This is a genomic window from Halomonas sp. YLB-10 (genome assembly GCF_003856855.1).
Classification (GTDB): Bacteria; Pseudomonadota; Gammaproteobacteria; order Pseudomonadales; family Halomonadaceae; genus Halomonas; species Halomonas litopenaei.
This window is the reverse complement of sequence record NZ_RRCU01000002.1, coordinates 576714-692056: the sequence shown is the minus strand read 5'-3', so window position 1 is coordinate 692056 and position 115343 is coordinate 576714. Positions and strand designations below refer to the sequence as shown.

The window sequence follows — 115343 nt, the reverse complement described above, 5'->3', positions numbered from 1 at the left end:
ATCTGGTAGAAGGGGTTGGGCACCGCCACCCGCGCCGGGCGTGAGCGATCGAGACAGGCCTGGACGAAGGCGAAGATGGCCTCGCGGGTACCGTTGACCGGCAGCACCTGGTGCTCGGCGTCGAGCCCGTCCAGGCCGAAGCGGCTACTGGCCCAGTCGGCGATGGCCTGACGCAGCTCGGGCAGTCCGGCGATGGCCGGATAGCGGGCGAAGTCATGCTGATGTCGGACCAGGGCGTCAAGTGCCGCCTGGTAGGGCGCATGCTGTGGCTCGCCGATGGTCAGCGGACGATGGGCGAGGTCGGCTGGTGGCGTCAGGTCCGCCTTCAGCGCCGCCAGGCGCTCGAAGGGGTAGGGTTGCAAGGCGTCGAGATCAGGGTTCATGGGGTCCAGGCGCGCCCTTGGGGCGTCGTTGTCATCACGGGAGTGGGTGCCGTCGGCGCGGGGCGCGACCGGGCATCGATTATAGGGAAGGGGCGTACCAGCCTCAAATCGACGCGCCTTGCCTGCTGTGTGATTCAGGTCAGCTCGGCGGGGCCGCTAGACACTGAGGACGTCGATCAGCCGTTCGCGCAACTGCTGCTGGCGCTCGGGGTCGGTGATCGGTCGGCCTTCGCGGTCGGTGACGTAGAAGACGTCTTCGACGCGCTCGCCGAGGGTCGCGATCTTCGCCGCCGACAGGGTGATGCCCTGCTCCATGAAGATACTGCCGACCCGAGCCAGCAGGCCGGGCCGGTCCGGTGCGGTCAGCTCCAGCAGGGTGCGCTCGCCACCCGGGTCCTGTTCGATGGCCACCTGGGTGGCCACCTTGAAGTGCTTGAGCTGGCGCGGGGTGTGGCGGGTGACGATGGTCGGGTAGTCGTCCGGGTCGTCGAGTTCTTCGACCAGGTGGCGGCGAATCTCCTCGAGGCGGCTGGCGTCGCGGATCGGCTTGTCGTGGTCATCGAGCACGATGAAGGTGTTCAGCGTCCAGTCATTGAGCGAGGTGGCGATGCGCGCGTCGTGGATCGACAGCCCGAGCTGCTCCATGGCGGCGGCGGTGGCGGCGAACAGGTCATCCACCGAACGGGTATGGATAAATACCTTGGTCCCGCCCTCGGCCATGTCGTCGGTGGGCGCGTTGATCAGGATCAGTGGCAGCTCGCTGCCGGCGTGGGCCAGCATGCCCTGGGTCTGCCACACCACCTCGCTGGAGGCGTACTGCAGAAAGAAGTCCTCGCCGAGCGACTCCCACAGGGCGTCGACCCTCGCCATGTCGGCGCCGATCGTGGCCAGCAGCGAGTGCGCCTCCTCACGGGTCTCGCGGACCCAGTCGGCGCGCTCCAGCGGGTTCTCGAGGCCACGCCGCAGTGCCCGCCGGGTCTCGGCGTGGAGCTGGCGCATCAGCGAGGCGCGCCAGCCATTCCACAGGGTGGGATTGGTCGCGGTAATGTCGGCCACGGTGAGGATGTACAGATAGTCCAGGCGGGTCTCGTCGCCGACGCTGGCGGCGAAGTCGCGGATCACCTCGGGGTCGGTGATGTCGCGCTTCTGGGCGATCATCGACATCAGCAGGTGGTTTTCCACCAGCCAGCTGACCAGCCGGGTATCACGCTGGCTGAGCCCGTGGCGTTCGGCGAAGTCCTCGACCTCGCGGGCGCCGATCAGCGAATGATCGCCGCCGCGGCCCTTGCCAATGTCGTGGAACAGCCCGGCGATCCACAGGATCTCCATCTTCGGCGCCTGGTGAATCAGGGTCGCCGCCACCGGGAACTCCTTCTTCGCCTCGGGCTTGCGGAAGCCGTGCAGGCACTTCAGCAGGCGCAGGGTGTGGGCGTCCACGGTGTAGATATGGAACAGATCGTGCTGCATCAGGCCGACCGCCTGGCCGAAGGCCGGCAGATACTTGCCCAGCACCCCGTAGCGATTCATCCGGCGCAGCTGGCGGGCGACATTGCCACCGGAGCGCAACAGCGCCATGAACAGCGCCTGGTGACGCGGGTCGTTGCGGTAGCGGTCGTCCATCAGGTGGCGATGGTCGCGGATCAGGCGGATGGTGTCGGCGCGCACGCCTTCGATCTCGGGGTGCTCGGCCATCAGGTAGAACAGCTCGAGCAGCGCCGCCGGCTGGTCGCGGAACAGGGTCCGCGAGCGCACCTGGATGTAGCCGCCGGCGATCTCGAAACGCTCGTTCAGCGGGGTCACGCTGATCGGGGTATCGGGCCTCAGGATCTGTTCGTCGAAGTGCTGCAGCAGCATGTCGTTGAGCCCGGCCAGGGCGGTGACATGGCGGTAGTAGCGCTTCATGAACTGTTCCACCGCCAGGCGCTCGGGACTGTCGCGGTAGCCGAACAGCTCGGCGATGGTGTTCTGGTGGTCGAACAGCAGCCGATCCTCGGCGCGCCCGGTGAGCATGTGCAGGGCGTAGCGGACCTGCCACAGGAAGGCCTGGCCCTGGCTCAGGATGCGATGCTCGGCATCGTTCATGAAGCCCTTGGCGACCACGTCCTCGTAGGACTCGGTATCGAAGTGGCGCTTGGCCACCCAGCCGATCATCTGGATATCGCGAAGCCCCCCGGGGGAGCTCTTGATGTTCGGCTCGAGGTGATACTCGGAGTTGTTGAAGCGGTAGTGGCGGGTGATCTGCTCCTGCCACTTGGCCTCGAAGAAGCGGTCTGCCGGCCACATGCGCTCGCCGGACAGGCGCTCGCGCATGGCCTGGCGCAGGGCCTCGCGGCCGGCCAGGGTGCGTGACTCGAGCAGATTGGTGATGACGGTGACGTCGGCCTTCGCCTCGCGCTCGCAGTCGTTGAGCGAGCGCACGCTGTGGCCGATCTCGAGACCGATGTCCCACAGGAAGGTGATGAAGGCGGTCAGCGGCTCGCGGTAGGGCGTGTCGTCATCGTCCTCGAGCAGGAACATCAGGTCGATGTCCGAATGAGGGTGCAGCTCACCGCGGCCGTAGCCACCCACCGCCAGTAGCGCTACACCATCGTCCAGGCCTGGCTGGCGCGCCCAGGCCAGCGCCAGCAGCTGGTCCAGGCACCAGGCCCGTCCTCGCACCAGGTCGCGGATGTCGGCGCCGCCGAGGAAGCGCTCGTCCAGCCGCGACTGGATCTCCTTGAGCGCGCCCTTGAAGGGCGCGATGGGGGAGTGCTGGCCCTCGAGCTGGCGAGCGAAGTCTTCGAAGTCGAACAGCTCGAATTCCGGTGCGAAGCGATAGTGGTGCAGCAGCATGGGCTCTCAGCGCTCGAGGAAGGACAGGTCTTCGTCGGAACGGGCGGTCAGCACCTCGACCCCCGTCTCGGTCACCAGCAGGGTGTGCTCCCACTGGGCGGTCAGCCCCTTGTCCTTGGTCACGGCGGTCCAGCCATCGCGCAGTACCTTGGTGCGATGGTCGCCGACGTTGATCATCGGTTCGATGGTGAAGCACATGCCGGCGGCCAGTTCGATATCCGCCTCGGGGGCGTAGCCGTCATAGTGCAGCACCTGGGGGTCCTCGTGGAAGCCGGCGCCGATGCCGTGGCCGCAGAAGTCACGCACCACCGAATAGCCGTTGGCCTTGGCGTGGCTCTCGATGGCCCGGGCCAGCTCCGACAGGCGGGCACCAGGGCGTACCAGCGCCATGCTGCGGTAGAGGCACTCCTGGGTGACCCGGCACAGCCGTTCGCCCTGGATGGTCTCGCCGATGATGAACATCACGCTGGAGTCACCGTGGTAGCCGTCGGCGGTCCTTACGGTGATGTCCATGTTCATGATGTCCCCTTTCTTCAGCTTCTTGCTGTCGTCGGGGATGCCGTGGCAGACCACGTGGTTGATAGAGGTGCAGATCGACTTGGGAAAGCCGTGATAGTTGAGCGGCGCCGGGGTGGAGCCGAGCTCGTTGACGATGTAGTCGTGGCACAGCTTGTCCAGGTGGCCTGTGCTGACGCCGGCTTCCACGTGGGGGGCGATCATCTCCAGCACACTGGCGGCCTGGCGGCCGGCTTCGCGCATCTTCTCGATTTCTTCGGGCGTCTTGATGGGTACGTTCATGGAATCTCGGTCTGGGTGGTGTCGCCCCGGCGCAGGCGGCTGAGCCGAGTCGCTGGCTCGCGGCGACGATGACCGCGGCGACTCCGGGGAGGGACGCGTCGAGGTGCGCGAGACGTTGGGCGACTTCAATTCGAAGGTCATCCATGGTATAAAGCTGCGCGCTTTCCTGCAATCGCCGTTCCTTGCTGGTGTTTTCGTCGAGACCCTGGTCTTGCGATCGCCTGCAACGGGATAGCCCGCTGGCGAGCGACAAACAGTAGAAGAGGTCTCCATGACGGAGCCTCGCGCCTTGAAAACACACACGCACCGACACATGGTCCCGGGTGCCTGAGGGAAACCTCTGGTCGGATCCATGGGGTGCGTGGAGGCCTAACCCGATTTTTCAGGAGTCATCCATGGCACACGTCAATATGCGTGACCTGCTCAAGGCAGGCGCACACTTCGGTCACCAGACCCGTTACTGGAACCCGAAGATGGGCAAGTTCATCTTCGGCGCTCGTAACAAGATTCACATCATCAACCTCGAGCATACCCTTCCGGCGCTCAACGAGGCGATCGATGTGGTCGAGAAGATGGCCGCTTCCAACAACAAGATCCTGTTCGTCGGTACCAAGCGTAGCGCGAGCAAGATCATCAAGGAAGAAGCGAACCGTGTGAGTCAGCCGTTCGTCAACCACCGCTGGCTCGGCGGCATGCTGACGAACTACAAGACCATTCGTCAGTCCATCAAGCGTCTGCGCGAACTCGAAACCATGCACGAAGATGGCACCTTCGAGAAGCTGACCAAGAAAGAAGTCCTGATGGCCACCCGCGAGCAGGACAAGCTCGAGCGTTCCATCGGCGGTATCAAGGACATGGGCGGCCTGCCGGACGCACTGTTCGTGATCGACGTCGACCACGAGCGCATCGCCATCAACGAGGCGAACAAGCTGGGCATCCCGGTCATCGGTGTGGTCGACACCAACTCCGATCCGGACGGCGTCGACTACGTGATCCCGGGCAACGATGACTCCATCCGCGCCATCCAGATCTACGTCAAGGCCATCGCCGATGCCTGTGGCCGTGCGAAGGAAGGTCGCCCCGATGAGTTCGTCGAAGTGACCGACAGCGAAGGCGACGCCGCCGCTGCCGCTGCCGAGTAAGCTTCGGCCCGCCTGGGCCAGCCGATCGCGCAAGCGATCCACGCCGGACAGGCGCAAAGGGGGCCGTGGCCCCCTTTTTTCTACTTCAGGCCCGCGGTAATACCGAGGGTCTCTCCGACACCCAGGTCGAACCATTTAGAGGTGAATACCATGGCAGCTATCAGCGCCTCCCAGGTCAAGGAACTGCGCGAGCGTACCGGGCTCGGCATGATGGAGTGCAAGAAGGCACTCACCGAAGCCGGCGGTGACATCGAGCAGGCCATCGAGGATCTGCGCAAGAACTCCGGTCTCAAGGCCGCCAAGAAGGCCGGTCGTACCGCCGCTGAAGGTGTCGTCGTCACTCGTGTGGCCGAAGACGGTGGCTACGGTGTGATGGTCGAGATCAACTCCGAGACCGACTTCGTTGCCCGTGACGACAACTTCAAGGCCTTCGCCGACAAGATCGCCGACGCCTTCTTCGCCGCCAAGAGCGACGACGTGGCCGCAGTGACCGAAGGCGAGCTGGAAACCGCCCGCGAGCAGCTGGTGCAGAAGATCGGCGAGAACATCGGCGTGCGCCGTGCCGTCGTCGTCGACGCCGCTGAAGGCAACCTGGTGGGTGCCTATGTGCACGGTGGCCGCATCGGCGTGCTCACCGAGCTCAAGGGCGGCACCCAGGAAGCCGCCAAGGACGTGTCCATGCACGTTGCCGCGATCAACCCGACCGTGGCCCGTCCCGAGGACATGCCCCAGTCTGCCCTCGACGAGGAAAAGGCCATCATCCTGGCTCAGCCAGACATGGCCGGCAAGCCTGAGCAGATCGCCGAGAAGATGGTCCAGGGCCGTCTGAAGAAGTACCTGGCCGAGAACAGCCTGACCGAGCAGCCCTTCGTCAAGGACCCGAACCAGAGCGTGGCCGAGTTCGTCAAGGCTGCCGGTGGTGAAGTGGTCGGCTTCACTCGCTTTGAAGTGGGCGAGGGCATCGAGAAGGAAGAGGTCGACTTCGCCAAGGAAGTCATGGAACAGGCCAAGCGTAGCTAAGGTCCAAGGTTCCAAACTGTGCCTGCACAGTGTAATGATGGCGTGCGCGAAAGCGCACGCCTTCGTGTATGCGTCAGCGGTGGGTGTCTCGCGGCCTGACCGACCGCCACCCGACCCAGTCAAGCCCAAAGCGGAGAAATGCCATGAGCAGCGTCGATTCTTCCCCCCTGTCCAAGTCCGAGAAGCCCCGTGCCGCGGTGTCGAAGTACAAGCGCATCCTGCTGAAGCTCTCGGGTGAGGCGTTGACCGGGGATGCCGACTTTGGCATCGACCCCAAGGTACTGGACCGCATGGCGCTGGAGATCGGGCAACTGGTCGGTATCGGTGTCCAGGTCGGTATCGTGGTCGGTGGCGGCAACCTGTTCCGCGGTGCCGCCCTGCACGAGGCCGGCATGGAGCGCGTGACCGGTGACCACATGGGGATGCTGGCCACGGTGATGAACGCCCTGGCCATGCGTGATGCGCTGGAGCGCTCGAACATCCGTTCGCGGGTAATGTCGGCCATTCCCATGAGCGGCGTGGTGGAGCACTACGATCGGCGCACGGCGATTCGCTACCTGACCTCCGGTGACGTGGTACTGTTCTCCGCCGGTACCGGCAATCCCTTCTTCACCACCGATTCCGCCGCCTGTCTGCGCGGTATCGAGATCGACGCCGACGTGGTGGTCAAGGCCACCAAGGTGGACGGCGTCTACAACAAGGATCCGGTCAAGTTCGACGATGCCGTGAAGTACGACGAACTGTCCTATGATGACGCCCTCGATCAGAAGCTCGGGGTGATGGATTTGACCGCGATTTGCCTGGTGCGGGACCATGACATGCCGGTCCGGGTCTTCAACATGAACAAGCCTGGCGCCCTGCTCAACCTGGTGGTGGGCGGCAAGGAAGGCACGCTGATTCACAGAGGGTGACATCGTGATCAACGAGATCAAGAAAGACGCAGAAGCAAGAATGCAGAAGACCGTCGAGTCGCTGCATCACAACCTGAACAAGATTCGTACCGGTCGTGCTCATCCCAGCATTCTGGACGCGGTGCAGGTCGAATACTACGGTTCCATGATGCCGCTCAACCAGGTGGCCTCTGTCAACGTCGAGGACGCCCGCACCCTGGCCGTGGTGCCCTGGGAGCAGAGCATGGTGCCGAAGGTCGAGAAGGCCATCATGACCTCCGACCTGGGCCTCAACCCGGCGTCTGCCGGCAACGTGATCCGCGTGCCGATGCCGATGCTGACCGAGGAGACCCGCAAGGGCTACATCAAGCAGGCGCGTCAGGAGGCCGAGAACGCCCGGGTGGCGATTCGCAACGTGCGTCGTGACGCCAACAACGACCTCAAGGCGCTGCTCAAGGACAAGGATATCTCCGAGGACGAGGAGCGTCAGGGCGAGGACGAGATCCAGAAGATCACCGATCGCTTTGTCGCCGAGATCGACAAGACCCTGACCGCCAAGGAAGAGGACCTGATGCAGGTCTGAGGCGCCCTGGCGATACCCGTACCGGCCTGCCTGTGCGGCCGGGAGGGGGCGCGATACCGACCTGTCACGCCTGGCGTGGCCGGTCGGCCGCTGGGTACTACGTCGTTCAGCGATCCCTGGCGACCCCGCCATCGGTCATACTGTCTGGACTCCCCGGGTCAGGGATGCCTCGGGGCCTGATTCAACCGTCATGCGAGACACCATGAAGTCAACGCCGTCTCCCGAACTCCGCCCGTTACCGCCGACCGCGAGCCTGCCTCGCCATGTGGCGGTGATCATGGACGGCAACAATCGCTGGGCCAAGGCGCGCGGCCTGTCAGGAGTGCGTGGACACCACGCCGGCGTGGAGGCGGTCAGGGCCGTCATTCGTCGGGCGGCTGAGCGCCGTATCGAGACGCTGACGCTGTTCGCCTTCTCCAGCGAGAACTGGAAGCGCCCGGCGGCCGAGGTCAACGCCTTGATGGAACTGTTCCTGATGGCGCTCAAGCGTGAGGTCAAGAAGCTGCACGAGCATGACATCCGGCTGTCGGTGATCGGCGATACCTCGGGGTTTTCCTCGGCCATCCAGAAGCGCATCGAAGAGGCCGAGCGGCTGACCTGCGACAACCAGGGGCTGCGCCTGGTGATCGCCGCCAACTACGGTGGTCAGTGGGACATCGCCCGGGCTGCGCGGCGGTTGGCCGAGCGAGTGGCCGCCGGCGAGCTCGACCCCGGCGCCATCGACGAGCAGGCGCTGGCCGATCAGGTCAGTCTGAGTGACGCCGCGCCGGTGGATCTGTGCATTCGCACCAGCGGTGAGCGGCGCATCTCGAACTTCCTGTTGTGGCAGCTGGCCTACGCCGAGCTGTACTTCACGCCCGTCCTGTGGCCGGACTTCGATGGCGAGGCCTTCGATGACGCCCTGGAGGATTTCTGCCGGCGCAAGCGCCGCTTCGGCATGACCGACGAACAGCTCGAGGCCCAGGGTGCTTAGACAGCGGATCATCACCGCAGCCTGGCTGGCGCCGCTGGCGCTGGCCGGGCTGTTCGGTCTGGAGGGCGGCCCCTTCGCCCTGTTCACCGCCGCCATCGTGGTGCTGGCGGGCTGGGAGTGGGCCAATCTGGCGGGGCTCGAGCGCGGGGCCTCGCGCCTGCTGCCACCGCTGGTGCTGGCCCTTGGCATGGCGCTGCTGTGGCATTTCGGCCAGCACCTGGCGCTGTGGCCGCTGGTCATTGGCGCGCTGGGCTGGGCGCTGAATCTGTGGTGGGTGCTCGGTCATCCTGGGCGCAGCCATCAGTGGTCCTCGCGGGCGATGCGCCTGGCCATGGGAGCCTGGGTGCTGCTGCCGACCTGGGTCGGCTTCAATCTGCTGCGCGAGAGCGGCAGCGCCTGGCTTCTGTTCGTGCTGCTGCTGGTGTGGGGTGCCGACATCGGCGCCTACTTTGTCGGGCGTGCCCTGGGGCGGCGCAAGCTGGCACCCAACGTCAGCCCCGGCAAGTCCTGGGAGGGCGTCTATGGGGGCATGGCGGTCACCGCTGCGCTGGCGCTGGTGTTCGCGCTGTGGCAGCAGCTGTCGCTGTCGGCCGGTCTGGCGCTGGTGGCGTTGACCCTCGGCGTGACCCTGGTGTCGGTGCTCGGCGATCTGCTCGAGAGTATGCTCAAGCGCCATCGCGGCCTCAAGGACTCCAGCGCGCTGTTGCCGGGGCACGGCGGGGTGCTCGATCGCATCGACAGTCTTACCGCGGCGGTCCCGGTGTTCGCCCTGTTCTTTACCTGGCTGGTGCAAGCATGACGGCATCTGCAGTTTCTGCCTCGTCCCAAACCTCCTCGACCACCATCAAGGGCGTCTCGGTGCTCGGTGCTACCGGCTCCATCGGAACCAGTACCCTGGACGTCATCGCCCGCCACCCCGACCGCTATCGGGTCCACGCTCTCACCGCCCATCGCTCCCGCGAGGCCCTCTATCGTCAGTGCCTGACCCATCGTCCCGACGTGGCGGTGCTCGGCACGCCGACCGACGCCGACTGGCTGGCCACGCAGCTGAAAGAGGCTGGGCTTGCCACCGAAGTGCGTCACGGCGAAGCGGCTCTGGCCGAGGTGGCAAGCGCCCCTGAGGCCGAGGTGGTGATGGCGGCCATCGTCGGCGCGGCGGGCCTGTTGCCGACGCTGGCGGCGGTGCGGGCCGGCAAGCGCGTGCTGCTGGCCAACAAGGAGGCCCTGGTGATGTCCGGGGCCCTGTTCATGAAAGCGGTGGAGCAAAGTGGTGCGGCGCTGCTGCCCATCGACTCCGAGCACAATGCGATCTTCCAGTGTCTGCCTGGCCAGCATCGTGGGGGACTCGGGCGCCACGGCGTGACTCAGCTGCTGCTGACCGCCTCGGGCGGGCCGTTTCGTGGCTTTGATGCCGAGCGGCTGGCCCGGGTGACCCCGGATGAGGCCTGCGCCCACCCCAACTGGTCCATGGGGCGCAAGATCTCGGTGGATAGCGCCACCCTGATGAACAAGGGGCTGGAATTGATCGAGGCCTGCTGGCTGTTCGACGCCCGCCCCGAGCAGATCCAGGTGGTGGTGCACCCTCAGAGCGTGATCCATTCCATGGCCGCCTACAGCGATGGCTCGGTGCTGGCGCAGCTCGGCAATCCCGATATGCGCACCCCCATCGCCTACGGCCTGGCCTGGCCCGAGCGGATCGAGGCAGGGGTCGAGGCGCTGGACCTGTTTCAGGTGGCCAGGCTCGACTTCGAACCCGCCGACGAGGCCGCCTTTCCGTGCCTGCGGTTGGCCCGTGAGGCGATGGACGAGGGTGGGCTGCAGCCGGCGGTGCTTAATGCTGCCAATGAGGTGGCGGTCGAGGCCTTTCTCGACGGGCGGCTTGGGTTCACCGAGATCCCCCGGCTGGTCGAGGCGGTGCGCGCAGGTGCCCCCGGTGGTGGCGCCGATGATCTGGAGGCGGTACTCGCCGCCGACCATGACGCCCGCGCGCGTGCCCGTGCCTGGCTGGAGGCGTTGTGATGATCGCGCACCCGGTTGAACCTTTTGCCTTGGGCGCTGCCGGAGCCTGGGAAGCGGCGGCGACGGCGGCCGTCTTGATACAGCCAAGGAGGCTTGCGTGGGCCTGATTCAAAATATTCTGGCCGTGATCGTCGTACTCGGCCTGCTGGTCACCTTCCATGAGTTTGGTCACTTCTGGGTGGCGCGGCGTTGCGGGGTCAAGGTGCTGCGTTTCTCGGTGGGTTTCGGTAGCCCGCTGTGGTCGCGTTTCGATCGCCATGGCACCGAATTTGCCATCGCCGCGATTCCGCTGGGCGGCTACGTCAAGATGCTCGACGAGCGCGAAGGCGAGGTGCCCGAGGACCAGCTCGATCAGGCGTTCAATCGCAAGTCGGTGTGGGCCCGCATGGCCATCGTTGCGGCGGGCCCGCTGGCCAACTTCCTGCTGGCACTGGTGGCCTACTGGGCGCTGTTCGTCGCCGGGACTACCACGGTGGTGCCGGTGGTGGGTGACGTCACCCCGCAGACGCCGGCGGCCGAAGCTGGCCTCGAGTCGGGGATGGAGCTGACCGCCATCGGTGGCGAGACGGTGCGCTCCTGGGACGAGGTCAATCTCAAGCTGGTGGCGGCCATCGGCGCCAGTGGCAGCCTGGAGATCGAGGCCCGCGAGGAGGGCTCGAGTGCCTCCCGCAGCTATCGCGCGCCGGTCGAGAACTGGCTAGTGGGGCAGGACCCGCCCGCGCCGCTGGCAACGCTCGGTATCGCCCCCTGGCGTCCCGACATGCCTGCCGTCATCGGCCAGGTGATGGAAGGGGAGCCCGCGGCCGAGGCAGGGTTGCAAGCCGGTGATCGTGTGCTGAGTATCGACGATCGCGCGGTGAGTGACTGGCCTGATCTGGTCGAGCGGGTCAGAGCGCGACCCGGCCAGACACTGTCGCTGGAGGTCGAGCGCAACGGCGAGTCGAAGGCGCTGAGTCTGACGCCGCGGATCAACCGGCTGGATGATGGAAGCGAGATCGGCTATATCGGTGCCGGCGTTGCCCCGGTAGACTGGCCCCAGCAGTACCAGCGGGAAATCCGCTACGGCCCCCTGGACGCAGTGGGGCAGGCGGCCTCACGTACCGCCGAGATGACGCTTCTGACGTTCGACGCCGTGCGCAAGATGGTGGTTGGCCTGATTTCGCCGACCAATCTGTCCGGGCCCATCACCATCGCTCGGATCGCCGGTGACACGGCGCGTTCCGGGCTCGAGAGCTTCATCAACTTCATGGCCTATCTGTCGATCAGCCTTGGGGTGCTCAACCTGCTGCCGATTCCGGTGCTCGATGGCGGCCATCTGCTGTACTACCTGGTCGAAGCGGTACGTGGGCGCCCGGTGTCCGAGCGCACCCAGGCCGTTGGCCTCAAGGTCGGGCTGGCGCTGGTGGGCACCCTGATGATCATGGCCCTGTACTTCGATGTGATGCGCTTGTGGTAGAAGTTGCCCCCGCCATCGACGTGGTGCGTGCGCAACAACGAGCGCCCAGGTGAATCGCGCTTTGCCGGGGACGTCACCAAGCGAGACGCCGCCGCCAACTTGTCAGTAAGGCGGAGAAATGTATAAGGTGCCTGTCTGGACAGGTACGCTGACTCAACGCGAGCGAAACGACTGCATGAAAATCAAGACCATCGGATTGGCGACACTCTTGACCGCCTGTGCCCAGGTGGCGCACGCGGCCCCTTTCACCGTGTCGGACATTCGCGTGGAAGGCCTTCAACGGGTCTCTGCGGCTTCCGTCTTCAATGCTTTTCCCGTCAACGCTCGCGATCGAGTGGACGACAGTGAACTGGCCGAAGCGGCTCGCCAGCTGTTTGCCACCGGACTGTTCGAAGATATCCAGCTGGCCCGTGAAGGCGACGTCCTGATCATCCAGGTGGAGGAGCGCCCGACGATCTCGGCGCTGAATATCGAAGGCAACTCCCAGATTCCCGACGAGGACCTGCGTGCGGGCCTCAAGCAGGCCGGCATCAGCGAAGGCCAGGTGCTGCAGCTCTCGACCATCGACGAGATGAAGCGTGAGCTGGAAGGCCTCTACCAGTCCCAGGGCCGCTACAGCGCACGCATCGACACTGAGCTGACGCCGGTGGGCCAGGGCCGGGTGCGGGTCGACATCAACATCAATGAAGGTGCGGTCGCCAAGATCCGCCAGATCAACATCGTCGGCAATGAAGCCTATTCCGACGAGATCCTGCTCGACGAGTTCGAGCTCGAGGACGATCCCGGTCTGTTCTTCGGCTGGTTCTCCGCCGACGAGTACTCCCGCGAGGCGCTGGCTGGCGACCTGGAGCGGCTGCGCTCCTACTACCTAGACCGCGGCTACGTGAACTTCGAGATCACCTCGAGCCAGGTATCGATCAGCCCGGACAAGTCGCGCATCTTCATCACCATCAACGTCAATGAAGGCAATCGCTACCGGGTCGGCGACATCAGCTTCGTTGGTGATCTCAAGGTGGCCGAGGCCGAGGCCCGCGAGCTGCTGCAGTTCGAATCCGGTGATATCTTCTCGCGCAGCGACGTGGTGGCGTCCTCCGAGGCCATGCGCTCGCGCCTGGGTGCCGAGGGCTTTGCCTTCGCCGAGGTCAATGGTATCCCCGAGGTGCGCAGCGACGGCGAGACGGTGGACCTGAGCTTCCAGGTGGCGCCGGGGCGTCGCGCCTACGTACGGCGTATCCAGTTCGTCGGCAACACCACCACCAAGGATGAAGTGCTGCGCCGCGAGATGATCCAGATGGAGAGCGCGCCTGCCTCCACCGAGGCCATCTCCCAGTCGCGCCAGCGCCTCGAGCGCCTTGGCTTCTTCAAGCAGGTGCAGGTGCAGACCGAGCCGGTCCCCGGCGAGAGCGACCAGCTCGACGTCACCTACACCGTCGAGGAACAGCCCTCAGGCTCGCTGTCGGCGAGTCTCGGCTTCTCCCAGAGTGCCGGCGTCATCTACGGCGCCTCGCTGTCCCAGAACAACTTCCTGGGTAGCGGCAACCGGGTCAACATCGGCGCCCAGAAGAGTGATACCTACACCAGCGTCAACTTCGGCTTCACCGATCCCTACTGGACCCTGGACGGCATCTCCCGCGGCTACAACTTCTACTACCGGGCCACGGACTACGAAGATTCCGACATCTCCACCTACTCCACCGATGCCCTCGGTGCCGGGATCAACTTCGGCTACCCGATCAACGAGCTGACGCGGATGAACTTCGGCGCCAACATCGAAAAGCTCGAGATCGACACCTACGACGACACCCCGTCGGAGATCAAGCGTTACGTGCTCGACGAGGGTGACGACGCCAATACCCTGTCGGTCACCGGCAGCTGGACCCGCAACGACCTCAACCGCGGCATCATGCCGACGGCGGGTAATTACCAGCGGTTGTCGATGGAGCTCGGGGTGCCCGGCAGTGACGCCGAGTACTACAAGGCCAGGGCCCAGGCCAAGCACTTCTTCCCGTTCAACGAGGAGCAGACCTGGTCGTTGAAGTTCAGTGGTCAGGTGGGCTACGCCGACGCCATCAACTCGAGCGACCCCTATCCGTTCTACGAGAACTTCCTCGCCGGTGGTCTGGGCTCGGTGCGCGGTTTCACCGACAACACCCTTGGCCAGCTCACCACCGAGCGTGAGGACGGTGATGACGAGACCCTCGGCGGTAACGTGCTGCTCGAGGGCAGCATGGAGCTGATCTTCCCGATGCCGTTCGTCGAGGACAAGCGCTCGGTGCAGCCGTCGCTGTTCGTCGATGCCGGTAACACCTTCCTTACCGAGTGCTACGACGTGCTGTCCGAGGACGAGGATCGCAAGAAGTGCAACTCCGGGGTGGAATTCAGCGATATACGCTACAGTGTGGGCGTGGGCGTCTCCTGGCTGACGCCGGTGGGCCCCCTGACCTTCAGCGTGGCCGAGCCGCTCAATGACGAGGACGAGGACGACACCCAGGTGTTCCAGTTCTCGCTGGGTCAGACCTTCTGATGAGGGCAGGCGGCCGTCGCCGCTGGCTGGTGTGGCTGGCGCTGGCCGCTGCACTGAGCAGCCCGGTGTCGGCGTCGGCGTCCCAGGTGGCGGTGCTCGACTGGCGTCGCGCCGTGCTCGACACCGAGGCCGCCCGCAGCGCCATGCAGAGCCTGCAGGAACAGGTCGCACCCTGGCAGCGCGAGGCCGAAACGCTACGCCTTGAGCTCGAGGCCCTGGCCGACGACCTGGCGGCTGCCGAAGGGCAGCCGAGCCCCTCACGGGTTCAGGAATTTCAGCGAAAAGGGCAGCGTTTCGATCGCCTCAGACGTGATATCCTCGAGGCTCGCCAGGAAGCCGAACAGCGTTTGATAAGTCGCCTGGAAGGCAGGGTCGACCAGGCGGTCGCTCAGGTCATCGAGCGTCACGAGGTCGAGGTGCTGGTGACACCGGACGGTGTCCTGCACAGCGGTCGTGATCTGCCGGACCTGACGGCCGAGGTCACCCGGCTGCTCAACACGTACTGAGGGAATCGCCGACAGCGCCTGTCCCGAATTCCGTCGTCACCGCATTACGGTCATACATGAAATCGACACGTACACAGCCAAACCTCTCCGATATCGCCTCTCGCCTGGGCGCTCGCCTGCACGGTGACGGCAGCCAACGTATCGTTGGCCTGGCGACGCTCAAGGACGCCGGCCCCGATCAGGTGAGCTTTCTTGCCAATCGCGCCTATCTGAAGGACCTGCCGTCCACCCGGGCGGCGGCGGTGCTGCTTCACGCCGACCATCTCGACGCCTGCCCGGTGCCAGCGCTGGTGCTGGACAATCCCTACCTCGGCTACGCCGAGCTTTCGCGCATGCTTGACCCCCAGGCCGACGCGCACCAGCCGGGCATCCATCCCAGTGCGGTGGTGGCCGAGGACGCCAGTCTGGGTGCCGACGTCTCGATCGGCCCCAATGCGGTGATCGAGTCAGGTGCTCGCCTGGGGGATCGTGTGGTGGTAGGGCCCGGTTCGGTGGTCGGGGCGGACTGCGAGATCGGCGAGGACGGTTTCCTGCACGCCAACGTCACCCTCTATCACGGCGTGGTCGTCGGCAAGCGTGTCATCTTGCACAGCGGTTGTGTGATCGGTGGCGATGGCTTCGGTTTTGCCCACGACGGTGGCGGCTGGCGCAAGATCGCCCAGCTCGGTGGCGCGGTGCTCGGCGATGATGTCGAGGTCGGCAGTTGCTCGAGCATCGACCGTGGGGCGCTGGGTGACACCGTGATCGGCAATGACGTCAAGATCGACAGCCAGGTGCAGATCGCCCACAACGTGCACATCGGTGACCACAGCGCCCTGGCCGGCTGTGTCGGCATCGCCGGTTCCACCCGGGTGGGCCGCCACTGCATGCTGGGTGGCGGAGTGGGGCTGTCCGGCCACCTGACCATCTGCGACGGCGTCCAGGTCACCGGCATGAGCCTGGTGACCAACTCCATCCTCGAGCCCGGGGTCTATTCCTCGGGTACCGGGGCCATGGAAAACAGTCAGTGGCGCCGCAATGCGGTGCGTTTCAAGCAGCTCGACAGTATCGCCAAGCGGGTCAATCGTCTGGAGAAGCGAGGCTCCGGCGAGGCTTGAGGGGCGGGTACAGGTCGGTATAATCCACCGCCTATTGCCGGTATGGTGCCCTTGGCCCCCGCCGGTCATGTCCTTCCAGGGAGAAGGGCTCTTGTCATTTCAGAGGTCGCTACGATGGTTATGGACATCAACGAGATTCGCGAATATCTGCCCCACCGCTATCCTTTTCTGCTGGTGGATCGGGTCACGGAACTGACCCTTGGCGAAACCATCGTTGCCTACAAGAACGTCAGCATCAACGAGCCGTTCTTCAATGGTCACTTCCCCCACCACCCGATCATGCCCGGCGTGCTGGTGGTGGAAGCGCTGGCCCAGGCCTGCGGTATCCTGGGCTTCAAGACCGTCAACAAGCTACCCGCCGATGGCTACGTGTACTACCTGGTCGGCAGCGACAATGTGCGCTTCAAGCGCCCGGTGATGCCGGGCGACAAGCTTGAGCTGCGCGCCGAGGTCGAGCGGGCCAAGCGGGGTATCTGGAAGTTCAAGTGCCGTGCCACCGTGGAAGGCGAGCTGGCCTGTGAGGCCGACATCATCTGTGCCGAGAGGAAGATCGCTTGATACATCCGACCGCCATCGTAGACCCCGGCGCCCGCCTGGCCGACGATGTCGAGGTGGGGCCCTTCAGTGTGATCGGCTCAGACGTCGAGATTGGCGCCGGGTCGGTCATCGGCCCCCACGTCGTGGTGCAGGGCCCCACCGTGCTGGGCGAGCGTACCCGCATCTTCCAGTTTGCCTCGGTGGGGGAGGCCTGCCAGGACAAGAAGTATCAGGGCGAGCCGACCCGCCTGGTGATGGGTGACGACAACGTCGTGCGCGAGGGCGTCACCCTGCACCGGGGCACCGTTCAGGATCGCAGCGAGACCACCATCGGCTCGCGCAACCTGTTCATGGCCTACGTCCACGTCGGCCATGACTGCGTGATCGGCGACGACTGCATCCTGGCCAATCAGGTCACCCTGGCGGGCCACGTGCACCTGGGCGACTTCGCGATCATTGGCGGGCTATCCGCCATCCATCAGTTCTGTCGTTTCGGCTCCCACGCCATGGCAGGCGGTGGCTCGATCATCACCAAGGACACCCCGGACTTCGTGATGATCAACGGCAATCCGGCCCAGGCCCACGGACTCAACGTGGTCGGGCTCAAGCGCCGCGGCTTTGCGACGGAAGCCATCCGCGCCCTCAGCGAGTCCTACAAGCTGGTGTACCGTCAGGGGCTTACCGTGGAACAGGCCATCGGCGAGATCCGCCAGCGCTTCTCGCTGGCCGAGACCGAAGCCTTCGTGGCCTCGATCGAGGCGTCCTCGCGGGGCATCATCCGCTAGGCAGTCGTCGGCCCGGCGGTCGGCGCCCGCAGCGGCGGGCGTCAGCCCCAGCGTCGTCGGTCATCTTGATGGCCGTCGTCGGCTTGGGCACCCTTCCATCGTCAGACTTGTTCAGCCAGTCAGGTATCCGTCATGACCCACGCTGCACGCGATGTCGCCAGCGAGACAGGCTCAATCCGCCGCGTCTATCTGGTGGCCGGTGAACTGTCCGGCGATATTCTCGGAGCTAGCCTGATGCGCGCGCTCAAGGCGCGTCATCCCGAGGTGGCATTCCGAGGACTGGGTGGCCCGCGCATGATCGCCGAGGGGCTCGAGTCGTTGTATCCGCTGGAGACCCTGTCGGTGATGGGGCTGGTGGAGGTGATCAAGCACCTGCCAGAGCTGATCCGCGTGCGCCGCACCCTGCGTCGGGATGCACTGGACTGGGAACCCGACATCATGGTCGGAATCGACGCCCCGGACTTCAATCTTGGCCTCGAGCGCCAGCTGCGCGAATCAGGTGTCACCACCGCCCACTACGTCAGCCCGTCTGTATGGGCCTGGCGTCAGGGGCGGGTCAAGGGCATCGCCCGCTCGGTGGACGCCATGCTGACCTTTCTGCCGTTCGAGGCGGCCTTCTACGTCAAGCACCGGGTGCCGGTGGCCTTCGTCGGCCATCCGTTGGCCGACGAACTGCCGCTGGTCAACGACCGCCGGGCCACGCGCGAGGCGCTGGGGATTGCCGCCGACGCCCGGGTGCTGGCGCTGCTGCCCGGCTCCCGGCGCAACGAGATCCGCTTCATGGGGGAGACCTTCCTGGAGGCTGCCGAGCGCCTGGTCAAGGCAAGGCCGGGGCTTGCGGTGGTGATCCCTGCGGCCACGCCCGAGCGAAGGCAAGAGCTCGAGGCGCTGCTGGCCGCGCGGCCGGCGCTTGCGGCCTGCGTCAGCCTGCTCGATGGCCAGGCCCGGGAGGCCATGGTGGCAAGCGACCTGGTGCTGCTGGCTTCCGGCACCGCGGCGCTGGAGGCGATGCTGTGTCATCGCCCCATGCTGGTGGGCTACCGCATGGCGCCGATGACCCATCGCATCGCTCGGCTGATGGTCAAGACCGAGTGGATCTCGCTGCCCAATCTGATCGCCCGCGAATCGCTGGTGCCGGAGTTGATCCAGGACGAGGCCAGCAGTGAGGCCATTGCCACCCGCCTGGGCGAGTTGCTCGACGATGAAGCGGCGCGGACTGCACTCGAGGCTCGCTTTGCCGCCATGCACGAGGGGCTGCAGCGTGACGCCAGCCGGCGTGCGGCGGAGGCCATCGAAGCGCTGGTAGCGGGGCAGCCGTTGCCGGACAGCGTATCGCCTCGGCTGGCCGAGGAGGTGGCCGAGGCCACGGCTGATGAAACGGATGATGTCCGTCAGGAGGCTGGCGGTGGTCGCTGAAGCGAAGCCAAGGCGCAGCAACAAGCCCGCCTTGCCGCCGCTGGTGGTGAACTATGATGGCAGCTTGCTGGCCGGTGTCGACGAGGTCGGTCGAGGCCCGCTGGTGGGCGCGGTGGTGGCGGCGGCGGTGATCCTTGATCCCTCGGTGCCGATCAGCGGGCTCAATGACTCCAAGGCGCTGAGTGCCAAGCGTCGCGAGGCGCTCGACGGCCAGATCCGCGAGCATGCACTGGCCTACCATGTGGCCGAGGCGAGCCCCGAAGAGATCGACCGGCTCAATATCTATCACGCCACCCATCTGGCGATGCGCCGGGCCATCGATGGTCTGGCGCCGGCTCCTGAGTACCTGCTGGTGGACGGCAATCGGCTGCCCGGGCATCATGTTCCGGGCCAGGCCGTGGTCAAGGGCGATGCCCGCCATCCGGCCATCGCCGCCGCCTCCATCCTGGCCAAGGTGGCCCGTGACGCGGCCATGCTGGCCCTCGACGAGCGCTATCCCGACTACGGCTTCGCCCGCCACAAGGGCTACCCGACGCCTGAGCATCTGGCCGCGCTCGAACGCCTCGGGCCGCTGGCCGAGCATCGCCGGTCGTTTGCACCGGTAAAGCGTCAACTGGCGCTGTTCTGACCCGTTTTCACACACCCGCCACGGCGGGTCGAGGTAAGGCTTTCTCATGTCCGCTCCCTTCGTTCATCTTCGCGTCCACAGCGAGTTCTCCCTCGTCGATGGCCTGGTGCGCCTCAAGCCGTACGTCAAGGCGGGCATCGAGCACGGGGCGCCGGCGCTGGCGCTGACCGACGAGGCCAACCTGTTCGGCCTGGTGAAGTTCTACAACGGTGTCCAGGGCGCCGGCATGAAGCCGGTCATCGGCGCAGATCTGTGGCTGGTCAACGGCCACGACCTGGATCACCCCTATCGGGTGACCCTGCTGGCGATGAACGACGTCGGCTACCGCAATCTGACCGAGCTGATCTCGCGTGGCTGGGTCGAGGGCCAGCGCCAGGGGCGGGCCTACCTGGAGAAGGCCTGGGTGCTCGAGCAGAACGAGGGGCTGATTGCGCTGTCTGGTGGTCGCGATGGCGATGTCGGTCGCCACCTGCTCAGCGATCTTCACGCCGATGCCAGGCGCCTGCTGGACGACTGGTGCCAGGCCTTCCAGGGACGTTTCTATCTGGAGCTGACCCGTACCGGCCGCCCGCTGGAAGAAGACTGCGTACACGCCTCGGTGGCGCTGGCGCTGGACACCGGGGTGCCGGTGGTGGCCACCAATGACGTGCGCTTTTTGAAGCGCGAGGACTTCTGGGCCCACGAGACCCGGGTCTCCATCGGTGAGGGCAAGGCGCTCGACGATCCCCGACGTGAGCGCCGTTACACCGAAGAGCAGTACCTGAAGTCGCCCCAGGAGATGGCCGAGCTGTTTGCCGATATCCCCGAGGCGCTGGAAAACAGCGTAATGATCGCCGCGCGCTGCAACGTCGACGTGCGTCTGGGCGAGATCTTCCTGCCGGAGTACGGCATCCCCGAGGGCATGACCCAGGACGAGTTCTTCCGCAAGATCTCCCACGACGGTCTGACCGAGCGCCTCGAGGCGCTCTATCCGGTGGCCCAGCACCCCCGCGACAGCGACGAATGGGCGGCCCTCGAGCAACGCTACCGCGAGCGCCTGGACTTCGAGCTGAACATCATTCTGCAGATGGGGTTCCCTGGCTACTTCCTGATCGTGATGGACTTCATCCAGTGGGCCAAGGACAACGACGTGCCGGTGGGGCCGGGGCGGGGGTCCGGTGCCGGCTCGCTGGTGGCCTACGCCCAGAAGATCACCGACCTCGACCCGATCCAGTACGACCTGCTGTTCGAGCGCTTCCTCAACCCGGAACGTGTCTCCATGCCCGACTTCGACGTCGACTTCTGCATGGAGAAGCGCGACCGGGTCATCGACTACGTGGCCGAGCGCTATGGCCGCAACGCGGTGTCCCAGATCGTCACCTTCGGCACCATGGCGGCCAAGGCGGTGGTTCGCGACGTGGCCCGGGCCCAGGGCAAGCCCTATTCGCTGGGTGACAAGCTGTCCAAGCTGATCCCCTTCGAGGTCGGCATGACCCTGGCCAAGGCCATCGAGGAGGAGCCTCAGCTCAAGGAGTTCCTCGAGGCCGACGAGGAGGCCCAGGAAATCTGGGACATGGCGCTCAAGCTCGAGGGCGTGACCCGAGGCACCGGCAAGCACGCCGGTGGCGTGGTGATCGCCCCCACCAAGCTGACCGACTTCTCTCCGCTGTTGTGCGATGAAGACGGCTCCGGCCTGGTGGTGCAGTTCGACAAGAACGATATCGAGGACGCCGGCCTGGTCAAGTTCGACTTTCTTGGCCTGCGCACCCTGACCATCATCGACTGGGCGTTGGAGATGGTCGACAAGGTGCGCTCGAAGGAGGGCCAGGGACCGCTCGATATCGACACCATTCCGCTGGATGACGGCAAGACCTTCGAGATGCTCAAGAAGGCCGAGACCACCGCCGTGTTCCAGCTCGAATCCCGCGGCATGAAGGAGCTGATCAAGCGCCTGCTGCCGGACTCGCTGGAGGACATGATCGCCCTGGTGGCGCTGTTCCGTCCCGGTCCGCTTCAGTCCGGCATGGTCGACGACTTCATCAACCGCAAGCACGGTCGGGCGGAGATCTCCTATCCGCACCCGGACTACCAGCACGAACTGCTCAAGCCGGTGCTGCAGCCCACTTACGGCATCATCCTGTACCAGGAGCAGGTGATGCAGATCGCCCAGGTGATGGCCGGCTACTCGCTGGGCCAGGCCGACCTGTTGCGGCGTGCCATGGGCAAGAAGAAGCCGGAAGAGATGGCCAAGCAGCGCGCCGGCTTCATGGAGGGCTGCGCGGCCAACGGCATCGATGCCGACCTGGCGGGCAACATCTTCGACCTGGTGGAGAAGTTCGCCGGCTACGGCTTCAACAAGTCGCACTCCGCCGCCTACGCCCTGGTGTCCTACCAGACCGCCTGGCTCAAGGCCCACTATCCGGGTCCCTTCATGGCGGCGGTAATGTCCACCGAGATGGACAACCTCGACAAGGTGGTGCCGCTGATCGAGGAGTGTCGTCACCTCAAGCTGACGGTGACCCCGCCGGACGTCAATGTCGGTGGCTACAAGTTCACCGTCGATGAAGAGGGGCGGGTGGTCTACGGCCTGGGCGCGATCCGTGGGGTGGGCGAAGGTCCCATCGGCGCCATCGTCGAGGCGCGCAGCGCAGACGGCCCCTTCAGCGACCTGTTCGACTTCTGTCGGCGGATCGACCCCAAGCGCATGAACAAGCGCACCCTGGAGGCCTTGATCCGCTCCGGGGCGCTGGACAACCTGGGGCCAAACCGCGCCGTGCTGGCCGCCTCCCTGGATGACGCCCTGAAGGCCGCGGCCCAGAGCCACAAGAACCAGAGCGCCGGGATGATGGATCTGTTTGGCGAGGCCTTCGCCCCGGACGAGGACGACAGCGCCAGCGATCCCTACGCCGACTATCTGCGCGTGCGTGAGTGGAGCGACCGCGAGCGCCTGGCCGGCGAGAAGGACACCCTGGGCCTCTACCTGACCGGCCATCCCATCGATGAATACGAGGAAGAGCTTTCGCGCTTCGTCTCGACCCGCATCGCCGACTTGAAACCGTCCCGCGAGCCCCAGCGGGTCGCCGGCCTGGTGGTGGCCCAGCGCACCATGAAGTCCAAGCGTGGCGACACCATGGCGTTCGTGACCCTGGACGACCGTACCGGACGCATCGAGGCGTCGCTGTTCGGTGAGCTCTACGACAGCGTGCGCGAGCAGCTCGACAACGCCGAGGTGCTGATCATCGAAGGTGAGGTGTCCAGCGACGACTACTCCGGCGGCCTGCGCCTGCGCGGCAAGGAGGTCACCCCCATGGTCCAGGCGCGCTCGCGCTTCGGTCAGGCGGTGGAAGTCTCGGTGGATGGGCGTGAGGCCAACGGTCGACTGATCGACAGCCTGCGCACGAGCCTCGAGCCGCATCGTCACCAGGAAGGCCTGCCGGTGCGCCTGCGCTACCGCAATCTGGAGGCCACTGGCTGGCTCGAACTCGACGAGCAGTGGAAGGTGCTGCCATCCGACGACCTGCTGATCGCGCTGCGTGAGGTCGAGGGCCAGGACGGCGTCCGCCTCAAGTATCGCTAGCGGCGCGGGGTTGCGAGGGCGCCTCTACGACGATCTTGACCCGCTGCGCCTTGCGTGGCCCGGTCAGGGTGCGATAATGCACACCACTTTTTCTTTGCCATGGGTGGGCTTGCGACGACTGCGTCGCGCCCGCCTGACCATGACCACAAGGCTGGCCCATGAATCCCAACTATCTCGATTTCGAACAGCCCATCGCCGAACTGCAGGCCAAGATCGAAGAACTGCGTCTGGTCGGCAACGACAGCCAGGTCAGCCTGGCGGACGAAATTTCCCGACTCGAGGAAAAGAGCCGCAAGCTCACCGAGTCGATCTTCAAGGACCTGTCGCCGTGGCAGGTATCCCAGCTGTCGCGCCATCCCCAGCGTCCCTACACCCTGGACTACCTCGAGCACGTATTCACTGACTTCGACGAACTGCACGGTGATCGCGAGTTCGCCGATGACGCTGCCATCGTCGGCGGTGTGGCGCGACTCAATGATCGTCCGGTGATGATCATCGGCCACCAGAAGGGCCGCGACGTCAAGGAGAAGGTGCGCCGCAACTTCGGCATGCCGCGGCCGGAAGGCTATCGCAAGGCCTGCCGTCTGATGGAGATGGCCGAGCGCTTCAAGATGCCGGTGCTGACCTTTATCGACACCCCTGGTGCCTACCCGGGCATCGACGCCGAGGAGCGCGGTCAGAGTGAGGCCATCGCCTACAATCTGGCGGTGATGTCGCGGCTTGAGACGCCGATCATTTCCACCGTGGTGGGCGAAGGCGGCTCCGGCGGCGCCCTGGCCATCGGCGTGTGCGACGAGCTGATGATGCTCGAATACTCCACTTACTCGGTGATCTCGCCGGAGGGCTGTGCCTCGATCCTGTGGAAGAGCGCCGAGCGGGCCAGCGACGCCGCCCAGGCCATGGGGATCACCGCCAGCCGTCTCAAGGAGCTGGGCTTCGTCGACACCTTGATCAAGGAACCCCTGGGCGGCGCCCATCGCTTCCCCCATGAAACCGCCACCCGGGTCCGCGATGCCATCGGCGAAAGCCTCGAGCGCCTCGACGCCATGGATACCGCGGCGCTGCTCGAACGTCGCTACGAGCGTCTGATGAGCTACGGCGCCCCGGCCTGAGCCCGAACGCTCTGCATCGATGAGCGTCTGATGAGCCACGGCGCGCCGGCCTGAGCTCGAGCGCTCTGCATCGATGAGCGTCTGATGAGCCACGGCGCCCGGCCTGAGCTCGAATGCTCTGCATCGATTGTGCGGCCCCCATCGTCCTGCGATGGGGGCCGTATGCATAGTAGGTGCCACCGCCCACCCTGACCCTCAGGAATCGCCGACATGCCGACGTCTCCCACCCTTGAAGCGCGAATCGAGCGGGCCCTCGACCGGGTGCCGCCGGAGCGGTCGTTGTGGATCGCGCTGTCCGGTGGGCTCGACTCCTGCGTGCTGCTGGCGCTGGCGGCAAGGGCCTGCGGGCAGCGGTCGCGCCGATTGAGGGCGATCCACGTGCACCATGGCCTGCAGGCGGCGGCGGATGACTTCGAGCGCCACTGTCGCAGGCTGTGCGCGCAGCAGGGGGTAACCCTCGAGGTCGTCCGGGCAAGGGTGGACCGTACCTCCGGCAAGGGCCTGGAGGCGGCGGCGCGCCAGGCGCGCTACGACACCTTCGTCGAATGCCTGGACGCCGGTGATGTGCTGTGGCTGGCCCAGCACCGTGATGACCAGGCCGAGACGCTGCTGCTGGCCGCACTCAGGCGCGCAGGCGTTGCGGGCCTTGCCGCCATGCCGGCGCGGCGTGAGGAGCGTGGCCTTTCGATCGAGCGCCCCTTGCTGGAGGTCCGGCGAAGCGAACTGGAAGCCGAAGCCCGGCGTCGCGGGCTCGATTGGGTCGAGGACCCCAGCAACGCCAGTCGCGAGTTCGATCGCAACTATCTGCGTCATGAGGTGGTGCCGGCGCTGGAGCAGCGCTGGCCCGACGCCGCGGACGCCCTGGCGGCGAGTGCACGGCATGCCGGCGAGGCGGCGGCACTGCTGGACGAATACGCGCTTGAGGATCTGGCGCGGCTGGGTGGCGACCCCGCCAGGCTGGAACTCGAGGGCCTGCTGTCGCTGTCACGGCGCCGTCAGCGCTGGTTGATCGGGCTGTGCATGCGTCGGCTGGGACTTGCGCCGGCACCGGGACCACGGTTGGACGATCTGCTCGAGCAATGTCATGCCCGGCGTGACGCCGAGGTCAAGGTGAGCTGGCCCGGGGCAGAGGCGCGGCTCTGGCGCGGTGCGTTGTGGCTGATGGGGGAGGGTGCCGGAGATCCGCTGGAGGTTGCCGAAGGCCCCTGGTCTCCAGGGAGCGCCCTGGTGGTCGCCGGTGTGCCAATAAAGCTGCCGAGGCCGGCGGAGGAAACGTCGCTGCCCTTGTGGCTGCGCCCGCGCCAGGGCGGCGAACGGCTGAGGCTTGCCGGGCGAGGAAGCCGCGACCTGAAGCGGCTGTTGCAGGAGGCCGGTGTGCCGCCCTGGCGGCGTGCCCAGGTGCTGGTGGTGTGGCAGGGCGAGCGCTGCGTGGCGGCGCTGGACGCCGGCAGGGGGTGCTGGATCGCCCTGGCCGAGGGCTGGACGGCGTCGCCCTGACGGGCGACGCCTGGGGCCGGCTGATGGGTTGGCCATGGGCTTCTGGCCAAAGACCTGGTGAGAGGGCTCAGGCTTCGGCGTGGGCGGCGCCTGCGTGCAGCTTGAGCGCGAAGTCGGTATTGGCCAGGTAGTCGGCCTCGCGTTCCAGGTCGGTGCACAAGAGGCCGGGCTCGTCGCCGCCCTGGTAGTGCAGATGCAGGACCTCGCCGTCCACCTCGAGCCGCGGCGTCGCCGGCGGCTGCTCCGGGCGCGAATGGTTGAGGATCACCGCCAGTCGCAGCAGGCGTGCCAGGCGCTGGCTGTCGCGCTGTTCGGCCTTCGGCAGCAGCTGCCATTCCTTGCTCGGGAACTTGCGCCGGTGGGCGCGCACCAGGAAGGCCAGCAGGCGCTGTTCCGGGCGCGAGAAGCCGGCCAGATCCGAGTGCTCGAGCAGATAGGCGCCGTGGCGATGGAACTGACTGTGCGAGATCGACTGGCCGATCTCGTGCACCCAGGCGGCCCACTCCAGATAGCGGCCACGTTCCTCATCGAGCCCCCAGTCGCCGGCGACCTGGGCGAACAGCGCCTTGGCCGAGGCGGCCACATTGTCGGCCTGACGGACGTCGACGGCGTTGTAGCGGGCCAGGGTCTCCAGGCTCTTTAGACGCGAGTCCTCGGGACTGTTGCGGCCGGCCATGTCGTAGAGCACCCCTTCACGCAGGGCGCCGTCGGCGTAGCGCATTTCGCTGAGGTCGAAGGCCTCGAAGATCGCGCACAGAATCGCGACGCCGGCGGGAAAGACCCGGGCACGATCGGCCTTGAGCCCATCCATGGAGACCTTGTCGAGCTGCTTGGTCTTGATCAGGCGCTTTCTCAACTTGGCCAGACCGTCGCGGGTGATTACCCCTTCCGGCGCGTCGCCTGCCGCGTGCATCACCGCCGCCGCGGCCTTGATGGTGCCGCTGGAGCCCACCGGGTCATCCCAGCCCAGACGCTGGTAGGGTCTGCGGATATTAGCCAGTTCCGACAGCGCCGCGAGTTCGGCGTTGCGCATGCGCTTCTCGCTGATATCGCCGTCGCCGAAGAAGCGTCGGGTAAAGGTCACACAGCCCATGGACAGGCTTTCCAGCGCCTTGGGTTCGAACTGTTCGCCGATGATGAACTCGGTGGAACCGCCGCCGATATCGACGATCAGCCGGCGCCCGTTCTCGGCCAGGGCGTGGGCCGCGCCGAGGTAGATCAGGCGTGCCTCCTCGCGCCCGGCGATGATCTCGATGCGCGTGCCGAGCATGGCCTCGGCGCGGTCGATCAACTCCTGGCTATTGTGGGCATCGCGCAGGGCGTTGGTGCCCACCACCCGCATGCGCGAGGCGGGGATGCCCTCGAGAAAGGGCGCAAAGCGAGCCAGGCAGTCCAGCGCCCGTGTCATGGCGTCCTCGTTGAGGTAGCCGTCGTCGTCCAGGCCCGCCGCCAGCTGGACCTTTTCGCCCAGCCGCGCCACCACCTGCAGCCGGTCATCCTGATAGTTGGCCACCAGCAGGTGAAAGCTGTTGGAGCCGAGGTCGATGGCGGCCAGGCGGGCGGGGTCCTTGGTGGCGTCGTGGGGCGACTCGCGCAGGGTGCTGAGCGTATCCGAGGGTTGATTCATGGCGGGTCCTTCACTGGAGATGGATCAAGGTTGCGTTTCGCCCCGGGGGATGTCAATGATCCGGGTCCGCCACGGGGCTTGCGTTCCCCTTCCGGCTTGTCTAGTATCGGGTCATTCGCCTGTTTCGAATGTGTTTTCCCGGTCGCGCCGCCGCCGCGACGTGACCATCCCAAGTCGTCAGACAGCCCGCACGACGTCAGCTCCGCTCCCGGCCAAGGCCCCGGCCCAAGCCCGCGAGACGCTGGCAACGGCGAATGAACCTGCTCCCTCGTCCAGACGCTGGCGTGGATCTCCCCTCCGGAGAATCCAGTCAATGGCCCTATTATCTTTACCTGGCCTCGCACGAGCAGCCTCGGGCTCTGAACGCACTCAATCGGCGTGTCTTTTCGCCCCTCGGCGCCTTGCCGCCCGGCTTCCACGAGTAATTTCTGAACTCTGATGAATCTGACCGAACTCAAGCAAAAGCCCGTGCCGGAGCTTCTCGATATCGCCCGCGAGATGGGTATCGACAACCTGGCCCGGTCCCGCAAGCAGGACATCATCTTTGCCATCCTGAAGAAGCACGCCAAGAGCGGCGAAGACATCTTCGGCGATGGCGTGCTGGAGATCCTTCAGGACGGTTTCGGATTCCTGCGCAGCGCCGACAGCTCCTACCTGGCCGGCCCCGACGATATCTATGTGTCGCCGTCCCAGATCCGGCGCTTCAACCTGCGCAAGGGCGACACCATCTCCGGCAAGATTCGCCCGCCGAAAGAAGGCGAGCGCTACTTCGCGCTGTTGAAGGTCAGCCAGATCAACCTGGACCGGCCGGAGAACGCCAAGCACAAGATCCTGTTCGAGAACCTCACGCCGCTGTTTCCGCAGGACCGTCTGCGCATGGAGATCGGCAATGGTTCCACCGAGGATCTGACCGCGCGCATCATCGACCTGACCGCACCCATCGGCAAGGGCCAGCGTGGCCTGATCGTGTCGCCGCCCAAGGCGGGTAAGACGCTGATGTTGCAGAACATCGCCACCTCGATCACGCGTAACAACCCCGAGTGCCAGTTGATCGTGCTGCTGATCGACGAGCGCCCCGAGGAGGTCACCGAGATGTCGCGCACCGTGCGCGGCGAAGTGGTCGCCTCGACCTTCGACGAGCCGCCGGCGCGTCACGTCCAGGTGGCCGAGATGGTGATCGAGAAGGCCAAGCGTCTGGTCGAGCACAAGAAGGACGTGGTCATCCTGCTCGATTCCATCACCCGTCTGGCGCGCGCCTACAACACCGTGGTGCCGTCCTCCGGCAAGGTGCTGACCGGTGGTGTCGACGCCCACGCCCTGGAAAAGCCCAAGCGCTTCTTCGGTGCCGCGCGTAACATCGAGGAAGGCGGCAGCCTGACCATCATCGCCACGGCCCTGGTGGACACCGGCTCCAAGATGGACGAAGTGATCTTCGAGGAGTTCAAGGGCACCGGTAACATGGAAGCCCACCTGGATCGCCGTCTGGCCGAGCGTCGCGTCTATCCCGCGCTCAACATCCGCCGCAGCGGCACCCGTCGTGAGGACCTGATCGCCTCCGACGAGGAGATGCAGCGCATGTGGATCCTGCGCAAGCTGCTCAACCCGATGGACGATACCGCGGCCACCGAGTTCCTGATCGACCGACTCAAGGACACCAAGACCAACCTCGAATTCTTCGAGGCGATGAAGCGCCGCTAGCGTTGGCCAACGCCGCGCCTGGGCGGTCGCCAGACGCAAGGTCCAGGTGACCGAGGTCAAGACGAGGGGCAGCATGCTATGCTGCCCCTTTTGTGTTCAGGGGAGCGAGGCAATCGCATGAAATATGGTGACTTGCGTGACTTTATCGCGGGTCTCGAGGCCGCCGGCGAACTCAAGCGGGTGACCGCCGAGGTGGACCCCTATCTCGAGATCACCGAGATCTGCGATCGCACCCTGCGCGCCGGTGGCCCTGCGTTGTTGTTCGAGAACGTCAAGGGCAGCGAAATGCCGCTGCTCGGCAACCTTTTCGGCACCCCCAAACGCGTCGCCATGGGCATGGGCCAGGACTCGGTGGAGGCGCTGCGCGAGGTCGGTGAGCTGCTGGCCTTTCTCAAGGAGCCGGAACCTCCCAAGGGCTTTCGCGATGCCTGGGAAAAGCTGCCGATCTTCAAGCAGATCATGAGCATGGGTCCCAAGACCGTGCGCTCGGCACCGGTCCAGCAGCGAGTCTTCGAGGGCGATGAGGTGGACCTGGATCGACTGCCGATCCAGCACTGCTGGCCCGGTGATGCCGCCCCCCTGGTGACCTGGCCGCTGGTGATCACCAAGGGCCCGCACAAGAGTCGTCAGAATCTCGGTATCTATCGCCAGCAGAAGCTCGGCAAGAACCGCCTGATCATGCGCTGGCTGTCCCATCGTGGCGGCGCGCTGGACTTCCAGGAATTCCAGCAGGCGCACCCCGGCGAGCCCTTTCCGGTGGCGGTGGCGCTGGGCGCCGACCCGGCGACCATTCTGGGGGCGGTGACCCCGGTGCCTGACTCGCTGTCCGAGTACGCCTTCGCCGGGCTGCTGCGTGGCTCGCGCACCGAACTGGTCAACTGCGGTCACGCCGACCTGCAGGTGCCGGCGTCTGCCGAGATCATCCTCGAGGGCTTCCTGTACCCCGATGATACCGCGCCGGAAGGTCCCTACGGCGACCATACCGGCTACTACAACGAGGTGGAGACCTTTCCGGTGTTCACCGTGACGCGCATGACCATGCGCAAGGACGCCATCTACCACTCCACCTACACCGGACGTCCACCGGACGAGCCTGCGATCCTCGGGCTCGCCTTGAACGAGGTGTTCGTGCCGATCCTGCGCCGCCAGTTCCCTGAGATCGTCGACTTCTATCTGCCCCCGGAAGGCTGCTCCTACCGCATGGCGGTCGTGACCATGAAAAAGCAGTACCCGGGCCACGCCAAGCGGGTAATGATGGGGGTATGGAGCTTCCTGCGTCAGTTCATGTACACCAAGTTCGTGGTCGTGCTGGATGATGACGTCGACGCTCGCCAGTGGGAGGACGTGATCTGGGCCATCACCACCCGCATGGACCCGGCCCGCGACACCGTGATGGTCGAGAACACCCCGATCGACTACCTCGATTTCGCCTCTCCGGTGGCTGGGCTCGGCTCCAAGATGGGCCTGGACGCCACCAGCAAGTGGCCGGGTGAAACGGACAGGGAGTGGGGCGTGGCGATTGCCATGGACGACAGCATCAAGTCCCGGGTCAGCGAGCGCTGGGACGAATTCGACATTCCTCTCCCCGACAGCAACAAGAGGTCGACATGACGGCAAGGACCCTGACCTGCCAGGTCATCGAGGTCGAGGACCTCACCCCTGACGTGTTTCGCGTGATTCTGGAAGGACGCGCCGAGGCCATGGCCCATGCCCCGGGCCAGTACCTGGAAATGTGCCTGGACGATGACTGCTGGGTGCCCTTTTCCATCGCCAGCCGCCATCGTGACGATGGGCGACTCGAGCTGCATATTCAGCACTGGCCCGAACGCTCCAACTCGGCCCAGCTCAGGGCCATGCTGGTCGAGGCCCAGCACCTGACCGTGCGTCTGCCGGGGGGCGACTGCGTGCTGGATGGTGAAAGCGATCGTCCGCTGACGCTGATCGCCGCCGGTACCGGCTTCGCCCAGATGAAGGCGATCGTCGAGGCGGCGCTCCACGCCAACCCCGAGCGCTCCATCAGCCTGTGGTGGGCGGCCAAGGAACGCCGTGATCTGTACGCCGAGAGCCTGGCCCGGCAGTGGGTCGCCGAGTCCGATAAGGTCAGCTTCCACGCGGTCTGCGAGGAAGGCTTCGAGCAAGGCTTCGCCGACGAGCGGGTGCACGCCCATCATGGCCGTATCGACGCCGCACTCGCCGCCGAGCTTGGCGATGTGTCGGGCCACGACGTCTATCTGTCGGGCTCGCCCGGCATGGTCTATGCCTGTGTCGACGTGCTCGCCTCGCTGGGGCTGGACCCGTCACGGGTGTTCTCGGACGTCTTCGCCTACGCGCCACGCGACCCTCTGGTGCCGGTGGTCGGTAGCCTGGTCGGGGAAAAGCAGTCATGAGTGCGTCGCCGATCCTGATTACCGGTGGCGCCCAGCGTCTGGGGCGTCACTGCGCCGAGCGCCTGGTACAGGACGGCCAGCCGGTGATCATCAGCTATCGCCGCGAGCGCCCGGAGCTCGAGGCCATGCGCGAGCGCGGCATCGTCACCCTCCAGGCGGACTTCTCCAGCGAAGACGGTATCCTCGACTTCCTGGAGCGGCTCAAGGACGAGACAGACGCCTTGCGTGCCATCGTCCACAACGCCAGCGACTGGGCACCGGACAGCGATGGCGAGGATGCCGGGGCCGCCTTCGAGCGGCTGTTCCGTATCCATATGCTGGCGCCTTACCTGATCAACCTCCACGCCAAGCCCTTGCTCGACGCCTGCAGCGAGCCTCAGCGGGATATCGTCCACATGACCGACTACGTGGTGCAGAAGGGCTCGCGCAAGCACGCCGCCTACGCCGCCACCAAGGCCGGGCTCGACAATCTGACGCTGTCCTTCGCCGCGCGTTATGCCCCTGAGATCCAGGTCAACGCCATTGCACCCGCGCTGATCATGCTCAATCAGGGCGATGACGAGGACTATGCCGCCAAGGCCAGGGCCAAGTCGGCGATGGACATGGTGCCGGGGCCCGGGGTCATCTACCAGAGCCTGCGCTACCTGCTCGACAACCGCTATGTGACCGGGACGACCCTGGCCGTGGACGGTGGACGCCACCTGCGCTGAATCGCCGGCGGACTCGCCTGACCCGAGGAATCCCCCTAGACTCTGGATGACCCTGACAACAACATCACAAGGAGGCGACCCATGGCCCATCACGACGACGACCTGCATGGTGACAGCTCTCACGACGGCTTTCATGACGAAAGCGGATTCCTGACGATCTTTCTCGGCCTGGTAGTGATGGTCGGCATGACCTGTCTGCCGGCGACCATCGGCTGGGTGCAACTGGCGACAGGCTAGCCAGGGGCGTCAGCAGACCATGGTCGACGGCACGGCGCTTTTCCTGCCCGTGCACAGGGGTTGCCATTTGCTCCGGCGCGGGGCAGGATGAAGCAAGATTCGAGGAGACACCGATGACCGATCACGCAAACCCGACCCGACCCCGACCCGATGGCAGCGACAGCGCCCTCGTCGGTGCCGTCGTGGGTTCGGATTGTGTGCATGCGGACGCGGTGTCCTTTTATTGGCCCAGCTTTTCCTGGTATTGGTTTGATACCGGGGCGCTGGTGCGCGAGGCCTGATCCAAGTATCTGGCACTCGCGAGGCGCTCCCCCCCAGGGCCGCCTCCCAGAACCCCCGGACGGCTGCCCGTCCGGGGGTTCCTTGTTTGTGTGGCCAGACGTTTTCACTCAGTAGCACTCACCTGCGAAAGGCAGGCAACCGGAGCAATGACATGACCGCATATCGACTCTTCGCCAGCACCATTTCCCATGGCTATGCCTATGGCGATAGCTGGCGATTTATCGACGCGCGGTCGGCCCAACTGGCCACCTCCGACCGTGAGCGCCTCGGTGGTCGACGCACCCAACGATGTACGACCACACGGAGCTGATACCATGACCGCCAGCCTTTCGCTTGCCACCGCCGACCTCAACGCTGCCGCGACGCAAGAGACCGCCCCCCAGATGACCCTGCCGACCCCGCAGGCGCTCAAGCGCCAGTGCCCACTCGGGACGACCCTGAGCGATCGCGTCGACGCTCAGCGTCAGCAGATCCGTGACATTCTCGAGGGTCGTGATGATCGCCTGCTGGCGGTGGTCGGGCCCTGTTCGATCCATGACCCCAGGTCGGCGCTTGAATACGCCCGGCGCCTGGCCTCCCTGGCCGACAGCATCCGTGATCGAGTGCTGGTGGTGATGCGGGTGTACGTCGAGAAGCCCCGCACCACCGTGGGCTGGAAGGGCCTGGCCTATGACCCGGACCTGGATGGCAAGGGCGACATGGCGCGTGGGCTCGAGCTGTCACGCCAGCTGATGCGCGAGATCGTCGAGCTGGGCCTGCCGGTGGCCACCGAGATCCTGCAGCCGATGATCGCTCCTTACCTTGAGGACCTGCTGGCCTGGGTCGCGATCGGCGCACGCACCACCGAATCCCAGCTGCATCGCGAGATGGCCAGTGGCATCGGCGCGGTGGTCGGCTTCAAGAACGCCACCAGCGGCGACGTCCAGGTGGCACTCGACGCCATGCGCTCGGCCGCCCACCCCCACCAGCACTTCGCGGTGGGCGAGCAGGGGCAGCCGGTCATGCGCGAGACTACCGGCAACCCCTACACCCATGTGGTGCTGCGGGGCGGCCACGGTGAGCCCAACTACGGGGTCGATGCGGTCGCCGCCGCCAGGAAGGCGCTGATCGGCACCGGCCTGCCGCCGCGGCTGATGGTGGACTGCAGCCACGCCAACGCACGCAAGGACCATCGCCGTCAGAGCGAAGTCCTGCTCGAGGTGCTGGCCCAGCGCCTGGCCGGTGACACCTCGCTGATCGGGGTGATGCTCGAAAGCCACCTGAACGAGGGTAAACAACCCTTGGAGCCCGGCAAGCTGCGCTACGGTGTCTCGGTCACCGACGCCTGCATCGGCTGGGAGACCACCGAACACCTGTTGAGCCTGGCTGCCGAGCGTCTTGCCCAGCAGGGTTGAGCCCGACGATGCGAACGAACCAGACCAGAGGCCCTTTCGGGCCTCTGGTCGTTTTTGTCCGGCGTAACTGGCTCGCGCCGTGGGTGGGGACGTGACTCAGCGGCAGAAGGGCCATACCTGATAGAAGCTGTCGCAGCGGAATGCCGCCTCGCAGGCCGCCAGTTGGCTGCGGTAGCGGGAAGCATAGTGGATGGCCACCTGACTCAGCGGCAGAAGGGCCATACCTGATAGAAGCTGTCGCAGCGGAATTCCGCCTCGCAGGCTGCCAGTTGGCTGCGGTAGCGGGAAGCATGGTGGGAGGCCACCTGACTCAGCGGCAGAAGGGCCATACCTGATAGAAGCTGTCGCAGCGGAATTCCGCCTCGCAGGCCGCCAGTTGGCCGCGGTAGCGGGAAGCTGTGCTGGCCACCTCCCGCGCCGCGCGTTGCACCGCCGGCTTGGCGCGATAGCTGCCGCGCTGATAGCCGCCCTGGCCTTCGTGGTAGGCCAGGTACAGGTGCTCGGGGTTGGACAGTGACACCCCCGTCATGCGCCGCGTGCGGGCGTTGTACCAGCCGATGAAGTCGGTGGCGTCGTCCATGTCGGTGCGACTGGCGAACAGCCCGCCGGCGTCATCGTCGTATTCGCCCCATACCGGATCCTGGGCCTGGGCATAGCCGTAGGCCGAGGACGGGCGCGTCCACGGAATGAAGCCCAGCAACTTGGTACGTGGCGGCCTGACGTGGCTGCGAAACGACGACTCGCGCTTGATGAAGGCCATCTGGGTCCAGGGGGGCGTGCCCCACTTTTCATAAGAGGCCTGGGTGGCGTCGTACCAGTCAGGCTGCTGGCGAAAGATCTCGCACAGATTGTCCTGATGGCTCGGCGGCGCCGGGGCGAAGGCGGCGCAGCCGCTGAGAGTAACAAGCGCCGCGGCAAGCACCGTAGTGAGTAGAGCAGACCGCATCCCTGGCATGGCCCGTTTCACAACATTTTCCCGTTTTAGTGATATCGCCCCCAGTATGCCCTCCCGTGCACTGTCGGGTCATCCTCACATGTCCCACCGGCTGCTTCGGGTCATCGGAGAGGGGGCGATGGGGCGAACGCCTTCGATGTCCGATGACGTCTGAGTTCGATCATCCAGCGCCACGCTCAAGGCCAGGACGGTCATTTCTTGCGGGAAGGCAAACGGGTTGCATCAAGGTGCCTGTTGTTCGCCTATGGTAGCGGTTGCCGCTGAAAACGCCTGTTGAAGCCAAACCACCACCTTGTCGAGGATGGCATTGTCGGACATTGTTTGGCTCCTGATCAGGTGGTAGTGCAGTCCCGGTAGAAACGGGCCGAATGGCACCTCCAGCACACCACGAGCGATCTCATCCTGCACCAGGGTCAAGCCCAGCAGGGCCACGCCCTGACCGGAGATAGCGGCCTGGATCGCGTGACTTTCTTCGGAGAAGGCGAGTCGAGGCCCCAGCACGGCAGGGGTAGACCCCACCGCCTGACACCACTGAGCCCAGCCGGGCAGGCCAAGGTTCGGACAGTACCAGTCGAAATCGATATGACGAACACCCCTGAGGTCGTCGACGCCAGCCAGCTGGAGTTGCGGGCTGGCGACCAGGGCAATGCGATCGGTCGCCAGGGTCACCACCTCATGGTCCGGATAGGGGCCCATACCGTAACGAATCGCCAGGCGGGTTCCATGCGTCAGATCAAGCACGCTCTCGCTGGCATGGATATTCAAGGCGATATCGGGATTCGTCGAATGAAAGTCGGTCAGTCGAGGAAGCAGCCACTGGCTGGCGAAGGCCGGAGTGCAGGAGAGGGTGACGCTGGCGGGTGTCGTTCGCTTGAGCAGACTTTCCAATGCGTCGGCGAAGGCGTCAAAGCCCTGGCGTAGCACGGGAGAAAGCTCCGTTGCCGCGTCGGTCGGGATCACCTGGCGGGTGCGACGCTCGAATAGCCCTACGCCGAGCCAGCTTTCCAGTTCACGTACCTGGTGGCTGATCGCGGCGGGCGTTACCGCCAGCTCTTCAGCCGCCCCCTTGAAACTACGGTGACGTGCTGCCGCCTCAAAGGCACGCAACTGCGAGAGTGGTAGTCGGCGTCGTTGCATCGCATCCCTATGGACAAAAAATTTTTGTGTATCTGCAAAGAATAGATCGTTTGTCGGCCCGAATCGATTGGAAGATTCTGTCGTTCGTGCACCACCAAGCATGAGCGGTACTAATCCCAAAGGAGAATCTTCATGGCTACACTGTTGCACCTTGATGCCAGCGCACGCTCCGGACTTTCCGGTAGTCAACCCCACGGATCGCATTCGAGACGCCTCAGCGCCCACTTCGTCACACAGTGGCAACGGGCACGTCCTGACGACAGGGTCGTCTATCGCGATGTCGGCCAGCAGCCGCCTCGTCCTGTCACCGGTGATTGGATTCATGCCGCCTTCACCAAGCCGGAAGCGCGGGATAGGTGGATGCACGAGGTTCTCGCGGAGAGTGATTCCCTGGTCGACGAACTGCTCGAGGCGGATCTGATCATTGCTGGCGTACCGATGTACAACTTCGGCGTTCCGGCCGGATTCAAGGCTTATATCGACAATATCGTGCGAGTCGGGCGGACTTTCGGCTTTGATCGCTCCCGCCCAGGCTTGCCCTATTGGCCGATGCTGAGCGCCATGGGCAAGCGCTTGGTAGTGCTTGGTGCCCGGGGTGATTATGGCTATGAGTCTGGTGAGCGAATGGAGCACACCAACCACGTCGAACCACACTTGCGTACCGTTTTCGCCTATCTCGGCATAGAGGAGTTGCACAGCATCGCCGTGGAGTATGACGAGTTTGCCGACGAGCGGCTGCAGCAGTCTCTGATTCAGGCGGAGCAACGCGTTGAGGCGTTGGTCGACAGGCTGGCGGCCAGTCTGGACGTTGCTCGCGTTGTTTCCGATCCAGTCTCGGGGTGAGCGCACCTCCGTGACCGCTTCTTCGATCGTCCCCTGCTGGGTACCAGATGCTCGGCAACAGATGTGATTCCCTGTCCAGCAAACGTCTGTATTGCAGAACTTGAAATAAGAATAGTCTCGCGGGATGAGAAATTTGCGCGTCTCGCCGTCAGAGGGCCGATGTGGTGAGAGGGAGTGTCTGATTTCCAACAATGTATTCTTCATGATAAGTCGGAAAAATCAGTGAGCGAGGTGGATGATGGGTGGTTATATAAGTAGAGATAGGGAGCCTGATCTGGCGGCTTCTTTCGGTGCGCTGGAAGAAAAACAGTTGTCAGTGAGCCAACCGCTTGCGCGCAATGGTGTTCTGCAGCCAGGAAAGGTCTATTTCATTCCCGCGAGGTGTGGCGCTGCCGTTGTACTGGAAAAAGGGCAGATGCTTACGCTGATTAACGTAAGTGGATTGCAGGTCTGCGATATGTGGGCTTTCAATACGAGTGATCCAGACGAATTTCTATCCATGGAACATACTCGAACCCATCTTGGGCGCTTGGTGCCGGTTGTCGGTGACAGTATGGTTTCCAATAGAAGAAACGAGATGCTGGAACTAGTGGAAGATACTTCGCCTGGGGTGCATGACACATTGATTGCCGCCTGCGATATCAATCGCTATAGACAGCTTGGCGTAAGCGAATACCATGACAACTGTGTTGATAATCTTCGAATGGCATTGCTTGCCATCGGCAAGGAGGTTTCGCATGTTCCATCACCATTCAATGTGTGGATGAATGTTCCACTTGATGGTGATGGCTCACTGACATTTGTGCCACCCGTGGCCAAAAGAGACGACAGGATCGTGTTCAAGGCAATGATGACCTGTTACGTAGTCATGTCATGCTGTCCCCAGGATATTACGGCGGTCAACGGAGTTGGTAGCCAAACGGAAAGTATAGGAGTCATGCTCGGAGATTGAAGAAACACGGGATAGATGGCGATGCACTGCAACTCCGCCGCCGGCGCTAAAGGTTCTCATTTCGTCGGAGGTAAACTCCAGCCTTTGCGCTCCGGCGGCATCCGGCTCGTCATCGCTCACGATATGACTTCAGCACTCCCTCTCGTCGCTTCAAACGCCTCTACACGTTTTTTGGGCCAGCGGCAGCGAAGTTTAGCGATAGCGATCACGCTGCCTCTACGCGGGCTCGGGCTTCTTCTCCCTTGGCTGACCCTCACCTCCGATGTCCGAGGGCACCAGTGGCAGGTCCTCGGGCAGGTGGCGGGCACAGAAGTCCAGGCAGTCGAGGCCGTTGACGGCCTGGGGGGCCAGTGGACAATTCCATGGCGACTCGCGCAGCACTTCCGGAAGATGGTCGCTCAGGTCCTCCATGTCCTGACTCTTGGGCCAGCACAGCCAGCGCTCCCGTTCAGGGGTCTCGGGGTGGCGCCACTTCAGCATCCAGTCGTCGCCCCAGGGCAGTACGCCCAGGGTGTCGGGTTCGGGCGGCGGCAGACCCTGGAAGGCGCTGGCCCACCAGCGGGGCGAGAGGTGATGGCGTCCCAGGCGTCGGCTGCACTGGGCCAGCAGGGTACGCTGCACCACCATGACATCCAGGGCGCTGTCATCACGATAGAGCACATGGAGCGCGAGAGTGTGCGGTATTACGCAAAGCTCCCGCTCAACCAGTTCATCCAGTGACTCCCTGCTGTCGACCTCCTCGGCCAGGGCGCCGTCCAGCGTTACCAGGGTGACCGATTGTGGCGGTATGACGAGACAACAGGGAAGTGCCTGGTCGAGGCATGAAAGCGATTGGACATTGGCGGCGCTGCCCCGGTCGAGGCTCTGTTGATCGACACAGTGGACCCAGTACCAACGAGGCTCGGGATCTTCGTCGGCTGAAGGGGCGCGTTGGGGCATAAGAAGTATGCGCTGATGTCGGTGTCCCAGATTCCACATGGTTCTGGTCCTGTCGATAGCGATTGTTGGTGCACTGTGTCGACGAGCGAAGCCATTTTCTTTCACCAACTGTTACTCTTTTTACAATAGCGCTACTTCCTGTGCTCTGCGTCAACCTCGTCTATCGTCATACGAGTGTCATCTGGACTACCTAGTGTTGTCGGCGGACCGCCGTCGCCCCTGTGATCGACTTTCCCCTCCGATACCCGAGGCCGGCAACAGTGACTGGCACCGACAGCCCACGCCTTGACGGCGAACAGAGGGCTGCAAGAAGAGGACTGCGCAATGAGCAAGGAAATTGAAGATCATCGTCTGTTGAATCCCAGCCGTAATGAACCCTTCTCCTCGGTGCTCGACCGTCGTCTTTCCCGGCGAGCGGTGATGAAGGGTGGCATGGGCATGGCGGCCATGACCATGCTGGGAAGCTTTGGTCTCTCGGCCTTCGCCAACGAGCCGTCGTCAGGGATGGCCAAGACGCCGCTGGCGCTGGCCTTCGAGTCGATTGCCGGTTCGCGCAGCGACGCCGTGGTGGTGCCGCCGGGCTATACCGCCCAGGTGCTGGTGCCCTGGGGTACGCCGCTTGACGACAGCGCGCCCGAATGGAGCGAGGATCTGACGATGACGCCCCAGGCCCAGGCGGCCAGCGTCGGCATGCATCACGACGGCATGCATCCTTTCGCGCTGGATGAGAGCACGGCCTCCGAGCGCTTCCTGCTGGTGATGAACAACGAATACATCGACGAGAACGCGCTGTGGGCGCCCCAGGGCGGCCCTACCAACATGACCGAAGGCAAGCGTCCGGCGGACGAGGTGCGCACCGAGATCAACGCCCACGGGGTGACCGTGGTCGAGGTGAAGAAGGACGCCGATGGTCGCTGGAGCCACGTCAAGGGTTCCGCCCATAACCGTCGCTACACCAGCGCCACCCCGATGCACCTGTCAGGGCCGGTGGCGGGCAGCGACTACGTCAAGACCAGGTATTCCCCGGGCGGCACCCAGGCTCGCGGCACCAACAACAACTGTGCCCACGGCTACACGCCCTGGGGTACCTACCTCACCTGCGAGGAGAACTGGCCGGCCTACTTCGTCAAGAACGAAGGCCGTACCCTGGACGATGACCGTCTTGGCATCGCCAGTGGTCGCGGACGCTACGGCTGGGAGACCGCCGCGGGTGATGACAGCGAACGCGACGACGAATTTACCCGTCTGATCGGCGACCCCGTCGCCGACGACGCCAGCGGTGACTACCGCAACGAGCCGCGTCAGTTCGGCTATATCGTCGAGATCGACCCCTATACCGGCAGGCAGGCGATCAAGCGCACGGCGCTGGGCCGCTTCCGCCACGAGGGCTGCTGGCCGGGCAAGCTGGTAGCAGGCGAGCCGGTGGTGTTTTACTCCGGTCACGACTCGCGCAACGAGTACATCTACAAGTTTGTCTCGGAGGCGGCCTGGGACCCGGCGGATGCCATCGCTCCCGGCGCCGAGGCCGATCGCCTGGCGATCGGTGACAAGTACATGGACAGCGGCACCCTTTACGTCGCTCGCTTCAACGCCGATGGCAGCGGCGAGTGGCTGCCGCTGACGCCGGACGCTTCCACCCAGGATGGCCGTACCCTGGCCGAGGCGCTGGAACTCGACGCCGATGACCTGGCCGGGGTGATCATCCACACCTGTGATGCCGCCGACCTGATGGGTGCCACACCGATGGATCGCCCTGAGTGGGGCGCGGTGGACCCGTCCACCGGCGAGGTCTACATGACCCTGACCAACAACTCGAAGCGTACCGAAGACGGCACCGAGGCGACCCTGACCGGCGACGGCGACAACATCACCGCGCTGGGCAACGGCTACGCCACGGCACCGGTCAATGCGGCCAACCCGCGGGCGAACAACGAGGCCGGTCAGATCATCCGCTGGCGCGAGGGCAGCGATGCCACCGCCTTCGACTGGGAGGTATTCGTGTTCGGTGCCGCGGCCAGTGACCAGAACAACCTGTCCGGGCTGACCGCCGACAACGAATTCGCCAGTCCCGATGGGCTCTACTTCGATGAGCGCGGCGACGGCCAGGGCATCCTGTGGATCCAGACCGACAACGGCTACGAGGGCGTCACCGAGAGCACCAATGACCAGGTGCTGGCGGTCGTGCCGGCGGAGCTCGAGCGTGCCGATGGTGCCGCCGCGGTGATCTCCGGGGCCAACCAGGACAAGCTCAAGCGTTTCTGCGTGGGCCCCAACGGCTGCGAGGTCACCGGCATCTTCCCCACGCCGGACAAGACCGCGCTGTTTATCAATATCCAGCATCCGGGCAACTGGCCGGCCAGTGACGACGCGACCCAGGCGTCTGATGCCAGCGTGCGACCGCGCGCCGCCACGGTGGTGATCCAGCGCGAAGACGGCGGCCAGATCGGCGTCTAGGACGTGTCCGAAAGGTGTCGGCTTGCGTCGGCCTTTCGGGCAATCTCCAGGGGCGTTGTCGACGTCTGACGTCTTGCGCCGCCCCAGCACCCCGGCTCCCTTTTCAGGGAGCCGGGGTGTTTTTTCTAGGGTCTGGGTGTCCAGGGCTGGATGATCGGCAGCCTGAAGCGGGAGGCGGTTGGTCCGGGAACCGCTTGGGTCGGCCAAGGCGCGGGCCAAGCGGCGCCCGGCAGCCGTCAGGACACATGACGACAACATGAAGAAGCCCCTCGCCAGCGTCGCTGGCGAGGGGCCTGGGTGGTGTTGCCGGTGCGTCTGTGGCGCTTTAACGCGCCGCTTTACTCAAGCCCGGGCGGCGTAGGCGTACAGCAGCGTTTCCTGGGCGGAGATCGGTGCGGCCTCGCCCGGATCCTGCTTGATGTAGGTGCCGTCGGCCTGCAGCAGCCAGCTCTGGCAGTTGTCGACCAGATAGGTCTCGAGGTCCTTGCGCACCCGGGCGGCGAGCTTCTTGTCGAGCAGCGGGAAGCAGGTCTCGACCCGATGGAACATGTTGCGCGCCATGAAGTCCGCGCTGGAGCCCCATATCTCGGGCTTGCCGTCGTTGTGGAAGTGGAACACCCGGGTGTGTTCGAGGAAGCGACCGATCACCGAGCGCACCCGGATATTCTCGGAGATGCCGGGCAGGCCAGGGCGCAGGCAGCACATGCCGCGGATGATCAGGTCGCACTCGACGCCGGCCTGGGAGGCGCGGTAGAGCGCCTGGATCAGCTTGGGTTCGGTTAGTGAGTTGCACTTGACGATGATATGGGCGCGCTTGCCCTTGCGCGCGTAGCTTGCCTCCCGCTCGATCATTTCGACGACCCGTTCGTGCAGGGTGAAGGGGGCGTGCAGCAGCTTCTCGATCTGGCGGGTGCGGCCCATGCCGGACAGTTGCTGGAACACCTTGTGCACGTCGGCGCACAGCACAGGGTCCGCGGTGAGCAGGCTGTAGTCGGTGTAGAGCTTGGCCGTCTTGGAGTGATAGTTGCCGGTGCCGAGGTGAGCGTAGTGGCGCAGCGCGCCCTTCTCGCGGCGCACGATGTGCATCATCTTGGCGTGGGTCTTGTAGGCCATCACCCCGTAGATGACGATGGCGCCGGCCTCCTGCAGGCGCGAGGCCAGCGCCAGGTTGTCGGCTTCGTCGAAGCGGGCGCGCAGTTCGATGACCACCGTCACTTCCTTGCCTTGGCCGGCGGCCTCGACCAGGGCGTTGACGATGGGTGAGTCGGCACCGGTGCGATACAGGGTCTGCTTGATCGCCAGCACGTCGGGGTCGCGGGCGGCCTCGCGCAGCAGGTCCTCCACCGGGGTGAACGACTGGAAGGGGTGATGCAGCAGGATGTCGCCTTCCTGCATCGACTGCATGATGGAGTTGGGTTGCTTGACCTGCTTGGGCACGCCGGGGGTAAAGGAGCGGTACATCAGATCGGGCCGGTCGGCGTCACCCAGTACCGACATCATGCGGGTCAGGTTGACCGGGCCATTGACCCGATAGAGGTCACTGGGTTCGAGCTGGAACTGCTTGATCAGGAAGTCGGAGAGTTCCTCGGGGCAGTTGTCGGCCACCTCCAGGCGCACGCCGCTGCCGTAGCGCCGGGCCAGCAGCTCGCCGCGCAGGGCCGAGGCCAGGTCCGAGACTTCTTCGGGATCGACCGTCATGTCGGCGTTGCGGGTCAGACGGAACTGGTAGCAGCCCTTGACCTTCATCCCCGGGAACACCTCGTCGGCGTGGGCGTGGATCATCGACGACAGGAACAGATACTCGGTGAAGCCTTCCTCGCACAGCTCATCCGGCAGCGCGATGACCCGGGGCAGCGAACGTGGCGCCGGCAGGATGGCGAGGCCGCCCTCGCGGCCGAAGGCGTCCTTGCCCTCAAGCTCGACGATGAAGTTGAGGCTCTTGTTGACCAGCCGCGGGAAGGGGTGCGAGGGGTCCAGCCCGATGGGGCTGACCACCGGGATGATCTCGGTGGAGAAGTAATCATGGACCCACTTGCGCTGCTGCTTGGTCCAGTCTCCACGCCGACGGAAGCGGATGTTGTGGGCTTCCATGGCAGGGATCAGCTGCTCGTTGAGGATGCGGTACTGACGCTCGACGTGTTCGTGGGCGATCTTCGAGATCTCGTCGAGCACCGAACGCGGGCTGCGGCCGTCGGCACCGGTGGTGTCGTCGCCCACGGCCAGCTGGCTCTTCAGTCCTGCCACTCGGATCTCGAAGAACTCGTCCATGTTGGAGGAGAAGATCAACAGGAACATCAGGCGGTTGAGCAGCGGGTGCGCCTGGTCCAGCGCCTGTTCCAGCACCCGGATGTTGAACTGCAGATGCGACAGCTCGCGATTGAAGTAGAGGCTCGGGTCAGTGAGGTCGGCCTCAGGGTCCGGCATTGCCTTGGGCTTGATGCCGGTGCGCGTCTGGTTAAGGCGCGGCACCGGGGTATCGGCCTGGGGCGCGTCGCTCATCGAGACGTCGGACTTGCCCAGGGTCGCATGTTCAATCGTGGCGTTGTCGCTCTGCGCGTCTTCCATGGTGGTTCCTCGTCGGGGCTCGGGAAGGGCGCCGCTCCCTCCCCTGATCAGCGGGCCAATAGCCTGGCCGCGCGTTTGGCAAAGTAGGTCAGCACGCCGTCGGCGCCGGCACGCTTGAAGCACATCAGCGACTCGAGGATGACAGTGTCAGCGTCCAGCCAGCCGTTGTCGAAGGCGGCCATGTGCATGGCGTATTCACCGCTCACCTGGTAGGCGTAGGTGGGCACCCGCAGCTCGTCCTTGACCCGGCGGACCACGTCCAGGTAGGGCATGCCGGGCTTGACCATCACCATGTCGGCACCTTCGGTGATGTCCATGGCGACCTCGTGGAGGGCCTCGTCGCTGTTGGCCGGGTCCATCTGGTAGGTCGACTTATCGGCCTTGCCCAGGTTGGCCGCCGAGCCCACCGCATCGCGGAAGGGGCCGTAGTAGCGCGAGGCGTACTTGGCGCTGTAGGCCATGATGCGGGTGTTGTGCAGGCCTTCACGCTCGAGCAGTTCACGGATGGCACCGATACGCCCGTCCATCATGTCGGAAGGGGCGACCACGTCGGCCCCGGCCTCGGCATGGGACAGCGCCTGCTTGATCAGGGTCTCGACGGTGCGGTCATTGGCCACATAGCCGTCTTCATCGAGGATGCCGTCCTGACCGTGGCTGGTGTAGGGGTCCAGGGCGACATCGGTGATCACGCCGAGCTCGGGCAGGGCGGCCTTGAGCTCGCGCACGCTGCGCTGGACCAGGCCGCTGGCGCTGTAGGCTTCTTCGGCCAGCTCGCTTTTCTTGTCGGCGTCGACCACCGGAAACAGCGCAATGGCGGGAATGCCCAGCTCGACGGCCTCGCGGGCCTCTTCGATCAACAGGTCCAGCGACAGGCGCTCGACCCCGGGCATGGACGGTACAGCCTCGCGGCGGCCTTCGCCCTCGAGCACGAAGACTGGCCAGATCAGATTGTCGGCACTCAGCTGGTTCTCGCGCATCAGGCGGCGGGAGAAGTCGTCCTTGCGCATGCGGCGAGGACGGCTGGCGGGGTAAAGACGAGGGGTAATGGCACTCAAGACGGCACTCCACGGAAGCAAGGATTCGGCGCCACGCGCTAGTCTGGTGGCACTTCATGACAAAAGCATGACATTGATTGAGTATATTCCTCCTCTCCCGTTCGCCGAAAGTCGCGTCTTGTCGCACCCGTGGCGACTCTCTAGAGTAGTGGCAGTCTTGGCCGCGTCCGGCCCCGTTCGCGACGCGCTATAAAGGAGAATGACATGAGTAAACAGGTAGCGATCGTCTTGTCGGGCTGCGGCGTACAGGATGGTTCCGAGATCTACGAGACCACCCTGACCCTGCTGCGCCTGGACCAGCTGGGCATCGCCTATCGCTGTTTTGCCCCGGATATCGCTCACCAGGAGGTGATCGACCACCACAGCGGGGAGGCCGTCGAGGAGACGCGCAATGTGCTGGTCGAGTCCGCCCGCCTGGCCCGGGGCGAGATTTCGCCGCTGGACGAACTGTCGGCATCGGACTTCGATGCCCTGATCCTGCCCGGTGGCTTCGGGGCGGCCAAGAATCTTTCGAACTACGCCACGGCCAAGTCCGAGATGGAGGTCCACGAGGACCTGGCTGAGCTGTTGATCGAGTTTCACGATGCGCGCAAGCCGATCGGTCTGATGTGCATCGCGCCGGTGCTGGTGCCCAAGGTGCTGGGGCCAGGCATCGCCGTCACCATCGGTACCGACCCCGAGGTGTGTGGCTGCATCAGCGCCATGGGCGGCCTGCATCGCAGCTGTGCGGTGGACGATATCGTGGTGGACTTCGAGCATCGCCTGGTGACCACCCCCGCCTATATGCTGGCTACCCGCATCAGCGAGGCGGCGCTGGGCATCAACAAGTTGGTGGATCGTATCGACGAGATGATGGACGTCAACACCTGAGCGCCGTCTCAGCGGGGCCAGGCCCCGCTGAGACGCCAGACGATGGCTGATCATTGTCGCCAAGCGCCTTGAACACCACCGGTGCGAGAGCGGTAAAAAAGCAAAGCCCGAGGCCAATGCCTCGGGCTTTGTGCATTCTGCTGACGGGGGCTCTGCCGGTGTGGCGATCACGCCTCGTCCGGCGCTTCCTCGTCATCGCTGCTCCGCCTCTTGACCAGCCGGCCGAACAGCAGCCCGACCTCGTAGAGCAGGTACATGGGTACCGCCAGCAGGCTCTGGCTGACCACGTCCGGCGGGGTCATCAGCATGCCGATGACGAAACAGCCGAGGATGACGTAGGGGCGCTTGGCGCTCAGGCTCTTGACGCTGGCGGCGCCGGTGAGGATGAGCAGGAAGGTGGCAATCGGGATCTCGAAGGCGATACCGAAGGCGAAGAACAGCTTCAGCACGAAGTTGAGATACTGGTTGATATCGGTCATCACCTGCACGTTCTCCGGCCCGGTCTGGGTGAAGAAGGCGAACAGCAGGGGAAAGACCACGTAGTAGGCGAAGGCCGCTCCGAGATAGAACAGCAGGACGCTCGAGGCCAGAAGCGGTAGCGCCAGGGCCTTTTCCTTGTCGTACAGCCCTGGCGCCACGAAGGCCCAGGCCTGGTGCAGGACGAAGGGAATGGCCACGAACACCGCCACTACCAGGGTCAACTTGAACGGCGCCAGGAAGGGCGACGCCACCTCGGTGGCGATCATCTGGGAGCCTTCCGGCAGCAGCTCCATCAGGGGGTCTGCGACAAACTGGTAGATGTCGTTGGAAAAGGCGTAGAGCGCCAGGAAGATCACCAGGATGGCGATCACGGCGCGCATCAGCCGCGAGCGCAGCTCCACCAGGTGTTCGATCAGTGGGGCGTGGCCCTGACTTGACGGCGGAGTGTCACCGGTATCGCTCATCGGGTGGCGGAGTCCTTGTGCTCGGAAGAGGCGGTGTCATCGCTGGGAGCGGGGGAGAGCGTGGAAGCCGAAGCGCTGGACGACGAGGCGCGTGCGGCGCTGTCGACGGCGTCGTCCAGCCGCTGGCCGGCCGAGGCAGACTGGGCGCCGGTGGAATCCGCCTGCCCGCCGTTGCCCTTGTTCGGGGTGTCGGCGATGGATTCCACGCTGCGCTTGGCTTGTTCGGCGCTGCGCTTGGCCTGGTTGACGCTGTCGTCCAGCTTGCGTTCCTGCTCCTTGAGCTTCTGGCGCAGTTCCTCGGCCTCGAGCTGGGCGCTGATCTCGCGTTGCATGCCGGCCACCGAACGCTTGATGCGTCCGATCCACAGGCCGGCGGTACGCGCGGCCTTGGGCAGGCGCTCGGGACCCAGCACCAGCAGTCCCACCACCCCGATGATCAGCAGTTCCAGAAAGCCGATATCGAACATGTGGCGTTACTTGCGCTCGTCGGAGGATTCGGGCTTGCGCTCCGCCTCGACGTCGTAGGTGTTGTTGGGCGTATCGGTCTCGTCATGACGGACCTGGGCCTGGGGCTTGGCCTCCTCCGACTTGTCCTCATCTTCGTTGACGGCCTTCTTGAAGCCCTTGACCGCGCCACCCAGGTCGCTGCCAACGTTGCGGAGCTTCTTGGTGCCGAAGATCAGGATGATGATGCCGAGTACGATCAGCAGTTGCCAGATACTGATACCACCTAACATAAGAACTTCCTCAATATGCGGCGCCAGGCGCCGTGAATCGTTGGTTCCCGCCGAGGCTCAGGAGCGGCGCGAGGCCTTCTCCTCATGCCCCGATACGCCGAAGCGTCGGGCGAGTTCATCCAGCACCTGCCGATGGTCGAGTCCCAGGTGCGAGAGCATCACCAGACTATGAAACCACAGGTCTGCCGTTTCGGCGATCAACGCCTCGCGACTGGCTGGATCCGCGTCAACATCCTTGGCGGCAAGCACGGTCTCCACCGCCTCTTCGCCCACCTTCTCGAGTATCTTGTTCAGCCCCTTGTGATGCAAGGAGGCAACGTAGGAAGTGTCAGGATCGGCGTGCCGACGTTCGCTGAGGGCGGCGTCGAGCTGGTTCAGAATATCGCTCATCGGTGAAGATTCCATTAAAAGATCAGTTCCAGATCACCAGCAGTGTGCCGATGCCCGCAGCGACCAGGACCGGCCAGGGCTGATCGGTCAACCAGCCGGACAGCGGTTGCCAGGCCAGCGCCACCGCGGCCAGGGCGAGCCCCAGTCGGGTCCGGCGTATTCGCCTGGCCTGGCGGGTCAGCTGGCCGAGAATATGGGTCATGACCTCGCCCTGCTGGGTGATCTGGCGCGATCGCTTCTCGGTCTGGGACAGCGCCTGGTGGGCCAGCACCGGCAATTCCGGTAGCTGCCGGGTCAGCTCCGGTGCCTGCCGCTTGAACGACTCCCACAGGCCCTGGGCGCCGGCGCGCTCCTTCATCCAGCGCTCCAGATAGGGCTTGGCGGTGGCCCACAGATCCAGGTCCGGGTAGAGCTGACGGCCCAGGCCTTCGATATTGAGCAGGGTCTTCTGCAGCAACACCAGTTGGGGCTGGACCTCCATGTTGAACCGCCGCGCGGTCTGGAACAGGCCCAGCAGCACCTGGCCGAACGAGATGTCCTTGAGCGGTTTCTCGAGGATCGGCTCGCATACCGTGCGTACCGCCGCCGCGAACTCGTTGGCGCGGGTATCTTCGGCCACCCAGCCGGACTCGATGTGCAGTGCAGCGACCTCGTAGTAGTCCTGGTGGAAGAAGGCCAGCAGGTTGCGCGCCAGGTAGTCCTGGTCTTCCCGGGTAAGGCTGCCGACGATGCCGCAGTCGATGGCGATGTACTGGGGATCGGACGGCGCCTGGCGGGAGACGAAGATGTTGCCCGGGTGCATGTCGGCGTGGAAGAAGTTGTCGCGGAATACCTGGGTGAAGAAGATCTCCACGCCGCGCTCGGCCAGGCGCTTCAGGTCGGTGCCCTGGGCCTTGAGCGCCTCGATGTCGGCCACCGGCACGCCGTGGATGCGTTCCTGGACCATCACCTTGTGGCGGGTCAGCGGCCAGTGGATCGACGGCACATACAACAGTGGCGACTTGTCGAAGTTGCGCTTGAGCTGGGAGGTGTTGGCCGCTTCCTTGGTCAGGTCGAGCTCGTCGAACAGGGTGGTCTCGTAGTCGCGGACCACTTCCACCGGGTGAAGCCGGCGCGCTTCCGGCACCTTGTTCAGCGCTCGCGCCACCAGGTACATCAGCGCCATGTCCTGGCGCATGACCCGCTCGATGCCTGGGCGAATCACCTTGACCACCACGTCCTGGCCGTCGGGTAGCCTGGCGGTATGGACCTGGGCGATCGAGGCCGAGGCCAGCGGCTCACGGGAAAATTCGGCGAACAGTACCTCGAGCGGCTCGCCCAGGGACTCCTCGATCAGTGCCTCGGCCTGCTCGCCGGGGAAGGGCGGTACCTGATCCTGCAGCCGCTTGAGTTCGTTGGCGATATCGTCGGGGAACAGGTCGCGACGGGTCGACAGCATCTGGCCGAACTTGACGAAGATCGGCCCCAGTGACTCCAGCGCCAGACGCAGGCGTTCGCCGCGGGAGCGCTCGCCGACGGGAATCAGCTTGAGCGGCGACCAGGTGAATATCAGCCGCAGCCACCAGGGCAGCTTTTCCAGCGGCAGCAGGGTGTCGAGACGGTAGCGGGTGACGACCCAGATGATGCGCAGCGGGCGGAGGATCATGAGACGTCGTTCTCCCGGGCCAGGCGACGGGTCAGGCGCTTGAGACGTGCCTCAGTACGGTCGGTGGCCAGCTCCAGTTCGGTCAGCGCCTCGCGCATGGCCTCGAGCTGATGGCGGCCGGGCAGCCAGCGGGCTTCCTCGAAGACGTACTCGGAGACGTCGGCGCACAGCTCACGGTGGGTGCGCAGGCCCCAGCGGGACAGGCCGCGCAGGCCTTCGGCGAGCTGGTGAGCCGGCAGGTCGCCGAGATAGCGGGCAAGCTCAGCCTCCCAATCCAGGTCGAGATCCAGCAGCAGGTCGCGGGTCGCCTCGAGCAGGTGGATCTTGCCGCGCACCGCCAGGCGGCCCTCGAACATCAGCCGTTCCATGTCGGCGCCGCCGGCCAGCCGGCCCAGGGTGTCGCTGTCCAGCTCGACGATGGCGTCCCAGGCGCCTTCATCGACCTCGTCCACCAGCAGCAGGTCGAGCCCCTGGGGGTGATAGCACAGCGCCAGCTGGACACGCGGGGACTCCAGGCACATCAGCACCCGCTGGCCCGCCAGCGAGCGCAGCCGAGAAGGCGAGGCAGGGTCGCGTGCGAGCAGGGCGTTGACGGTCTTCTCGATGCCGGCCAGCAGCAGGGTCGGGGTCAAGGCCATCATGTCCTCAAAGCTTGATGCCGCGATGCAGCGCGACGATGCCGCCGGTGAGATTGGTGTATTCGACGCGCTCGAGTCCGGCGGTTTCCATCATGCCCTTGAGCGTTTCCTGATCCGGGTGCATGCGGATCGACTCGGCCAGATAGCGATAGCTGTCGGCGTCGCCGGCCACCAGTTCGCCCATCTTCGGCAGCAGACGGAAGGAGTACTCGTCGTAGGCGCGGGTCAACAGCGGATTGTCGGGCTTGGAGAATTCCAGCACCAGCAGGCGGCCGCCGGGCTTGAGGATGCGCGCCATGGAGGCCAGGGCGGCGTCCTTGTCGGTGACGTTGCGCAGACCGAAGGCGATGGTGATGCAGTCGAAGGTATTGTCGGGAAATGGCAGGCATTCGGCATTGGCCTGGACGTACTCGACGTTGCCGCCGACACCACGGTCGATCAGCTTGTCGCGTCCCACCCCGAGCATGGAGGCGTTGATGTCGGCCAGCACCACCTTGCCGCGCGGTCCCACCATGCGCGAGAACTTCAGCGCCAGGTCGCCGGTACCGCCGGCGATGTCGAGTACGCTATGACCAGGCCGGACGCCGGAACGTTCGATGGTCAGGCGCTTCCACAGCCGATGGATACCGAAGGACATCAGGTCGTTCATCACGTCGTAGCGAGCCGCCACGCTGTGGAAGACATCGGCGACACGTGAGGCCTTTTCCTCGACCGGCACGTCCTGAAAACCGAAGTGGGTGGTGCGCTTATCCATGGGACTCCCGAGTCGTGAGCGATGGCGAGAAGAGCCGACGGGGGCTCTTTGGCAGCGGCCATTGTAGCCTTGCCGAGGTGGCTTGTCTTTGACCGTCACCCGGCTTGTCGCCACACCGGTGTCGATCGCTAGAGCTGACGGATCTCGATACCCAACGGCTCGCGACTGGCGCCGGCCTCGTCCAGACGCTTGAGATAGTCGGCCCAGTTGGCCTCGCGCTCGCGGATCAGCCAGTCCAGATAGTCCCAGCTATAGAGGCCGCTGTCGTGGCCATCGTCGAAGTGCAGCTTGAGGGCGTAGCGGCCCGCCTGGGTGATGTCGGCAAGGCCCACGTCCTTCTTGCCGACCTGAAGGGTGGCGGTGTCGCCGCCGTGGCCACGGACCTCGGCGGAGGGAGAAAACACCCGCAGGTACTCCACCGACAGGCGGTGGCGGGAGCCGTCGGCGTAGCCGATTTCGAGCTCGCGGGCCTTTCTGTGGTAGTGCACCAGGGTCGGAGTGGGGGCGCTCATGGCGATCCTCTCTGTTTCAGCACGGTTGGCGTGCCCGGACGTCAGTATTGGCGGCGTCGAAAGCACAACCGGGCCGCAGCGCAGTGCGCGGCGGCCCGGTCATCGAGGGTGCTTGGCCGGTGGTTACAGGATATACCGGCTCAGATCCTCGTCCATGGCCAGCTCGCCGAGCTGAGAGTCGACGTAGGCACGGTCGATGACCAGCGGGTTGCCGAGATCCGAGCCTTTGAACGAGGCCTCCTCGAGCAGCCGCTCCATTACCGTGTGCAGGCGACGGGCGCCGATGTTCTCGGTGCCTTCATTGACGTTAAAGGCGATCTCGGCGATACGCTCGATGCCGTCATCGGTGAAGCGCACCTCGAGGCCGTCGGTGGCCAGCAGCGCCTCGTACTGACGGGTCAGGGCGGCGGACGGCTCGGTCAGGATGCGCTTGAAGTCGTCCGGCGTCAGCGCCGACAGCTCGACACGGATCGGCAGACGGCCCTGCAGCTCGGGGATCAGATCCGAGGGACGCGACAGGTGGAAGGCGCCGGAGGCGATGAACAGGATGTGGTCGGTCTTCACCATGCCGTACTTGGTCGACACCGTGGAGCCTTCGATCAGCGGCAGCAGGTCGCGCTGGACGCCCTCACGGGAGACCTCACCGCCGCTGGACTGACCGCTGCCCTTGGCGACCTTGTCGATCTCGTCGAGGAAGACGATGCCGTTCTGCTCCACTGCCTCCACCGCGCGGGACTTGATGTCGTCCTCGTTGACCAGCTTGCCGGCCTCCTCGTCGCGAAGGATGGTGAAGGCCTCCTTGACCGTGACCTTGCGGGTCTCGGTCTTGCCCTTGCCCATGCCGGAGAACAGGTTCTGTAGCTGGCTGGTCATCTCTTCCATGCCCGGCGGTGTCTGGAACTCGAGGTTGGGCGCCTGGGGCGACACCTGGATCTCGATCTCCTTGTCGTCGAGCTGGCCTTCACGCAGCTTCTTCCTGAACATCTGGCGCGTCGAGGAGTCCTCGCGCGGCTCGTTTTCCTGGCCACGGGGTGGCGGCAGCAGGGCGTCGAGGATGCGATCCTCGGCGGCATCCTCGGCGCGGTGGCCGACCTCTTCCTTGGCCTGCTCGCGTACCAGCTTGATCGCTGCCTCGGTCAGGTCACGGATGATCGACTCGACGTCACGGCCGACGTAGCCCACCTCGGTGAACTTGGTCGCCTCGACCTTGATGAAGGGAGCCTTGGCCAGCTTGGCCAGGCGCCGGGCGATTTCGGTCTTGCCGACGCCGGTGGGGCCGATCATCAGAATGTTCTTGGGGGTGACCTCCTGGCGCAGCTCGCCGTCGAGCTGCATGCGGCGCCAGCGGTTACGCAGGGCGATGGCCACGGAGCGCTTGGCATCCTGCTGACCGACGATGTACTGATCCAACGCGTGGACGATTTCGCGGGGCGTCATCTGGGTCATGATCAAAGCTCTTCCAGGGTCACGTGATGGTTGGTGAACACGCAGATGTCACCGGCGATCTCCAGCGACTTCTCGGTGATCTCGCGGGGCGACAGTTCCGTGTTCTCGAGCAGCGCGCGGGCGGCGGACAGGGCGTAGTTGCCGCCGGAGCCGATGGCGATGATGCCACGCTCGGGTTCCACCACGTCACCGTTGCCGGTGATGATCAGCGAGGCCTTCTTGTCGGCCACCGCCAGCAGCGCCTCGAGGCGGCGCAGGGCGCGATCGGTGCGCCAGTCCTTGGCCAGCTCCACCGCGGCCTTGACCAGGTTGCCCTGGTACTTCTCCAGCTGGGCCTCGAAGCGTTCGAACAGGGTGAAGGCGTCGGCGGTGCCGCCGGCAAAACCGGCCAGCACCTGGCCGTGATAGAGGCGACGCACCTTGCTGGCGTTGCCCTTCATCACCGTGTTGCCCAGTGACACCTGGCCATCGCCGGCCAATGCCACCTGGTCGCCGCGGCGAACGGAAACGATCGTGGTCATGGAGAATTCTCCTTGGGGAAGCCGAGGCCTCCGGTGACTGTCGAGGGGCAGAGCCCTCTGCATAAGCGATAGGCTGGTAGGTGCGGGCGGGTCGCAAGGATTTCAAGCGCGGGCGACTCGGGAATGCGGCTCGCTTCGACGAGAAGACGGCGCAGCAGAAGGAAGAGAGATACCGCCACGATGGGTGCTTGAGCGGTGGCCAGCACCCACCAGGCCCAGACATGACGTTCTGGGCCTGGTGGGCGTAGCTTCAGAAGGAGGAGGTGTGCCGACGTCAGTTCTGCAGCTGGATCAGCAGCGGCTCGATGCCTTGAGTGCTCATTAGATCCTGGGCCCGCGACAGTTCATTGCGATCGCTGTAGGGGCCGACCTGCACCCGATGCCAGGTGGCGCCGCCGGTGGCCTCGACCTCGCTGATCTTGGCCAGCAGGCCGAAGTCCTTGAGTCGCCCGGCGAGCTGTCGGGCATCGTTGACCTCGCGGAAGGAGGCCGCCTGCAGCATGTAGCGACGCTCGGCGCTGCGCGGTGTCTCGGATGGCGTGGACGACGCTTCCTCTTCGCGGGAGTTGGCGGCGATCACCGCGGCGATGGGGTCGTCCGCGGAGATCTCGTCCTCGCTCGGCTGGGCCGCCTCGGGGCGCTTGGCGGTGGACGCCGGCATCTCCTCATCGGAGGCGATGACTTCGGACTCCGGCAGCAGGGTATAGAACTCGAACGTCGGCATCGGCGGCTCGCTTTCGCTGGTCTGTCCGCCTTGTGCACTGCCACTCGCATTGCTGCCCTGCTGCTCGCCGCTGGAGGGCTTGGGCAGTACCGCCGCCACCGGTGAACGGGGATCCTGCCAGGGAGCGGTACCGTTCTGGTGGTGAGCCAGCAGGAAGCCTGCGGCCACGCCGACGGCGGCCCACAGCCAGCCTGGGATACCCCCGCGGGCCTGCTTGGGTGCTTGCCTGCGCTTCTGGCTGGTGGTTGCTCCGCGCTTGCGCGGGGGCGCCTTGCGAGTGGCCATGGCTTACATCTCCTCCGGTGCACCGACGCCCATCAGGTCGAGTCCATTACGCAGCACCTGACGCGCGGCCAGGCCCAGCGCCAGGCGCGCATTGCGCAGGGCGTCGTCGTCGACCATGACTTTGCAGGCGTTGTAGCAGCTATGGAAGTCGGCTGCCAGATCCTGCAAATATTGGGCGATCTGCTGCGGCTCGCGGGCCTTGGCGGCGTGCTCGACCACCTCGGGATAGCGCGCCAGGCGATTGAGCAGGGCCTTTTCCTGGTCTGCCTCGAGCAGGCCCAGGTTGGCCATGGCGGTGGCGTGGTCGAAGGCCAGGCCTTCGCTCTCGGCCTTGCGCAGCACGCTGCAGACCCGGGCGTGGGCGTATTGTACGTAGTACACCGGGTTGTCATTGGACTGCGAGCGCGCCAGATCGATGTCGAAGGTCAGCTGGGAGTCAGCGCGACGGGCGGCGAGGAAGAAGCGGGTGGCGTCGCGGCCGACCTCGTCGATCAGGTCGCGCAGGGTGACGTAGCTGCCGGCCCGCTTGGACAGCTTGACCTCGACTCCGGAACGGGTGACCAGCACCATCTGGTGCAGCACATAGTCCGGCCAGCCCTGGGGGATACCGACATCCAGCGCCTGCAGGCCGGCGCGTACCCGGGTCACGGTGGAGTGGTGGTCGGCACCCTGCTCGTTGATTACGCTGGTGAAGCCGCGCTGCCATTTGTCCAGGTGGTAGGCCACGTCGGGCAGGAAGTAGGTGTAGCCGCCTTCGCTCTTGCGCATCACCCGATCCTTGTCGTCGCCGAAGTCGGTGGTGCGCAGCCACAGGGCGCCGTCCTGCTCGTAGGTGTGGCCGTTATCGGTCAGGCGACGGGCGGTCTCCTCGACCTTGCCCTGCTGGTACAGCGAGGACTCGAGGAAGTAGACATCGAAGCCGACGCCGAAGGCGCGCAGGTCCAGGTCCTGTTCGCGACGCAGGTAGGCCACGGCGAACTCGCGGATGGCGTCGAGATCCTCCGGGTCACCCTTGGCGATGACGTGGCGGTCGTCGGCGTGGATGGTCTCGCCGGCCAGGTAGGCCTTGGCCACGTCCTCGATGTAGCCACCGCGGTAGCCGTCCTCCGGCCAGCCGTCGCTGTCCGGGCCCAGCCCCTTGGCGCGGGCCTGCACCGACAGCGCCAGATTGGTGATCTGGGCGCCGGCGTCGTTGTAGTAGAACTCGCGGGTGACGTCGTAGCCGGTGGCCTCGAGCAGGCGACACAGGCAGTCGCCCACCGCGGCGCCTCGGCCGTGGCCGACATGAAGGGGGCCGGTGGGGTTGGCGGAAACGAACTCCACCTGCACCTTTTCGCCAGCGCCGGCCAGGCTACGGCCGAAGGCGTCGCCGGCGTCCAGCACCTGGCGCACCACCTGGGCCGCGGCGTCGGTGGCGGCGAAGAAGTTGATGAAGCCGGGGCCGGCGATCTCGACCTTGGACACGGCGGCGCTTTCGGGCAGGGCCGCGACCAGTTTTTCCGCCACCTGGCGCGGTGCGGCCTTGGCCGGCTTGGCCAGCATCAGGGCGAGGTTGGTGGCGTAGTCGCCGTGGGCCTTGTCCTTGGTCGGGTCGACCTTGTAGGCCGGGGAAAGCTCCTGGGGAACGACTTCCTGCTGCTTGAGCTCGGCAAGAGCGGCATCCAGCAGCGCAACGATGGTGTCTTTCATGAGGCGTCTATGTCCTGTGGCACGGTGGCCGAGCGCGGCGAATCCTGGCGGGAGCACCTGTCGGCGGGCAGACCGCGTATTATCGATGATTGCGCCTGGCCTTTAAAGGCCGGGGCGGCAAAGCTCAGCGTATCGGACCTCAGCTCAGGGTCTGCGGATCGACGTCAATGGACCAGCGGATACGCCGCGCCTCGGGCCAGGCTTCCAGACGGTGGGCCAGCCATTCGAGCGCCGGGTGCAGCTGACTGCGTCGCTCCGCAATTAGCGCGATCTGCAGGTGGTAGCGGTTCTGACGGCGCTCCATGGGGGCCGGTACCGGGCCGAGGCAGTCGAGATCCAGAGCCAGGCTACGTACCTGCTCGCGCAATTCTCCGGCGATCTCCCGGGCGAGTGCCGTCAGGGCGTCTTCCCGGGGGCCTTCCAGGCGGACCAGGGCCATGAAGCGCAGTGGCGGCAGGGCGGCGATGCGGCGTTCTTCCAGCAGCGACTCGGCCAGGGCGTCGTAGCCGCGCTCGGCCAATAGACGCAGGCTGGGGTCGTCCGGGTGCATGGTCTGCACCAGCACTCGGCCAGGGTGGGCGGCGCGGCCGGCGCGCCCGGCCACCTGCTCAAGCAACTGGGCCGAGTGCTCCAGCGCGCGAAAGTCGCTGGCGTAGAGGCCAGCGTCGGCGTTGACCACCACGACCAGGGTGACGTGGGGCAGATGGTGGCCCTTGGCCAGCATCTGGGTCCCGACCAGGATCGCTGGTTCACCACGCCGGACCTCGGTGAGCATCTTCTCGAGCGCGTCCTTGGCCCGGGTGCTGTCGCGGTCGATGCGGTGGACCGGGGTCTCGGCAAAGGTTTCGGCCAGGCTCTCCTCCGTACGCTCGGTGCCGCTACCCAGCGGACGCAGGTCGGCGCTGCCGCAGTCCGGGCAGGCGTCGGGAATGACCCGGCGGCGATCGCAGTGGTGGCAGGCCAGCATCGGCGGCTGGCGGTGCCAGGTCATGCGTGCGTCACAGTGGTCGCACTCGGCCATCCAGCCGCAGGCGTGACAGGCCAGGGTGGGGGCGAAACCGCGGCGATTGATGAACACCAGCACCTGGTGGCCGGCATCCAGCGTTGCCTTGATGGCGTCGATGACCGGCGGAATCAGGCCGCCGCGCCGAGGGCGCCCCTTGAGGTCGACCAGCTCCAGTCGAGCGGGAGCGTGGCGAGTGGCCCGTCGGGTCAGCCGCAGGTGAGCGTAGTCACCGGTGCGCGCGCGGTGCAGGCTCTCCAGCGACGGCGTGGCGCTCCCCAGCAGCAGCGGAATGCCATGGCGCTTGGCGCGCACCACCGCCAGGTCGCGGGCGTGGTAGCGTAGCCCGTCCTGCTGCTTGAACGAACCGTCGTGTTCTTCGTCGACGATGATCAGGCCTGGACGTGCCAGCGGGGTGAAGATGGCCGAGCGGGTACCGATGATAATCGGCGCCCTCCCGCTGGCCGCCGCCTCCCAGGCGTCCAGGCGCTCGTGGTCGGTCAGCCCCGAGTGCAGCGCCACCACCGGGACCCGGAAGCGCTGGCGAAAGCGCCCCAGGGTCTGCGGGGTCAGGCCGATTTCGGGAATCAGCACCAGCGCCTGGCGCTTCTTGGCCACCACCGCCTCGATCAACTGCAGGTAGACCTCGGTCTTGCCGCTGCCGGTCACCCCGTGCAGCAGGCAAGGGTGAAAGCGATCGAGCCCCTGGTGGAGCTGGTTCAGCGCCTTGGCCTGCTCGTCGTTCAGGGCCAGCGCCGGGCTCGCCAGCAGGCCCTGGCTGTCGTCGGGGGTGGGGCCGGTGAGGGTTTCCTCGTGGCAGCTCACCAGCCCCTTGGCTTCCAGCGCCTTGAGCTGGTCGCGGGTGAAGGATTGCGCCTGGATCACCTGGGTGGTGAGGCCCTGGGGATGCTGGCGCAGCATCTCCAGCAGTTCGGCCTGGCGCGGAGCCCGGCCCAGGCGGGCAGGATCGCCGTTCAAGGCGACCTGCCAGCGTTCGCGTACCCGCGCCTCCAGCGGGCGTCCCTGACGCAGCAACACCGGCATGGCATGGGCCAGGGTGTCGCCGAGGGCGTGCTGGTAGTAGCGCGAGGTGAATCGACATAACCACAGCCAATCGCCTGGCAGCGGCGCCTTGTCCAGACAGGCCTGGATCGGCTTCAGCTTGGCCAGCGGCAGGTCGCTGTCGTCACGACAGTCGACGATGACGCCCACCACCTGGCGGCGGCCGAACTCGACGCGCACGCGCAGCCCCGGCGACCAGCCCCCTGGCGGGGGCGCCCCCTGGGGGAGGTAGTCGAACAGGCGGCGAAGGGGAGATGGAATGGCGATCCGCAGCACGCGCGGGGCAGGAGAGTCAGCCAATTGGCCTCCACAATGAAGTCTGCTAGAATACTCCGCCGCTTCCTTGATGGGAGCGGATCACCGGCCGGCACAGGGGCTTGACGACGCACCAACGAGTGCCCGTGCCATTACCCGTATGCGGTGCCTGGCAATGGATCAGGTGGCGGCATACCGAAAAGTGAGGTTCACGATGAAACAAGGTATCCACCCGGATTACAAGACGGTCAATGCGACCTGTTCCTGCGGCGCCACCTTCGAGGTCGGTTCCACCGCTGGCCACGACCTGAGCCTGGACGTCTGCTCTCAGTGCCACCCGTTCTACACCGGCAAGCAGAAGCAGGCCACCACCGGTGGTCGCGTCGAGCGCTTCAACAAGCGTTTCGGTGCCGCGCTCAAGCGTTGATCGTACGGAGCTGAACGCGCCAGCGAGAAACGCTGGTCGACGATGCTCGGGCAATGTCCCCTTCGAACCCGCCTTCATGGCGGGTTCGTTGCGTCTGGGGGCGCGCAGAGAAACGGGAGCAAAGGACAGGGCCCGCGACCGCGTGAGCGATGCCGTTATTGCGTTGCATCAATGCGCAACGCGCGGCGGGCGACTAGGCTTCAAGCAGCAAAGGGAGGCGATGGTCGGGCCTCATCGTTGTCACGGGGCGAACTCGCGCTTGCCCGAGCGGTGAGCTTCCAGCGTCACCCTTGGCCCATCTCTGCGCTCACCTTCCTTGCATCTTTCTTCATGACAAGGGTTGGTGCAATGCAGCAAAAGTTGTCGACATTGTCAGCGAAAATCCTGAAACGGGCGTATAACTGACGCTTTTCTCAATCATGTTGAGAAATGGAATATTTTTCTATATTGTGTTGCCACCGTTCCACAAGGACATCCGGACACCAAGCATGACGGACGCAAAGAAGCAGGCTGCGCTGGACTATCACGCCCTCCCCATTCCCGGAAAGCTGTCGGTCGAACTGACCAAGCCGACCGCCACGGCCAAGGACCTGGCGCTGGCCTACAGTCCCGGCGTGGCGGAGCCGGTGCGAGAGATCGCGCGGGACCCGGAAAACGCCTATCGCTATACCGGCAAGGGCAACACCGTGGCGGTGATCTCCGACGGCACCGCCATCCTTGGTCTTGGTAACCTGGGGCCGCTGGCGAGCAAGCCGGTGATGGAAGGCAAGGGTGTGCTGTTCAAGTGCTTCGCCGGCATCAACTCTGTGGATATCGAGGTCGACGCCGAGAGTCCCCAGGCATTCATCGATACCGTGGCGCGGATCGCCGACAGCTGGGGCGGCATCAACCTCGAGGACATCAAGGCACCGGAGTGTTTCGAGATCGAGCAGGCGCTGGTCGAGCGCTGCAAGATCCCGGTGTTTCACGATGATCAGCATGGCACCGCCATCGTCACGGCGGCGGGTATGCTCAATGCGCTGGAAATTGCCGGCAAGTCCCTCGACCAGGCGCGTATCGTGTGCATGGGCGCCGGCGCCGCGGCGATCGCCTGCATGAAGCTGCTGGTGGCCTGTGGTGCTCGCCCCGAGAACCTGGTGATGCTCGACCGCAAGGGCGTTATCCATACAGGTCGTGAGGACCTCAACCAGTACAAGGCGATGTTTGCGGTGGACACCGACCAGCGCACCCTGGATGACGCCATCGATGGTGCCGATGTGTTCATCGGTCTGTCCGGCCCTGGCCTGATGACCGCCGATCATATTCGCAAGATGGCCAAGGACCCGATCGTCTTCGCCTGCACCAATCCGGATCCGGAGATCCATCCCGACCTGGCGCGGGAGACCCGCCCGGACGTGATCATGGCCACCGGACGTTCGGACTATCCGAACCAGGTCAACAACGTGCTCGGTTTTCCCTTTATCTTCCGCGGTGCCCTGGACGTGCGCGCCACCCGCATCAACGAAGAGATGAAGGTCGCTGCCGTCCATGCGCTCAAGGACCTGGCGCGGGAGCCGGTGCCCCAGGCGGTGCTGGAAGCCTACGAGAAGGACGCCATGAGCTTCGGCCGTGAGTACATCATTCCGACCCCGGTGGACGTGCGTCTGCTGGAGCGGGTGACCTCGGCGGTGGCCCAGGCGGCGGTGGACTCCGGCGTGGCCAGAAAGCCCTACCCGTCGCACTATCCGCTCAAGACCATCGACGACGTCTACGGCGGTTGAGCCAGGCGCCGATAGATCCAGGCGCCGCTTGATCCAGACGTCTCGACAGCAACGACAAGGCCCTCCAGTGGAGGGCCTTGTCGCGTCTGGTGGCCGTAATCCGATCGGTCCTGGTCGCTAGAACTCGTAACGCAGTGACGCCGAGGTGATGCGGTCGGTCTTGGCCTCGGCGTCCTCGGGGGGATCCCAAGGGATGGGAGCTGCTTGAGAACTCGTGGCGAAGGAGCCGGTATGTTCTTGATCGGGGGCTGCCCTAGAACTCGTAGCGCAGTGACGCCGAGGTGATGCGGTCGGTCTTGGCCTCGGCGTCCTCGGGGGGATCCGAATTGTGCTTGATCTCGTGGGACAGGCGCAGCGACATATGGGCGTTGATGCGGGTATCCAGGGCGGTATAGGAGCGCACCGTCGAGTTCTTGCGGGTGGTCTCCAGCGACAGTTCCTGTTCGAGGGTGGCGCTATCGCTCAGCGCATAGCCGGCCTCCAGGGCGCCGTAGGCCACCGCCAGACGCTGGTCGTTCTCGCCGGGCAGGATGTCGGCACGATAGCCGGGGCCTGCCTCCAGCGCCAGGTGGGCGCGATCGTCGTCGATCAGCTGGCGGCCGTAGCCGGTGATGGCGGTGAACTGGTGGTCGTAGCCGCTGAAGCGATCCTTCTCCCAGCGGCCGAAGCCGAACAGATAGTGCGGGCCGACCAGTTCGCGGCGTTGGCGAAAGGACACCAGATACTGCTCCGCACTGGTCTCGCTGTCCTCGCTGGCGTGGCGGGCCTCGCCGCGCAGGCGTGACAGCCAGGCCCCCTGCAGCCAGGTCAGCTGAGCCTTGCCGAGAAAGGTCTCGCTGTTGGAGTTGCCCGACAGATGGGTGTAGCCGAACTCGACATGGCCGAGAAAGTCCGGCGAGTCGTCATGGACGGGGATCGGGGCGTAGAAGGCGTCCGCCAGCGCGGCTTTTATCGGCACAAAAAGCCCGAAAATGCATAGTGCCGTCGCGGGCAAATGAAAACGGGAAATCACCATAAGGTGGTCTCTAGGAAGGTTCAAGGCGTGGTGGGTAGCGCGAAGTGACAAGGGACCCCTCCTTCCCGACGGGAAGGAGGGGTAATGGCCTTAGAAGATGGCTTCGTAGGCGCCGGTACCCTGGGAGCCGCTGTGGCGCTCGACGGCGCTTTCGACACGGCGGGGCTGTACGGTGGGCATGTGGTCTTCGTCGAACAGTTCCTCGACGCCGCCACCCTGGCCGTCGCGCAGCAGGCGACCGCTGTTGGCGTCGACCCTGGCGGTGATGATGCCGGGCGGCTGTTCGGGGATGTTCTCCGGCTTGCCGGCCAGCGCCTGGCCCATGAAGTCGACCCAGATCGGCAAGGCGGCCTGGGCGCCGTACTCGGCGGTGGGGGTGTTGTCGTCCTTGCCCACCCACACGGTGGCAGCGTAGTCGCCGTTGAAGCCGGCAAACCAGGCATCACGCTGGTCGTTGGTGGTGCCGGTCTTGCCGACGATGTCGGTGCGCTCGAGTGCCAGGGCGCGGCGGGCGGTGCCGCGCTCGACCACGTCGCGCAGCATGTCGCGCAGCAGGTAGACGGCACGCTCGTTGGCGACCCTGGGCGCCACCTCGTAGGTCTTGCCGTCGATCTGTGTGGTGGTCTGGCCTTCGCTGCATTCGCGGCAGGCCACGCGGGGGCTTGCCTCTTCCACCAGGGTCTGCTGCTCGCCCTGGGTGATCTTCTCGATGAACCAGGGCGATACCCGGAAGCCGCCGTTGGCCAGCACCGCGTAGGCGTTGGTCATTTCCAGCGGGGTCAGGCTGGCGCTGCCCAGTGCCAGCGACAGGCCGTTGGGTAGACGATCACGGGAGAAGCCGAAGTCCACCAGGAAGTCGATGGTGCGACTCAGCCCGATGTTCTGCAGAAGGCGAATGGTGACCAGGTTGCGCGAGCGGGCAAGGCCGACCCGCAGTCGGGTCGGGCCAAGGAAGTCACCGCTGGAGTTGGACGGGCGCCACAGTTCGTTGCTGCCGTCGTTGAGCACCACCGGGGCGTCGTTGATGACGGTGGCGGGGGTCACCTCGCCACTGTTCAGGCCCGCCAGGTAGATGAACGGCTTGAAGATGGAGCCGGCCTGGCGACGGGCCTGAATCGCGCGGTTGAACTTGCTGGCGTCGAAGTCGAAGCCGGCCTGGAGTGCGAGGATCGCGCCGGTCTGCGGGTCCATCACCACCAGTGAGCCCTCGGCACCGGGCTGCTGGGACAGGCGCCAGCTGCCGTCCTCGCGCTGGAGGATGCGCACCAGGTCACCCCGGCTGGCGATCTCTGAGGCCGAGGACGGTGAGGCGCCACGATAGCGGGCACTCTTGTAGGGCGCGGCCCAGTCCAGCCCGTCCCAGGACAGGGTGATCAGCTCGCCCTCATGGGCCAGCACCTGCATCTCGCGGCCTTCGCTCTTCACCACGATGGCGGGTTCCAGCGGGCCGTAGGTCGGGGTGCGCTCCAGCACCTGCAGCCAGTTGCTGACGTCGCCATCGACGCCCTCGACGCTGGTCTGACTGCGCTCGGCCGCGCGACGGGCGGTTTCCATGACCTCGGGAGACTCGGACAGCTCTTCCTCCAGGCCGGTGCGCTCGGTCTTTTCCTGGGCTTCGGCCAGACTCTGAGGAATCTCGGTGTCCTCAGGCCCGCGCCAGCCATGGCGGGTGTCGTAGGCGATCAGGCCATTGGCCAGCGCCTGGCGAGCCATGGGCTGGAGCTCGCTGTCGATGGTGGTGGTGATGCGATAGCTGCCGGTATAGGCCTCGTCACCGAAGCGATCGGTGGCGAACTGACGGGCCATCTCGGCGACATAGTCGGCCTGAACCTCGGCCTTGGCCACGTGGCGACTGGCGGTGATCGGCGCCTGAACCGCTTCGTCATAGGCGCTCCGGTCGATGTAGCCCAGCTCGCGCATGCGAAACAGGATCCAGTTGCGGCGAATCAGCGCGCGCTCGGCGTTGGCCAGGGGGTTGAAGGCCGAAGGCGCCTTGGGCAGGCCTGCGATCATCGCGTGCTGGGCCAGCGTCAGCTCGTCGAGCGGCTTGTCATAGTAGACCTCGGCGGCGGCGGCGATGCCGTAGGCACGGTGCCCCAGGAAGATCTTGTTGACATAGAGCTCCATGATTTCCTGTTTGCTCAGGATCTGTTCCATCTGCAGCGACAACAGGATCTCACGCAGCTTGCGGGTAAAGGTACGATCCAGCGTCAGCAGATAGTTGCGCGCCACCTGCATGGTGATGGTCGAACCGCCCGACTGGATATCGCCACCGCTGGACACCAGTTCCACTGCGGCCCGCGCCAGGCCCTTGGGGTCGACGCCGGGGTGTTCGAAGAACGCCGAATCCTCTGCTGCCATCAGTGCCTGGAGCATTGGTTCTGGAATGTCCTCGAAGTCGACCGGCATGCGGCGTTCCTCGCCGAATTCGCCGATCAGCTGACCGTCGCGGGTATAGATGCGCAGTGGTGTCTGCAGCTCGAAGTCCTGCAGTTGACGGACATCGGGAAGCCCAGGAGCGAAGTAGAGGGCGGCACCGACGACGCCCAGGGCCGCGGCGGCGCCAAGCGATATCACCAGCCACACGGCGGAGAAAATGAGCGTTCTGAGATACTTCATGAAATCGCGGTGTCCATGCTGAGAACGAAAAACGGCGGGGCGAAAGAGATGGGGTAAGGCAGTCCTTTGCGTCGGCCATTATAGGAACTGGGAGGGCCTGTCACCACCATTGTGACGAATTGCCCGTCTTGTTGCACAAAGTGCCGTCATGGATCAGTAAGGCCCGGCCCGGTTTTGGCTAGGCTGGCGCCACAGCGTCGTGCATCGGGCGCGGTGCCATGGTGGCAGTGTGATGGGCTCATGTGGTTTTCCTCGAAGGACAAGGGTCTGGTCGGTGTCGATATCACCTCTGCCTCGGTCAAGTTGATCGAGCTGGTGGAGGACGACGCCGGCCACCGCGTGGCCGGCTACGCGGTCAGACCGCTGCGTCAAGGGGCCGTGGTGGAGCGCCGCATACGTGATATGGGCGAGGTAATCGAGGTGCTGTCGCGGGTGGTCGAGCTGGCCTCTCCAGGGAGTCGAGAGGCCGCCGTGGCGGTGCCATCCCGCGCAGCGATAACCCGGGTGCTGCGCTATCCGGCAGCGCTCGATGATGAAGAGATCGAGGCCCGTATCGAATGGGAGTCAGACAAGCACATACCGTTTCCGTTCCGTGAGGTGGCCTTTGACTTCTATCGCCTGGGACGCTGCTCCGACGATCCGCAGTGGCAGGAGGTGCTGCTGGTGGCCTGTCGTCGCCAGGACGTCGAGCAGTTGACCCAGGCGCTGGAGGCCAGCGGGCTCATGCCTGCGGCGGTGGATGTCGAGAGCTTCGCCATCGAGCGGGCCATCGCTGGCCTTTGCCGTCGTCGCCGACTGGGGGACGGCGCTCTGGCCCTGGTGGACGTGGGCGCCTACCTCAACACGCTGCACGTGGTGGTGGCCGGGCGCATCGTCTACAGCCATGACAGCCTGTTCGGCGGCATGCAGCTCACCGAAGCGATCCAGCGTCACTACGGTATCGGCATGGATGAGGCCGGCTTTGGCAAGAAGCGGGGCGGTTTGCCGGACGACTATTCGCAGACGGTGCTGGGGCCCTTCGTCGAGACCCTGGTGGAGCACATCCAGCGATCGTTGCAGCTATATCAGGTGTCGGACCATGTGCGTCCGCTCGAGCGACTGCTGTTGACCGGAGGTGGCAGCCTGGTCGCGGGGCTTGCCGATCGTCTGAGCCAGGCCCTCGGCCTGCTGGTCAGCCAGGTGGACCCGCTGGAGGGGATGGCGCTCAAGCCATCGCTGGACGCGGCGGCACTGCGCGGCGAAGCGCCGGCCCTGCTGACCGCCTGCGGCCTGGCCATGCGAGGACGACCATGAAAGATGTGACGATCAACGAGGTCCAGGTCAATCTGCTTGACTGGCGCGAGGCCGCTCGCGCCAGGCGCACGCGACGCTTCTGGCTGGCGGTGGCGCTGTCGGCGTTGGCGGGTGTCGGGCTCGCGTTGATGGCCACGCTGTGGCTGCAGTGGGGGTTGAGGCAGATGGAGGCCCGCCAGCGACATGTCGCCGCTGCCGTCGAGCGTCTGGAAGAAAAGTCCGCCGAGATGGTCGATCTCGAACGCCAGCTCTCATTGCTGGATCAGGAGCAGGCGTTGCTCGAGCGGCTGCAGGACGAGCGGCGCCAGACGCTTGCGGTGGTCAACGCCCTGGCAGCCACCCTGGCACCGGGGGTTCGCTATCAGCGTGTCGAGCGCATCGGCGACAGATTGATGCTCGAGGGCGAGGCCGTGGACAGTGCCAGGCTGGTCGAACAGCTGCGCTCCCTCGAGCGTGCGCAGGTCTTTGCCGAACCACTGTTGTCGCGGGTGGGGGCCGAGCAGGGCTATCAGCATTTTGCGCTGGAGATGACCCTCGCGGCATTGCCGGCGCTGGAGGCCTTGCCATGAATTCAGAGCAGGGCGGTGACGTCAGCTGGCGTGAGCGCTGGCTCGATGAGTGGCGCCGGCTCAAGGCGCTGGACTGGCGTCGGCTGGAGCTGAGTGAGGCCGGGCGCTGGCCGATGTCGCTGCGGACCCTGGTGGCGATCCTGGCTTTCGTGCTCGCCCTGGTGGCCATGGTGGTGGGCTATCTGCATCCCCTGTCACAGCGTCTGGTGGAGCTGCAGCGTCAGGAGCGAGAGGTGGTCGCCGACTTCGAAGGCCGCGCACGCGAGTTGGCGGAGCTTGATCGCCTCAAGCGGCTGTTGGTGGATCTCGATCAGCGTGTCAGCGAGCGGAGGCGCATGTTGCCGGATGGTGCCGCCATCCCATCGCTGTTGGAAGGCATCGGCCAGGTGGCCAAGCGTCGCGGGCTATCGCTGGAGGAGCTCGAACTGAGGCCGGCGCGCCCCCTGGAGCTTTATGTCGAGCGGCCTTTTGATCTGCGGGTGCGGGGCGACTATCACGCCATCGGTGGTTTCGTGGCTGACCTGGCCAACCTGCCCCGACTGGTGACGTTGCACGATTTCAGCCTGTCGCCGGTCGAGGGAGGGCTTGAGCTGCACGCGCTGGCGCAGACCTACAGTATCGGCGAAGGAGCGCGCGTCGAGGGAGCGACGTCGGGCTCGACAGATGTTGTAGCGGAGGATTCATGAGGCGGCGCCGGCTGGTGGGCGTGCTGATGGGCGCCTTGTTGGGTGTGGCCCTGACGGGTTGCCAGCAGGCGGACCTCGACGCCCTGGATCGGCGTCTGGCCGAGGCGCTGGCGCCGGAGCTCGATCGGCGGCCGGTAGCGTTGCCCGAGGTAGTGAGCCTGCCGGTGCTGCAGTATCGCTACGCCAACGCGAGAAGCCCCTTTCGCTTCGAGGGCCAGGGCTTCGGCGGTCAGCGGTTTGGGCAAGGCAGCGGTCTTGCTGCCTTTTCCCTGGACGAACTTGAACTGGTGGGAGTGCTGGGTCGAGGGCAGCGGCATTGGGCGCTGTTCGAGGCGCCCGATGGTCATCTCTATCGGGTGGCGCAAGGGGAGATGCTGGCCAATCCGCCCGCCAGGGTCGCGGCGATCAGCGCTGAGGCCGTCAGGCTGGAGGCGGTTGCAGGCAGGGACTATCGCTGGAAGGAGCGTGTCATGAGGGTAGGCGAGTGAGCAGGCGACCTGATATCGGTTCATGTCGGACAGGCGAATCGGCGTTTTCGCCTGGGAAGGCGATCGCGCGGTGGCTGGTGGGGCTGGTGGTCGGTGTGCTGCTGGTGTCGCCGGGCTGGGCGCAGGGTGAGGGCTATCAGGGCGCGCCGATCACTCTGAACTTTCAGGATGTCGAGGTGCGCTCGGTGCTGTCGGTGTTGAGTGACTTCACCGGCCTCAATATCGTCGCCAGTGATAGCGTCGCTGGGCGGGTGACCCTGAACCTGGAAGCGGTGCCCTGGGACCAGGCGCTGGACATGGTGCTGGAGAGCCAGGGGCTCGATAGTCGTCGGCAGGGCGACATCCTGCTGGTGGCGCCGGCCTCGGAACTGGCCGAGCGTGATCGCCTCAAGCTCGAGGCAGCCTCGCGGCTGGACGAGCTTGAGCCCCTGGTGACCGAGCATATCGAAGTGCGGTATGCCAAGGCGGTTGAGCTCGCCGCCTTGCTGCGTGGCGAGAACGGTTTCGGGCTGTTGTCCGATCGCGGGCGCGTGGCCACCGATCCGCGCACCAATACCCTGCTGGTCCAGGACGTGGCCAGTCAGCTTGACGAGATTCGCTGGACCCTGGCGCGCCTGGATGTGCCGGTACGCCAGGTGCAGATTTCGGCGCGCATCGTGGTGGCCCGAGACAACACCGCCGAGGAGATTGGCGTCAACTGGGGGGCACGCAGCCGCCACGACAAGTTGCCTGTGGGGAGCGGGGACGGTGCCCTGTCCGGGGCGCTGGGTGAATCGGTACAGATCGGTGATGGGGTCTTCGGCAATCGAGGGGATGCCTACGGTGGCCTGGGGGTGGATCTGGGCGATGCCCTGGATCCGGGAAGCTCTTTCAAGTTCGGCTATCTGGCCGGGGATGTACTGCTGGATCTGGAGTTGCATGCGCTGGAGAGCGAGGGCAAGAGCCAGACCATCTCCGAGCCGCGGGTGATTACCGCCAATCAGCACACCGCCCTGATCAAGCAGGGCAAGGAGATCCCCTACCAGGAGTCCACCTCCAGCGGTGCCACCAACGTGGAGTTCAAGGAGGCGGTGCTGGCGCTTGAGGTCACCCCGCAGATTACCAGCGATGACCGCATCGTCATGGATCTGACCATCAACAATGACACCCTGGCCGAGCAGAGCTTCGACGGCGAGCCGGCCATCGATACCAACGAGATCCAGACCCAGGTGCTGGTCGAGGACGGCGAGACCGTGGTGCTGGGGGGGATTCTCACCACCCAGCAGCTGCATACGCTGTACAAGACGCCCTGGCTTGGCGATATCCCCTGGCTGGGAAAGCTGTTTCGCTATACCGAGGACGTCAACGATAAGGTAGAGTTGTTGGTATTCATCACTCCCCGGATACTCGACGACGGCCTGGCGACTCACTGATGCAGGAAGTACCCAACCTGATTCTGATAGGCCCCATGGGGGCGGGAAAGAGCACCATCGGCCGCCTGCTGGCGGCCGAATTGTCACGTCCGTTCTACGACAGTGACCACGAGATTCAGTCACGCTGTGGCGCGGATATCCCCTGGATATTCGATGTCGAGGGCGAGAGCGGCTTTCGTGACAGGGAAAGCGCCATGATCAGCGAGCTGGTGGACTACGACAAGGTAGTGATCGCCACTGGCGGCGGCGCGGTGCTGCGCGAGGAAAATCGCCAGCGTATCCGCGAGGGCGGTACCGTCATCTATCTGTTCACTACCGTGGAGCAGCAGTTGAAGCGCACCGCCAAGGATCGCAACCGGCCGCTTCTGCAGCGCGGCGATCGCGAGCAACTGCTGCGCGACATGTTCGCCCTGCGTGACCCGCTGTATCGCGCCACCGCGGACCTGGTGATCCGCACCGACCGCCGCGGGCCGCGCTCGGTGGTCAACGATATCGTTCGTCGCGTCCATCGCCTCCTCGACCCTCTCACCTGCAAGGCCTCATCATGAGCACACCCACGTCCGTGAATCCCTTGACCCTGACCGTCGCCCTGGGCGATCGCAGCTACCCCATCCATATCGGACCGGGGCTGGTCGATGACGGTGAGCGTCTGGCCTCCTATCTCAGTGGTCGCCAGGTGATGGTGGTGACCAACGACACCGTCGCCGCGCACTATCTCGAGCGGTTGACCTCGGCGCTGTCAGCGGCCGACGACCGCCTGAGGATAGAGACCCTGGTGCTGCCGGATGGTGAAGCCCACAAGAATGTCGATGGCGTCTCGCGCATCTGGGACGCCCTGCTGGAGGCCGGTTTCAACCGCAAGGCCACGCTGGTGGCGCTGGGCGGCGGGGTGATCGGCGATATGGTCGGCTTCGCCGCGGCGTCCTACCAGCGCGGCATCTCCTTTATCCAGGTGCCCACCACTCTGCTGTCCCAGGTGGATTCTTCGGTAGGGGGCAAGACCGGGGTCAATCATCCGCTGGGCAAGAACATGATTGGCGCCTTCTGGCAGCCCCGCGCAGTGCTGATCGATACCGCCACGCTCTCGACCCTGCCCGAGCGGGAGCTGTCCGCGGGTCTTGCCGAGGTGATCAAGTACGGACTGATCCATGACAGTGACTTTCTCGGCTGGCTGGAAGATGAGATGGCTGCGCTGCGTGACCTCGACGATGTTGTGCTCGCCAAGGCCATCGAACGTAGTTGCGCGATCAAGGCCGAGATCGTCGCCCTCGACGAGACCGAGCAGGACGTGCGGGCGCTTTTGAATCTGGGGCACACCTTCGGGCACGCCATCGAGGCCTACATGGGTTATGGCACCTGGCTGCACGGCGAGGCGGTGGGTGTGGGCATGCTGATGGCGGCGGACCTGTCGATGCGCCAGGGCTTTATCGAGCAGGCCGATGTGACGCGCACCCGTCGAGTGATCGAGCGGGCGGGTCTGCCGGTGGCGGCTCCCAGGGAAATGACGGTTGAGGATTTCGTGTCGCGCATGAAGCTCGACAAGAAAAATACCGATGACCGCATGCGCCTGGTGCTGATGCGCGCGCTCGGTGAGGCCTGCGTCTACGACCAGACCCCGCCGGCGCTGCTTGGCGAATGCATCGAGACCTACCCGCGGGCCTGATGATGCCAGTCTCCAGCGTATCGACTGCGACGCCCGCCTTGTGCGGGCGTTGTCGTGTCTGGGGCATGCCGAGCGGCAAGGTCGGCTTTGGCAAGGGGTGCCGATCATGCGTGGATCTGTATGTCGTATGCCTGATCGGCATGGGGTGTCGACAGTTTTTGCGACTAAAGTCTAGTGGTGAAAGGCGTACAGCAAGACTTGCTGGAAACGGCTTCCAAGTCGTTGACCTGATAAGGTTTTTTTTCGAAGCCTTGGTGCAAGCATCAGATTTACGGTGTTTTTTTATGGGGCGTGCGCGGCGGGGAGATTGCGCGAGGGCGGGGGGCTGGCTATGCTGGGTACCCATTTTTCGTGCAGTTAGCGAAAGCCCTTAAGGGCTTAAAATCAAAAGAAAAACCTATAATAATATCGCGATTATGCTGTGACTACAACCCTTTCACCTGAGGCGCGCCCATGAACAGAGGTCTTCACCAGCCCGGCGAGTTCCGTGACAACTGCGGGTTTGGCCTGATCGCCCACATGGAAGGGCAGGCTAGCCATGAACTGCTCAGTACTGCCATCGAATCCCTGACCTGCATGACCCACCGTGGCGGTATCGCTGCCGACGGCAAGACCGGTGACGGCTGTGGCCTGCTGTTGAAGATGCCCGACGGCTTCATGCGCCACGCCGCCAAGGAAAGCCTGGGTATCGAACTGGGCGACAGCTATGCCGTGGGCGTGATCTTCCTGCCCGACGACGACCAGCGTGAGGAGCGCGCCCGCCAGGTGCTCGAGGCGAGCCTGACAGAGCGTGGTGTCAAGGTGCTCGGCTGGCGCGAGGTGCCGGTGGACCCCAGCGTGTGCGGCCCGATGGCGCTGGAGTGCCTGCCGCGTATCCGTCAACTGTTCGTCGAGCCCGGTGACGCCGAGGAAGCCTTTGACGTCTCGCTGTTCATGGCCCGCCGACTGGCCGAGCAGGCGCTGATCGACGAGCCGGACTTCTACGTCAGCTCGCTGTCCAGCGACGTCGTCTCCTACAAGGGACTGGTGATGCCGGTGGACCTGCCGGCCTTCTATCAGGACCTGGGTGACGAGCGCCTGGAAACCGCCATCTGCGTGTTCCACCAGCGTTTCTCCACCAACACCGCGCCGCGCTGGCCGCTGGCTCAGCCGTTCCGCCTGCTGGCCCACAACGGCGAGATCAACACCATCGAGGCCAACCGTGGCTGGGCCAACTCGCGCAAGGAGAACTTCGTCTCCGAGCGGCTGCCCGACATCGCCAGCCTCGACCAGATCGTCAATACCACCGGTTCCGACTCCTCGAGCATGGACAACATGCTCGAGGTGCTGCTGACCGGCGGCATGGAGCTGCATCGGGCGGTGCGCATGATGGTGCCGCCGGCCTGGCAGAACGTGGAGATCATGGACGGCGACCTGCGTGCCTTCTATGAGTATAACTCCATGCACGTGGAGCCCTGGGATGGTCCCGCCGGTGTGGTCATGACCGATGGCCGTCAGGCCCTGTGCATGCTCGACCGCAACGGCCTGCGCCCGGCGCGCTGGGTGATCACCCGCAACGGCTTCATCACCCTGGCTTCCGAGATCGGTACCTACGACTACAAGCCCGAGGACGTGGTGGCCAAGGGCCGTGTCGGCCCCGGTCAGGTCCTCGCCGTGGACACCGAGACCGGCGAAGTGCTGCACACCAGCGACATCGACGAGCGGTTGAAATCGGCCTATCCCTACAAGCGCTGGCTCAAGCAGGAGGCTCAGTTCCTGGAGTCCGCGCTGACCGAGCTCGCCGCCTTCAAGAACATGGACTCCGACACCCTTCAGGTGCAGCAGAAGATGTTCCAGGTCAGCTTCGAGGAGCGTGACCAGGTGCTGCGTCCGCTGGGCGAGAGCGGCCAGGAAGCGGTGGGCTCCATGGGTGACGACACCCCTATGGCGGTGCTCTCCGGCAAGCACCGGATGCTGTCGGACTACTTCCGTCAGAAGTTCGCCCAGGTCACCAACCCGGCCATCGATCCGCTGCGCGAAGCCATCGTGATGTCGCTGGAGACCTGCATCGGTGCCGAGCGCAACGTGTTCAAGGCGACCCCGGAGCACGCCCACCGTATCGTGCTGACGACCCCGATCCTGTCGCCGCGCAAGTTCACCGCTCTGGTAGGCCAGGACGACCCGGCCTTTGCCAGCCAGCGTCTGTCGCTGGGCTATGACCCGGAGCAGACAGGGCTCAAGGCGGCGCTGCTCGAGCTGTGTCGCGAGGCCGAGGCGGCGGTTCACGAGCACAAGGTGATCCTGGTGCTGTCCGACGCCGACCTGCCCCAGGGGCAGGTGCCGATCCATCCGGCGCTGGCGGTGGGCGCGATCCACAACGAACTCGGTCGCAAGGCCCTGCGCCCACGGGTCAACCTGATCGTCGAGACCGGCTACGCCCGTGACGCCCACCAGATGGCGGTGCTGTTCGGGGTGGGCGCCACCGCGGTCTATCCGTGGCTGGCCTACCAGGTGATGGCCGACATGCATCGCACCGGCGAGCTGTCCGGCAATCCGGCGGACGCCCGCGAGAACTACCGCAAGGGCCTGCAGAAGGGACTGTTCAAGATCCTCTCCAAGATGGGCATCTCGACCCTGGCCTCCTACCGTGGTTCGCAGCTGTTCGAGGCGGTGGGTCTGTCCTCCGAGGTGATGGATCTTTGCTTCACCGGCATGGCCTCGCGCATCGAGGGCACCGGCTTCAACGAGATTCAGCTGACTCAGGTGGCGCTGGCCAAGGACGCCTGGAAGCCGCGCAAGGGCATCTCCCAGGGCGGCCTGATGAAGTACGTCCATGGTCACGAGTACCACGCCTACAACCCCGATGTGGTCAAGGCGTTGCAGGAGGCGGTGCAGGAGGGCGACTACGCCAAGTGGAAGAAGTTTGCGCAGCTGGTCAATGATCGCGCGCCCGCCACCATCCGTGACCTGCTGAAGCTGAAGCCCGCCGCCGAGGCGTTGCCGCTCGAGGAAGTCGAACCGGTCGAGGACCTGCTGCCACGCTTCGACAGCGCCGGCATGTCGCTGGGTGCGCTGTCGCCGGAGGCTCACGAGGCCCTGGCCCAGGCCATGAACGAGGCCGGTGGGCGCTCCAACTCCGGTGAGGGTGGTGAGGATCCGTCGCGTTACGGCACCATCAGAAGCTCCAAGATCAAGCAGATCGCCTCCGGGCGCTTCGGTGTCACCCCGGCCTACCTGGTCAACGCCGAGGTGCTGCAGATCAAGGTGGCCCAGGGCGCCAAGCCCGGCGAGGGTGGCCAGCTTCCCGGTGGCAAGGTCAACGAGTTGATCGCCCGGCTGCGTTATTCGGTGCCGGGGGTGACCCTGATCTCGCCGCCGCCGCACCACGACATCTACTCCATCGAGGATCTGGCCCAGCTGATCTTTGACCTCAAGCAGGTCAATCCCGACGCCCAGGTGTCGGTCAAGCTGGTCTCCGAACCCGGCATCGGCACCATCGCCACCGGCGTGGCCAAGGCCTACGCTGACCTGATCACGGTGTCCGGCTACGACGGCGGCACCGCGGCGAGCCCGCTGACCTCGATCAAGCACGCCGGTTCACCCTGGGAGCTGGGCCTGCCGGAGGTGCATCAGGCGCTACGCATAAACGGCCTGCGCGACAAGATCCGGCTGCAGACCGACGGCGGCCTGAAGACCGGCCTGGACGTGATCAAGGCGGCGATTCTTGGCGCCGAGAGCTTCGGCTTCGGTACTGCTCCGATGGTGGCGCTGGGCTGCAAGTACCTGCGTATCTGCCACCTCAACAACTGCGCCACCGGTGTCGCCACCCAGATGCAGTACCTGCGCGACGAGCACTTCCGTGGCACCGTCGACATGGTCAAGCACTACTTCCGCTTCATCGCCGAGGAAGTGCGCGAACTGATGGCGCTGGTGGGTGTGCGCAAGCTCACCGACCTGATCGGGCGCACCGACCTGCTCGAGGTGTTCGAGGGGCTGACGCCTTCGCAGCACAAGCTTGACCTGACGCCGTTGCTGGCCAACGACCATGTGCCGGCAGATGCCCCTCAGTATTGCCAGGTCAGCCGTAACGTGCCCCATGACCCGGGCGCCAAGAACCTCGAGGTGCTGGAGGCGCTCAAGGACGCCATCGAGTCCAAGGGCGGGGCCGACGTGTCCTTCACCATCACCAACTGTGATCGTTCGGTGGGTGCGCTGACTTCCGGCGCCATCGCCAAGCGTTACGGCGAGGCGGGTCTTGACGACGCGCCGGTGACCGCGCGCTTCACCGGTGTCGCCGGTCAGAGCTTCGGGGTGTGGAACGCCCGCGGACTCAATCTGTACCTGGAAGGTGACGCTAACGACTACGTCGGCAAGGGCATGAATGGCGGCAAGATCGTCATCACCCCGCCGAAGAGCAGTCGGTTCGAGAGCCACAAGACGGCGATCATCGGCAACACCTGCCTGTACGGCGCCACCGGCGGCAAGCTGTTTGCCGCGGGTACCGCCGGCGAGCGCTTCGGCGTGCGCAACTCCGGCGCCCACGCGGTCATCGAAGGCTCGGGCGATCACTGCTGCGAGTACATGACCGGCGGCATCGTCTGCGTGCTCGGCGAGACCGGCGTCAACTTCGGTGCGGGCATGACCGGCGGCTTCGCCTACGTGCTCGACGAGGATCGCTGCTTCGTCGACCGTTACAACCACGAACTGGTGGAGATCCATCGGGTCAACACCGAGGCCATGGAGGCCTATCGGAGACACCTCAGGGAAACCATCGAGGAGTATGTGGCCGAGACCGGGTCATTGCGCGGTCAGGCGATCCTCGAGGACTTCAGCGACTTCATCCGCCACTTCTGGCTGGTGAAGCCCAAGGCGGCGAGCCTGAATGGCCTCTTGGCCCAGTCCACGCGTCAGCCCGAATAACCCGACGGCGTCCCGAACAAGGCAGGAGAACATCATGGCAAACCGTTTGAACAACGACTTTCAGTTCATCGACGTCGGTCGTCAGGATCCGCAGAAGAAGGCGGCGCGCACCCGCGCCCGCCAGTTCGCCGAGATCTACGAGCCGTTCAAGCCCATGGAGGCGGCCAGCCAGGCGCATCGCTGCCTGCACTGCGGTAATCCCTACTGCGAGTGGAAGTGTCCGGTCCACAACTACATTCCCAACTGGCTGCAGCTGGTCAGCGAAGGCAACATCCTCGAGGCGGCGGAGATGTCGCATCGCACCAACTCGCTGCCCGAAGTGTGTGGCCGGGTGTGCCCCCAGGACCGCCTGTGCGAGGGTGACTGCACCCTCAATGACGGCTTCGGCGCGGTGACCATTGGTTCGGTGGAGAAGTACATCACCGACACCGCCTTCGCCATGGGCTGGCGCCCGGACATGAGCCAGGTGACCTGGACCGACAGGAAGGTCGCGATCATCGGCGCGGGCCCCGCTGGCCTCGGCTGCGCCGACATCCTGGTGCGCAACGGCGTCAAGCCGGTGGTCTTCGACAAGTACGCCGAGATCGGCGGCCTTCTGACCTTCGGCATCCCCGAATTCAAGCTCGAGAAGACGGTAATGGAACGTCGTCGTGCGGTGTTCGAGGAGATGGGCGTGGAGTTCCGCCTCAACGTCGAGGTGGGCAAGGACGTCGCCTTCGAGGATCTGTTGGCGAAGTACGACGCCGTGTTCCTCGGCATGGGCACCTATACCTATATGGAAGGTGGCTTCCCCGGCGAGGACCTGCCCGGGGTGCACAAGGCGCTCGACTACCTGATCGCCAACGTCAACCACCGCCTGGGCTTCGAGAAGAATCCCGAGGACTTCGTCTCGCTGGAAGGTCAGCGTGTGGTGGTGCTGGGTGGTGGCGATACCGCCATGGACTGCAACCGTACCGCCATTCGCCAGGGCGCCCGTGAGGTGACCTGCGCCTACCGCCGTGACGAAGAGAACATGCCGGGCTCCCGGCGTGAGGTGGCCAATGCCCGCGAGGAAGGCGTGGACTTCCTGTTCAATCGTCAGCCGGTGGCGGTGGTCGGTGAAGAGCGGGTCGAAGGCGTCAAGGTGGTGCGTACCCGCCTGGGCGAAGCCGACGAGAACGGCCGTCGCCGTCCCGAGGTGGTGCCGGGCTCCGAGGAGATCATCCCCGCCGACGCCGTGGTCATCGCCTTCGGCTTCCAGCCGAGCCCGGCGCCCTGGTTCGAGTCGGTGGGCATCGAGGTCGACGAGCGTGGCCGGGTCAAGGCGCCTGAGCATGGCAGCTTCGCCTTCCAGACCACCAACGAGAAGATCTTTGCCGGTGGCGACATGGTGCGCGGCTCCGATCTGGTGGTGACTGCGGTCTATGAAGGTCGCCAGGCCGGTGAGGGCATCCTCGACTACCTCGACATCTGAGGCTCTGCCGAGCCCCGTCCCCCGCGTGAGAACCATGGCGGAGGGGCGGGGCGGTTTCTCCAGGATGACTTCCTGTTGTGCAAATTGAGCCGTTAGTCGATATCTGCTAGTCTGTCGTCCCATCCTGGCGCGGCTTCCTGCCGGGCCTACCGATCACGTTTCGACAGGTTCTCCATGACACGATATATCTTCGTGACCGGCGGCGTTGTGTCCTCTCTTGGCAAGGGCATTGCGTCGGCCTCGCTGGCGGCGATTCTCGAGGCTCGCGGCCTCAAGGTCACCATGCTCAAGCTCGACCCGTACATCAACGTGGATCCGGGCACCATGAGTCCCTTCCAGCACGGCGAGGTGTTCGTCACCGAGGATGGCGCCGAGACCGACCTGGACCTGGGCCACTATGAGCGCTTCATCCGCACCAAGATGACCCAGTCCAACAACTTCACCACTGGCCGGGTCTACGAGCACGTGCTGCGCAAGGAGCGTCGTGGCGACTACCTGGGCGGCACGGTGCAGGTCATCCCGCACATCACCGACGAGATCAAGCGTCGTGTCTACGAAGGTGGCGAGGGCTTCGACGTGGCACTGGTGGAGATCGGTGGCACCGTGGGTGACATCGAGTCGCTGCCGTTCCTCGAATCCATCCGTCAGATTCGCAGCGAGAAGGGCGCCAGCAACGCCATCTTCATGCACCTGACGCTGGTGCCCTACATCCAGACCGCCGGCGAGACCAAGACCAAGCCGACTCAGCACTCGGTCAAGGAGCTGCGCTCCATCGGTATCCAGCCGGATATCCTGATCTGCCGCAGCGAGGTCGAGCTGGAAGAGACCGAGCGTCGCAAGATCGCGCTGTTCACCAACGTGGAAGAACGCGCGGTGGTACCGCTGCAGGACGCCGATACCATCTATCGGATTCCGCTGATGCTGCACGAGCATGGGCTCGATGACATCGTCTGCGACAAGCTGCGCCTCGAGGCCGACGAGGCCGACCTCAGCGAGTGGGTCAAGGTGCTCGACGCCAAGCTCAACCCGCTCAAGTCGGTGAACATCGCCATGGTCGGCAAGTACATGGAGCTCCTGGACGCCTACAAGTCGCTGAACGAGGCGCTGATCCACGCCGGCATCCAGACCCGCGTGAAGGTCAACGTCGACTACATCGACTCCGAGGACATCGAGCGTCACGGCACCGACCGGCTGGCCGGCAAGGACGCCATCCTGGTGCCCGGCGGCTTCGGTGAGCGCGGTGTGGAAGGCAAGATTGCCACCGCGCGTTTCGCCCGCGAGAACGACATTCCCTACCTGGGCATCTGTCTGGGCATGCAGGTGGCGGTGATCGAGTACGCGCGCCATGTGGCCGGCTGGAACGATGCCGACTCCACCGAGTTCACCCACGACACCCAGCACCCGGTGGTGGGCCTGATCACCGAATGGCTCAACCCCGAAGGCAAGATCGAGGTGCGTGACGAGGCCTCCGATCTGGGCGGCACCATGCGTCTGGGTGGCCAGGAGTGCCGTCTGGCCAAGGGGTCCAAGGCCCGCGAGGCCTACGGTGACGACATCATCGTCGAGCGTCATCGTCATCGCTTCGAGGTCAACAACCAGTTCATCGAGGACCTGGAAAAGGCAGGCCTGGTGGTCTCCGGACGCAGCGTCGACAACTCCCTGGTGGAAATGGTCGAGCTGCCGGACCACCCTTGGTACGTGGCCTGTCAGTTCCACCCGGAGTTCACCTCGACGCCGCGTGATGGCCACCCGCTGTTCACCGGCTTCGTCAACGCGGCCCTGGGTCACAAGGCCAAGCGCACCCGCGCCCAGTCCGCGCATCAGGAGTGATCGCCATGTCAGACGCCCAGCGTACCATCGAATTTGCCGGCCTGAGGGCCGGCAATTCATTGCCTCTGGTGCTGTTTGCAGGGATGAACGTGCTCGAATCTCGTGAGCTGGCCCTCGAGGTCGCCGAGGCCTACGTCGAGGTGACCGGCAAGCTCGACATCCCCTATGTGTTCAAGGCCAGCTTCGACAAGGCCAACCGCAGCTCGGTGCATTCTTACCGGGGCCCTGGCCTGGACAAGGGGCTCGCGATCCTCGATGAGGTCAAGTCGCGCTTCGGGGTGCCGGTGATCACCGATGTCCACGAACCGCACCAGGCGGCGCCGGCGGCCGAGGTGGCCGATGTCATCCAGCTGCCGGCGTTTCTGGCTCGCCAGACCGACCTGGTGGTGGCGATGGCCGAGACCGGTGCGGTGGTCAACATCAAGAAACCGCAGTTTCTGGCCCCCCACGAGATGCGCCACATCATCACCAAGTTCCAGGAAGCCGGCAACGAGCGGCTGCTGCTGTGCGAGCGTGGCTCGAGCTTCGGCTACAACAACCTGGTGGTGGATATGCTCGGCTTCGGCGAGATGAAGGACACCGGCTTCCCGCTGCTGTTCGACGTGACCCACTCGCTGCAGCGTCCGGGCGGGCGCAGTGACAGCGCCGATGGCCGCCGCGCCCAGGTGCTGGACCTGGCCAGGGCCGGGGTGGCGGTGGGCATCGCCGGGTTGTTCCTGGAAGCCCACCCCGATCCCGATTCAGCAAAATGCGACGGCCCCTGTGCACTCCCGCTTGATAAGCTCGAGCCTTTCCTGTCGCAGATCAAGGCGCTGGATGACGTAGTAAAAAAACTACCGTCGATCGAGATACGCTGACGCTACCTCCGTTGGATCGTGTGTTCTGGCCCTGGGGCCTATGGTGTCACCCGGGCGGATCGACAACGCTGACACGAGTTTTTCACCCACAAGGATCCTCAAGATGACCAAGATCGTCGATATTCGTGCCCTCGAGGTGCTGGACTCTCGCGGCAACCCCACCGTGCAGGCGGAAGTCCGCCTGGAAAGCGGCGCGATCGGTGTCGCCTGCGCACCGAGCGGCGCCTCCACCGGCTCTCGCGAGGCGCTGGAGCTGCGTGATGGTGACAAGAGTCGCTACCTGGGCAAGGGCGTGCTGAAGGCGGTGGACGCGGCCAACGGCAAGATCCGTGAGCGTCTGCTGGGTATGGACGCACGCGATCAGCGCGGGCTGGATGATGCCATGCTCGAGCTCGACGGCACCGACAACAAGGAAAACCTGGGCGCCAATGCCATCCTGGCGGTCTCCCTGGCCGCGGCCAAGGCCGCCGCCAACGCCAAGGGCGTGCCGCTCTACGCGCACATCGCCGAGCTCTACGGCCAGCCGGGCAAGTACCTGATGCCGGTGCCGATGATGAACATCCTCAACGGGGGCGAGCACGCCGACAACAACGTCGACATCCAGGAGTTCATGGTCCAGCCGGTCGGCGCGCCGAGCTTCCGCGAAGGGCTGCGCGTCGGCGCCGAGATCTTCCATGCGCTGAAGAAGGTGCTGTCGGCGCGTGGTCTGGCCACCGCCGTCGGTGACGAGGGCGGCTTCGCCCCCAACCTGGCCTCCAACGCCGAGGCGCTGGCGGTCATCAAGCAGGCCGTCGAAGACGCCGGCTACGCGCTGGGCAAGGACGTCACCCTGGCGCTGGACTGCGCCGCCAGCGAGTTCTACAAGGACGGGCAGTACCTGCTGGCCGGCGAGGACAAGAGCTTCGACGCCGAGGGCTTCGGTGACTACCTGGTGGGCCTCAGCGACGAGTACCCGATCGTGTCCATCGAGGATGGTCTGGACGAGTCCGACTGGGACGGCTGGAAGTCGCTGACCGCCAAGCTCGGCGATCGCGTGCAGCTGGTGGGTGACGACCTGTTCGTGACCAACACCCGTATCCTCAAGCGCGGCATCGACGAGTCCATCGGCAACTCCATCCTGATCAAGTTCAATCAGATCGGTTCCCTGTCCGAGACCCTCGATGCCATTCGCATGGCTCAGGACGCCGGCTTCACGGCGGTCATCTCCCACCGCAGCGGTGAGACCGAGGACACCACCATCGCCGACCTGGCCGTGGGCACCTGTGCCGGTCAGATCAAGACCGGCTCTCTGTGCCGCAGCGATCGTGTGGCCAAGTACAACCGTCTGCTGGTCATCGAGCAGGAGCTGGGTGAGCGTGCGAGCTATCCGGGCCGCTCCGCCATCAAGGGGCAGGCGTAGGCCCTTGGCAAGGCGCCGATGGTGCTAGTGTCGACGCGTCTTGTAAGAGATTGACTACAGTTCTTGTAAGACATTGACTATTTTGGCGCCGAAAAGGCTCGCAACCGTGTTGCGGGCCTTTTTTATCGCCTTGATTTTTTGAGACTTTTTTCACCAGGCCCTCTCGGTCTGCGTCATGGGTGAGAAAAGTAGGGTGCTTGTGATGACCCCAGAAACTGACAGAATGGCCACACGAATCGAGAGGTCAGGCTTCGCGGCGGCAAGCCGCCCGTCTGTCCCACGGAAACTTCATTGTTTCGGCATCGTTTCCGCAAGGAGGTGGAGTCGACGTCGGCAGTGAAGGGGCATGGATGTCCTCGGTGGTTGACACCCGGATGGGCCGGACTTGCCACTCTTCGGTTCAGGTAGGTGTTTTCGGGATGCGTTCAGGAGTCAAGAGCGCGCCTGGTGCGACAGGAAGTCGCTTCTGGGCACGGAGGGCGCTCAGGGAGTAGGGCGGAGGGAGCCGCCCAAGGAAACGCTTGGAGCGGGCGGCCTACGGGCCGCCTTTTTTTATGCCTGCCTGTCGGGCACCTGCTTCGAAAGGCCATTGCGCCACGTCCTTCCTGCGCCGATGTCGGGCAGAAGTCCGGGCCGGTCGATGCTTGTCCGGGGGCGAGTGGGCCGGAACCCTTCTTCAAGATTTGCTTTACACAAACGCGACAGCCGCCCGGATAAGGCGGCTGTCGCGTTTGTTCAGGTACTGCCTGGCGCGGTGCTCAGCGCTCGAGCTTTTCCAGCTTGCCCGGCTTGCCGTCCCACTGCTCGGCGTCTTCCGGCGGATCCTTCTTCTCGGTGATGTTGGGCCACACCTCCGCCAGCTCGGTATTGATCTCCAGGAACTGTTCCTGGCCCTCGGGCAGTTCATCCTCCGAGTAGATCGCTTCGGCCGGGCATTCCGGCTCGCACAGGGCGCAGTCGATGCATTCGTCGGGGTGAATCACCAGGAAATTGGGGCCTTCGTAGAAGCAGTCCACCGGGCAGACCTCGACACAGTCGGTGTACTTGCACTTGATGCAGTTTTCGGTGACGACGAATGTCATGCCAGTCTCCCTTCCTCGGGCCAGCGCCTTGCCGGCCTCTCTGTACAGTGGTGGCTTTCGCCCGGGTCGTTGGTGACGTGCGTGCGGCGTGGCGCCCATGCAGGCCATGCAACCTTCGCGTCCGGCGTAACATGCCGGCGCGTCTTAAGCCTTAATGTTATATAGAAATGGCTTTTTATAATCTACGGTCCTTGGGTGCCACATTCTAGTCCTCGCGCCGCTATCGGGCAAGAGTATGCCTCACAAGGGCCTCACAGTGCCGACTTCCAGCGGTACAGCAGTTCCAGTGCCTGGCGTGGACTGAGGTCGTCGACCGCCAGGCCGCCGAGTTCTTCCACCAGAGGGTGGGGGGCGCTGGCGAACAGGTCCGCCTGCTGGGGGGCGGACTGGTGGTGTCGGCTTCCGCCATCCGGATCAGCGCTCCTGCGGCCATGATCGATCTCCTGCTGCTCCAGGGCGGCAAGCTTGGTCCGTGCCTCGGCGATGACGGTCTGGGGCACACCGGCCAACTGGGCCACCTGCAGGCCATAGCTCTGGCTCGCGGGGCCGTCCTCGACCCGGTGCATGAAGACGATGCCATCATTGTGTTCGGCGGCGGTCAGGTGGACGTTGGTCACCGCCGGCGCCTCTGTGGCCAGCGCCGTCATCTCGAAGTAGTGGGTGGCGAACAGGGTAAAGGCGCGGGTACGGGTCAGGTGTTCGGCGCTGGCCCAGGCCAGTGACAGGCCGTCGAAGGTGCTGGTGCCCCGGCCGATCTCGTCCATCAGCACCAGGCTGTGGTCGGTGGCGTTGTGCAGGATATTGGCGGTTTCGGTCATCTCCACCATGAAGGTGGAGCGCCCGCCGGCCAGGTCATCGCTGGAGCCGATGCGGGTGAAGATGCGATCCACCGGGCCGATGGTGGCGCTGTCGGCGGGCACAAAGCTGCCGCTGTGGGCGAGCAGGGTGATCAGGGCCGCCTGGCGCATGTAGGTCGACTTGCCGCCCATGTTGGGGCCGGTGATCACCAGCATGCGGCGATCGTCGTCCATGCACAGGTCGTTGGGCACGAAGGGGCCGTCGCTGACCTGTTCGACCACCGGATGGCGACCACCGCGGATATCGAAGCCTGGGGTCTCTGACAGCGTCGGGCGGACGAAGTCCAGCGCCCGGGCACGCTCCGCCAGGGTGCACAGTACGTCGAGTGCGGCCAGCGCCCTGGCCGTCGCCTGGAGCCTGGCAAGTTCGGCGTTGAGGCTGTCGAGCAGGCTGTCGTACAGCAGTTTTTCCCTGGCCAGGGCGCGGGACTTGGCCGACAGCGCCTTGTCCTCGAACTCCTTGAGCTCCGGGATGATGAAGCGTTCGGCGTTCTTCAGCGTCTGGCGGCGAATATAGTCGGCCGGAGCCTCCTTGGCCTGGGCGCGGGGGATCTCGATGTAGTAGCCGTGAACCCTGTTGTAGCCGACCTTGAGCCCGGCAAGCCCGGTGCGCGAGCGTTCGCGGGTCTCGAGCTTCACCAGGTAGTCGCCAGCGTGTTCGGCCAGGCCCCGGTGCTCGTCGAGCTCGTCGTCGAAGCCTTCGGCGATGACACCGCCATCGCGGATCACCACGGGAGGATTGTCGACCAGGGCTCGGGTCAGCAGTTCGGCCAGCTCCGGGAAGGGGCGAATGTGCTGGCGCAGGCCGTCGAGCGTGGTGCCGTCGGCGTAGCCGGCAAGGCTCGCCTCGAGTGCCGGCAGGGCGTTGAGGGCGTCGCGCAGCCGTGCCAGGTCCCGCGGGCGGGCACTGTTGAGGGCCACCCGGGCCAGAATGCGTTCGACGTCACCGATCGCCTTGAGGTCGTCGCGCAGAGGCTCATGGCCGTCATGGTCGAGCAGCAGGCTGATGGCCGCCTGGCGCCCCATGACCTGCTCGCGATCACGCAGCGGTCGATTGAGCCAGCGCTTGAGCAGGCGTGAGCCCATGGCGGTGGTGGTGGTGTCGAGCACGCTGGCCAGGGTGTTGTCGCCGCCCCCGCCAAGGTTGGTGTCGATCTCCAGATTGCGCCGGCTGGCAGCGTCGATGACCACGGTGTCGTCGCGACTCTCGACGCCGATGGCGGTGACATGGGGCAGGGCGCTGCGCTGGGTGTCTCTGGCGTAGTCCACCAGTACCCCGGCGGCGATGATCGCCGCGTGCAGGTGGGCGCAGCCGAACCCCTTGAGGTCCTGCACACCGAACTGGTCACACAGCACCCGATGGGCGCTCTCGTGGTCGAACAGCCAGTCGCTCTGACGCCGCAGGCCCCGGCGTTCGCCAAGCGCCGGCGGCAGCTCGGTACTTTCCGGTACCAGCAGCTCCGCCGGGTCCAGGCGGGTCAGCTCCGACAGCATCTCTGCCTCGCTTTCCACCTCGAGCACGCTGAAGCGGCCGCTGGAGACCTCGAGCCAGGCCAGGCCGATGCGCTCGCCCTGGGGCGCGATCGCCACCAGCAGGTTATCGCGGCGGGCGTCGAGCAGGGCTTCGTCGTGGAGGGTGCCGGGGGTGACGATACGCACCACCTTGCGCTCCACCGGTCCCTTGGAGGTGGCCGGGTCGCCGATCTGTTCACAGATCGCCACCGACTCGCCGGCGCTGACCAGGCGTGCCAGGTAGCCCTCGGCGCTGTGGTAGGGAATGCCGGCCATGGGAATCGGCTTGCCGGCGGACTGCCCGCGCTGGGTCAGGGTAATGTCGAGGGCCGCGGCGGCGCGCTTGGCGTCCTCGTAGAACAGCTCGTAGAAGTCCCCCATACGGTAGAACAGCAGCACCTCGGGGTGCTCGCGCTTGATCCGCAGGTACTGGGTCATCATCGGCGTATGGCTGGGGGCGCTGGGCTTGGCCATGTCGTTCATGGGATCTCGAAGCGATGTTGATGAGTCGTCGGCGGCGGGCCGGCATCGCGAGGGACGCTGGCGAAAGGCGTCAAGGATAGCATGGGCACAGGGCGCGCCTGTACCGCTGTGCCGAGATCCGTCTCGGGCTTTCTTCCCGGGGGCCAGGCGTGTCAGCATGATGTATCCACGATGCAGCATTTGTGGGGCCAGAGGGTGTCCGTCTACCCTTGTGGGTGATCGGTCGACGCCTTTTCTGGTGAGTGCGGAGCGATTTTCAAGGAACTCTCTTCCCTTGCGGGACTCTCTCAAGGAGTCGTCCACAAGGAACTGTCTTCACGGACTATTCAAAGGAGCTGTCATATGGACGTTGTACGCATTATTCTCGCGATCCTGCTGCCCCCGCTGGGCGTCTTCCTGCAGGTGGGCTTTGGTCTGCACTTCTGGCTCAATATCCTGCTGACCCTGCTGGGCTATATTCCCGGTATCGTTCACGCCATCTGGATCATTGCCAAGCGCTGAACCTGCCTGGATGACGGGTATCACAGTCGCGGCGACCTCGGTCGCCGCGATGCGTTGGTGGGCGCTGTACCTGTCGGCTTGTTGTCGCGGTTGTCGTGGCAAGACGTTTCCGAGGCGACGACGAGCCTGTCATTGTTGTCGTGATGTCGTATCGTGACACCCTGTTTTCACCACAAGGGACGGGCCCTGCGATGACAAATGCAAACGATCGTGTTCGTCGCCTGGCGATTCGGCTGGGTGAGTTGTGCGTCGAGCGTGGGGTCTCGGTGACCGCCGCCGAGTCCTGTACCGGTGGCGGCGTGGCCGCTGCCATTACCGATATCGCCGGCAGTTCACGCTACTTCGAGACCGGCTACGTGACCTATTCCAACGCCGCCAAGCAGCGGCTGCTGGGGGTTCCCGGCGAGACTCTGGACGCCCACGGCGCCGTCAGTCAGCCGGTGGTGGAGGCGATGGTAGAGGGCGCTTGTCGCGACAGTGGTGCCCGACTTGGCGTCTCGGTCAGTGGCGTCGCCGGTCCGGATGGCGGCAGCGCTGAAAAGCCTGTCGGTACGGTGTGGTTTGCCTTCGCCGTCGACGGGCGGCTCGAGGCCGATCGGCAGCGCTTTGCCGGCGGTCGCGATGAGGTTCGCCAGGCCGCCGTGGTCCATGCGCTCGAAGGCCTGATCAGGCGGCTCGAAAGCCTGACCTGAGCCCAGCAGGCGGAGCCCTTGAGGTGCCTAGGGGTGTAGCGTCCAGCGCCGTGTGCCGGGCGTGGGGCGCAAGCGTTCCGGCCCCGCGGCTGTGGCGGTGCAGCGATCAACCCCTCATCCACTATTGATTTGCCCTATGCGCTCGATTTGTCACCTCGAAGGGCTGGTCGTCGTCCGCAAATTTCGTCATACTACTGTTCAGTCATACAGTAATTGCCAGGGTCCGGCGCAGGGCCCGATGGGGACTCGGGCAAGGCGCTCGACCCCGATCCATTGTCTACAGGAGCTCCGTAATGGCGCAGGATCAGAACCGCAGCAAGGCGCTGGACGCCGCCCTTTCCCAGATCGATCGCCAGTTCGGCAAGGGTACGGTGATGCGTCTGGGAGACGCTCCCAGGGTGGTGATGCCGTCGGTATCCACCGGCTCGTTGGGTCTCGATATCGCACTTGGCATCGGCGGTCTGCCCTATGGTCGAGTGGTGGAGATCTTTGGTCCGGAGTCCTCGGGCAAGACCACCCTGACACTGTCGGTGATCGCCCAGGCCCAGAAGGACGGCAAGACCTGCGCCTTTATCGACGCCGAGCATGCCCTCGATCCCAGCTACGCCGAGAAGCTTGGCGTCAATCTGGATGATCTGCTGGTGTCGCAGCCGGATACCGGTGAGCAGGCGCTGGAAATCTGCGACATGCTGGTGCGTTCCGGTGGCGTCGACGTGATCATCATCGACTCGGTGGCGGCGCTGACGCCCAGAGCCGAGATCGAAGGCGAGATGGGCGACTCCCACGTCGGCCTGCAGGCCCGACTGATGTCCCAGGCGCTGCGCAAGATCACCGGCAATATCAAGAACGCCAACTGCATGGTGGTGTTCATCAACCAGATCCGCATGAAGATCGGGGTGATGTTCGGTAGCCCCGAGACCACCACCGGCGGTAACGCCCTGAAGTTCTACTCGAGCGTGCGTCTGGATATCCGTCGTACCGGCTCGGTCAAGCAGGGCGACGAGGTCACCGGCAACGAGACCCGGGTCAAGGTGGTCAAGAACAAGGTGGCGCCGCCCTTCCGTCAGGCCGAATTCCAGATCCTCTACGGCAAGGGCATCTACCACGCCGGCGAGGTGGTGGACCTTGGCGTTCAGTGCAAGCTGGTGGACAAGGCCGGCGCCTGGTACAGCTATCAGGGCAACAAGATCGGCCAGGGCAAGGCCAACGCCGCCCAGTTCCTCGAGGACAACCCGGCCATCATGGAAGAGATCGAGTCCCAGATTCGTGCCCAGCTGCTGACCCAGCCGGAGCCGAAGAAGAGCGAGAAGGAAGCGGAAGCCGCGGCGCCCGCTGGCGACGACCTTGGCGACGATCTGCTGTAGCAGGTCGACTCGCGGCAGGCCGGCACGCCGGCCTGTGACGTCGCAACGTACGACTTTCCTCGGGCCCCTCGACAGGGGCCCGAGGCGTTTGTGAAAGGGGGCTCGCGCCGTCGGTGCTCGCCGTCCCGTGCCAACAGGAGATGACATGCACAAGGCTGCCAGCCAGATGTCCCCACGCGAGCACGCCATCGATCTGCTCGCTCGACGCGAATACGGCCGTGAAGAGCTGCGAGGGCGATTGCTGGCCAAGGGTCACGTCCTCGAGGACATTGACCAGGCCCTGGAAGCGCTGGCCGATCAAGGTCTGCAGAGCGACCGGCGCTTCGCCGAGAGCTTTCTGCGCGGTCGGTTGATGCGGGGGCAGGGGCCGGTGAAGATGCTGGCGGAACTGGGCCAGAGGGGCGTCGATCGAGCGCTGGCCAGGGAGGCGCTGGCGGAACTGGAGCGCGAGGAGTCCGTCGACTGGTATCGACTGGCCAGCGAAGCGCTGGAGCGGCGCTTCGGCCGAGAGCTGCCAGCGGATCCCAGGGAACGTGCTCGGCGTGAACGCTTTCTGGCCGGGCGCGGTTTCGACTTCGACCAGGTGCGCGAGGCGATACGGGCCCTCGGCGATCATTGAACCGCCGCCAGACGGGCCTTCTCGGATGCGGTTTTGCACGACCCACTTTAGTCGCTTGACAACTACGCTATAATGTCCCCTTTTGCGACAGTCCCGGGTCGCGGTTTCATGCTCGGATGCTCCGGCGTGCCACGGCAGTGGGCCGGTTCGACGCGCTCTATCGCTCATCGCCACGGATATTTCATGAAAAGCGCAGATATCAGACAGGCCTTTCTGAGGTTCTTCGAAGAACAGGGTCATACCCGCGTGCCGTCCAGTTCGCTGGTGCCGGGCAACGATCCGACGCTGTTGTTCACCAACGCCGGCATGGTGCCGTTCAAGGACGTCTTTCTCGGGCGTGACCCTAGGGACTATGTGCGGGCTACCTCCTCCCAGCGCTGCGTGCGTGCCGGTGGCAAGCACAACGATCTGGACAACGTCGGTTACACCGCGCGTCATCACACCTTCTTCGAGATGCTGGGCAACTTCAGCTTCGGCGACTACTTCAAGCGCGACGCCATCGGCTTTGCCTGGACCTTCCTGACCGAGGTGCTGGGACTGCCCAAGGAGAAGCTGTGGGTCACCGTCCACGTCAGTGATGATGAGGCCGAACGCATCTGGAAAGACGAGATCGGTATCGATCCCGAGCGCTTCTCCAAGCTGGACGAAGACAACTTCTGGCAGATGGGCGACACCGGCCCCTGCGGACCCAGCTCCGAGATCTTCTACGATCATGGCGCCGAGGTGTGGGGCGGCCCTCCCGGCAGTCCGGAGGAAGACGGTGATCGCTACATCGAGATCTGGAACCTGGTGTTCATGCAGTTCGATCGCGACGCCAGCGGCGAGATGAAGCCGCTGCCCAAGCCGTCCATCGATACCGGCATGGGGCTGGAGCGCATCGCCGCGGTCATGCAGGGGGTCCACTCCAACTACGAGATCGACCTGTTCCAGAATCTGCTCAAGGCCGCCGCCGAGGCGACCGGTGCGAGCGACCTGGAGGCGCCGTCGCTGCGCGTGATCGCCGACCATATCCGTTCCTGTGCCTTCCTGATCGCGGACGGCGTGCTGCCTTCCAACGAAGGTCGTGGTTACGTGCTCAGGCGGATCATTCGCCGGGCAATCCGCCATGGTCACAAGCTGGGCGCCCAGGGAGCCTTCTTCCATCGCCTGGTGGCGGCGCTGGACGCCGAGATGGGCGAGGCCTACCCGGAACTGCGCCAGGCTCGCGCACAGATCGAGCGCGTGTTGCTGAAGGAAGAAGAGCAGTTCGCTCGCACCCTGGATCATGGCATGGGCCTGCTGGAGCAGGCGCTGGCCGCGCTCGACGGTGACACCCTGCCGGGCGAGACGGTGTTCAAGCTCTACGACACCTACGGCTTTCCCTATGACCTTACCGCCGATGTCTGCCGTGAGCGGGGCGTCACCCTGGATGCCGAAGGCTTCGAGCGGGAGCTCGAGGCGCAGCGTGAGCGGGCCCGGGCGGCCAGCCAGTTCGGCGCCGAGTACAGCGCCACCATCGAGCTCGAGGGCCAGACCGAGTTCACCGGCTACGATCGCCTCGAGGACAACGCCAGGGTGGTCGCGCTCTATGACAGCGAAGGCAATGCGCTCGAGCGCCTGACGCCTGAGCATCCCGCCGTGGTGGTGCTGGACCGCACCCCCTTCTACGGCGAGTCCGGGGGTCAGGTCGGTGATACCGGCTACCTGAACGTCGAGGGCGGACGGTTCCTGGTCAAGGACACCCAGAAACAGGCGGGGCATCACCTGCATCAGGGGGTGTTGCTCGAAGGTGAGCTGGTGGTCGGCAGCGAGGTCACGCCCCAGGTGGACGAGAGCCTGCGTGCGGCGACGGTGCGTAACCACTCGGCGACCCACCTGCTGCACAAGGCCCTGCGTCTGGTGCTGGGCGATCATGTCCAGCAGAAGGGCTCGCTGGTGACGCCTGAGCGCCTGCGTTTCGACTTCAGCCACTTCGAGGCAATGAGCGCCGAACAGCTCAAGGAAGTGGAGCGCCTGGTCAACCAGCAGGTGCTGGCCAATGCGCCGACCCGGATCGAGAGCATGACCCTCGATGAGGCCAAGGAGAAGGGCGCCGCTGCCCTGTTCGAGGCCAAGTACGCCGACAGCGTGCGGGTGCTGACCATCGGTGCCGATGACTTCTCCATCGAGCTGTGTGGTGGTACCCACGTGGCCCGCAGTGGCGACATCGGCTGCTGTCATATCGTCGCCGAGAGCGGCATCGCCTCAGGCGTGCGTCGGATCGAGGCGATCACCGGTGAGGGCGCGCTGGCCTACTTCGGCGAACAGGAGGCGCGCCTTGCGCGTGTGGCCGAGCGCCTCAAGGCCAAGCCCGAGCAGCTCGAGGAGCGCGTCGACAGCCTGGTCGAGCGTAATCGCGGCCTGGAGAAGGAGCTCGAGCGGCTCAAGGCCAAGCTCGCCAGCGCCGCCGGCAGCGACATGCTGGCAAGCGCCACAGAGGTTCAGGGCGTCAAGGTACTGGCGACGCACCTGGATGGCGTGTCGGGCAAGGAATTGCGTGGCGTGCTTGACCAGCTCAAGAACAAGCTTGGCTCCGGCATCATCGTGCTGGGGGTGGCCGACGAGGCCGCCGGCAAGGTCAGCCTGATCGCCGGGGTGACCGATGATCTGACCGCCAGGGTCAAGGCCGGGGAGCTTGTCAATCACGTCGCCGGACAGGTCGGCGGCAAGGGCGGCGGTCGTGCCGACATGGCCCAGGCCGGCGGTAGCGACGTCAATGCACTGCCGGCGGCGCTGGAGAGCGTCCCGGCCTGGGTGGACGCCAAATTGTGATCCCTCTGGGGTCGGGGGCTCGAGAGGGTCCCCGGCCCTTTTTTCTGCCCTGACAAAACTTCGCAGAGACAACAGTTTCATTCATTGAATCCAACGAGCGAGGAAGACGGCATATGGCACTATACGTACAGAAGTTCGGTGGGACGTCGGTCGGCTCGGTGGAGCGCATCAAGGCCGTGGCCGAGAAGGTCAAGGGCTTCCGCGACCAGGGCCATCAGGTCGTGGTGGTGGTCTCCGCCATGAGCGGCGAGACCAACCGCCTGATCGGGATGGCCAACGAGATCAACGACGAGCCGACCCCCCGTGAGATGGACATGCTGGTGTCCACCGGCGAGCAGGTGACCATCTCGCTGCTGGCGATGGCGCTGCACAAGCTGGACGTGCCGGCAACGTCCTACACCGGCTCTCAGGTCGGCATCATGACCGACAGCGCCCACACCAAGGCGCGTATCCAGCGCATCGAGACCGACGAGATGCGCGAAGACCTGGACGCTGGCCAGGTGGTGGTGGTCGCCGGCTTCCAGGGGGTCGATGAGGAAGGCAATATCACCACCCTGGGTCGTGGCGGCTCGGACACCACCGGTGTGGCGCTGGCGGCCGCGCTCAAGGCCGACGAGTGCCAGATCTACACCGATGTGGACGGCGTCTACACCACCGACCCGCGGGTCTGCTCCAAGGCCCAGCGCCTGGATTCGATCACCGTGGAGGAGATGCTGGAGCTTGCCAGCCTCGGCTCCAAGGTGTTGCAGATTCGCGCCGTCGAATTTGCCGGCAAGTACAATGTTCCGCTGCGCGTGCTGTCCAGTTTCGAGGACGGCCCCGGCACCCTGATCGTTGCAGACTCCGAACAAGACGAGGATTCCATGGAAGAACCGCTGATCTCAGGCATCGCCTTCACCGCCAACGAAGCCAAGCTGACCCTGCTCAACACGCCGGACGTGCCGGGCGTGGCCTCGCGCATCCTGGGCCCGATCGCCGACGCCAACATCGAGATCGACATGATCGTGCAGAACGTGGCGCCGGCCGGTGACTACACCGACTTCACTTTCACCGTAGCCAAGGGTGACTACAAGCAGACCATGCGCATCCTCGAGCAGCAGGTCATCCCCGATCTGGGCGGTGGCGAGTTGCGTGGCGACGATAATATCGCCAAGGTGTCTCTGGTAGGGGTGGGTATGCGCTCACACGCCGGGGTCGCCTCGAAGATGTTCCGCGTGCTGTCCGAGGAAAACATCAACATCCGCATGGTCTCGACCTCGGAGATCAAGATCTCCGTGGTGATCGACGAGAAGCAGATGGAATTGGCAGTACGTGCGCTGCACAAGGCATTTGGTCTCGACAAGGCCGATATCGAGAGCGAATAAGTTTCTCGGCGCGGCGCACACCTTCTACGCTTTAAGGAGTCCCCCTCGCCAATTCGGCCGGGGGCTTCCCTTAAACGGCACAATCAGGTGTCATGAGTCGCTAGTGCTCGCCACCAAGAAAGAGGGCACGTCGTCCGGAAGCGTGACGGCGTAGCGACTCACGTAACAAGTCTGAGAAGGAGATCAGTCATGCTCATCCTGACACGCCGCGTCGGCGAAACCCTGATGATCGGGGACGATATCACCGTCACCGTTCTGGGGGTGAAGGGAAATCAAGTGCGTATCGGCGTGAATGCGCCCAAGGACGTTGCCGTCCACCGTGAAGAGATCTACCAGCGCATCCAGCGCGAGAAGGCTGACGATGGCGCTGCCGATGATGAGTGAAGGTGGTGGCCGAGCGGAGAACTTTTTTCGCCTCGGGCTGGACAAAGGCCTTACGTCTCGGTAGGATACGCACCGTGCCGATGAGGGAGAGGTGGCCGAGTGGCTGAAGGCGCTCCCCTGCTAAGGGAGTATGGGGTTTATAGCCTCATCGAGGGTTCGAATCCCTCCCTCTCCGCCATTTTACGATGCATGTCGTGAAGCGGCTTCATGGGTACCGATGATCAGGCATGTTGGATGCCTGGTGCATCAAGAGATTGATACGCGCCCGTAGCTCAGCTGGATAGAGTACCTGACTACGAATCAGGTGGTCGGAGGTTCGAATCCTCCCGGGCGCGCCATCTTCTCCCAGGTTGCATTCCGATAGTTTCCTGGAATACGACATCGCAATGAATTTCATTGCCTACGCGCCCGTAGCTCAGCTGGATAGAGTACCTGACTACGAATCAGGTGGTCGGAGGTTCGAATCCTCCCGGGCGCGCCAGATTCAGACCCGCTCTCTTCGGAGGGCGGGTTTTCTGTTTCCTGCCAAGTTTCCTGTCCAGTTTCGTGCTGACCGGCTGGCCGCTACTGCCGGTTGCGATCGTTTAGGCGCCTGTCGCGAGATGGGCGCCTTTTTTTATGCTGTTTCCTGCCCAATTTCCAGACAAGTTTCCAGACAAGTTTCGTGCTGACCGGCTGACCGGCCGACTGGCGTCGATTCGTTATGAACGGTGCTGTGTCGAGCGTCGGTCGTTGTCTTCCCTGGCCTGGTCTAGGCTGAAGCCTGACATTCACGCATCGGGAGGGTGGCGCATGGGCGGCAAGGTGGCGGCGGCGTATCAGGCGACCAGGGGGTCAGTGCTCGACGTGGATTGCGCCTTCTATGACGGCCTGACCGAGCGGGCGGGGAGGCGGCGGCGGGTGGCCAGTCACCGGGTGCCGATTCGTGATGGGCTGGCCTGGGAGGTCAAGGCGGGGCAGGTCTTTCGCATCGCCATCGTCGATGGCGCCCAGGTCGGTGACTTCAACATGTGGCATCGCCATGACCCGCGCGAGCGCATGTGGGCCTCGCGCACCCGTCAGCTGCAGCGGGCCCATGTCAGCACCTACGACAGGCTGTGGTCGACGCTGCCCTTTCTGCGCCCCATGGCCACCATCATCGACGACACCCTGGCTGGCTACGGTGAGGACGCCGAAGGCGGGCGCGTGCATGACCTGCTGGGAACCCGCTGTGATCCCTACGTCAATCGCCTGTTGACCGGCGAGGACTTCGATTTTCACTGCCATTCCAACCTGGTGAGGGCGGTCGCACCCTGGGGGTTGACCGAGTTTGACGTGCATGACGTGCTCAATGTCTTCCAGTGCACCGGGCTCAACGACGATGACCAGTACTTCATGAAGGCCTGCCCGGCGCGGCCTGGGGACTATCTTGAGCTGTTCGCCGAGATCGACCTGTTGTGCGCGCTGTCCTGCTGTCCCGGTGGCGATCTGTCGGTGGATCTATGGGGGCCGGACGCCAGGGATCCGCTGTCCACCTGCCACCCCTTGGCGGTGGAAGTGTTCGAGGTCGAGTCCGAACGGCTGGCGCAGTGGCAGCCGCCCGAATCTCCGGCCTATGCAGGCGCCCACGGGCGGCGTGATCCCGATGTGGATTGGGCCGATCTCAAGGACAAGAGCTAGGCGCTGCTCCGATCAGATTCCTTTCTGGGAGGGGAGGTTGGCCTGCCTATCCCTATTGGGCGGCGGCGACTGCCTCGCTTCGGTGCTTGGGGGAGACGAGATTCTGGCGCAGTGTGGCGTCTGGAGCCGTGACGGGGCCTGGTTCAGGGTGCTGGGCGCCGAGCCCCGCAAGGAATTCATCGAGGTCGGTGATGCGTCGCAGGGCCTGAAAGCGGGAGGCGGCCTCGCGATCGCGCGCCTTCATGTGGTTCATCCACTGCTTTAGTAGGGACACCACCACTTTTGCCGGGAGTGTGGTACGCTGCATTGCAGCATAGGACGTCAGGATGTCGGCACGCTCGGCCCATGTCGTGGCCGGCAGGCGCTCTCCGGTGCGCTGCCAGTGGCGGATGCGCGGGGCGAGTTTCGGGTCGGCCAGGGCGCCGCGGCCAAGCATGACGTCGCGACAGCCGGACAGGGTGCGTGCCTTCCAGTAGTCCTCGAGGGTCCAGATGTCGCCGTTGGCGACGACCGGGATGCGCAGGCGCTGGTTGATGCGGCCGATCCACTCCCAATGGGCCGGCGGGCGATAGCCCTCGTCCCGGGTGCGGGCATGCACCACCAGTTGGGTGGCGCCGGCGGCCTCGGCGGCCAGGGCGCAGTCCAGCGCCCGGCGGCGGTCGGAGAAGCCCAGGCGGATCTTGGCGGTGACCGGGATGCTGTCGCCCACGGCACGGTGGACGGCGTCCACGGCACGCTCCAGGCGTCGCGGATCGCGCAACAATGAGGCGCCGCCGTCATGGCGGTTGACCAGCTTGGCTGGGCAGCCGAAGTTCAAGTCCAGGCTGATGGCGCCGAGGCGTAGCGCCTGGCGGGCATTGGCGGCCAGGGCGTCGGGGTCGGAGCCGAGCAGTTGCAGGTGCACCGGGATGTGGTTGGGGGTGATGACGCCCTCGGTCGCCAGTTCCGGGCAGTGCTTGTAGAACACTCGAGGCGGCAGACGCGCGTCCACCACCCGTACGAACTCGGTGACCGTCCAGTCGAAGCCGGCGTCACGGGTCAGCAGGTCGCGGGTATGGGCGTCGATCACGCCCTCCATGGGCGCGAGCCCGATGCGACCTTCGTCTAGCCCCTGTTTATGTAGTAATTTAACAACCAAAACTGCTACCTTTAGACCATGGTGCTGTGCCGGGGATGTGGCAGGGTATAGCATCAAAATTTTTGCGCAAGCCGTATGATCCAGAAAGATCAAGGCAACTTTGGCGCTACAACGCGGAGGATCCCGCATGCAAGACACTCAGTTGCTCAACGAGGGCCTCAGCCTGATGGCGCTCGGCATGGGTTTTGTTTTTGTTTTTCTTACGGTGCTGGTGATCACCACCACGCTGATGTCTCGTGTCATCGGTCGCTACTTTCCCGAACCGGTGCCGGTCGAGGCGCCCAAGCGCGAGGCGGCACCCGCCGCGCCGGGCCAGGACGATGCGGTGATGGCGGCGATCTCGGCCGCGGTTCACCGCTACCGCCAGCGTCGCTGAGGTCGTCCGTACCAGGCGACGACCCTGACCGTGAATTTCGACAAAGCGCTTCATAACGATAAGGACCCAGCCATGAGCGAATCTGCACGCCCGCTAGGCATCACCGATGTCGTGCTACGCGACGCCCATCAGTCTCTGTTCGCCACCCGCATGCGTATCGACGACATGCTGCCCATCGCCGAGAAGCTCGACAAGATCGGCTTCTGGTCGCTGGAATCCTGGGGCGGCGCCACCTTTGACGCCTGTATCCGCTACCTCGGCGAAGATCCGTGGGAGCGGATACGGGCGTTGAAGGAAGCCATGCCCAATACGCCCCAGCAGATGTTGCTGCGGGGCCAGAACCTGTTGGGCTATCGCCACTACGCCGATGACGTGGTCGATCGCTTCGTCGAGCGCGCCAAGACCAACGGGGTCGATGTCTTCCGCGTGTTCGATGCGATGAACGACCCACGTAACCTCGAGCGTGCGATCCAGGCGGTCAAGGCCAACGATGGCCATGCTCAGGGTACCATCTCCTACACCAAGAGCCCGGTGCACACCCTGGACAGCTGGGTGGAATTGGCCAAGTCCATCGCCGACATGGGCGCCGACTCCCTGGCGATCAAGGACATGGCGGGGCTTCTGACTCCCTATGACGCCTTCGAGCTTGTCACCAAGCTCAAGTCGGCGCTGAATATTCGCATCCATCTGCACTGCCACGCCACTACCGGGCTTTCGTCGGCGACCGCGCTCAAGGCCGCCGAGGCAGGCGTCGACAACGTCGATACCGCCATCTCCTCGATGTCGATGACCTACGGCCACAGCCCCACCGAATCGCTGGTGGCGATGCTCAAGGACACCGAGCGCGATACCGGCCTGGACCTGGAGGCCCTGGAAGATATCGCCGCCTACTTCCGTGAGGTGCGCAAGAAGTACGCCGCTTTCGAGGGCTCGCTCAAGGGCATCGACTCGCGCATTCTGGTGGCCCAGGTGCCCGGTGGCATGCTCACCAACATGGAAGGCCAGTTGAAGGAGCAGGGCGCCGGTGACCGTCTCGATGAGGTGCTCAAGGAGATTCCTCGGGTCCGTGAAGACCTCGGCTATATTCCGCTGGTGACCCCCACCTCCCAGATCGTCGGCACCCAGGCGGTGATGAACGTGATGATGGGGGAGCGCTACAAGTCCATCTCCAAGGAGGTGCAGGCGCTGCTCAAGGGCGAGTACGGCGCTGCGCCGGCGGACTTCGACAGCGAATTGCAGAGCCGGGTGCTGGACGGTGCCTCGCCGATCACCGAACGTCCCGCGGATCGACTGGATCCCGAGATGTCGCGGTTGACCGATGAGCTGGCCGCCAAGGCCAAGGACGACGGCATCCGCCTGGCCGAAGGCGAGCGTCAGGTAGACGACGTTCTGACCTACGCACTGTTCCCGCAGATCGGGCTCAAGTTCCTCAAGAACCGTGACAACCCCGACGCCTTCGAACCCGCGCCCAGCGTCGAGGCGGCGACGCCCGCTGCGCCCGCCAAGGCGCCGGCGGCCAAGGCTGGTACCGCCGGACCTGAGACCTACACCGTCAAGGTCAACGGCACCGCCTACGTGGTCGAGGTCGCCGAGGGTGGCGACATTTCCCAGGTCAAGGAAGCGCCCGCCGCTGGCTCTTCTGACGCTGCACCGGCGGCGCCGGCAGCTTCCTCCGGCGAGACCATCGATGCACCGCTGGCCGGCAACATCTTCAAGGTCAACGTCAAGCCCGGCGACAGCGTGGCCGAGGGTGACGTGGTGGTCATCCTCGAGGCGATGAAGATGGAGACCGAGGTCCGCGCTGCCGCTGCCGGCACCGTGTCTGACGTCCAGGTCGCCGAGGGCGACAGCGTCTCCGTCGGCGACACCCTGATCGTGCTTTAAGGACCTCCCATGGAGAAGATTCTGACCCTATGGTACGGCTCCGGGCTGTACAACCTGACCCTGGGCCAGGCGGTGATGCTGGTGGTGGGCCTGCTGCTCTTGTGGCTGGCCATCGCCAAGAAGTTCGAACCGCTGTTGCTGGTGCCGATCGGCTTCGGCGGCATCCTGGCCAATATTCCCGAGGCAGGGCTGGCGTTGTCGGCGGCAGAGCAGGCGGCCCACCTGGGCCGTCCCGAGCTGCTGGCGCAGATGGCCCAGGCGCTCGGCACCAGCCTGCCGGCGGGCGCCGACGTGGATACCTGGCGCTACGCCATCAGCGAGACGCTGCACGGTGATATCTCGCCGGCGCTGCTTCGTACCGCCAACGACCTGGCCATGGATGGGGGCTATTCCCATGGCATGCTGTATCAGTTCTACAGCGTGGCCATCGCCTCCGGTATCGCGCCGCTGGTGATCTTCATGGGGGTCGGCGCGATGACCGACTTCGGTCCGCTGCTGGCCAACCCGCGCACCCTGTTCCTCGGCGCCGCTGCCCAGTTCGGCATCTTCGCCACTCTGATCGGGGCGGTGGGCATGACCGCCATGGGCTGGATGGACTTCAGCCTCAACCAGGCTGCGGCCATCGGCATCATCGGTGGAGCCGACGGTCCGACCTCGATCTATGTCTCGAGCATTCTGGCCCCCGAGCTGCTGGGTGCCATCGCGGTGGCGTCCTACTCCTACATGGCGCTGGTGCCGTTGATCCAGCCGCCTATCATGAAGGCGTTGACCACCCAGAAGGAGCGCAGCATCGCCATGACCCAGCTGCGTCCGGTGTCGAAGCTCGAGAAGATCGTGTTTCCGCTGGCACTGCTGATCCTGGTGGTACTGTTCCTGCCGGATGCGGCGCCGCTGCTCGGGATGTTCTGCTTCGGCAACCTGATGCGTGAGTGCGGGGTGGTCGAACGGCTCTCGGACACGGCGCAGAACGCCCTGATCAACATCGTGACCATCTTCCTCGGACTGTCGGTTGGCTCCAAGCTGATGGCCGACCGCTTCCTGGCGGTGGAGACCCTGGGCATCCTCGGGCTCGGCATGGTGGCCTTTGCCATAGGCACCGCCTGCGGTGTGCTGATGGCCAAGCTGCTCAACCTCATCAGCAAGCATCCGATCAACCCGTTGATCGGCTCCGCCGGTGTCTCGGCGGTGCCCATGGCGGCGCGGGTGTCCAACAAGGTGGGGCTCGAGTCCAATCCCCACAACTTCCTGCTGATGCACGCAATGGGGCCCAATGTTGCTGGTGTCATCGGCTCGGCAGTGGCCGCCGGGGTGATGATCAAGTACCTGGGATGATGATCGGGTCCCCGACATGATGGTCCCGGGATGGTGATCAAGACCCGGGAGTAGAGTCATCCGGGCCCGCAGCCCAGGTTTGACCGAACGCAGCGCCCCCGCCGCCAGGTGGGGGCGCTGCTTTTGTAGCTGACTCTGGTCGAGCCCGTCATCCCGCTTACACGCGATCGCCACGGTGCTGTCATGCGCGCTTTCTAGTCTGGCGGCTATTGCCACCGACAGAGGACGGGCATGATCGATGTCGAAAAGGCCTTGATGGCCAAGGTGCCGAAGGCACAGAGCTGGCCAGCCTGGTGCCGCCGCCTGTTGAGCGCCGGCCTCAAGGGCCTGGTGCACGAGCGCGAGATCAATGCCTTTCTCGAGCGTCATCGCCGCGCCGGAGGGCTCGAGTTCATCGACGCGGTGCTCGATCAGCTGAACTTCGGCTATTCGCTGTCGTCGCGTGATCGCGACAACATTCCGGTCGCCGGCAGGGTGGTGATCGTCGCCAATCATCCCCTCGGTGCTCTGGATGGGCTGGCGCTGGTACGCATGGTGGCGGATGTACGCCCTGACGTGAAAATCGTCGCCAATGACCTGTTGATGCAGCTTTCGCCGTTGGCACCGTTGCTGCTGCCGGTGGACAACCTGTCGCGCAGGGGCTTTCGCAAGAGCCTGCAGGGCATCGTCGATGCCCTCGACGATGAACAGGCGGTGATCGTCTTCCCCGCCGGCGAGGTGTCGCGGGCGGGGCCCAAGGGGGTAAAGGACGGCAACTGGCTGTCAGGTTTCCTGCACGCGGCCCGGCGCACCAATGCGCCGATCCTGCCGGTGCACGTGGGCGGTCGCAACTCCTCGCTGTTCTACTCGTTGGCCTCGCTGTACTCGCCGCTGGGCACGCTGCTGTTGCCCCACGAGATGTTCCGCCAGAAAGGGCGGCACATCACGCTCAAGGTGGGGGGCGAGATCCCGCTGTCACGCTTCGACCGCGAGGACCTGGCCACCGTCGCCAAGCTCAAGCTGCTGCGCAAGCACGTCTACCGTCTGGGGCGGGGACGCAAGGGCGTGTTCGTCTCCGAGGCCGGCATCGCCCATCCGGAAAATCGCCAGCACCTGCGAGAGGAGCTGGTCGACGCCGAGGTGCTGGGCAGGACGCCTGACGGCAAGCAGATCCTGCTGTTTGACCATCGTCCCGACTCTGCGGTGATGCGTGAGATCGGGCGGCTGCGTGAAATTGCCTTTCGCCGGGTCGGCGAGGGCACCGGCAAGAAGCGGGATCTGGACGAGTACGACGAGCACTATCGTCATCTGGTGCTGTGGGACGATCGTGACCTGGAAATCGCCGGGGCCTATCGTCTCGGTGAGGTCGGGCGCATCCTCGATAGCAAAGGCATCGAAGGGCTCTACAGCGCCACCATCTTTCATCTCGAACAGGCGCCGATGGATCGCTGGCGCCACGGGCTTGAGCTGGGCCGCAGCTTTGTCCAGCCACGCTACTGGGGACGTCGCAGTCTCGACTATCTCTGGCATGGTCTTGGCGCCTACCTGCGCCATCATCCCGAGGTGCGCTGGCTGTTCGGGCCGGTGACCATTCCCAATCATCTACCGCCCCTGGCCAAGGACCTGCTGGTCAGCTACTACCGGCACTACCACGGGGACGGTGACAGCCCGATCCGGGCCAAGGCGGTGTGCACGATGTCGCGCGCCGGGCGCGAGGAGGCGGATCGACTGTTCGCCGGCAACGAGGCCGGCGAGGACTTTCAGCGCTTGAAAGGCGCCCTGCAGGCCATGGGGGCGGGGGTGCCGGCGCTCTACAAGCAGTACGTGGAGGTGGCCGAACCTGGCGGCGTCAGCTTCAAGGCCTTCGGCGTGGATACCGCCTTCGGCTACTGCATCGATGGCCTGGTGGTGGTCGACGTGGCACGGCTCAAGGCCGATAAGCGCAGACGCTATATCGGTGAAGACGCTGTCTCGTCTGGAGAGGACGCTCTCACCAAGGACGAACACGCCGTCCTGGAAAGGCCGCTTTAGCAGGGGCCGCGTCAGACCGGCCCCGGAGGCGGATCATACGGGGCTGGAGGCTCCCTCGACGTTAGCATCGAGCGGGCCTAGCCTGCCTGATGGTCCAGGGACTCGATGCGGCCCTTCAGGCGAGTGCTGAGCTCGCTCAGGTCGGTGGTCCGTTCACTGGGCCAGCCCAGGGTCAAGGTGACGCCTTCGGCCCCGTAGTCCACCGCCTGCACCGGGATATCCTGCGCCTGGCACCACTGCCGGGCGTCGGCCTCGCCGGCAAAGTCGACCCGTATCTTGAGTGGGCGGCGCTCGATGCATTCGCCCCTGGGCAGGCTTTCCAGCGCCGTGACCAGCGCCTGGGTATAGGCGCGGGCGAGTCCGCCGGTACCGAGTTTGGTGCCGCCGAAGTAGCGGGTCACCACCGCGCCCACCTGGCCGATGCCATCGCCATCGAGTGCCTGAAACATCGGTCGGCCGGCGGTACCGCCCGGCTCGCCGTCATCGGAGAAGCCAATGTGCACCTGCTCCCCGGGCGGGCCTGCGATGTAGGCGCTGCAATGATGGCTGGCATTGGGATGCTGCCTGCGAGCCTCGGCCAGCAGCGCTTCGAAGTCCGCCACCTTGGGGGCGTGGGCCACCCAGGCGATAAAGCGGCTCTTTTCCACCTCGATCTCGCTTTCGTGCCACTCACCGGGGGCAAGCTCGGGTATCGGGTAGCGCATCAGGCGGCCATTTCTTCCTGGCGGGCGACACCCATGACCAGGCCCAGCACGCGGATGTCACTGTTCTTCAGGTAGATCGGGGGCATGGTCTCGTTGGCCGGCTGCAGGCGAACACCATTCTTCTCGATATAGAGCTTTTTCAGGGTGACCTCCTGGTCATTGATCATCACCACCGCCGTTTCGCCGTTCTCGGCGCTTTCCTGGCGTTCGATGATGATCACATCGCCGTCGAAGATATTGCAATCGATCATCGAGTTGCCGCACACCTTGAGGGCGTAGGTGTTGCGCCTGACCATGCGCGATGGCACCTGGAGGGTGGCGTTGTCCAGGCAGGCCTCGATCGGCATGCCGGCGGATACCTGCCCCAGCAGGGGGACCTCCACCAGGGCATCCGAGGTGGAGTCGACGGGAGCCCAGCTGTCGGCGATGGGCAGGTTGGGCAGGCGTTCGAGGAACTGGCAGGTCGCGATATCCATGGCGCGGGGTCTCCCTTGTTGTGAGGGTCGGGCTGTCACGGGATGGAGTAGCGGGTGGCGATTGGTGTTAACGTCGAGGGATCTTGATACTGTCGATTCATACAGTATGTGAAAGATAGCAGGCCTCGCCGCTCGTGCAAGTGCCATGGATCAACGAAAGGTGCATTGCCTGTGCGATTGCGGCTGTCAGCTGCGCTGGCTGTCTGGTTCGGGTAGTGCAATCGGTGTAAAGTCTGTGCGTGATTTGCTGCCCCGTCCCTGGTTGTGGAGTGCCCTTTGCGTCTGTGTCTTGAAGCCCGACAACTGGCCTGTGAGCGCGATGGCCGCTGGTTGTTTCGAGGATTGGATGTTGTCCTCAAGGCGGGGGAAGTGCTCCGAGTCGAGGGACCCAACGGCAGTGGAAAGACCACGCTGTTGAAGATCCTGTGCGGCCAGATCGCCGACGTCGATGGAGAGGTGCGCTGGCAGGGGCGGGCGCTGCCCCGCGCCCGCGCCGACCTGCTGGCCAACCTGCTGTATCTGGGCCATGCCCCGGGTATCAAGGCCAACCTGAGTGCCCTGGAAAACCTGCGTTGGTATCAGGCGCTGGGGGGCGAGGGGCGCCCCGATGCCGAGCTCGAGGCGGCCCTGGCCGAAGTCGGCCTGGCCGGCTTCGAGGACGTCCCCACCGCCCAGCTATCGGCCGGCCAGAAGCGCCGGGTGACCCTGGCTCGTCTGGTGTCGAGTCGCCGTGCCCTGTGGGTGCTGGACGAACCTTTTACCGCGATCGATGTGGCCGGCGTGGCCGCCCTGGAGCGCCGCCTGGCCAACCATGCCGCCAGCGGCGGCGCGGTGCTGGTCACCACCCACCATCCGCTGTCCAATGTGCCTGGCGTGCGCCGGCTGACCCTGGACGGACAACGACAGGTGGCTTCATGAACACACCGACGTCTGGGTCGATCGAAGCCGCCGAGCCGGTCAGAGAGGCCGGTGATGGCCTTGGTCGCGCGATGGCTGCCACCTTCCGCCGTGACTTGACGGCGGTCGCCCGTCGACCGGGTGACGCCCTGACCCCGCTGGTGTTCTTCGCCATGGTGATCACCCTGTTTCCACTGGGGATCTCGCCGGAACCCGAACGCCTGGCGCTGATCGCCCCTGGCGTGTTGTGGGTGGCCGCCTTGCTGTCGGCACTGCTGTCGCTGGACGGCTTGTTTCGTGGCGACTTCGAGGACGGCACCCTGGAGCAACTGTTGCTTGCACCGCACCCGCTGTCGCTGCTGGTGCTGGCCAAGGTCGCCGTGCACTGGTTGACCACCGGGCTACCGCTGGCGTTGATGGCCCCCTTGCTGGGGGTGCTGCTGGCATTGCCCCAGGGCAGCTACCTGGCGCTGAGCGCGACCCTGGCACTGGGAAGTGGCTGCATCAGCCTGATTGGTGCCATCGGCGCAGGGCTGACGGTGGGGCTGGCGCGTGGTGGCATGCTGCTGTCGCTTCTGGTGTTGCCACTTTTCATGCCGGTGCTGATCTTCGGCACCGGCGCCATGGGCGCGGCGCTGGGCGGCGGGGAATGGCTTGGGCACCTGGCGGTGATCGGCGCGCTGTTGTCGGTAGCGCTGATGGCGGCTCCTGTGGCCATTGCCGCGTCGCTGCGCATCAGTATCCATGGTTGATCGGGCCGTCGTGGCCATCACGAATTCAAGGTTGATCGAGGTACAACGCTCATGTGGGCCTTCTTTCACAAGCTGGGATCGCCGCGCTGGTTCTACGGCATAGCCGCGCGTCTCTCTCCCTGGTGCTGGGCGCTGGCGCTGGCGCTGATCCTGGTCGGCAGCGTCTGGGGGCTGGCCTTCGCTCCGGCGGACTACCAGCAGGGCAACAGCTTTCGCATCATCTACGTGCACGTGCCTGCGGCCTTCCTGGCCCAGTCGATCTTCATGGCGCTGGCCGCCTCCGGCTTCGTGTTCATGGTCTGGAAGATCAAGATCGCCGACATGGCGGCAGCGATGATGGCGCCGCTGGGCGCCGCCATGACCGCCATCGCCTTGCTGTCGGGGTCGGTCTGGGGCAAGCCTACCTGGGGCACCTGGTGGCAGTGGGACGCCCGCCTTACCTCGATGCTGATCCTGCTGTTTCTGTATCTTGGCGTGATGCTGATCCGGCGCGCCTTCGCCCGCCCCCAGAGCGGCGCCAAGGCGGCGTCGGTGCTGGCCATGGTGGGGGTGATCAACATACCCATCATCAAGTACTCGGTGGAGTGGTGGAATACCTTGCACCAGCCCGCCAGCTTCACCATCACCGAACGCCCGGCGATGCCGGTCGAGATGTGGATGCCGCTGTTGATCATGGTGCTGGGATTCTACGCCTTCTTCGCGGCCTTCACCCTGACCCGCACCCGTACCGAGATCCTGCGCCGTGAAGGCCACAAGCGCTGGGTGAAAGAGCTGTTCGAGGAGCGTCCATGATGGCTTTCGAATCGCTGGCCGAGCTGGTCAGCATGGGCAGCCACGGCCCCTATGTGTGGACCGCCTGGGGTGCGACCCTGGGCTTTCTGCTGTTGAGCGTGATTCTGGTTCGCGGTGAAAGCCGCGGTGTTCGGCGCACCTTGCGCCGCCGGCTGAGGCGTGACGCCGCGGTCGCAAGTTCCCCCTCGGAGGATCAAGATGAGGGCTAAACGCCGAAATAAGATGCTGCTGGTGCTTGGACTGGTGGCGCTGTGTGCGGTGGCGGTGGGACTGACCCTGTACGCCCTGCGCTCCAACATCAACCTGTTCTTCAGCCCGGTGCAGATTGCCGCCGGAGAAGCCCCCGTGGACCGGCAGCTACGTGCCGGCGGGATGGTCAAGGAAGGCAGCGTCCATCGTGACAGTGACAGCCTGGACGTCAGCTTCGTGGTCACCGACTACGTCGACGATGTCGAGGTGCGCTACAGCGGCATCCTGCCGGACCTGTTTCGCGAGGGGCAGGGCGTGGTGGTGGTCGGCGAACTGACCGGCGACGGCTATATCGCGGCCGACAAGGTGCTGGCCAAGCACGACGAGAACTATATGCCGCCCGAGGTCGCCGAGGCATTGGAAGACGCCGGCTATTCGCCGGCAGACTACAAGCAGGCGGGCCCAGGCACGTCGCAGTAGGCTGCGTGCATCGACAAAAAAGGTATCCCGACAACAGGGCTCCGTGGTGCGGGGCCTTGTTTGCCCGAGGGGGGCAGGGCCGAAGGCGTTTCTTCGAGCCAGAAGGGGACAGGGTCAATCGACCATAACGCAGGCGTTCCGGGCCCATGGGCCCACGCGATTCAGTCGCAGAGCCAGGCGCCAGTGGACTGACGCGGACGGAAGGCGGGCCAAGGTGAATCCATGCTGATCAAGATGATTCCGGAAATCGGACACTACGCGCTGATCGTGGCGCTGCTGATGGCCTGCGTGCAGGCGGTGCTGCCGCTGGCCGGGGCTGCCACTCGGCGCCCGCTGTGGATGGCCTACGCGCGGCCGATGGCGGCGGGCCAGCTGGCCTTTCTGTTGATCGCCTACGGCTGTCTGACGGCGAGCTACATGCTCGACGACTTCAGCGTGGTCAACGTCGCCAACAACGCCAACTCGCTATTGCCCTGGTACTACAAGTTCAGCGCGGTGTGGGGCAACCACGAAGGCTCGGTGCTGCTGTGGAGCCTGATCCTCGGAGTCTGGACCTTCGCCGTGGGCTGCTTCTCCCGGGGGCTGCCACCGGACATGGTGGCGCGCGTGCTCGGCGTGATGGGGCTGGTCAGCGTGGGCTTTCTGGCCTTTGTGCTGATCACTTCCAACCCCTTCGAGCGTTCGCTGCCGAATATCCCCGCCGACGGCGCCGACCTCAATCCGCTGCTGCAGGACGTCGGTCTGATCATCCATCCGCCGATGCTGTACATGGGTTACGTGGGCTTCAGCGTGGTCTTCGCCTTTGCCATCGCTGCGCTGCTGGGCGGACGCCTGGATAGCGCCTGGACCCGTTGGGTGCGCCCCTGGACCAATATCGCCTGGGCCTTTCTCACCGTCGGCATCGCGCTCGGTAGCTGGTGGGCCTACTACGAACTGGGCTGGGGCGGCTGGTGGTTCTGGGACCCGGTGGAGAACGCCTCGCTGCTGCCCTGGCTCGCCGGCACCGCGCTGATCCACTCCCTGGCGGTGACCGAAAAGCGCGGCACCTTCAAGAGCTGGACGGTGCTGCTGGCGATCACCACCTTCTCGCTGTCGCTGATGGGCACCTTCCTGGTGCGCTCAGGGGTGCTGACCTCGGTGCACGCCTTCGCCAATGATCCTTCGCGGGGCCTGTTCATTCTGGTGCTGCTGGGCATCACCGTGGGCCTGTCACTGTTGATCTTCGCCCTGCGCGCGCCACGGGTCAGCCAGCCCGGAGGCTTCAACTGGGTATCCCGCGATGCCCTGTTGCTGGTCAACAACATCCTGCTGGTGGTGATGACGGTGACGGTGCTGCTCGGGACCGTCTATCCGCTGCTGCTCGACGCGCTGAACCTGGGCAAGATCAGCGTGGGGCCTCCCTACTTCAACGCCCTGTTCGTGCCCCTGACCGTATTGCTTTGCGTGTTCATGGGGCTTGGCCCCAGCGCCCGCTGGAAGCGCATGGCCGGGCGCGAGCTGCTGACCCGCCTGTGGATCGCCGGTCTCGGCGCTCTGGTCATCGGCGTGGCGGCGCCGCTGGTCTACACCGGGCAGTGGAACCTGAAGGCGTCGCTGGGCCTGGTCGCGGCGCTGTGGCTGGTGCTGTCGCTGGTGCGCGACCTGTGGGGCAAGACCTCCCGAGCCGGCTCGCGCCTTGGTGCCCTCAAGCGCCTGACGCCTGCCTACTGGGGCATGGTGCTCGGCCATCTGGGGCTTGCCGTGACCATCATCGGGGTCGCCCTGGTGTCCAACTATTCGGTGGAGCGCAACGTGCGCATGAATGTCGGTGACCGCGTCGAGGTCAACGGCATCGGCTTTCACATGACGGCGCTGGACGAGCGTCGTGGGCCGAACTATGTCTCCGACGCGGCCACCATCGAGGTGACCCGAGAGGGCGCCAGCGCAAGCTTCGAGATGCACCCGGAGAAGCGCCTGTACATCGCGCGCGGCATGCCGATGACCCAGGTGGCGCTGCGGCCTGGCCTGTTCCACGACCTCTACGTGGCCATGGGCGAGGAGCTCGACGACGGCAGCTGGGCGCTCAGGGTGCAGATCAAGCCCTTCGTGCGCTGGCTGTGGCTGGGCGCACTGCTGATGGCCGCCGGTGGCATCATCGCCGTCGCCGACAGGCGCTACCGTCGCCGCTTGAGCGTACGTGAGCCCGAACCTGTCGTGACGGCCAGGGAGGCCAGTGCATCATGAAAGATCGTCAGCCGCTGGCCTTCGCTCCTGTCATTGTCGTCACGGCCAGGGAGACCCGTGCATGAAACGTCGACTTTTATTGCTGTTGCCGCTGGTGCTGTTTCTGGCGCTCGGGATCTTTCTCTATCAGGGGCTGTCGATCAACCCCTTTGAAAGGGAATCCGCGTTGATGGCCAGAGAGTTCCCCGACTTCGAGCTGTCGACCCTCGAGGATCCCGACCGTCGGGTGAGCCAGGACGCGCTGTCCGGCGAGCTTTCCCTGGTCAATGTCTGGGGTAGCTGGTGTCCGACCTGTCGTCAGGAGATGCCGCAGCTTCTGGATCTGGCCGAGCGTGGGGTACGCCTGGTCGGGGTCGACTACAAGGAAGAAGGTGCCAGCGACGGCGAGCGCAGAGCCAGGGGAAGCGCCTTCCTGACCCAGTTCGGCAATCCCTTCGAGTTCAATATCTTCGATCCCGAGGGTACCCTCGGCTTCGATCTCGGCGTCTACGGCGCTCCCGAGACCTTTCTGGTAGACGCCGAGGGGATCATTCGCTACCACCACACCGGCTATATCACCGCCGACGATGTGGAGAAGATCATCTTGCCGGAGGTGGAAAAATGGCGTTGATCGATCTGTGCGGCGCTAGCGGCGACGACCGCAGCGCCCGTGCACGTAATCTGCCTGGCTCGGGCCTTGGCTGGCTGGCGGGCATGGTGCTGGGGCTGTTGATGCTTGTCGCTGCGCTCGACGCTCGGGCGGAAGCCATCGAGGTACGCGGCTTCGACAACCCGGTGACCGAAAAGCGCTATCAGGAGCTGACCGCCACCCTGCGCTGCCCCAAGTGCGAGAACCAGGCCATCGGCGACTCCAACTCGCCGATCGCCGCCGACATGCGCGAGCGGGTCTACGCCCAGCTTCAGGACGGCCGCTCGGACAAGGAGATCATCGACTTCATGGTCCAGCGCTTCGGCGACTATGTCCTCTACAATCCGCGTCTCGAGGGGCGCACCCTGCTGCTGTGGGGGCTGCCCGGCGCGCTGGTCGTCATCGGCGCCCTGGTGCTGTGGCTGATCATCCGCTCACGGCGACGCACCCAGGTACGCAGGCTGTCCGCCGAGGAGCAGGCGCGCCTGGACGACCTGATCGATAGAGAGGGATCCGCATGACCCTGTTATGGCTGGCCTTTTCCGTTCTGCTGCTGCTCGCGGCCTGGCTGCTGATCCTGCCCCTGCGCCGTGCGGCGAAGGTGGAACGCCTGCAACGTGCGCTGGAGGACAGCGATGACGCCGCCGCCCAGAACGTGGCGGTCTATCGTCGTCGGGTGGCGTCGCTGGAAGCGGCCAAGTCTCGGGGAGACATCGACGCAGCACGCTTCGACGAGGATCTCAGTGAACTCCAGCGCAGCCTGCTCGATGACACCGAGCGGCTCAAGCGCTCGCCGCTGAAGTCTGCCGCTGCGGGCAAGCTGGCGGTGCCGCTGGTGCTGGTGGCGGTGGTGGTGGTCAGCGTGGTGTGGTACCGCTGGGAGGGCGCCGAGGGCGACCTGGTGCTGTATCAGGCCATCGAAGAGGTACGCAACGACCCCGAGGCCAGCCTCGCGCTGATGATCCAGCGCCTCGAGCAGCAGGCCGAGAGCCAACCCGACAACCCTCGCGTGTGGCAGACGCTGTATCCGCTTTACCGCGACAGCGGCGCCTACGCCCAGGCCAGCGATGCCATCGAGCGTGTGCTTGCGCTGGAGGGGCGTTCACCCTGGTGGATCGGCGAGTTGGCCAAGATGCAGTACTTCATCAACGAAGGGCGGCTCGACGATCGTATTCTGGCGCTGTCCCGGGAGGCCAGTCGTGAGGCGCCGAATCTGCCCTCGGCCATGTGGTTTCTGGGGGTCGAGGCCTTTCAGAACGAGGACTATCAGGGCGCCCTGGGCTTCTGGCGGCGTGGTCTGTCGACGGCAGACGACTCGCCGTTGTCCGAGGCCATGCGCCAGGGCGTCGCCCAGGCCGAGCAACGCCTGGCCCCTGCGGCGAGCGAGCGCAATGTCCTGGTCAGCCTGTCGCTGGCCGATGAACTGGTCGGGCGTCTAGCGCCGGAGACCACGGTGTTCGTGGTGGCGCGGGACAGCGAAGGCAAGTTGCCGCCGCTGGCCATCGAGCGCCTGACCCTGGCCGACCTGCCGGCCAGTCTGACGCTTGACGCCAGCGATGCCATGTCGCCCATGGCAAGCCTCGCGCAGGTCGATGAGGTACGTCTGCTGGCGCGCGTATCGTCCAGCGGCCAGGCCCAGCCCCAGGCCGGCGATCTCATGGGTGAACGACAAGGGGTTGCAGTAGGCGGCCCGGACATGGATCCTGTCGCGCTTATCATCGATCGAGTGATTGAATAGTCCATGCGTCTGACGTCGATCCGGCTGGCCGGGTTCAAGTCCTTCGTCGATCCGGTCACGGTGCCCTTTGACGGCAACATGACCGCCATCGTCGGTCCCAATGGCTGCGGCAAGTCGAACATCATCGACGCCGTACGCTGGGTCATGGGCGAATCCTCGGCCAAGACCCTGCGTGGCGAGTCGATGACCGACGTCATCTTCAACGGCTCCACCGGGCGCAAGCCGGTGGGCATGGCCTCCATCGAGCTGACCTTCGACAACCGCGACGGCACCATGGGCGGGGTCTACGCCCAGTACGCCGAGATCTCGGTCAAGCGTCAGGTCACCCGGGACGCCCAGTCCAGCTACTTCTTCAATGGCCAGAAGTGTCGCCGACGCGACATCGCCGACCTGTTCCTGGGCACCGGCCTGGGGCCGCGCTCCTACGCCATCATCGGCCAGGGCATGATCTCGCGGCTGATCGAGGCGCGTCCCGAAGAGCTGCGCGCCACCCTGGAAGAGGCCGCCGGTATCTCCAAGTACAAGGAGCGCCGTCGCGAGACCGAAAATCGCATGCGTCGCACCCAGGAGAACCTGGACCGGCTCGACGATATCCGTGAGGAGCTGGACAAGCAGCTCGAGCGGCTCAAGCGTCAGGCCGAGGCGGCCAGACGCTACCAGTCGTTGAAAGAAGAAGAGCACCGGGTCAAGGGCGAACTCGCACTGCTGCGCGGACGCGCCCTGCGTGCCGCCCAGACCGAGCAGGACACCCGGGTGCGCGAGCTCGAGACCGCGGTGGAGCGCGAGGTGCTCGGCATGCGCCAGTGCGAGACTCGGCTGGAAGAGGCCCGCGCCGAGCACGATGGCCTGGCCTCGGAGCTCGACCAGCGCCAGGCACGCTTTTACGAGACCACCACCGCCATCGCCCGCCTCGAGCAGGAGCTCGAACACACCCGCTCCCGCGATCAGCAACTGGCGCGGGATCTCGAGAGTGCCCGCCGCGAGCTCGAGGAGCTCGATCGTCTCGGCGAGGACGACAGTCAGCGCCTGCTGGCCCTCGAGGATCGCCTGGAGACCCTGGGCCCCGAGCAGGAAGAACTGGCAGAGCAACTGGCCGAGCTGGAAGCGGCGCTGGAGGAGGCCGAGCCCGCGGTGGAGGAGGCCGACGCCGAATGGGAGGCCTTCAACGAACGCTGGCGCAGCGACAGCCACGAGGCTGAACGCACCCAGGACCGACTGCGTGAGCTGGAAGCTCGGCTCGAGCGCATCGCCGCCGACCGTGCCAAGCGCCGTCAGCAGCTCGATGAATTGCCGGACCTGGCCGGCCTCAGCGCTCAGCGCGAAGAAGTGAAGAGTCAGCTGGCCGAGCACGAGGCCCGCGCCGAGGAGCTCGAGGAGCGTCGTGAACGGCTGATCGAGCAGCGCGACGCCAACCGTCGCGAGGTTGTCGAACATGACCGCGCGCGCGAGCAGGCGCTTGCCCGTCACAGCGCCCTGGGTGGCGAGATCGCCTCGCTGGAGGCGCTGATCGAGGCGGCCCTGGCCGACCACGACGAAAGCCTGGACCGGCACCTGGCCGAGCATGGTCTTGCCGAGGCGCCACGCCTGGGCGAATGCCTGAATGTCGAGCCCGGCTGGGAGGAGACGGTGTCCTGGGTGCTGGGTCCCTGGCTCAGGGCCCGCATGGCGTCGTCGAGTCACTGTCGTGAGGTGATGGCCTCGCCGCTTGCCGCCGAACTGGCACTGCTCGATTCAGAGGCCAGCCTCGACGCTGCCGGCGACAGCCTGGCGGCGAGGGTCAAGGGCGCCGGTGCGGCCGCGCAGTGGCTCGCCTGCATTCGCTGTGCGGCCTCCCGTGACGAGGCCTGGCAGGCACAGGATCGGCTCGAGGCAGGGGCCAGCCTGGTGACCGCCGACGGCCTGTGGCTAGGCCCTGGTTGGGCGCGCCAGCGGGGCGAGGGAGATGGGCCGGATGCGTTGCTGGTGAGCCGTGCCCGGCTGGACGAGGCAAGTGCCGCCCTGGCAGAGCAGGAACAGCGGCTGGCGTCCGTCGAGCAGGCCCGTGAAGGTGCCCAGGCGTTGGTCGATCAGGCCGAGCAGGGGCTCGAGCAACTGCGGTTGTCGGAGCGTGAGCTGGATCAGGCGCGTCAGCAACTGGCGGTCCAGGACAATGGTCTGGCCAGCCGGCTTGAGCATCTGTCCAGTCGCGGCGCGGAGATCCACGAGGAGCTCGAGGGCCTGGCCGAAGCCGACGAGGAAGCGCGGCTGGCCATCGAGGAAATGCGCGAGCAGTGGCAGAGCGCCATGGCTCGGCTGGAAGAGGGCGCCGAGGTACGCGAGCGTCTCGAGCGCGAGCGCACCCAGGCGCGCGAGCGGCTGGCCTCGCTGCGTACCCGCCAGCGTCCGCTGAGCGAGCGCTCCCAGCAGCTCACCCTGGAGCACCAGCGGTTGACCACCGAGCGTGCTGGCCTTGCCGAGCAGCAGGGGCGCGCGGGGGATACCCGCTCACGCCTGGAGGAGCGGGTGGCCGAACTCGAGGAAGCGCGTGAGGGACTGCATGAGCCGGATGAGGAACGTCGCGAGCGCCTCGATGAGCTGTTGCACCGGCGCGAGCAGGAGGAGCGCCAGCTCAATGAGTCGCGGGCACGGGCGGCGGCGCTGGTCGAGCGTCTACGCGACGACGAGCAGGCGCGGCAGAGCCACGAGCGAAATCTCGATGGCGTGCGCGAGCGTCTGCAGGAGGCGCGTATGCAGGTTCAGGCATTGGCGCTGAAGGCCGAGACCCAGGATGAGCAGCTCAGGGAACTTGGCCACGATGCCGAGGCTCTGACACAAGGGCTGGACCCCAATGCCACCGAGTCCGCCTGGCAGACCCGGCTGGAGGAGCTGGGCGAGAAGATTCGCCGGCTGGGGGCGATCAACCTGGCCGCCATCGAGGAGTACGAGCAGCAGGCCGAGCGGCGTGACTATCTCGAAGCGCAGCAGGCCGAGCTGAACGAGGCCCTCGAAACCCTGGACAAGGCGATCCGACGTATTGATCAGGAGACGCGGATGCGATTCCGCGATACCTTTGAGCGGGTCAACGCCGGCCTGCAGTCGCTTTTCCCGCGAGTCTTCGGTGGTGGAACCGCATGGTTGACCCTGACAGGCGATGATTTGCTGGAAACCGGGGTGGCCATCATGGCGCGACCTCCGGGCAAGAAGAACAGCACGATTCATTTGCTGTCCGGGGGAGAAAAAGCACTGACGGCGTTGTCCATGGTATTCGCCATCTTTCAGTTGAACCCGGCGCCGTTCTGTATGCTCGACGAGGTGGATGCGCCCCTGGACGATGCCAATGTCGGGCGCTATGCCAAGCTGGTGAAGGAAATGTCCGAGAGCGTTCAGTTCATCTATATCACCCATAACAAGATCGCCATGGAGGCCGGTGAACGACTGATGGGTGTGACGATGCAGGAACCTGGCGTCTCGCGACTGGTCTCGGTGGGCGTGGACGAGGCGGCCGCGCTGGCAGAAGCATGATGCACTTGAAAGGTGGTTATAATAGGGTTACCAAGTAAGACCATGATACTGCATGGCAAGGTAAGCAAAGGGAGTTGGAAGGGCGAATGCGAAGGGCACTGTCGAGAAGACCGGAGAAAATCCGGCGCTTGACAAATAAAAAAAGTGGCCCTTTTTTTCGCAATCACGCTATGCTGTTGACGGACAACCATCAGGCATGGCGCCTTAGCAAAGGCATGACGACCCATGGAACTAAGAGAGTGGCTGATCATTCTGGGGCTGGCACTGGTGACCCTCATCGTTATCGATGGGGCGCGTCGCCTCCAGCGCCAACGTCGCACTCCCCGCCTTGATGAGGTGCAGGGAGACGTCCTCGATAGTGGCTACGGTAGCTACGAAAGCGGCTATGGCAGTGGTCATGGCAGTCGCCATGATCAGGAACCCGCCATGGCGGCGAGCCCCGGACCCAGCGCGCCAGAGCGTCGGGAGGTGGCCTCGGTAGAGGACGACCCCGAGGAGCGTGCGCGCCAGGAAGAAATCAACTGGGAGCTGCCCAATGGAGGGGCCAGGGTCGTCAGGCCTGCGGACTTCTCCAATGTTCAGCCCAAGCCCAAGCTGCAGCGCCAGGAGCACCCCGGGCCATCCCGGGTGTTGTCCGAATTCCGCTCCAGTCAGGCCAGTCGCGCTCAGGAGGCTGGTGACAGCCAGCGCGCCGATGGATCGTCGACCAATGACCGGCCGGCGGACACCGTTGCCCCGCGAGCCAGTCAGCCGGCACCTGTAGCCCGGGCCGAGCAGCCCGCCCAGGCAGAGGGTGTAGAAGAGGGTGCAGAACAAGCGCCCGCCGAGGCAGAACCGACTCCAGCACAGGCAGAGCCGTCGGTGCGGGTCGATCAAGCGCCCGCGCAGGCCCCGAACGCTGAAGAAGTGGCCGAGCAGTCCTCCCTGTCAGACGAGCCCATGGCGGCCGACAGCCGCGAGGAGCCACGGGCCACCAGCGAGACGACGATGGACGCTCCGGTGGACGCTGACGCCTCCACCGGCAAGACTGCCCAGGACGAACACGCGGTGCGTGACGATGTCGCCGACGCGGGTGATGGGCGCCGCGAGCCCAGCTTGAGCGCGCGTCGTGACGATGACGTCGCCAGCGAGCCCGGCGACGCTGCCATGCCGTCTCTGGCGGCGGATCCACAGGACCACGAAGAATTCGACGAAGATCAGTATCGTCTGGTGGACTTCGAGGGGATGGGAGATTCGTTGAAGGATCGCTCTCGTCGCATGGGGTCCTCCGTGCATCGTTTTGGCGCTTCGCTGCAGAAGTCGCTGGGAGAGCGCCGGGAACAGAAGCGTATCGAACGCGAGAAGCGTGAGAAGGAAAGAGCCGAGAAGGCACGGCTCAAGGCCGAGCAGAAGGCCGAACAAGCCAAGCTCAAGGCCGAAGAAGAAGCTCGCCGGCAGGCCGAACAGGCACAGCATCAGGCCGAACAGCAGCGTCAGCGGCAGCAGGAAGAAGGGCTGCGTCAGGAGGAGGCCGAGCGCCGCCGTCAGGAAGCCTTGCTTGCCAGGCAGGCCGCTGCCGATCAGCGTGGCGCCTCGTCGATGGAAGACGAAGCCTCGTTCGACGATGCCACGTACGACGAAGCCGCGTATGACGAAGCCGCATTTGATGAAACTAAGGACATCGATGTCGAAGACTCCAGGGTGCGCACCCATCCGGTGCTCGAGAAGGCCCTGCGCCACGACGTCAACGCCGAGCATGCCCGTGACAGCCTGAGCAATGCCGAGGAAATCATCGTCATCAGCGTGATGTCCCGTGACGAGGACGGCTTCCCTGGCACGACCCTGCTGGAGCTGATGATGGCCTGCGGTTTGCGCTACAGCCGAGACATGGGCATCTTCCATCGCTTCGAGACCGAGGATGAGGGCAGCGCCCTGCAGTTCTCCATGGTCAACGTGCTCAAGCCCGGGACCTTCCCGATCGAGGCCATGGACGACTTCACCACACCTGGTATCACCCTGCTGATGCCGCTGCCCAGCGCCAAGGACAGCTCGGCGGCCTTCGAGGCCATGGTCGAGACCGCGATGGTGATCGTGCGCCATATG

At 65.0% G+C, this 115343-nt stretch carries 96 protein-coding genes, 3 tRNA genes and 1 pseudogene (2 of these 100 cut by a window edge); 70 read left to right on the top strand and 30 right to left on the bottom strand.

What is annotated here, in order from left to right; translation table 11 throughout:
* The 3 genes from dapC to map all read right to left on the bottom strand — a co-directional run.
* Positions 1 to 383 carry the 5' end (the start) of a succinyldiaminopimelate transaminase gene (dapC, locus tag EBB56_RS06885; RefSeq protein ID WP_124803484.1) on the bottom strand. 814 nt of this gene lie to the left of the window's left edge, so only the first 383 of its 1197 coding nucleotides appear in the window; it begins with the start codon at positions 381 to 383; the stop codon falls past the left edge of the window.
* A 156-nt stretch (positions 384 to 539) separates the two neighbouring features.
* Entirely contained in the window at positions 540 to 3215 is a 2676-nt protein-coding gene (locus tag EBB56_RS06880; protein ID WP_124803482.1) for a [protein-PII] uridylyltransferase, read from the bottom strand.
* Positions 3216 to 3221: 6 nt separating this feature from the next.
* Complete coding sequence (gene map, locus EBB56_RS06875) at positions 3222 to 4013, bottom strand: type I methionyl aminopeptidase (protein ID WP_045991187.1); 792 nt, start codon at positions 4011 to 4013, stop codon at positions 3222 to 3224.
* Positions 4014 to 4408: 395 nt separating this feature from the next.
* Between map and rpsB the strand changes: the two genes are divergently transcribed.
* The 18 genes from rpsB (at position 4409) to tilS (ending at position 25754) form a co-directional block, all read left to right on the top strand.
* Positions 4409 to 5155 (top strand): 30S ribosomal protein S2, encoded by a 747-nt coding sequence (gene rpsB, locus EBB56_RS06870; protein ID WP_045991186.1) that lies wholly within the window; start codon positions 4409 to 4411, stop codon positions 5153 to 5155.
* A 150-nt stretch (positions 5156 to 5305) separates the two neighbouring features.
* Complete coding sequence (tsf, locus tag EBB56_RS06865) at positions 5306 to 6175, top strand: translation elongation factor Ts (protein ID WP_124803480.1); 870 nt, start codon at positions 5306 to 5308, stop codon at positions 6173 to 6175.
* 143 nt (positions 6176 to 6318) lie between these two features.
* A complete protein-coding gene (gene pyrH / locus EBB56_RS06860) occupies positions 6319 to 7086 on the top strand; it encodes a UMP kinase (RefSeq protein WP_045991184.1) in 768 nt (255 codons plus the stop codon).
* 4 nt (positions 7087 to 7090) lie between these two features.
* Positions 7091 to 7648 (top strand): ribosome recycling factor, encoded by a 558-nt coding sequence (gene frr / locus EBB56_RS06855; protein WP_045991183.1) that lies wholly within the window; start codon positions 7091 to 7093, stop codon positions 7646 to 7648.
* Positions 7649 to 7850: 202 nt separating this feature from the next.
* A complete protein-coding gene (uppS, locus tag EBB56_RS06850; RefSeq protein WP_045991283.1) occupies positions 7851 to 8621 on the top strand; it encodes a polyprenyl diphosphate synthase in 771 nt (256 codons plus the stop codon).
* The gene (locus EBB56_RS06845) at positions 8614 to 9420 is read left to right on the top strand and encodes a phosphatidate cytidylyltransferase (protein ID WP_045991182.1); all 807 of its coding nucleotides are present in this window, start codon (positions 8614 to 8616) and stop codon (positions 9418 to 9420) included. The genes uppS and EBB56_RS06845 overlap by 8 nt, the downstream gene beginning before the upstream one ends.
* Positions 9417 to 10640: a 1-deoxy-D-xylulose-5-phosphate reductoisomerase gene (ispC, locus tag EBB56_RS06840; RefSeq protein ID WP_108449741.1), complete on the top strand. Its 1224-nt coding sequence runs from the start codon at positions 9417 to 9419 to the stop codon at positions 10638 to 10640. The genes EBB56_RS06845 and ispC overlap by 4 nt, the downstream gene beginning before the upstream one ends.
* A 97-nt stretch (positions 10641 to 10737) precedes the next feature.
* The gene (gene rseP / locus EBB56_RS06835) at positions 10738 to 12096 is read left to right on the top strand and encodes an RIP metalloprotease RseP (RefSeq protein ID WP_108132285.1); all 1359 of its coding nucleotides are present in this window, start codon (positions 10738 to 10740) and stop codon (positions 12094 to 12096) included.
* 175 nt (positions 12097 to 12271) lie between these two features.
* Positions 12272 to 14620, top strand: coding sequence for an outer membrane protein assembly factor BamA (bamA, locus tag EBB56_RS06830; protein WP_185696396.1), 2349 nt, complete (start codon positions 12272 to 12274; stop codon positions 14618 to 14620).
* Positions 14620 to 15126: an OmpH family outer membrane protein gene (locus tag EBB56_RS06825; RefSeq protein WP_124803478.1), complete on the top strand. Its 507-nt coding sequence runs from the start codon at positions 14620 to 14622 to the stop codon at positions 15124 to 15126. The genes bamA and EBB56_RS06825 overlap by 1 nt, the downstream gene beginning before the upstream one ends.
* A 56-nt stretch (positions 15127 to 15182) precedes the next feature.
* Positions 15183 to 16223, top strand: coding sequence for a UDP-3-O-(3-hydroxymyristoyl)glucosamine N-acyltransferase (gene lpxD, locus EBB56_RS06820; RefSeq protein WP_045991178.1), 1041 nt, complete (start codon positions 15183 to 15185; stop codon positions 16221 to 16223).
* Between the two features lie 114 nt (positions 16224 to 16337).
* The gene (gene fabZ, locus EBB56_RS06815; protein WP_045991177.1) at positions 16338 to 16781 is read left to right on the top strand and encodes a 3-hydroxyacyl-ACP dehydratase FabZ; all 444 of its coding nucleotides are present in this window, start codon (positions 16338 to 16340) and stop codon (positions 16779 to 16781) included.
* Positions 16778 to 17545, top strand: a complete 768-nt coding sequence (gene lpxA / locus EBB56_RS06810) for an acyl-ACP--UDP-N-acetylglucosamine O-acyltransferase (protein ID WP_124803476.1) — start codon at positions 16778 to 16780, stop codon at positions 17543 to 17545. Before fabZ ends, lpxA begins: the two co-directional genes overlap by 4 nt.
* A gap of 132 nt (positions 17546 to 17677) precedes the next feature.
* A complete protein-coding gene (gene lpxB / locus EBB56_RS06805) occupies positions 17678 to 18961 on the top strand; it encodes a lipid-A-disaccharide synthase (RefSeq protein WP_124803474.1) in 1284 nt (427 codons plus the stop codon).
* Complete coding sequence (rnhB, locus tag EBB56_RS06800; protein ID WP_253553662.1) at positions 18951 to 19589, top strand: ribonuclease HII; 639 nt, start codon at positions 18951 to 18953, stop codon at positions 19587 to 19589. The genes lpxB and rnhB overlap by 11 nt, the downstream gene beginning before the upstream one ends.
* Positions 19590 to 19635: 46 nt before the next feature.
* Positions 19636 to 23145 (top strand): DNA polymerase III subunit alpha, encoded by a 3510-nt coding sequence (gene dnaE, locus EBB56_RS06795; RefSeq protein WP_124803472.1) that lies wholly within the window; start codon positions 19636 to 19638, stop codon positions 23143 to 23145.
* 158 nt (positions 23146 to 23303) lie between these two features.
* Complete coding sequence (locus EBB56_RS06790; RefSeq protein WP_045991173.1) at positions 23304 to 24257, top strand: acetyl-CoA carboxylase carboxyltransferase subunit alpha; 954 nt, start codon at positions 23304 to 23306, stop codon at positions 24255 to 24257.
* 210 nt (positions 24258 to 24467) lie between these two features.
* A complete protein-coding gene (tilS, locus tag EBB56_RS06785) occupies positions 24468 to 25754 on the top strand; it encodes a tRNA lysidine(34) synthetase TilS (protein WP_124803470.1) in 1287 nt (428 codons plus the stop codon).
* 67 nt (positions 25755 to 25821) lie between these two features.
* On the opposite strand, the gene ppx is transcribed toward tilS, so the two are convergent.
* Complete coding sequence (gene ppx, locus EBB56_RS06780; protein WP_124803468.1) at positions 25822 to 27381, bottom strand: exopolyphosphatase; 1560 nt, start codon at positions 27379 to 27381, stop codon at positions 25822 to 25824.
* A 438-nt stretch (positions 27382 to 27819) separates the two neighbouring features.
* On the opposite strand from ppx, the gene rho reads away from it, so the two are divergent.
* From rho to EBB56_RS06755, 8 genes are all read left to right on the top strand, one after another.
* On the top strand, positions 27820 to 29079 hold the full coding sequence (rho, locus tag EBB56_RS06775; RefSeq protein ID WP_045991171.1) for a transcription termination factor Rho: 1260 nt from the start codon (positions 27820 to 27822) through the stop codon (positions 29077 to 29079).
* Between the two features lie 117 nt (positions 29080 to 29196).
* Positions 29197 to 30690, top strand: coding sequence for a 4-hydroxy-3-polyprenylbenzoate decarboxylase (gene ubiD, locus EBB56_RS06770; protein ID WP_045991170.1), 1494 nt, complete (start codon positions 29197 to 29199; stop codon positions 30688 to 30690).
* On the top strand, positions 30687 to 31466 hold the full coding sequence (locus EBB56_RS06765; RefSeq protein WP_108132291.1) for an NAD(P)H-flavin reductase: 780 nt from the start codon (positions 30687 to 30689) through the stop codon (positions 31464 to 31466). Before ubiD ends, EBB56_RS06765 begins: the two co-directional genes overlap by 4 nt.
* Positions 31463 to 32176, top strand: coding sequence for a dihydromonapterin reductase (gene folM / locus EBB56_RS06760; protein ID WP_124803466.1), 714 nt, complete (start codon positions 31463 to 31465; stop codon positions 32174 to 32176). Before EBB56_RS06765 ends, folM begins: the two co-directional genes overlap by 4 nt.
* 81 nt (positions 32177 to 32257) lie before the next feature.
* A complete protein-coding gene (locus EBB56_RS21870; protein WP_181248593.1) occupies positions 32258 to 32413 on the top strand; it encodes a hypothetical protein in 156 nt (51 codons plus the stop codon).
* Positions 32414 to 32526: 113 nt separating this feature from the next.
* A complete protein-coding gene (locus EBB56_RS21865; RefSeq protein ID WP_185696395.1) occupies positions 32527 to 32694 on the top strand; it encodes a hypothetical protein in 168 nt (55 codons plus the stop codon).
* A gap of 152 nt (positions 32695 to 32846) precedes the next feature.
* Positions 32847 to 33005 (top strand): hypothetical protein, encoded by a 159-nt coding sequence (locus tag EBB56_RS21860; protein ID WP_185696394.1) that lies wholly within the window; start codon positions 32847 to 32849, stop codon positions 33003 to 33005.
* Positions 33006 to 33009: 4 nt separating this feature from the next.
* Positions 33010 to 34089 (top strand): 3-deoxy-7-phosphoheptulonate synthase, encoded by a 1080-nt coding sequence (locus tag EBB56_RS06755; RefSeq protein ID WP_045991167.1) that lies wholly within the window; start codon positions 33010 to 33012, stop codon positions 34087 to 34089.
* Positions 34090 to 34185: 96 nt separating this feature from the next.
* Here the strand turns inward: EBB56_RS06755 and EBB56_RS06750 are convergent, their stop codons facing one another.
* From EBB56_RS06750 to EBB56_RS06735, 3 genes are all read right to left on the bottom strand, one after another.
* Complete coding sequence (locus EBB56_RS06750; RefSeq protein ID WP_260425300.1) at positions 34186 to 34311, bottom strand: hypothetical protein; 126 nt, start codon at positions 34309 to 34311, stop codon at positions 34186 to 34188.
* A gap of 88 nt (positions 34312 to 34399) precedes the next feature.
* Positions 34400 to 35035 (bottom strand): lysozyme-like domain containing protein, encoded by a 636-nt coding sequence (locus EBB56_RS06740; RefSeq protein ID WP_045991166.1) that lies wholly within the window; start codon positions 35033 to 35035, stop codon positions 34400 to 34402.
* 231 nt (positions 35036 to 35266) lie between these two features.
* Positions 35267 to 36283, bottom strand: a complete 1017-nt coding sequence (locus EBB56_RS06735; protein WP_083970183.1) for a LysR substrate-binding domain-containing protein — start codon at positions 36281 to 36283, stop codon at positions 35267 to 35269.
* A gap of 30 nt (positions 36284 to 36313) precedes the next feature.
* On the opposite strand from EBB56_RS06735, the gene EBB56_RS06730 reads away from it, so the two are divergent.
* Both EBB56_RS06730 and EBB56_RS06725 read left to right on the top strand, forming a co-directional pair.
* Positions 36314 to 37024: an FMN-dependent NADH-azoreductase gene (locus tag EBB56_RS06730; RefSeq protein ID WP_045991165.1), complete on the top strand. Its 711-nt coding sequence runs from the start codon at positions 36314 to 36316 to the stop codon at positions 37022 to 37024.
* A 235-nt stretch (positions 37025 to 37259) separates the two neighbouring features.
* On the top strand, positions 37260 to 37976 hold the full coding sequence (locus EBB56_RS06725; RefSeq protein ID WP_204248908.1) for a DUF1989 domain-containing protein: 717 nt from the start codon (positions 37260 to 37262) through the stop codon (positions 37974 to 37976).
* Between the two features lie 216 nt (positions 37977 to 38192).
* On the opposite strand, the gene EBB56_RS06720 is transcribed toward EBB56_RS06725, so the two are convergent.
* A complete protein-coding gene (locus tag EBB56_RS06720; protein ID WP_124803462.1) occupies positions 38193 to 38954 on the bottom strand; it encodes a hypothetical protein in 762 nt (253 codons plus the stop codon).
* A gap of 285 nt (positions 38955 to 39239) precedes the next feature.
* Between EBB56_RS06720 and EBB56_RS06715 the strand changes: the two genes are divergently transcribed.
* Positions 39240 to 41369: a PhoX family phosphatase gene (locus EBB56_RS06715; protein ID WP_124803460.1), complete on the top strand. Its 2130-nt coding sequence runs from the start codon at positions 39240 to 39242 to the stop codon at positions 41367 to 41369.
* Between the two features lie 342 nt (positions 41370 to 41711).
* Here EBB56_RS06715 and ppk1 read toward each other — a convergent pair whose 3' ends face one another.
* Together ppk1 and hemB are read right to left on the bottom strand one after the other, a co-directional pair.
* Complete coding sequence (ppk1, locus tag EBB56_RS06710) at positions 41712 to 43934, bottom strand: polyphosphate kinase 1 (protein ID WP_045991162.1); 2223 nt, start codon at positions 43932 to 43934, stop codon at positions 41712 to 41714.
* A gap of 47 nt (positions 43935 to 43981) precedes the next feature.
* A complete protein-coding gene (gene hemB / locus EBB56_RS06705; RefSeq protein WP_124803458.1) occupies positions 43982 to 44989 on the bottom strand; it encodes a porphobilinogen synthase in 1008 nt (335 codons plus the stop codon).
* Between the two features lie 204 nt (positions 44990 to 45193).
* Between hemB and elbB the strand changes: the two genes are divergently transcribed.
* Positions 45194 to 45859 carry an isoprenoid biosynthesis glyoxalase ElbB gene (gene elbB, locus EBB56_RS06700; RefSeq protein WP_045991160.1) on the top strand — a complete coding sequence of 222 codons (666 nt, stop codon included), beginning with the start codon at positions 45194 to 45196 and terminating at the stop codon, positions 45857 to 45859.
* A 167-nt stretch (positions 45860 to 46026) separates the two neighbouring features.
* Here the strand turns inward: elbB and tatC are convergent, their stop codons facing one another.
* The 13 genes from tatC to EBB56_RS06635 all read right to left on the bottom strand — a co-directional run bounded on the left by tatC (position 46027) and on the right by EBB56_RS06635 (position 58509).
* Positions 46027 to 46803: a twin-arginine translocase subunit TatC gene (tatC, locus tag EBB56_RS06695; RefSeq protein ID WP_045991159.1), complete on the bottom strand. Its 777-nt coding sequence runs from the start codon at positions 46801 to 46803 to the stop codon at positions 46027 to 46029.
* Positions 46800 to 47270 (bottom strand): Sec-independent protein translocase protein TatB, encoded by a 471-nt coding sequence (tatB, locus tag EBB56_RS06690; RefSeq protein WP_045991158.1) that lies wholly within the window; start codon positions 47268 to 47270, stop codon positions 46800 to 46802. The genes tatC and tatB overlap by 4 nt, the downstream gene beginning before the upstream one ends.
* A 6-nt stretch (positions 47271 to 47276) precedes the next feature.
* Positions 47277 to 47540: a Sec-independent protein translocase subunit TatA gene (tatA, locus tag EBB56_RS06685; RefSeq protein WP_045991157.1), complete on the bottom strand. Its 264-nt coding sequence runs from the start codon at positions 47538 to 47540 to the stop codon at positions 47277 to 47279.
* A 57-nt stretch (positions 47541 to 47597) separates the two neighbouring features.
* The gene (locus EBB56_RS06680) at positions 47598 to 47930 is read right to left on the bottom strand and encodes a phosphoribosyl-ATP diphosphatase (protein WP_045991156.1); all 333 of its coding nucleotides are present in this window, start codon (positions 47928 to 47930) and stop codon (positions 47598 to 47600) included.
* A gap of 22 nt (positions 47931 to 47952) precedes the next feature.
* Positions 47953 to 49575, bottom strand: coding sequence for a ubiquinone biosynthesis regulatory protein kinase UbiB (gene ubiB, locus EBB56_RS06675; RefSeq protein ID WP_045991155.1), 1623 nt, complete (start codon positions 49573 to 49575; stop codon positions 47953 to 47955).
* Positions 49572 to 50213, bottom strand: a complete 642-nt coding sequence (locus tag EBB56_RS06670; protein WP_124803658.1) for an SCP2 domain-containing protein — start codon at positions 50211 to 50213, stop codon at positions 49572 to 49574. Before EBB56_RS06670 ends, ubiB begins: the two co-directional genes overlap by 4 nt.
* 7 nt (positions 50214 to 50220) lie before the next feature.
* On the bottom strand, positions 50221 to 50967 hold the full coding sequence (ubiE, locus tag EBB56_RS06665) for a bifunctional demethylmenaquinone methyltransferase/2-methoxy-6-polyprenyl-1,4-benzoquinol methylase UbiE (RefSeq protein WP_045991154.1): 747 nt from the start codon (positions 50965 to 50967) through the stop codon (positions 50221 to 50223).
* A 128-nt stretch (positions 50968 to 51095) separates the two neighbouring features.
* Complete coding sequence (locus EBB56_RS06660; RefSeq protein WP_124803456.1) at positions 51096 to 51479, bottom strand: gamma-butyrobetaine hydroxylase-like domain-containing protein; 384 nt, start codon at positions 51477 to 51479, stop codon at positions 51096 to 51098.
* Between the two features lie 123 nt (positions 51480 to 51602).
* The gene (gene hslU, locus EBB56_RS06655) at positions 51603 to 52925 is read right to left on the bottom strand and encodes an ATP-dependent protease ATPase subunit HslU (RefSeq protein ID WP_045991152.1); all 1323 of its coding nucleotides are present in this window, start codon (positions 52923 to 52925) and stop codon (positions 51603 to 51605) included.
* A 2-nt stretch (positions 52926 to 52927) separates the two neighbouring features.
* A complete protein-coding gene (hslV, locus tag EBB56_RS06650; protein ID WP_045991151.1) occupies positions 52928 to 53446 on the bottom strand; it encodes an ATP-dependent protease subunit HslV in 519 nt (172 codons plus the stop codon).
* A 274-nt stretch (positions 53447 to 53720) separates the two neighbouring features.
* A complete protein-coding gene (locus EBB56_RS06645; RefSeq protein WP_045991150.1) occupies positions 53721 to 54455 on the bottom strand; it encodes an SPOR domain-containing protein in 735 nt (244 codons plus the stop codon).
* Between the two features lie 3 nt (positions 54456 to 54458).
* Entirely contained in the window at positions 54459 to 56144 is a 1686-nt protein-coding gene (gene argS / locus EBB56_RS06640) for an arginine--tRNA ligase (RefSeq protein ID WP_124803454.1), read from the bottom strand.
* A gap of 139 nt (positions 56145 to 56283) precedes the next feature.
* Positions 56284 to 58509 (bottom strand): primosomal protein N', encoded by a 2226-nt coding sequence (locus EBB56_RS06635; RefSeq protein WP_124803452.1) that lies wholly within the window; start codon positions 58507 to 58509, stop codon positions 56284 to 56286.
* A 169-nt stretch (positions 58510 to 58678) separates the two neighbouring features.
* Between EBB56_RS06635 and rpmE the strand changes: the two genes are divergently transcribed.
* The gene (rpmE, locus tag EBB56_RS06630) at positions 58679 to 58891 is read left to right on the top strand and encodes a 50S ribosomal protein L31 (RefSeq protein ID WP_045991147.1); all 213 of its coding nucleotides are present in this window, start codon (positions 58679 to 58681) and stop codon (positions 58889 to 58891) included.
* A gap of 488 nt (positions 58892 to 59379) precedes the next feature.
* Positions 59380 to 60651, top strand: coding sequence for a malic enzyme-like NAD(P)-binding protein (locus EBB56_RS06625; RefSeq protein ID WP_124803450.1), 1272 nt, complete (start codon positions 59380 to 59382; stop codon positions 60649 to 60651).
* Positions 60652 to 60904: 253 nt separating this feature from the next.
* Here the strand turns inward: EBB56_RS06625 and EBB56_RS06620 are convergent, their stop codons facing one another.
* Entirely contained in the window at positions 60905 to 61609 is a 705-nt protein-coding gene (locus tag EBB56_RS06620; RefSeq protein ID WP_231498599.1) for a YdiY family protein, read from the bottom strand.
* Between the two features lie 147 nt (positions 61610 to 61756).
* Positions 61757 to 64285 (bottom strand): penicillin-binding protein 1A, encoded by a 2529-nt coding sequence (locus tag EBB56_RS06615; protein WP_124803448.1) that lies wholly within the window; start codon positions 64283 to 64285, stop codon positions 61757 to 61759.
* Positions 64286 to 64525: 240 nt separating this feature from the next.
* Between EBB56_RS06615 and pilM the strand changes: the two genes are divergently transcribed.
* The 12 genes and pseudogenes from pilM to eno all read left to right on the top strand — a co-directional run bounded on the left by pilM (position 64526) and on the right by eno (position 80834).
* Positions 64526 to 65578 (top strand): type IV pilus assembly protein PilM, encoded by a 1053-nt coding sequence (gene pilM, locus EBB56_RS06610; protein WP_124803446.1) that lies wholly within the window; start codon positions 64526 to 64528, stop codon positions 65576 to 65578.
* Positions 65575 to 66147, top strand: coding sequence for a PilN domain-containing protein (locus EBB56_RS06605; protein ID WP_108132309.1), 573 nt, complete (start codon positions 65575 to 65577; stop codon positions 66145 to 66147). The genes pilM and EBB56_RS06605 overlap by 4 nt, the downstream gene beginning before the upstream one ends.
* Complete coding sequence (locus EBB56_RS06600; RefSeq protein WP_124803444.1) at positions 66144 to 66833, top strand: type 4a pilus biogenesis protein PilO; 690 nt, start codon at positions 66144 to 66146, stop codon at positions 66831 to 66833. Before EBB56_RS06605 ends, EBB56_RS06600 begins: the two co-directional genes overlap by 4 nt.
* A complete protein-coding gene (locus EBB56_RS06595) occupies positions 66830 to 67321 on the top strand; it encodes a pilus assembly protein PilP (protein ID WP_124803442.1) in 492 nt (163 codons plus the stop codon). Before EBB56_RS06600 ends, EBB56_RS06595 begins: the two co-directional genes overlap by 4 nt.
* Positions 67322 to 67443: 122 nt before the next feature.
* Positions 67444 to 68733, top strand: a pseudogene (locus tag EBB56_RS06590) (type IV pilus secretin PilQ); the annotation flags it as partial.
* On the top strand, positions 68733 to 69281 hold the full coding sequence (gene aroK / locus EBB56_RS06585; RefSeq protein ID WP_045991139.1) for a shikimate kinase AroK: 549 nt from the start codon (positions 68733 to 68735) through the stop codon (positions 69279 to 69281). The pseudogene EBB56_RS06590 and the gene aroK, both read left to right, overlap by 1 nt.
* A complete protein-coding gene (gene aroB / locus EBB56_RS06580) occupies positions 69278 to 70396 on the top strand; it encodes a 3-dehydroquinate synthase (protein WP_124803438.1) in 1119 nt (372 codons plus the stop codon). The genes aroK and aroB overlap by 4 nt, the downstream gene beginning before the upstream one ends.
* Positions 70397 to 70849: 453 nt before the next feature.
* Positions 70850 to 75295 (top strand): glutamate synthase large subunit, encoded by a 4446-nt coding sequence (gltB, locus tag EBB56_RS06575; RefSeq protein ID WP_045991137.1) that lies wholly within the window; start codon positions 70850 to 70852, stop codon positions 75293 to 75295.
* Between the two features lie 34 nt (positions 75296 to 75329).
* Complete coding sequence (locus EBB56_RS06570; RefSeq protein WP_045991136.1) at positions 75330 to 76748, top strand: FAD-dependent oxidoreductase; 1419 nt, start codon at positions 75330 to 75332, stop codon at positions 76746 to 76748.
* Between the two features lie 174 nt (positions 76749 to 76922).
* Positions 76923 to 78578 (top strand): CTP synthase, encoded by a 1656-nt coding sequence (locus tag EBB56_RS06565; RefSeq protein ID WP_045991135.1) that lies wholly within the window; start codon positions 76923 to 76925, stop codon positions 78576 to 78578.
* A 5-nt stretch (positions 78579 to 78583) separates the two neighbouring features.
* On the top strand, positions 78584 to 79435 hold the full coding sequence (kdsA, locus tag EBB56_RS06560; RefSeq protein WP_108449773.1) for a 3-deoxy-8-phosphooctulonate synthase: 852 nt from the start codon (positions 78584 to 78586) through the stop codon (positions 79433 to 79435).
* A 103-nt stretch (positions 79436 to 79538) separates the two neighbouring features.
* Positions 79539 to 80834 carry a phosphopyruvate hydratase gene (eno, locus tag EBB56_RS06555; protein WP_108132316.1) on the top strand — a complete coding sequence of 432 codons (1296 nt, stop codon included), beginning with the start codon at positions 79539 to 79541 and terminating at the stop codon, positions 80832 to 80834.
* 758 nt (positions 80835 to 81592) lie between these two features.
* Here eno and fdxA read toward each other — a convergent pair.
* Together fdxA and mutS are read right to left on the bottom strand one after the other, a co-directional pair.
* Complete coding sequence (gene fdxA / locus EBB56_RS06550) at positions 81593 to 81916, bottom strand: ferredoxin FdxA (protein ID WP_045991132.1); 324 nt, start codon at positions 81914 to 81916, stop codon at positions 81593 to 81595.
* Positions 81917 to 82167: 251 nt separating this feature from the next.
* Positions 82168 to 84768 (bottom strand): DNA mismatch repair protein MutS, encoded by a 2601-nt coding sequence (gene mutS / locus EBB56_RS06545; protein WP_409360200.1) that lies wholly within the window; start codon positions 84766 to 84768, stop codon positions 82168 to 82170.
* A 342-nt stretch (positions 84769 to 85110) separates the two neighbouring features.
* Here mutS and EBB56_RS06540 point away from each other — a divergent pair, with 342 nt between their 5' ends.
* The 11 genes from EBB56_RS06540 to EBB56_RS06490 all read left to right on the top strand — a co-directional run bounded on the left by EBB56_RS06540 (position 85111) and on the right by EBB56_RS06490 (position 94141).
* Positions 85111 to 85269, top strand: a complete 159-nt coding sequence (locus EBB56_RS06540) for a YqaE/Pmp3 family membrane protein (protein WP_045991131.1) — start codon at positions 85111 to 85113, stop codon at positions 85267 to 85269.
* Positions 85270 to 85460: 191 nt separating this feature from the next.
* On the top strand, positions 85461 to 85961 hold the full coding sequence (locus tag EBB56_RS06535; protein WP_108132317.1) for a CinA family protein: 501 nt from the start codon (positions 85461 to 85463) through the stop codon (positions 85959 to 85961).
* 293 nt (positions 85962 to 86254) lie between these two features.
* Entirely contained in the window at positions 86255 to 87325 is a 1071-nt protein-coding gene (gene recA / locus EBB56_RS06530) for a recombinase RecA (protein WP_045991129.1), read from the top strand.
* A gap of 145 nt (positions 87326 to 87470) precedes the next feature.
* The gene (locus EBB56_RS06525; RefSeq protein WP_124803436.1) at positions 87471 to 87944 is read left to right on the top strand and encodes a regulatory protein RecX; all 474 of its coding nucleotides are present in this window, start codon (positions 87471 to 87473) and stop codon (positions 87942 to 87944) included.
* 183 nt (positions 87945 to 88127) lie between these two features.
* Positions 88128 to 90734, top strand: a complete 2607-nt coding sequence (gene alaS / locus EBB56_RS06520) for an alanine--tRNA ligase (protein ID WP_124803434.1) — start codon at positions 88128 to 88130, stop codon at positions 90732 to 90734.
* 113 nt (positions 90735 to 90847) lie between these two features.
* Positions 90848 to 92098 carry an aspartate kinase gene (locus EBB56_RS06515; protein WP_045991126.1) on the top strand — a complete coding sequence of 417 codons (1251 nt, stop codon included), beginning with the start codon at positions 90848 to 90850 and terminating at the stop codon, positions 92096 to 92098.
* Between the two features lie 189 nt (positions 92099 to 92287).
* Complete coding sequence (gene csrA, locus EBB56_RS06510; RefSeq protein ID WP_045991125.1) at positions 92288 to 92482, top strand: carbon storage regulator CsrA; 195 nt, start codon at positions 92288 to 92290, stop codon at positions 92480 to 92482.
* A gap of 85 nt (positions 92483 to 92567) precedes the next feature.
* Positions 92568 to 92660, top strand: a tRNA-Ser gene (locus EBB56_RS06505).
* A gap of 83 nt (positions 92661 to 92743) precedes the next feature.
* Positions 92744 to 92820: transfer RNA gene (locus EBB56_RS06500), tRNA-Arg, on the top strand.
* Between the two features lie 66 nt (positions 92821 to 92886).
* Positions 92887 to 92963: transfer RNA gene (locus EBB56_RS06495), tRNA-Arg, on the top strand.
* Positions 92964 to 93274: 311 nt separating this feature from the next.
* On the top strand, positions 93275 to 94141 hold the full coding sequence (locus tag EBB56_RS06490) for a DUF1989 domain-containing protein (protein ID WP_124803432.1): 867 nt from the start codon (positions 93275 to 93277) through the stop codon (positions 94139 to 94141).
* Positions 94142 to 94193: 52 nt separating this feature from the next.
* Here the strand turns inward: EBB56_RS06490 and EBB56_RS06485 are convergent, their stop codons facing one another.
* Positions 94194 to 95219 (bottom strand): tRNA-dihydrouridine synthase, encoded by a 1026-nt coding sequence (locus EBB56_RS06485; RefSeq protein ID WP_124803430.1) that lies wholly within the window; start codon positions 95217 to 95219, stop codon positions 94194 to 94196.
* A gap of 187 nt (positions 95220 to 95406) precedes the next feature.
* Between EBB56_RS06485 and EBB56_RS06480 the strand changes: the two genes are divergently transcribed.
* From EBB56_RS06480 to EBB56_RS06465, 4 genes are all read left to right on the top strand, one after another.
* Positions 95407 to 95655, top strand: coding sequence for an OadG family protein (locus tag EBB56_RS06480; RefSeq protein ID WP_124803428.1), 249 nt, complete (start codon positions 95407 to 95409; stop codon positions 95653 to 95655).
* A gap of 72 nt (positions 95656 to 95727) precedes the next feature.
* Positions 95728 to 97539 carry a sodium-extruding oxaloacetate decarboxylase subunit alpha gene (oadA, locus tag EBB56_RS06475; RefSeq protein ID WP_108449928.1) on the top strand — a complete coding sequence of 604 codons (1812 nt, stop codon included), beginning with the start codon at positions 95728 to 95730 and terminating at the stop codon, positions 97537 to 97539.
* Positions 97540 to 97548: 9 nt separating this feature from the next.
* Entirely contained in the window at positions 97549 to 98871 is a 1323-nt protein-coding gene (locus EBB56_RS06470) for a sodium ion-translocating decarboxylase subunit beta (protein WP_045991120.1), read from the top strand.
* Between the two features lie 231 nt (positions 98872 to 99102).
* Positions 99103 to 100881 (top strand): lysophospholipid acyltransferase family protein, encoded by a 1779-nt coding sequence (locus EBB56_RS06465; RefSeq protein ID WP_124803426.1) that lies wholly within the window; start codon positions 99103 to 99105, stop codon positions 100879 to 100881.
* A gap of 77 nt (positions 100882 to 100958) precedes the next feature.
* On the opposite strand, the gene EBB56_RS06460 is transcribed toward EBB56_RS06465, so the two are convergent.
* Both EBB56_RS06460 and lexA read right to left on the bottom strand, forming a co-directional pair.
* The gene (locus EBB56_RS06460; RefSeq protein WP_124803424.1) at positions 100959 to 101585 is read right to left on the bottom strand and encodes a YigZ family protein; all 627 of its coding nucleotides are present in this window, start codon (positions 101583 to 101585) and stop codon (positions 100959 to 100961) included.
* Positions 101585 to 102061 (bottom strand): transcriptional repressor LexA, encoded by a 477-nt coding sequence (gene lexA / locus EBB56_RS06455; protein WP_045991117.1) that lies wholly within the window; start codon positions 102059 to 102061, stop codon positions 101585 to 101587. Before lexA ends, EBB56_RS06460 begins: the two co-directional genes overlap by 1 nt.
* Positions 102062 to 102337: 276 nt before the next feature.
* Between lexA and ccmA the strand changes: the two genes are divergently transcribed.
* The 11 genes from ccmA to zipA all read left to right on the top strand — a co-directional run.
* Positions 102338 to 102979 (top strand): cytochrome c biogenesis heme-transporting ATPase CcmA, encoded by a 642-nt coding sequence (gene ccmA, locus EBB56_RS06450; RefSeq protein WP_045991116.1) that lies wholly within the window; start codon positions 102338 to 102340, stop codon positions 102977 to 102979.
* Positions 102976 to 103710, top strand: coding sequence for a heme exporter protein CcmB (gene ccmB / locus EBB56_RS06445; RefSeq protein ID WP_108449932.1), 735 nt, complete (start codon positions 102976 to 102978; stop codon positions 103708 to 103710). Before ccmA ends, ccmB begins: the two co-directional genes overlap by 4 nt.
* A gap of 51 nt (positions 103711 to 103761) precedes the next feature.
* The gene (locus EBB56_RS06440) at positions 103762 to 104502 is read left to right on the top strand and encodes a heme ABC transporter permease (RefSeq protein WP_045991114.1); all 741 of its coding nucleotides are present in this window, start codon (positions 103762 to 103764) and stop codon (positions 104500 to 104502) included.
* Positions 104499 to 104711: a heme exporter protein CcmD gene (gene ccmD, locus EBB56_RS06435; RefSeq protein WP_231498600.1), complete on the top strand. Its 213-nt coding sequence runs from the start codon at positions 104499 to 104501 to the stop codon at positions 104709 to 104711. The genes EBB56_RS06440 and ccmD overlap by 4 nt, the downstream gene beginning before the upstream one ends.
* On the top strand, positions 104701 to 105171 hold the full coding sequence (gene ccmE, locus EBB56_RS06430) for a cytochrome c maturation protein CcmE (RefSeq protein WP_045991113.1): 471 nt from the start codon (positions 104701 to 104703) through the stop codon (positions 105169 to 105171). Before ccmD ends, ccmE begins: the two co-directional genes overlap by 11 nt.
* 222 nt (positions 105172 to 105393) lie before the next feature.
* Complete coding sequence (locus tag EBB56_RS06425) at positions 105394 to 107394, top strand: heme lyase CcmF/NrfE family subunit (protein WP_124803422.1); 2001 nt, start codon at positions 105394 to 105396, stop codon at positions 107392 to 107394.
* Positions 107395 to 107455: 61 nt separating this feature from the next.
* On the top strand, positions 107456 to 108004 hold the full coding sequence (locus tag EBB56_RS06420; protein WP_124803420.1) for a DsbE family thiol:disulfide interchange protein: 549 nt from the start codon (positions 107456 to 107458) through the stop codon (positions 108002 to 108004).
* A gap of 83 nt (positions 108005 to 108087) precedes the next feature.
* Positions 108088 to 108543 (top strand): cytochrome c-type biogenesis protein, encoded by a 456-nt coding sequence (locus EBB56_RS06415; protein ID WP_124803654.1) that lies wholly within the window; start codon positions 108088 to 108090, stop codon positions 108541 to 108543.
* The gene (gene ccmI / locus EBB56_RS06410) at positions 108540 to 109760 is read left to right on the top strand and encodes a c-type cytochrome biogenesis protein CcmI (protein WP_124803418.1); all 1221 of its coding nucleotides are present in this window, start codon (positions 108540 to 108542) and stop codon (positions 109758 to 109760) included. The genes EBB56_RS06415 and ccmI overlap by 4 nt, the downstream gene beginning before the upstream one ends.
* A 3-nt stretch (positions 109761 to 109763) precedes the next feature.
* On the top strand, positions 109764 to 113261 hold the full coding sequence (gene smc, locus EBB56_RS06405; protein ID WP_124803416.1) for a chromosome segregation protein SMC: 3498 nt from the start codon (positions 109764 to 109766) through the stop codon (positions 113259 to 113261).
* 225 nt (positions 113262 to 113486) lie between these two features.
* Positions 113487 to 115343: the 5' portion of a cell division protein ZipA gene (zipA, locus tag EBB56_RS06400; protein ID WP_124803414.1), read on the top strand. The gene runs 120 nt beyond the window's last position; the window shows 1857 of its 1977 coding nt (coding positions 1-1857); its start codon is at positions 113487 to 113489; its stop codon lies off the right edge, out of view.

Coding starts and splice junctions, on each gene's coding strand:
- EBB56_RS06595 (WP_124803442.1), top strand. CDS start 66,830: ATGAGGCGGCGCCGGCTGGTGGGCGTGCTGATGGGCGCCTTGTTGGGT.
- EBB56_RS06565 (WP_045991135.1), top strand. CDS start 76,923: ATGACACGATATATCTTCGTGACCGGCGGCGTTGTGTCCTCTCTTGGC.
- EBB56_RS06625 (WP_124803450.1), top strand. CDS start 59,380: ATGACGGACGCAAAGAAGCAGGCTGCGCTGGACTATCACGCCCTCCCC.
- EBB56_RS06465 (WP_124803426.1), top strand. CDS start 99,103: ATGATCGATGTCGAAAAGGCCTTGATGGCCAAGGTGCCGAAGGCACAG.
- folM (WP_124803466.1), top strand. CDS start 31,463: ATGAGTGCGTCGCCGATCCTGATTACCGGTGGCGCCCAGCGTCTGGGG.
- EBB56_RS06525 (WP_124803436.1), top strand. CDS start 87,471: ATGCACAAGGCTGCCAGCCAGATGTCCCCACGCGAGCACGCCATCGAT.
- smc (WP_124803416.1), top strand. CDS start 109,764: ATGCGTCTGACGTCGATCCGGCTGGCCGGGTTCAAGTCCTTCGTCGAT.
- hslV (WP_045991151.1), bottom strand. CDS start 53,446: ATGACCACGATCGTTTCCGTTCGCCGCGGCGACCAGGTGGCATTGGCC.
- EBB56_RS06420 (WP_124803420.1), top strand. CDS start 107,456: ATGAAACGTCGACTTTTATTGCTGTTGCCGCTGGTGCTGTTTCTGGCG.
- EBB56_RS06680 (WP_045991156.1), bottom strand. CDS start 47,930: ATGAGCGATATTCTGAACCAGCTCGACGCCGCCCTCAGCGAACGTCGG.
- EBB56_RS06730 (WP_045991165.1), top strand. CDS start 36,314: ATGGCTACACTGTTGCACCTTGATGCCAGCGCACGCTCCGGACTTTCC.
- lpxB (WP_124803474.1), top strand. CDS start 17,678: ATGACCCACGCTGCACGCGATGTCGCCAGCGAGACAGGCTCAATCCGC.
- EBB56_RS06765 (WP_108132291.1), top strand. CDS start 30,687: ATGACGGCAAGGACCCTGACCTGCCAGGTCATCGAGGTCGAGGACCTC.
- EBB56_RS06670 (WP_124803658.1), bottom strand. CDS start 50,213: ATGGCCTTGACCCCGACCCTGCTGCTGGCCGGCATCGAGAAGACCGTC.
- rpsB (WP_045991186.1), top strand. CDS start 4,409: ATGGCACACGTCAATATGCGTGACCTGCTCAAGGCAGGCGCACACTTC.
- uppS (WP_045991283.1), top strand. CDS start 7,851: ATGAAGTCAACGCCGTCTCCCGAACTCCGCCCGTTACCGCCGACCGCG.
- EBB56_RS06480 (WP_124803428.1), top strand. CDS start 95,407: ATGCAAGACACTCAGTTGCTCAACGAGGGCCTCAGCCTGATGGCGCTC.
- tatA (WP_045991157.1), bottom strand. CDS start 47,540: ATGTTAGGTGGTATCAGTATCTGGCAACTGCTGATCGTACTCGGCATC.
- tatC (WP_045991159.1), bottom strand. CDS start 46,803: ATGAGCGATACCGGTGACACTCCGCCGTCAAGTCAGGGCCACGCCCCA.
- EBB56_RS06750 (WP_260425300.1), bottom strand. CDS start 34,311: ATGGCCCTTCTGCCGCTGAGTCAGGTGGCCATCCACTATGCTTCCCGC.
- EBB56_RS21865 (WP_185696395.1), top strand. CDS start 32,527: ATGACCGATCACGCAAACCCGACCCGACCCCGACCCGATGGCAGCGAC.
- EBB56_RS06880 (WP_124803482.1), bottom strand. CDS start 3,215: ATGCTGCTGCACCACTATCGCTTCGCACCGGAATTCGAGCTGTTCGAC.
- ubiE (WP_045991154.1), bottom strand. CDS start 50,967: ATGGATAAGCGCACCACCCACTTCGGTTTTCAGGACGTGCCGGTCGAG.
- EBB56_RS21860 (WP_185696394.1), top strand. CDS start 32,847: ATGACCGCATATCGACTCTTCGCCAGCACCATTTCCCATGGCTATGCC.
- EBB56_RS06660 (WP_124803456.1), bottom strand. CDS start 51,479: ATGAGCGCCCCCACTCCGACCCTGGTGCACTACCACAGAAAGGCCCGC.
- EBB56_RS06600 (WP_124803444.1), top strand. CDS start 66,144: ATGAATTCAGAGCAGGGCGGTGACGTCAGCTGGCGTGAGCGCTGGCTC.
- pyrH (WP_045991184.1), top strand. CDS start 6,319: ATGAGCAGCGTCGATTCTTCCCCCCTGTCCAAGTCCGAGAAGCCCCGT.
- EBB56_RS06605 (WP_108132309.1), top strand. CDS start 65,575: ATGAAAGATGTGACGATCAACGAGGTCCAGGTCAATCTGCTTGACTGG.
- EBB56_RS06790 (WP_045991173.1), top strand. CDS start 23,304: ATGAATCCCAACTATCTCGATTTCGAACAGCCCATCGCCGAACTGCAG.
- EBB56_RS21870 (WP_181248593.1), top strand. CDS start 32,258: ATGGCCCATCACGACGACGACCTGCATGGTGACAGCTCTCACGACGGC.
- ubiB (WP_045991155.1), bottom strand. CDS start 49,575: ATGATCCTCCGCCCGCTGCGCATCATCTGGGTCGTCACCCGCTACCGT.
- EBB56_RS06460 (WP_124803424.1), bottom strand. CDS start 101,585: ATGCGCTACCCGATACCCGAGCTTGCCCCCGGTGAGTGGCACGAAAGC.
- ispC (WP_108449741.1), top strand. CDS start 9,417: ATGACGGCATCTGCAGTTTCTGCCTCGTCCCAAACCTCCTCGACCACC.
- ccmB (WP_108449932.1), top strand. CDS start 102,976: ATGAACACACCGACGTCTGGGTCGATCGAAGCCGCCGAGCCGGTCAGA.
- EBB56_RS06425 (WP_124803422.1), top strand. CDS start 105,394: ATGCTGATCAAGATGATTCCGGAAATCGGACACTACGCGCTGATCGTG.
- mutS (WP_409360200.1), bottom strand. CDS start 84,768: ATGAACGACATGGCCAAGCCCAGCGCCCCCAGCCATACGCCGATGATG.
- ppk1 (WP_045991162.1), bottom strand. CDS start 43,934: ATGGAAGACGCGCAGAGCGACAACGCCACGATTGAACATGCGACCCTG.
- fabZ (WP_045991177.1), top strand. CDS start 16,338: ATGGTTATGGACATCAACGAGATTCGCGAATATCTGCCCCACCGCTAT.
- EBB56_RS06740 (WP_045991166.1), bottom strand. CDS start 35,035: ATGCGGTCTGCTCTACTCACTACGGTGCTTGCCGCGGCGCTTGTTACT.
- alaS (WP_124803434.1), top strand. CDS start 88,128: ATGAAAAGCGCAGATATCAGACAGGCCTTTCTGAGGTTCTTCGAAGAA.
- tsf (WP_124803480.1), top strand. CDS start 5,306: ATGGCAGCTATCAGCGCCTCCCAGGTCAAGGAACTGCGCGAGCGTACC.
- hslU (WP_045991152.1), bottom strand. CDS start 52,925: ATGACCCAGATGACGCCCCGCGAAATCGTCCACGCGTTGGATCAGTAC.
- aroB (WP_124803438.1), top strand. CDS start 69,278: ATGAGCACACCCACGTCCGTGAATCCCTTGACCCTGACCGTCGCCCTG.
- ppx (WP_124803468.1), bottom strand. CDS start 27,381: ATGAATCAACCCTCGGATACGCTCAGCACCCTGCGCGAGTCGCCCCAC.
- bamA (WP_185696396.1), top strand. CDS start 12,272: ATGAAAATCAAGACCATCGGATTGGCGACACTCTTGACCGCCTGTGCC.
- map (WP_045991187.1), bottom strand. CDS start 4,013: ATGAACGTACCCATCAAGACGCCCGAAGAAATCGAGAAGATGCGCGAA.
- tilS (WP_124803470.1), top strand. CDS start 24,468: ATGCCGACGTCTCCCACCCTTGAAGCGCGAATCGAGCGGGCCCTCGAC.
- EBB56_RS06515 (WP_045991126.1), top strand. CDS start 90,848: ATGGCACTATACGTACAGAAGTTCGGTGGGACGTCGGTCGGCTCGGTG.
- EBB56_RS06540 (WP_045991131.1), top strand. CDS start 85,111: ATGGACGTTGTACGCATTATTCTCGCGATCCTGCTGCCCCCGCTGGGC.
- oadA (WP_108449928.1), top strand. CDS start 95,728: ATGAGCGAATCTGCACGCCCGCTAGGCATCACCGATGTCGTGCTACGC.
- eno (WP_108132316.1), top strand. CDS start 79,539: ATGACCAAGATCGTCGATATTCGTGCCCTCGAGGTGCTGGACTCTCGC.
- kdsA (WP_108449773.1), top strand. CDS start 78,584: ATGTCAGACGCCCAGCGTACCATCGAATTTGCCGGCCTGAGGGCCGGC.
- pilM (WP_124803446.1), top strand. CDS start 64,526: ATGTGGTTTTCCTCGAAGGACAAGGGTCTGGTCGGTGTCGATATCACC.
- EBB56_RS06490 (WP_124803432.1), top strand. CDS start 93,275: ATGGGCGGCAAGGTGGCGGCGGCGTATCAGGCGACCAGGGGGTCAGTG.
- EBB56_RS06715 (WP_124803460.1), top strand. CDS start 39,240: ATGAGCAAGGAAATTGAAGATCATCGTCTGTTGAATCCCAGCCGTAAT.
- EBB56_RS06645 (WP_045991150.1), bottom strand. CDS start 54,455: ATGGCCACTCGCAAGGCGCCCCCGCGCAAGCGCGGAGCAACCACCAGC.
- dnaE (WP_124803472.1), top strand. CDS start 19,636: ATGTCCGCTCCCTTCGTTCATCTTCGCGTCCACAGCGAGTTCTCCCTC.
- EBB56_RS06825 (WP_124803478.1), top strand. CDS start 14,620: ATGAGGGCAGGCGGCCGTCGCCGCTGGCTGGTGTGGCTGGCGCTGGCC.
- EBB56_RS06570 (WP_045991136.1), top strand. CDS start 75,330: ATGGCAAACCGTTTGAACAACGACTTTCAGTTCATCGACGTCGGTCGT.
- csrA (WP_045991125.1), top strand. CDS start 92,288: ATGCTCATCCTGACACGCCGCGTCGGCGAAACCCTGATGATCGGGGAC.
- fdxA (WP_045991132.1), bottom strand. CDS start 81,916: ATGACATTCGTCGTCACCGAAAACTGCATCAAGTGCAAGTACACCGAC.
- ccmE (WP_045991113.1), top strand. CDS start 104,701: ATGAGGGCTAAACGCCGAAATAAGATGCTGCTGGTGCTTGGACTGGTG.
- rpmE (WP_045991147.1), top strand. CDS start 58,679: ATGAAACAAGGTATCCACCCGGATTACAAGACGGTCAATGCGACCTGT.
- EBB56_RS06720 (WP_124803462.1), bottom strand. CDS start 38,954: ATGTGGAATCTGGGACACCGACATCAGCGCATACTTCTTATGCCCCAA.
- EBB56_RS06485 (WP_124803430.1), bottom strand. CDS start 95,219: ATGGAGGGCGTGATCGACGCCCATACCCGCGACCTGCTGACCCGTGAC.
- EBB56_RS06615 (WP_124803448.1), bottom strand. CDS start 64,285: ATGAAGTATCTCAGAACGCTCATTTTCTCCGCCGTGTGGCTGGTGATA.
- elbB (WP_045991160.1), top strand. CDS start 45,194: ATGAGTAAACAGGTAGCGATCGTCTTGTCGGGCTGCGGCGTACAGGAT.
- EBB56_RS06470 (WP_045991120.1), top strand. CDS start 97,549: ATGGAGAAGATTCTGACCCTATGGTACGGCTCCGGGCTGTACAACCTG.
- gltB (WP_045991137.1), top strand. CDS start 70,850: ATGAACAGAGGTCTTCACCAGCCCGGCGAGTTCCGTGACAACTGCGGG.
- lexA (WP_045991117.1), bottom strand. CDS start 102,061: ATGGATATCGCGACCTGCCAGTTCCTCGAACGCCTGCCCAACCTGCCC.
- EBB56_RS06535 (WP_108132317.1), top strand. CDS start 85,461: ATGACAAATGCAAACGATCGTGTTCGTCGCCTGGCGATTCGGCTGGGT.
- EBB56_RS06755 (WP_045991167.1), top strand. CDS start 33,010: ATGACCGCCAGCCTTTCGCTTGCCACCGCCGACCTCAACGCTGCCGCG.
- EBB56_RS06735 (WP_083970183.1), bottom strand. CDS start 36,283: ATGCTTGGTGGTGCACGAACGACAGAATCTTCCAATCGATTCGGGCCG.
- recA (WP_045991129.1), top strand. CDS start 86,255: ATGGCGCAGGATCAGAACCGCAGCAAGGCGCTGGACGCCGCCCTTTCC.
- ccmI (WP_124803418.1), top strand. CDS start 108,540: ATGACCCTGTTATGGCTGGCCTTTTCCGTTCTGCTGCTGCTCGCGGCC.
- EBB56_RS06440 (WP_045991114.1), top strand. CDS start 103,762: ATGTGGGCCTTCTTTCACAAGCTGGGATCGCCGCGCTGGTTCTACGGC.
- aroK (WP_045991139.1), top strand. CDS start 68,733: ATGCAGGAAGTACCCAACCTGATTCTGATAGGCCCCATGGGGGCGGGA.
- tatB (WP_045991158.1), bottom strand. CDS start 47,270: ATGTTCGATATCGGCTTTCTGGAACTGCTGATCATCGGGGTGGTGGGA.
- EBB56_RS06725 (WP_204248908.1), top strand. CDS start 37,260: ATGATGGGTGGTTATATAAGTAGAGATAGGGAGCCTGATCTGGCGGCT.
- lpxD (WP_045991178.1), top strand. CDS start 15,183: ATGAAATCGACACGTACACAGCCAAACCTCTCCGATATCGCCTCTCGC.
- ubiD (WP_045991170.1), top strand. CDS start 29,197: ATGAAATATGGTGACTTGCGTGACTTTATCGCGGGTCTCGAGGCCGCC.
- EBB56_RS06415 (WP_124803654.1), top strand. CDS start 108,088: ATGGTGCTGGGGCTGTTGATGCTTGTCGCTGCGCTCGACGCTCGGGCG.
- argS (WP_124803454.1), bottom strand. CDS start 56,144: ATGAAAGACACCATCGTTGCGCTGCTGGATGCCGCTCTTGCCGAGCTC.
- rho (WP_045991171.1), top strand. CDS start 27,820: ATGAATCTGACCGAACTCAAGCAAAAGCCCGTGCCGGAGCTTCTCGAT.
- ccmD (WP_231498600.1), top strand. CDS start 104,499: ATGATGGCTTTCGAATCGCTGGCCGAGCTGGTCAGCATGGGCAGCCAC.